Below are 102,507 nucleotides of genomic sequence, written 5' to 3'. Positions count from 1 at the left end.
TGGTTGTTGATATGATCCTTGCAATAGCAGTAGTAGCCATTGCATTTGGAGCAGTAGCGAAATTCCATGTCGGGAAAGTCGGTATCGGTCTTGCCGCATACGGCGCATTTGTGGATATAACCCTTTTGCTGCTGAGCCTGCCGGGTGGCTTGCTTGAAGTTCACCGTCTGCTGGGCGTGCTGGTGCTGATAGCGCCGCTTTTGCCGCCCCACGGCGTCCGTCAGGTCCGACCAGAAGAAGAGCAGGAAGTTGAGGACGGCCACCAACGGGAGGAAGGCGCTGACAAACTGCAGGCGGATCAGGCTGGTGATCATCTGGAGCCCAAAAATAACCACGTCGGCCCAGGCCAGCCACTTGATCTTGATGGGGATGATGAAGAACAGCAGGACCTGCATGTCAGGATAGAGAACAGCAAAGGCGAAGAACAGGGAAAGATTAAGAAAGTCGATGCTGGCGTAACCGGCGATGAGCCCGTAGAGGATGTTGAACCCGACGCCCAGCAGGTAAAAGAGGCTGAACCGGGCGGTCCCCCACTCCCGTTCCAGGGTGGAGCCGATCCACCAGTAAAAGTAGAGGGAGAGGGCCACGCTCAGCAGGCTGGAGCTCACAGGGACAAAAACAAAAGAGACCAGACGCCAGATCTGACCGCTGAAAACAGCGGGGCGGCTGAAATAGAGCAGGCTGGAGGCACCGCCATAGCTGAAGCGGTCCAGCAGGAAAACGATCACAGTACCGATGACCAGGTAGTTCATCAGATTGGGGATGCCGAACCGGGGGTGCTCCCGGCAAAATCGATCCAGACGCTGTTCAATGGCGCGCAAGGCGAAAACCTCCTCAAATGAGATGTAAAAAGCATTGTACCCGCTTTTCATGCAAAAGTAAAGGAAGAAAGTGTGAACTTTTGGCGAAAAGGACATAGATATCTCCTCTTGACAGGGAAAACCGACATATGTATAATAAAGACGAAAAGTAAATACCGCCTTATCAAGAGTGGTGGAGGGAACGGCCCGATGAAACCCGGCAACCTGCGGGAACGCAAGGTGCCAAATCCGGCGAAGCAATCGAAAGATGAGGATGGGGAACCTGTACCCTGTCGCTTTCGGCAGGGTATTTTTGTTGCCCGAACAGAAAGGATGAGAGCAATGGCAAATCGACTTTTTACTTCTGAATCCGTGACGGAGGGGCACCCCGACAAGGTGTGCGACCAGATCTCCGACGCCGTCCTGGACGACATTATTGCCGCCGATCCCACGGCCCATGTGGCCTGTGAGACCTTTACCACCACCGGCATGGTGGTGGTCATGGGCGAGATCACCACCGAGCATTACACCGATATCCCCGCCATCGTTCGCCGCACCGTGGAGCGCATCGGCTACACCGATCCCTCCTACGGCTTTGATTACCGCTCCTGCGCCGTGATGACCGCCATCGACGAGCAGTCTCCCGACATCGCCATGGGGGTCAACCAATCTTTTGAGGCGCAGAACGGCAATACCGACGCGGCAGACCTCATCGGCGCGGGGGATCAGGGCATGATGTTCGGCTATGCCTGTGACGAGACTCCCGAGCTGATGCCTGCCCCCATCGCCATGGCCCATCAGCTCGCCCGGAAGCTGGCCGATGCCCGCAGGAGCGGGGAACTGAGCTGGCTGCGGCCCGACGGCAAGAGCCAGGTCACCGTGGAATACGACGGGGAGGGGAATGTCCTGCGCTGTCCTGCCATCGTGGTCTCCACCCAGCATGATCCGGATATTGCCCTCAAGGATCTGCGGGAGGCGGTGGTGGAGACCATCATCAAGCCGGTCATCCCCGCCCGTTACCTGGATGCCGGCACCAAGTTCTACGTCAATCCCACCGGACGGTTCGTGGTGGGCGGCCCTGTTGGGGACACCGGCCTCACCGGACGGAAGATCATTGTGGACACCTACGGAGGCTCCGCCGCCCACGGCGGCGGCTGCTTCTCCGGCAAAGATCCCACCAAGGTGGACCGCTCTGCGGCCTACATGGCCCGGTACGTGGCCAAGAACATCGTGGCCGCCGGCCTGGCCCGGAAGTGCCAGATCGAGGTGGCATATGCCATCGGTGTGGCCCACCCCGTATCTGTTCTGGTGGATACCTACGGCACCGGCAAGGTCTCTGAGGAGAAGCTGGCCCAACTGGTGAACCGGTACTTCGACCTGCGCCCGGCCAAGATCATCGAAAAGCTGGATCTGCGCCGGCCGATCTATGAGCAGACCGCCGCCTACGGCCATTTCGGCCGCACCGACATCGACCTGCCCTGGGAGCGCACCGACCTGGCGGAGGCGCTGAAGGCCGCGCTGTAAAACTGAGAACAGAGACGCCGCCGCGCCGGGAGCGCGGCGGCGTCTTCCTGTTCCGCCCGGTCTTTGTAATTGGAACTGGACAAGTTTGCCGTGTTGGGGTAAACTAAAGAGAACGGCCCCGGGATCTGATGGCGGCCTGTGAAAATGCGTTTCTGAGGAGGAAGGGCATGAAAGTACTGTATCTGCTCAACTTTGCCGGAAAGGCGGGGACGGAGCGTTATGTGGAGACGCTGGTCAAATACCTCTCCGCCGACGGGCGGGTGGAGCCTTATTTTGCCTACAACGAGGGCGGACTGCTGGTGGAGCGGCTGGAGGCCATGGGCGTGCCCACCCGGCAGATCACCCTCTCCAGCCGGTTCGATTTCCGGGCGGCCAGGGAGCTGGCCGGGCTGTGCGGGGAGTGGGGGATCGAGCTCATCCACTGCCACTACCTGCGGGAGAACTACATTGCCATGCTGGCCAAGCGGTACAATCGGAAGATCCGTGTGGTGTATACCAACCACTTTGTCCTGGCCAACGACGCCGTCACCCGCCTGTCCAACCGGTGGCTGGACAAGCGGCAGGATCAGATGATCGCCGTCTGCAACAAGGGAAAAGAGCAGCTCATGGCCAACGGCTGGAGCGGCGGACACATCCAGGTGATCTTCAACGCCGTGGATCCGGACGCCTGGGCCGGAGACAGGTCGGAATCCACCCTGCGGGCGGAACTGGGTATTCCGGACGACCGCTTCGTGATGCTCTGTGCCTCCCGCTTTGCCGACGACAAAGGCCACGCCTATCTGATCCGCTCCCTGAAGCGGCTTGCCGAGCGGTCTGACCGGCCGTTCACCATGGTTTTGGCCGGGGACGGCCCTTTGCTGGAACCCACCAAAGCCCTGGCCCAGGAGCTGGGACTGACCGGGGATCAGGTCAAGTTCATCGGCTTTCGAAAGGACATCAAAAACCTATATAAAGCCTCTGACCTTTACATCAATTCCTCTCAGCACGAGGCATTGAGTTTTCTCATCGTGGAGGCCATGGCCGCGGGGCTCCCCGCCGTGATCACCGACATGGGGGGCAACAGCGACATCATCAAAACCCCTGCGGACGGGGGACTTCTGGTGACCTACGACGATCCGGACTCCATGGCGGAGGCCATGAAGCGCTTCCTGGAGGATCCGGCGTTCCGGGAGAACTGTAAGGTAAATGCACTTGCCAATATTGAGGCGCGGTTTGAGATCCACAAAATGGCTGCCGCGACCTTCCAAGTCTATGAAAAGGCCGTCAACGGCTGAGTTTGGAGCAGAAACTATGACCGTAGTAGAAAACAGTATTGTCTGCCGCTTTTTTCTGGCGCTCTGGTCGGCGTTGACCGGAGCCTGGGAGAACAGCGGCGTTGGAAACGCCCTGCGGCGCTTTTCCCGCGGGGTGGGAGAGAATATCCGGGGCAGCGTGGTCTGCCGCTTCCTCTGGCGGGAGGGGGCTGTGGCCCGGAGCTGGCCGGGGAGCATGACCTGCGGGGCGCTCACCGCCATCCTGAACATCCCGTGCGCCCTGTTCCGGTGGATCTACAAGGTGGGGAAAGGGATCTGGGACGGGAGTCTCTGTTTCCGTGCGGTGTCCGCCCTGGGCGGGGCCACCTTCTTTTTCACCGGCGCGTTCCTGGCTGTGATGCTTTTGGTGCCCCACGACAGCTGGAACAACATGTACGCCTTTGTGGGCGTGGTGGGGCTCTTCGTTCTTTTTGCTTTGGGCAGCGCCGCCCGGCCCAGCCACCGGCTGGAGATGGTGGAGCTGGGGCCTTATCTGACGCTGTTTATGGGCTTCGTGTGCTATGCGCTGCTCACTTCCATCTCCACCCGGCTCTCCCTGCGCTTTTTTATCTTCCACCTCACCGCCTTTCTCCTGGCTCTGCTGGTGGTGAGCTCGGTGAAGCGGTATGAACAGCTCCAGCTCATCGCCGTTCTGGCGGTGGCGGGGCTGACGGTGGCAGCCCTTTACGGCTGTTACCAGGGCGTGGTTGGCGTAGACGTGGTGGCCAACCAGCAGGACATGGCGGTGAACGCCGGAATGCCCGGGCGGGTCTACTCCTTCTTCGACAACCCCAACAACTTTGCCGAGCTGCTGGTCATGCTCACCCCCCTGACCTTTGCCCTGTTTCTCAACGCCAAGGGCTGGAGGGGGCGGGTGGCCGCTCTGTTTTCCTTCGCCGTGTGCGGCATCGCGCTGGCCTTTACCTACTCCCGCTCCGGCTGGCTGGGCTTTGCACTGGCCGGGGTGGTATTTCTGGCCTTCTGGAACTGGAAACTCATCCCGCTGCTGGTGGTTTTGGGCCTTTGCTGCATCCCGCTGCTGCCCGAGACCATCTATAACCGGATCCTCACCATCGGCAACATGAAGGACTCCTCCACCAGCTACCGCTTTGCCATCTATGATGCCAGCGCCACGCTGATGAAGGACTACTGGCTGCGGGGCGTGGGGCTGGGCAGCGATATCCTCAAACAGACTTTCAAAGGCTATCCGGCCATGTTTGACGGCAATTTCCCCATCCACACCCACAACAACTATCTCCAGGTCTGGGCCGAGACCGGCCTGTTTGGGGCGCTGGCCTTCCTGGGGACGCTGTTCTATCAGCTCAAGACCGGCGTGAAGAGCTATCTTGCCTGCACCGACCGGCGGGTGAAGAATCTGCTGGCCGCGGCCGTCGCGGGCTTCTGCGGCATCCTGCTGATCTCGGTGGCGGAGTACACCTGGTTCTATCCCCGGAATATGTTCTTCTACTGGTTCCTCTTCGGCGTGATCACCGCCTGCGTGAAGCTGGGCCGCCAGAGCGTAAAACAGGCGGTATGAGCGGATCCTCCCGGGCGTATGCTGTGCCGGGGGGATGCGTGTGAGACGAAACAGAGACGAGACCGCCGCCCGGCGCCGGGCGGCGGTCTTTTTGCTGGCAGTGGGGCTGTTGCTGTCCCAACTCTTGTATCAGCGGGCCGTCCGAGTGCCGTCGGAGGTGAAGCCGCTGCTGGGGGAGACGTTGGCCGGGGAACGGGACCCGGATCGCCGGGCGCTGGTCCGCACCGCCTGCGGCCTGGTGGGGCGGGTCGGTTACTTCTGGGGCGGAAAGTCCCGCTCTGACGGCTGGGATCGGGCCTGGGGCCGGTGGAGACGGGTGACGGCGGAGGGGAGCGATTCCACGGGGCGGCTTCGGCGCTATGGACTGGACTGCTCCGGGCTGGTCTCCTGGGCGTCGGCCGCGGCACTGGGCGACCCGGAGGCTTATGACGCCGTGGGGGAGGGGGTGCGGGCCCAGTATGCGGCTTGTCGGCCCGTGCCGCTGCCCCGGCCCGGTGATCTGGCCTTTTTTTCAGACCTGTCCCATGTGGGCATCGTCCTGGGCCGGGACGGGGAGGGGACGCTCTGGGTGGTTCACTGCTCTGCCTCCCTGGGGGGCGTGGTGGTGACGCCGGCCTCGGTGGGATTTACCCTGTTTGGAATCCCCGGGTGTTTTTTACAGGAGAAAACCGGGCGTTGACCTTCCGGCGCTTCTGTACTAAAATAAAAAGAACTGCGAAAAAAGAGAAATGGGAGAACGCTATGTTGGATGCAAAGGAACAGCTTCGATTCTGCAAGGCTCGTCGGGCGGCCATCGAGGGGGAATTTTCCCACCTGAATCCGGAGCAGCGCAAGGCGGTGCTGGCCACCGAGGGTCCTCTTCTGCTGCTGGCGGGGGCGGGGAGCGGCAAAACCACCGTGCTCATCAACCGGGTGGCCAACCTGATGAAATACGGCCGGGGCTCCGACTCCGGTGAGGTTCCCGCCGGGGTCACAGGGGAGGATCTGGCCTTCCTGGAAGAATACGCCGCCCATCCCTCCAACGCCGGACGGGATCGGGCCGAAGCGCTGTGCCGCCTGGACCCCGCGGCCCCCTGGTCCATTCTGGCCATCACCTTCACCAACAAGGCAGCCGGAGAGCTGAAGGACCGTCTGGGGCGGATGCTGGGTCCCTCGGCCAACGACGTGTGGGCCTCCACCTTCCACTCCGCCTGCGCCCGCATTCTCCGGCGGGACATCGACCGGCTGGGGTACGGCACCTCCTTTACCATCTACGACTCGGCCGATGCCGAACGGGTGGTGAAAGACATTTTGAGGGATAAGAACATCGATGAGAAGGCTTTTCCGCCCAAGTCCATCCTGGGTGCCATCTCCCGGGCCAAGGACGCCATGAAGCTGGCGAAGGACTACGCCGATGAATGTGCCAAGAGCGGTGATTATCGGCTTCAGCGGATCTCCCTGGTCTACACCGAGTATGAAAAGCGGCTCAAGGCGGCCAATGCCCTGGATTTTGACGACCTCATTCTCCGCACCGTTCTCCTGCTGCAAAGGAGCGAAGAGGTGCGTTCCTACTATCAGCAGAAATTTCGCTATGTTCTGGTGGACGAGTACCAGGACACCAACAACCTCCAGTATCAGCTGGCCTCCATTCTGGCGGGCGGACACGAGAACTTCTGCGTGGTGGGCGACGACGATCAGTCCATCTATCGCTTCCGGGGGGCCACCATCGAGAACATCCTCTCCTTTGAGCAGGAGTACAAGGGCTGCCGCACCATTCGGCTGGAGCAGAATTACCGCTCCACGGAAAACATTCTGGAGGCGGCCAATGCCGTCATCCGCAACAATCAGGGCCGCAAGGGCAAGGAGCTCTGGACCGAGCACGGCGCCGGGGATCGGGTCAAGCTCTACACCGCCATGAATCAGGATGACGAGGCGCAGTATGTGGCGGCCCAGATCCTCACCGGCTACTCCGCCGGGCGGAAGTGGAAGGACTTTGCCATCCTCTACCGGATGAACGCCCAGTCCCGGGAGCTGGAAATAGCCATGAAGCGCAACGGTGTGCCCTACCGCATCATCGGAGGCACCCGTTTCTTCGACCGGATGGAAGTCAAGGACATGCTGGCCTATCTCTGTGTGGTCAACAATCCCGGGGACGACCTGCGGCTTCAGCGGATCATCAACAACCCGCCCAGAGGCATTGGCTCCAAAACAGTAGAGACCGCCCAGGCCATCGCCGCGCGGAACGGCCGTTCCCTCTGGGAGGTGGTGAGCGACGCCCGCAGCTGGCCCGAGCTTCAAAAGGCGGCGGCCAAGCTCGACCTCTTCGCGGATCTCATCCGCGGCCTGCGAAAGCAGGCGGGCGAGATGCCGCTGACCCAGTTTTACGAGGTGCTCTGCGCCGACAGCGGCTACGCCGTGGCTCTGGAGGCCAGGGGAACAGTGGAGGACCGCACCCGGCTGGAAAACGTGCGGGAGCTGGGCTCCTCCATCCAGACCTATCTGGACAACAGCGAGGCGCCCACTCTGGCGGGCTTCCTGGACGAGATCGCACTCTATACCGACCTGGACAACCACGACCCCAGCGAGGACTCCGCCGTGATGATGACCATGCACTCAGCCAAGGGACTGGAGTTTCCCGTGGTCTTTGTGGTGGGACTGGAAGAGGGGATTTTTCCCGGGACGCGGGCCATTGGAGACATGGAGGAAATGGAGGAGGAGCGGCGGCTCTGCTATGTGGCCATGACCCGGGCCAGAGAGACCCTGCACATGACCTGCGCCGCCCAGCGGATGCTCTACGGCCGTACCTCCGCCAACCGGCCCTCCCGGTTCCTGGGGGAGATCCCCGAGGAGCGGGTGGAGCGAAGCGGCCGCTCGCCCTACCGGGGCGGGGAGCGAATGGCCGAAGGCGACTGGCGCCCGGAGCGGGAGTACCACGCCGCCTATTCCAGCGGTGGGAGCGGGTACAGCAGGCCCTGGGCCGACCGGGGCTATACCCCCCCAACCGTTTCCGGGGAAACAAAAACGGCGGCCGCGAGCAGCCCAAAGGCCGCCCGGACCGCCGCAGCGCCGCTGCCGGAGTTCCAAAAGGGAGAGATGGTGCGCCACAAGGCGTTCGGCAAGGGGATGATCCTGACCATCACCAAGATGGGCGGGGACGCACTGGTTGAGGTGGCCTTCGACAATGTGGGCACCAAGAAGCTGATGCTCAAATCCGCCGCTCAGTACATGGAGAAGCTGTGAGGGAAAAGGCTCCGCCGTTCAGATCGGGCAGAAGATCTTCCAAACTGCGTACCGTCCGGTGGCTGTGGGCCGCCACATCCGCCCACCGGGGGGAGTAAAAGTCGTCGTAGACCCCCACCACAGTGAATCCCGCCGCGCTGGCGGCGGCACAGTTGTCTGGGGCGTCTTCCAGCAGGATGCAGCGGTCCGGCGAGCAGCCGAAGCGCTCCGCCGCCAGAGGATAGACCGCCGGGTCCCGTTTTTCCAGCCCAGCCTCCTGGGCAAAGAAAAATCCCTGAAAGTATCGGTTCAGCCCGTGCCGGGCCAGAGAGGCCCGGCAGAGCTCCGGTAGGCTGGCGGTGAGAAGGGCCATAGGCTCGCCCCGGGCGGACAGGCCCTCCAGCAGCGCCCCGGCCCCGGGCTTGAGCGGAATGGTATGGGCGTAGGCGTTGTAAGCCATATCCCGCCACTGGGCCATGATGTCCTCGGGGGAGTCGCTCAGGCCGTAATAGTCCCGGGTGAACCGGGCGGCGGCCGGGAAGATGGAGTGGGCCACCATGTCGGTGTATTCGGTGGTGGGAGTCAGACCACGCCGGGACAAAAAGTCCAGATCGATCTGCACCCACACGCCGTTGGAGTCGATGAGGGTGCCGTCCAAGTCAAAAAAGATCACAGATAAAACCTCCATGGAAAGTCGACCGCCTCTTCGGCGTAGTCGATACCGATGCGTTTGCCGACATGGATGGGGCTCGGGGTTTCGCCGCTGTCCAGCAGGTAGAGGACATCCCCGGTGAGAGAAATTCCATTCTGAGCAGTGGTAAGCGATAAACCTTCACAGAGCTTTCCCGGCCCATTCAGAAAATTTTTCCTCTGATAGCTTGACATTTCGGAAGCTATACAGTGAAAACGCCTGTCAGATATGGCGTCCGCATCCGCCTGCGTTACCGGCTCGGCCGCCCGAATGAGAACGGCGGCAGGCTCGCCCTCGGCCTCAGTGACGCAGTTGAGACAGTGATACATGCCGTAGATCAGGTAGAGATAGGCGGTTCCCGGCGGGGCGAACAGGGTCTGCGTCCGTTGAGTCCGCCGGCCGCCGTAGGCGTGGCAGGCTTTGTCCATCCGACCGATGTAGGCCTCGGTCTCGGTGATCCGGACGGTGAGGGGGACCCCCTCCCAAACTCGCACCAAGTGTTTTCCCAGCAGGTCCCGGGCCACGGTCACCGTGTCCCGGGCGAAAAAGTCTGCCGTCAGTTTTTCCATGCGCTCACCTCATTTTGAACTATGATACCACGGTAAAGGAGCCGACACAACCGATGAACGAATCCGCTGTCCTGAAAAAACTTGCCAAGCCCCTGATCCTGCTGGCCACCTTGGTCTGGGGATCTTCTTTCTTTGTGATGAAGAATACTCTGGACCATGTGCCGGTCTTTTTCCTGCTGGCCATCCGGTTTACGATTGCCGCGCTGATCCTGTTCGTGATATTCTTCCGCAACTGGAAGAGCGTGGACCGGTGGTATGTGAGGAGCGGGGCCGTCATGGGCACCCTGCTGTTTCTGGCCTATACTGTGCAGACCTTCGGCTTGGAGCGGACCAGTTCTGGAAACAATGCCTTTCTCACCGCCGTCTACTGTGTTATCGTGCCCTTTCTTTACTGGGGGATTTCCCACCAGCGTCCCGACCGCTACAACCTGCTGGCAGCGGCGCTGTGCATCGCCGGAATCGGCCTGGTCTCGCTGAACGGCTCTCTGACCATGAATATAGGGGATGTGCTCACGCTGGGCAGCGGACTGGCTTATGCGCTCCATATCGTGGCGGTGGCTCGATTCTCCCAGGGCAAGGACGTTTTTCTCCTGACCACGCTCCAGTTCGCTTTTACCGCGCTCTGGGCTTGGATATTTGTCCTCCTGACCGGGGGCTTCCCCACGGCGGCCCTGCCGCTGGATGCGGTGTGGCGGCTGGGCTATCTGGCAGTGTTCGCCACGGCAGGGGCGCTGCTGTTCCAAAATATCGGCCAGAAGTACACCGCCCCCGCCACCGCCGCCGTGCTGTTGGCGCTGGAGGCACCCTTCGGTGTTCTCTTTGCCGTCCTTTTCGACGGGGAGCGCCCCACGGTGCAGATGCTGGTTGGCTTTGTGCTGATCTTTCTGTCGGTGCTCTGCTCGGAGACCAAGTTTGCCTTCTTGCAAAGAAAAAAAGTTGATACAGCGGCTGAAAATGAGTAATGTGGAAAACATAATCGAAGAAAGGAGGGCGCTTTATGGGTTGGCAGCATGCCAATATCTGTTCTTGTAGGGAAACATTTTGGCTTATCGGGAGATTGGTGCGCCCTTTTTTGAGCCGTCACGGCGGAAAGCCCCTGTTTGACTGATTTGGCCGCGGCCTTTTTTGCGCACGGATCCCTTCCATGCAGACAGGTTGGGCGGGAGCTGATTTTTCTTGACTTTCCGGGGAAAATTGCATATAATAACATAGCTAAATGCGGAGAAGGGGAGCAGTACGCCCCAGGGGAAGCCAAGAGAGGGATCGGCTGGTGTGAGGTCCCGTGACCCTGCTGCGGAAGTCGCCCCGGAGCTGCCGGCCCGAAGTGAAGTAAGGCCGGACGTATCCCACGTTACGGGATGAGCGCGGGCGTGTCACGCCCGAATTCAGGTGGTACCGCGGAGAAGATTCGCCCTGAGGCCGAAAGGCCTCAGGGCATTTTTTGCGGAGTCGGCGGCCGTCAGGGCCGGGCGGGCAAGAGGCAGGCATAAAGTCCGCCAAGTTTACTGAGGAGGGTTCAGATGGAATTCCTGGTGAAAACAGATCTGGGAAAGACGGAGATCATGGCCTACCAGAAGGTCAGCTGCAAGACGGTCCAGAAGCTCAAGATGACGGCCATCCACTGGGGGCTGATCGGTTTTGGCCTGATCGGGCTGACCGCCAGCGGCGCGGCGCTGGGGGTTTCCCGGGGCGGCGCGGGCGCATTTTTGGGCATCGCCCTGAGTACCCTGGCCTTTGTCTGGGGCATCAACTGGTATCGCTATCTGACCTTTAAGACCGCCCGGCGGCTGCCCGAGCGCTTTGAGCAGAAGTTTTACTTCGACGACGCCGGCATGGTGGCCCAGGGCGGGACGGAAAAGGTGGTCCACCAGTATGGTGAGTTTCGGGCGCTGGCGGAGACGGAGGACTATTTTGTACTCTTTTTGAACAAGTTCTCCGGGTACATCCTCTCCAAAGCGGGATTTCTCCAGGGCGACCCGGCCAAGTTCGGGGCCTTTTTGAAGGAAAAAACCGGAAAAGAGCTTCCCTTTGTGAAGATTTGAGACAGGAGTGAATCAAGATTATGGCGAAAGAACTGCCAAAGGCATATGAGCCCCAGGAAGTGGAGAGCCGCATCTATGAGATGTGGGAGAAGAACGGCTGCTTCGAGGGACATCGGGATCCGGAAAAGAAGCCCTTCACCATTGTCATGCCGCCCCCCAACGTCACCGGCCAGCTCCACATGGGCCACGCCATGGACTGCACTCTGCAGGACATTCTCACCCGCTTCAAGCGGATGGAGGGCTACGCGGCGCTGTGGGTCCCCGGCACCGATCACGCCGGCATCGCCACCCAGATCAAGGTGGAGGAGGCCCTCCGGGAGAAGGAGGGTCTGACCCGCTACGATCTGGGCCGGGAGAAGTTTTTGGAGCGGGTGTGGGACTGGAAAGAGAAGTATGGAGCCCGCATCGTGGAGCAGCAGAAAAAGCTGGGTGTCTCCTGCGACTGGTCCCGGGCCCGGTTCACCATGGACGAGGGCCTGTCCAGGGCCGTTCGCCATGTGTTTGTGAGCCTTTACAACAAGGGCTTCATCTATAAGGGGAGCCGCATCATCAACTGGTGCCCTCACTGTGTCACGGCTCTCTCCGACGCCGAGGTGGAGTATCAGGACAAGCCCGGCCATCTCTGGCACATCCGCTACCCCATCCAGGGCGAGGCCGACCGCTGGGTCATCGTGGCCACCACACGGCCCGAGACCATGCTGGGCGACACTGGTGTGGCTGTCAACCCCGCTGACGAGCGCTACACCGACCTGGTGGGCAAGACCTGTATTCTGCCCCTGGTGGGCCGGGAAATGCCCATTGTGGCCGACGAGTATGTGGACGTCCGGTTCGGCACCGGCTGTGTGAAGATGACCCCCGCCCACGACCCCAACGATTTTGAGGTGGGCCTGCGCCATCATTTGGAGACCATCCGGGTGCTGGACGACAACGGCAAAGTAGTGGAGGGGTACGGCAAGTACTCCGGCATGGACCGCTACGAGGCCCGCAAGGCCATCGTGGCCGATCTGGAGGAGCAGGGATATCTGGTGAAGGTGGAGCCGCACCAGCACAACGTGGGCACCTGCTACCGCTGCCACAACGATGTGGAGCCTCTCATCTCCGCCCAGTGGTTTGTGAAGATGGAGCCCCTGGCCAAGGAGGCCCTGCGGGTGGTCAACGAGGGGGAGACCGGGTTCGTTCCCGAGCGGTTCTCCAAGACCTATACCAACTGGATGGAGAACGTCCGGGACTGGTGTATTTCCCGCCAGCTCTGGTGGGGCCACCGCATTCCCGCCTGGACCTGCGAGGACTGCGGCGAGATCACCGTCTCCGAGACCGATCCCACCGAGTGCGCCCACTGCCACTCCAAGCACATCCGCCAGGAGGAGGACGTGCTGGACACCTGGTTCTCCTCCGCCCTCTGGCCCTTCTCCACACTGGGCTGGCCGGACGAGAACAGCGAGGATTTCAAATACTTCTATCCCACCGACGTTCTGGTCACCGGTTATGACATCATCTTCTTCTGGGTGGCCCGGATGATCTTCTCCGGCTGCGAGCACACCGGCAAGCCCCCCTTCCACACCGTGCTCATCCACGGCCTGGTGCGGGACGACAAGGGCCGGAAGATGTCCAAGTCTCTGGGCAACGGGATCGACCCGCTGGAGATCGCCGAGCAGTACGGCGCGGACGCCCTGCGCTTCAACCTGATCACCGGAAACTCCCCCGGAAACGACATGCGCTTCTACACCGAGCGGTGCGAGGCCATGCGCAACTTTGCCAACAAGATCTGGAACGCCAGCCGCTTCGTGCAGATGAACCTGACCATCGACCATGTGGAGCTGCCTGAGGAGCTGGAGAACGAGGACAAGTGGATCCTCTCCAAGCTCAACGCTCTCGTTCCCGACGTGACCGACAACATGGACCGCTACGAGCTGGGCGTGGCCGCCCAGAAGGTCTACGACTTCATCTGGGACGACTACTGCGACTGGTATATCGAGTTTACCAAGACCCGCCTCCAGGGGAGCGATCCCGCCGCCAAGGAGCAGGCCCAGCAGGTACTGTGCTACGTCCTCATCCAGACACTGAAGCTGCTCCATCCCTTCATGCCCTTCCTCACGGAGGAGATCTGGCAGGCTCTGCCCCGGGAGGCCGGCTCCGGCGAGGGGGAGTTCCTGATGCTCCAGAAGTGGCCTGAGCGTCGGGAGGAGCTGGACTTCCCCGCGGAGGAGAAGGCGGTGGATCTCATCATCGACGCCACCCGGGCCGTCCGCACCAAGCGGGCCGAACTCAACGTGCTGCCCTCCAAGAAAGCACACCTCACCATCTCCACCCTGGAGACCGGGGTGTTCACCCAGGGCATCCCCCTTCTGAAGCGTCTGGCCTACGCCAGCGGCGTGACGGTGGTGGGCGTTTCGGACGCCGGGAGCGACGCCGAGGAGAGCGCCAAGGGCCAGGTGTCGGTGGTGACCCATGTGGCCCGTGTCTTTATGCCGCTGGCCGAGCTGGTGGATCTGGAGCAGGAAAAGAAGCGCGTGGAGAAGGAGCTGGGCCAGCGGAGGAACGAGCTGGCGGGCCTGGAGGCCCGGCTGGGCAACCCCGCCTTCGTCAGCAAGGCCCCCGAGCAGGTGGTCCGGGGCCAGCGGGAGCGGGCCGAGACCCTGCGGGCTCTGATCGCAAAATTGGAGCAATCTGCCGCATCGCTGGGCTAAACCGGAAAAACGGCAGAATGATGCACAGTTTTGTCATCGGATTGCAGTTGTGATTTGCAAACCGGACGGATACAATAGCGTACAAGGCGCGGAATATCCGGCCGGAGGAGGGGCGTTGCCCAATGAAAAAGTATTTGATCCTGCTCGCCGCTGTTCTGGCGGCAGTGGGACTGGAGGGGTGCCGATCTCCGGAGACGGCGGTTTCCCCTGAAGTAGAGACGAATGTTCCCGCGACAGCGCGGCCCACGGCCTTCCACACGGTTTCCCCGGCACCCAGCCGGGTGCCCGAGAGCCCGGAGCCGGCGGAGACCGGGACGCCGCCTGCGGAAAGCGAAGCGATCCCGGAGAGCCCGGAACCCATCGAAGAATCAGAAGTTCCGCTTTCGGCCGCTCCCACAGCGGGCGGGCCGTCTGACGAGGAGGTCCTTCGGGTCTACCGGGAGGCCACCGAGGCGTACAGCTGGTTTGCGGGCTATGGCGACAGCGGGCTGGCACTGGATGCCGGGGATACGCAGATCCGGCCCGACCTGACCTACCACAGAGTCACTGCTTCCGGCCTGCGCAGTCTGGATGACCTGCGGGCCTATCTGAAGACCCTGTTTTCCGACGAAGTGGTGGACGGGCTTCTGCCGCCCGGCCAGGACCGGTTCCTGGACACCGGGGACGGGCTTTACGCCCTGCCGGCGGGTCGGGAGGCGGATATCACCAAGGGCGGAGCCACCACCGCTGTCCTCTGGCCGGCGGAGGAGGCTCCCAGAAGCTGCACCGTGCAGACCACCGTAGAAGTACTGGATCCGAACAACGGTTTTGCCGTTACCGGACAGCAGGTGTACAGTTTCCCTTACGCCCAGGTGGGCGACAAATGGGTGTTTACCCAATTTGAATCCATATTCTGACAAAAAATATCGGTCAAACGCGCTATAATCGCTGTATCCTCTCGGGGATACAGCGATTTTTTTGCGGGAACAGGAGGAAAAGGATATGTCGGTGACCTGCGCGGAAGAGGGAAGGGCGCTGTGCGCGCGAATCGAGGGGGAAGTAGACCACCATGCCGCCCGGACACTCATGGCAGAGCTGGCCAGGCAGGTGGATGCCGCACTGCCCAGAAAACTGGAGCTGGATCTGGGCGGGGTGACCTTTATGGACAGCTCGGGCATTGCCTTGGTGCTGCGGACCTGGCGCCGGATGAAGGAGCTGGGAGGCGGAATGACACTGACCAATGTCCCGGCTCAGGCGGCCAAGGTGCTGCGCGCGGCCGGAGTGGACAGGCTGATTCCCTTTGCGGAATAAAGAAGGAGGTAATACATATGAGACCGATCAACGAGGCGAAGATCACCTTTCTCAGCCGTTCGGCCAACGAGGGCTTTGCCAGGACGGCGGCGGCCTGCTTTGCCGCCCAGCTTGACCCTACGCTGGACGAGGTCAACGACATCAAAACCGCCGTCAGCGAGGCGGTGACCAACTGTATCGTCCACGCATATCCGGACACGCTGGGAACGGTGACCATGCGCCTGCGGCTTTTTGGAGACAACACGCTGGAGATTTTGGTGAAGGATTCCGGGGTGGGGATCGCGGACGTGGACCAGGCCCGGACCCCCCTCTATACCACAGGCGGGGGGGACCGCTCCGGGATGGGCTTCACCATCATGGAGAGCTTTATGGATACCCTGAAGGTCCGTTCCGTACCGGGAAAGGGAACGACCGTGGTCATGCGCCGCCGCATTGCCAGGCGGCTGGGTGCGTGAGCGCCGAGACCCTGTCGCTGCTGGAGACGGCCCGGGCGGGAGACAATGACGCCTGTGCCCGCCTGCTGACCGAGAACGCCGGGCTCATCTGGAGCGTGGCCCGACGCTACTACGGCAGGGGAGTGGATCCGGAGGACCTGTATCAGCTGGGCTGCCTGGGCTTTGTCAAGGCGGTGCGGGGATTTGACCCCGCCTTTGGGACCCAGTTCTCCACCTACGCCGTCCCCAAGATCGCCGGGGAGATCCGCCGCTTTCTCCGGGACGACGGCACGGTGAAGGTGAGCCGGGGGCTTCGGGAGCGGGGCGGCAGCGTACGGCAGGCCAGGGACAAGCTCCAGGCGGAGATGGGGCGGGAGCCCACCCTCTCCGAGCTGTCCGCGGAAACCGGGCTGGAGCCGGAGGAGATCGCCGCCGTGGAGACCGCCAATGCTCCGGTGGCCTCCCTTCAGATGGATCTGGGGGATGGGCTGACCCTGGAGCAGACAGTGGGCGACGAGGGAATGGAAGAGGAGCTTCTGGAAAAGCTGGCGCTCCGTGAGGCGGTGCGCACGCTGCCAGAGCGGGAACGCCAGGTGGTGGCGCTGCGCTATTTCCGGGGCCTGACGCAGGAGAAGTCCGCCCGGATCCTGGGCGTGAGCCAGGTCCAGGTCTCCCGCATCGAGCGAAAAGCCATGGCTCAGCTCCGGGAACTGCTGGGCTGAGGAGAAGGCGGCCGCCATTCCGCTTTTTTCCCGCGAAAAGGAACCTTCGGGTTCCTTTTTTCGTCTGACAGGCGTATAATAAGACTACCATACCAAAGAGGGAGTTGTACCCTGTGAAGGATATTTTATACATTGTGGTTCCCTGCTATAACGAGGAGGAAGTGCTGCCCGAGACCTCCCGTCGTCTGCGGGAGAAGCTGGAGGGGCTGATGGCGGCCGGGATGGTCTCTGAAAAGAGCCGTGTCCTCTTTGTCAACGACGGCTCCCGGGACAAGACCTGGTCCCTCATCGAGGCGCTGCATGAGGAAAATCATCTGTTCTCCGGGGTGAATCTCTCCCGGAACCGGGGGCACCAGAACGCTCTGCTGGCCGGGCTGATGACCGCCAGGGAGCGCTGCGATATGGCCATTTCCATGGACGCAGATCTCCAGGACGACGTGGATGCGGTGGACGGGATGCTGGAGCGTTACTATGCCGGCTGCGACATCGTCTACGGCGTCCGCTCCTCCCGAAAGAAGGACACGTTCTTCAAACGCTTTACCGCCGAGGGCTTCTACCGGGTGATGAACTTTCTGGGAGCGGAGACCGTTTTCAACCACGCCGACTACCGCCTGATGTCCCGCCGGGCCCTGGAGGGGCTGGCGGAGTTCCGGGAGGTCAACCTCTTCCTCCGGGGCATCGTGCCCATGATCGGCTACACCGCCGGGACTGTGGAGTACGAGCGGGGAGAGCGCTTTGCCGGGGAGAGCAAATACCCGCTGAAGAAGATGCTGGCCTTTGCCATGGAGGGGATCACCAGCCTGTCCACCAAGCCCATCCGGTATATCACCGGCCTGGGCTTTCTGATCTTCGCTGTGAGCATCCTTATGCTCATCTACTCCATCGTCCGCTGGGCCACCGGAGCCACGATCCTGGGCTGGGCCAGCGTCATCTGCTCGGTGTGGGCCATCGGAGGACTGATCCTCCTGTCGCTGGGGGTCATCGGGGAATATATCGGCAAGATCTATCTGGAGACCAAGGGCCGTCCCCGCTTTCTCATCCGGGAGGTGCTGGACGATGAGTAAGCTGCTGGACTCCTCCATCCCCAAGTTCCTTCTTGTGGGCGTGGGGAACACCCTTTTGTCCATGGCGCTCATGTTCGCCCTGGAGGGCCTGGGCTACTGGCCCAGTACGGCCATCGCCTATGTAGCCGGGGCGGTGATGAGCTTTTTCCTCAATCGGAAGTTCACCTTCCGCAGTGAGGAGACCTTCGGCCGGTCGGCGGTGAAATTCGCGGTCAATGTGGCCGTTTGCTATGTGCTGGCCTACGCCATTGCCCAGCCTCTGGCCGGGTGGGCTCTGGGCTTCACCCCGCTGTCCGGGGTGTGGGTGGAGCGGCTCACCAAGCTCTGCGGAATGGGACTCTACACGGTGCTCAACTATTTCGGCCAGCGTTTTTTTGCCTTTCAGAAGTAAAAAAGGGCGCTTCCGGCAGATGCAGGAAGCGTCCTTTTTGCACGGAGGATTACCAGCTGAACCAGCCGCTGCTGTCCCGGCTCTCCAGCACATCCAGAGTGCCGGAGAGGAGCACGGCGGCCTCGGCACGGGTGAGGGGAGACTCCAGAGAGGCAGTGGTGGGGACCACGCCGCAGCTGGCCAGGTTGGAGACCGACTGGCTGGCCCAGGCAGGGGCGGCGGCGGAGAAGGCGTCGGAGACGTCGGTGACGTTCAGCGCCCGATCCAGCACCACAGCCGCCTCGGCGGCAGTGATGGGGGCGTCGGCCTGGAACACAACCTGTCCGTTCTCATCCAGCGTGCCCTGGATCAGTCCGGCCTTCAGGGCGGTGGAGGCGCAGGTCTTGGCCCAGGTGGCCATGGCCTCGTCGTCGGCAAAACCTGTGAGGGTGACGCCTTCCAGTTGGGTCACGCCTGCGGCGGCCATGGCAAGTGAGGTGAACTGGGCACGGCTCATGGCCTCCTGGGGGTGGAAGAAATACTGATCGCCCATCTGCTCGCCGATGAGAAGTCCGGCCTCAGCCAAGCGTACGGCCTCCCGGTGGCCGGCCACGCCGTCCATGTCGGCGTAGGTGACTTTGGTCTTTTGCTTTTCAATGCGGATGGACACAGTGGCGGGGGCGGAGGTGTTGCCCACGGTGTCCACCGCCACATAGGTGAAGGCGTCCTTGCCGGTCTTGTCCTCATAGGGCGTGTAGACAAAGGCCGCGGAGCCATCCTCGCTCTGGGTCACCGCACCCCGGGCGGGCTTGCTCACCAGCTGGAAGGTGAGCAGGTCGCCCTCCGGGTCCACCCCGGAAAAGGTGCCGGTGATCTCCACGTTTTTATAGGTGGTGAGCTCCAGATTTTCCGCCACAGGCGCGGTGTTGGCACTGGCGAGCAGATAGAGTCCCACCGTCACGTCGTCACCTGTGGTTCCGTCGGAAAAGACAGGAGAGAAGGTGAAGCTGGTGGCGGAGAGCATGGGGGTGGCCAGCGGGGTGAACTGCATGCCGCTGACAGCGCTCATGGCCACCTCGCTGCCCAGGGGAAGGGACTGGTTGGCGATGGTGAGCATCCCGGCGCTGGGGTCGGGCAGGGAGGTCAGGACAATGGAGGAGAGATCGGCATTGCCGGAGACCTGAAAATCTGTGGGGGAGAAGGAGATGGCATCGGGGGCAAGGCCGTTTTTGGAGAAGGCGGCCACCGAGGGGAGCTCCTGGCTGCCGCCGAACAGGGCGGCGGAGACGGGGAGCGCAAGGGTAAAGGCACAGACGACGGCCAGAGCCGTCCAGCGGCGAGTGAGATGTTTCAAAGAAAAAACCTCCTTGTTTGGGTGAAGAAACCTTCGGGGTGAGGTTAGTGTTCACCGGGAACAGGGAGGTTATTCTTATTTTGGGAACCCCGATCAAAAAAGAAATGGACAGCCGGGGCCTGTCACAGCTTGCTGCGGTCGCTCAGCCAGCTGGGGAGGGAGCGGGTCTTGATGGAGGATACCGCTCCCATGGCGGCAAACATGGTGATGACCGAGGTGCCGCCATAGCTGAAAAAGGGGAGGGTGAGCCCCACGATGGGAAGGACATAGAGGCACATGCCGATATTGAGGGCGCTTTGGAACAGGAGCATCCCGGCGTAGCCGGTGGCGGCCAGAGCGGCCATGGGGCTGGATGCCCGACCGGCCACCCAGAGGCACCGGGCAATGATGGCGGCCAGAATGAGGATGACCAGAATACAGCCTACCAGTCCCAGTTCCTCTCCGCAGACGGCGAAGATGTTGTCGGTGCTCCGGGCGATGAGGGAGTTTTTGTAGGGACTCTGGGTCTGGATGCCTTGGAGATAACCCTGGCCGGTGAGCCCGCCGGAGCCGATGGCCAGGATGCTCCGGGTCTGCTGCCATCCCTTTCCCTGGGTCTGTTCGACAAGCGTGGCCGGATTGCCCGTTATGTGGTCGATGACCACCGTGATCCGCTTGGCGAAGTATTTATCGCTGATGCGGGGCCAGATCACCGCCACACCGCCGGCGCACACCGCCGCTCCCAGGACAAACCAGCGCAGCCGGACCCCGGAGGTCCAGGCCAGCATGACAAAGAGGAAAAGGTAGACCAGCGTCATGCCCATGTCTCCGGAGACCACGGCGATGAGCCCCCCCATCAGCCCGGTGTGGGCCACCAGCTGAAATACGGAGGAGGGCCTGCTGATCCCCTTTTTCTGGAGCCGGGCGCACTGCCAGGCCAGCAGGAGGATAAAGGTGAGCTTGGCCACCTCGGCGGGCTGAACATTCAGGGGAGTGCCGGGGATAGAGATCCAGTTTTTGTTGCCGGTGGCGGTGTCGCCCCAGCCGAAGGGGATGAGGGCAAGAATGAGGACGACATTAAAGGCCAGCAGCCACTTCCAGGATTTCTCCACAAAGAGCTCCAAGTCCACAGTGGACAGGGCGATATAGACCAGCACCCCCAGAAAAATACCCAGGGCCTGGACCACTACGCTGCGGTTGTCGTTGTTCCAGCGGGTGGCGGAGTAAATGAGCACGAGGCCGAAGCCGCTGGCCGCGAGGCACAGGGCAAGCAGCAGCTTGTCCCCGCGCTCCCAGAACTCCCGAAGCGAATCGGAAAGCCAAGACAGCGGAAACACCCCCTTCCTTCTGAAATCGATAAAAACAGTATACCATTTTTCCGGCGTTTATGCTATACTATACCAGCGCAATTTAGGAAAAGATCACAAATTGTGGGAGGGGAATCAATGGAGTACCGTACTGCGGGGGAAGGGGAGACCGAGGCCCTGGGCGAGCGCCTGGGCAAGACCCTGTCCCCCGGTGCCGTGGTGGCCTTTACCGGCGATCTGGGTGCGGGCAAGACAGCCTTTACCCGTGGCCTGGCCCGGGGGCTGGGTATTCCCGGACGGGTCACCAGCCCCACCTTCACCATTGTCAACGAGTACGAGGGGGGGCGGCTCCCCCTGTTCCACTTTGATATGTACCGCCTGGGCGGCTCCGACGAGCTCTTCGACATCGGCTGGGAGGACTACCTCCGCCGTGGCGGCGTGTGCGCCGTGGAGTGGAGCGAAACCGTCTCCGACGCGCTGGAGGGCTGCATCCGGGTGGACATCCGCCGGGGCGAGGGAGAGAATGACCGGATCATCACCATCTGCGAGGGGGACGGGACATGAAGATTTTGGCGCTGGAATCCTCCGCTGCGGCGGCCTCGGTCTGCCTGTGCGAGGATGAGTTCCTGGTGGCCCAGAGCTATGAGAACAGCGGCCTGACCCACTCCCGCACACTGCTTCCCATGGCGGAGGAGCTGCTGAAAAACTGCGGGGTGAAGCTGGCTGAGGTGGACGTCATCGCGGTGGCTGCCGGGCCCGGGTCCTTTACCGGCCTGCGCATCGGCGTGTCGGCGGCCAAGGGGCTGGCCTGGGCGCTGGGCAAGCCCTGCGCCAAGGTCTCCACCCTGGATGCCATGGCCTGGAACGTGTCCGCCCTGCCCGGATTCCTTTGCCCGGTGATGGACGCCCGGCGCAGCCAGGTCTACAACGCACTCTTCTTCTCCGATGGGGAGCGGGTGCGCCGCCTGACCCCAGACCGGGCCATCGGCCTGGACGAGCTGGCTGCGGAACTGAAAGCGGCGGAGCAGACGCAAATTTTAGTTGGAGACGGCGCGGGTCTGTGCTATAATGAATTGACAAAACGGGGACTTGCTCTGCGGCAGGTCCCGCCCAACCTCCGCTTTCAGAGCGCGTGGGGCGTTGCCCGGGCGGGGCTGGAGCTGGCCCGGGCAGGGACGCTGATCTCCGCGGCCGAACTGACGCCCAACTATCACCGCCTCTCTCAGGCCGAGCGGGAGCGGTTGGAACAGGAAAATAAAAAGGGGAATGACTGACATGGAACACATGGAAAAGGTACACATTCTGGATCATCCGCTGCTGCAGCACAAGCTGTGCATCCTTCGGGACGAGAACACCGGTGTCAAGGACTTCCGCGAGGTAGTCAGTGAGATCGCCACCCTGATGTGCTACGAGGCCACCCGGGATCTGCCTTTGGCCGACGTGGAGATCAAGACCCCTGTGGCCACTTCCACCTTCAAGCAGCTGGCCGGCAAGAAGCTGGCCATTGTCCCCGTCCTCCGTGCGGGTCTGGGCATGGTGGACGGCATCCTCACCCTTATTCCCTCCGCCAAGGTGGGACACATCGGCCTCTACCGTGATCCCGCCACACTGGAGCCGGTGGAGTATTACTGCAAGATGCCCGGCGATATTGCGGAGCGGGACGTCATCATCCTCGATCCCATGCTGGCCACCGGCGGCTCCGCCTCCGCCGCCATCCAGTTCATCAAGAACTATGATGTCAAGCACATCAAGCTCATGAACATCATCGCCGCGCCCCAGGGCATCGAGCGGGTCCACAAGGATCATCCCGACGTGGACATCTATGTGGCTGCCGTGGATGAAAAACTCAATGACCACGGCTATATCGTCCCCGGCCTGGGCGACGCCGGCGACCGCATCTTCGGCACCAAATAAGAAACGCCCCAAGGGCGGCCGGACGCGTTCCGACCGCCTTTGTTTCGTCCCTGCGGGAGAGATCTTTCCCCCTTTCACCGGAAAGGCCTTGCGCCCGGGACAGGATTTGGCGTATACTTTTAAAAGGTCTGGAAACAGGAGGGTGACTGAGATGAAAACCGACCTTCGTCATCTGCAAAACGGCAGCGATGTGCGTGGCGTGGCCCTGGCCGTCCCGGGCGGCGGAGCCGTAGACCTGACTGAGGAGGCCTGCGAGCGCATTGCGGGCGCCTTTGTCCGGTGGCTGGCCCGCCGGACCGGAAAAGCGCCGGAGGACCTCCGGGTGGGCGTGGGACATGACTCCCGTCTGACCGCAGAGCCGCTGAAGGCCGCGGCCATTCGGGGGATCTGCGACCAGGGCGCGGCGGCTCTGGACTGCGGCCTGGCCTCCACCCCGGCCATGTTTATGGGCACGGTCTTTGCCGACACCGCCTTTGACGGCTCGGTGATGCTCACCGCCAGCCACCTGCCCAAAGAGCGCAACGGCATGAAGTTCTTCACCCCCGACGGGGGGCTGGACAAGCCGGATATCACTGTTCTGCTGGAGCTGGCCGCCGATGTGGCGGCGAATCCCGGGACCGGCGCGTCGGCGGAACCATGCCCGCTGATGGCAGAGTACGCCGCCGTTCTCCGGGAGAAGATCACCCGGGGCGTCGGCGGGGGAGAACACCCACTGGCGGGACTTCACATCGTGGTGGACGCGGGCAACGGCGCCGGAGGCTTCTTTGTCCGGGACGTGCTGGAACCTCTGGGGGCGGATTGCTCCGGCAGCCAGTTTCTGGACCCGGACGGCAATTTTCCCAACCACATTCCCAACCCGGAGGACCGGCAGGCCATGGAGGCCATCCGGGGCGCGGTGCTGGCGCACAAGGCCCACCTGGGGTTCATTTTTGACACCGACGTGGACCGGATGTCCGCCGTCCTCCCGGACGGCACTGAGGTCAACCGGGACGCCATCATCGCCCTGGCCGCCGCGGTCCTGGCTCCCGACTGCCCCGGCGGCACCATCGTCACCGACTCGGTGACCTCCGACCGGCTCACCGCCTTTTTGGAGGGAGATCTGGGACTGAAGCACCGCCGGTTCAAGCGGGGCTATAAAAATGTGATCAACGAGGCCATCCGCCTCAACGCCGAGGGGGTCAACTGTCCCATGGCCATGGAGACCTCCGGTCACGGGGCGCTCCGGGAGAACTACTTTCTGGATGACGGGGCCTATCTGGCGGTGAAGCTGACCGTGGCCCTGGCCCGGCACGGGCACCTGGGGGACCTGATCGCGAAGCTGCCCCCCGCCGTGGAGGAAGCAGAAAAGCGCATCCCCCTCTCCGGTGAGGATTTTCAGGAGAAGGGGACCGCAGCGCTGGCGGCCTTCGCCCGCCGGGCGGAGGAGCGGGGGATCGCGCTGGCCCCCACCTGCGAGGGGGTGCGGCTTTCCCTGCCCGAGGGCTGGATGCTCCTGCGCCAGTCCCTCCATGATCCGCTCCTCCCGCTGAACGCGGAGGGAAACCGATCCGGAGACTGCAAAAAGCTGCTGACTCTGGCAAAAGAGCTGCTTACCGGACTGGACGGGCTGGACCTGTCCGTTCTGGAGTAATGAATTAAAAGAGAAAAGGTGATCAAATGGAAGCGAGGAAACTCCACACCCTGGAACTGGCAGCGGCCAAGATCCGCAGCCTGGCCATGGATCAGGTCTACACGGCGGCCTCCGGCCACATCGGCGGCTCTCTGTCTGTGGCGGATATCCTGACCGTCCTTTACTTTGACGTGATGAAGGTGGACCCGGAGAACCCCCAGGCGCCCGACCGGGACCGCCTGGTCCTCTCCAAGGGCCACACTACCCCCGCCCTTTATGCCGCACTGGCACTGAGGGGCTACTTCCCCAAGGAGGAGCTCAAGCTCTTCCGCTCCATCCGGGGGCACATGTCCGGCCACCCCGACATGGTGCATGTTCCCGGCGTTGACATGTCCACCGGCTCTCTGGGCCAGGGGATTTCCGCCGCCGTGGGCATGGCTCTGGCCGGGAAGATCGACCGGAAGGACTACCGGGTCTATGCCGTCCTGGGTGACGGCGAGATCGAAGAGGGTCAGGTGTGGGAGGCCGCCATGGCGGCGGCCAAGTACCGCCTGGACAACCTCACTGCCGTGGTGGATGTCAACGGCCTTCAGATCGACGGCTCCACCGCTGACGTGATGCCCTCCGAGCCGCTGGATAAAAAGTTTGAGGCGTTCAACTGGAACGTCATCCATGTGGACGGCCACGACCTGGCCGCTCTGGAGGATGCCTTCGCGCAGGCCGCCGCCTGCACCGGCAAGCCCACCGTCCTCCTGGCCGGGACCGTCAAGGGCAAGGGAGTCTCCTTTATGGAGAACGACGCCGGCTGGCACGGCAAGGCTCCCAACGAGGAGCAGTACGCGGTGGCCCGCGAGGAGCTGAGAAACCGGGTCCGCATCTGCACCGACGTGGCGGCGGTGGACTCCATGGACGACGCCGTGGAAGTGCTGGAGAAGCTGGGCCTGATGGACGAAGAGGGGGAGAACTGAGATGGGAGAGAAGATCGCAACGAGAGCCGCCTACGGCAAGGCCATTGTGGACCTGGCGGAGAAATATCCCGAGCTGGTGGTCCTGGACGCCGACCTGGCCAGCGCCACCAAGACCGACGGGTTTGCCAAAGCCTATCCCGACCGCTTCTTTGATATGGGGATCGCCGAGTGCGACATGGTGGGCGTGGCCGCCGGCCTGGCCACCTGCGGCAAAAAGCCCTTTGCCAACACCTTTGCCATGTTCGCCGCCGGCCGGGCCTTTGAGCAGGTGCGCAACTCCGTGGCCTATCCCCATCTGAACGTGAAGGTGGTGGGCTCCCACGGCGGACTGTCCGTAGGCGAGGACGGCGCGACCCACCAGTGCTGCGAGGATTTTGCCACCATGCGTTCCATCCCCGGCATGGTGGTCTGTTGCCCCTGCGACGGCAACGAGATGACGCAGGCCGTGCAGGCGCTCATCGACTATGACGGCCCCGCTTATCTGCGTCTGGGCCGCCTGGCGGTGGAGACCGTCACCGACGCTATCCCAGGCTACAAGTTCGAGCTGGGCAAGGGCGTCACCCTCCGCCCCGGCAAGGACGTGACCATCATCGCCGTGGGCCTCATGGTCCAGAAGGCCCTGGCCGCTGCCGAGTTGCTGGCCCAGGAGGGCGTGGATGCCCGGGTCATCGACATGCACACCATTAAGCCTCTGGACGAGAAGCTGGTGCTCCGGGCTGCCCGGGAGACCGGCTGCATCGTCACCACCGAAGAGCACAACATCATCGGCGGTCTGGGTGAGGCGGTCTGTGCCTGCGTCAGCGCCAAGTGCCCCGTGCCCGTGCTCCGCCACGGCGTGGAGGACGTGTTCGGCCGCTCCGGCAAGGCGGAGCAGGTGCTGGAGCACTACGGCCTCACCGCTGAGGGGATCGCCGACAAGGTGCGCCGGGCCATGGAACTGAAGTTTTGAGTTCTGAGATCCGGCTGATCGCCGTAGATATGGACGGCACGCTCCTGGACGCCGACCATGTGACGGTGCCGCCCCGGAACATTGCGGCCCTGCGGGCGGCCTCGGAGCGGGGTGCGGCGCTGGCTATTGCCAGCGGACGGACCTGGAGCCTCATTGCCGACGCAGTGGAGCAGCTGGGGCTGATGGATTACGCCATCGTGGGCAACGGCGCCGCCGTCCGGGATGTAAAGAATCACCGGGGCATCTATGAAAACAGTATCCCCTGGGGGCAGGCGGCAGAGATCATCCGCCTCCTCCACCGGGAACGCCTTCCTTTTGAGGTTTACTGTTCCGGGCAGAACTATGTGGAGCGGGGGGATCTGGAGCTGGTGCGGCCCCACTGCCTCTCTCCGGAATTTACCCGCCTGTTTGAGGAAAAGACGATTTTTCCGAACTCCCTGGAGGCGGAACTGACGGGCCGGGCGGTGGAGAAGTTCAACATTTTTCATGTTCCGGCCGACCGCCTCTCTCCGGTGCTGGAGGCGGCGTCCGCCACCGGGCCGGTAGCAGTGGCCAACTCCTTTGCACAGAATCTGGAAATCGCGGCCGGCGGGGCCAACAAGGGTACCGCCCTAAAGGCGCTGGCCGCCCATCTGGGGCTGGGGGCGGAGCAGGTGATGGCCTTTGGAGACGCGGGCAACGACCTGGAGATGCTCTCCTGGGCGGGCTGGTCTTTCGCCATGGCCAACGGTACCGGGGAGGCCAAATCCGCCGCCCGGTACGAGGCCCCCGCCAACACCGATGCAGGTGTGGGGCAGATGGTGGAGCGGTACGTGTTAGACTGCTGAATCAACCAAACAAGGGCCTCACCGTTTGTAAAACGGTGAGGCCCTTGTTTCTATCTTGGAAGAGAAACTGCCTGTATGAGCCTTCCTGGTCATTGAACCGAGATGCGGTATCCTTTCGGAAGGATGGGAGATACAAGCGCAGTCACGCTGTCTCTGGCCTTTTGGGCGGCTTCGGCGAGCAGTCCCTTGTTCAGGGCCTTCTCTTCCACCGTCCGTTTTTGATCGGCCTGAAAGGCGGAGAAGTCCTCCACGGTGAAGGGGTTGAAAATGCTGGTTTTCTCATCAAAGACCTCCACGCTGTCCTCATCGATCTCGTGAGAGAGAATGGCGGCCTCAGGTAGGCGGATGGTAACGGTCTCCCCGGACACCTCGACCTGAGCCAGACTCAGGTCGACTCCTGCCTTGATCTCTCCGTCATAGGTGAGGATGAAACGCTTGGTGGTGAAGGGGATCTTCACTCCGTAAAAGTCACTGCTGTTTTGAAACTGCGCCATGTTGGTGTATCGGTAGCTCACCGTGGCCAGCTCTCGGAGCTCGCTGAGCCGGGTCTCCAGCACAACGGCGTCCAATTTGGTGTTTTCCGCTTTTCCACCTGCGCTGGCGCGGCCGCCGAAGAAACACACCAATCCGACCACTGCGCACAGGAGAATGCCCAGCAGCAGATATTGGGCGGTTTTCAGGGGGCGTAGCCGGGGCTTGGTTTCCTGCATGGAAAAGACCTCCTCTCTTCGGGTGGATTCGACAAAGCGGTATCATGATACCCGCCCGAAGAAAAAAAGTCAAGAGGGAAGGCTGACCTCCCGGCCCTGGACAAACTTCCGCACCACGTCCCGGTCCTCCGAGAGATAGACGGCCCGTTCCAGGCGCTGGGCCACCGTGAGGGGGCGGGGAGCGGTCAGACGGCTGTCGTCCAGCACCACGGCGTCGAATTCATACCCCGGGCGGAACAGGCCCACCCGCCCGAAGAAGGAGCCGCCCCCGGCGGTGCCTATCCAGAAGGCCTCCGGTACGGTGAGGGGGCGCAGACTGTCATCTTGAAGCCGCCAGCGCAGCTTGGAGACCTGAACGGCATCTGCCATGGCCCGGAGGATGGAGAGGGAAGAGCCTCCGGCCACATCACTGCCCAGGCCCAGGTTCAGCCCTTCGTCCCAGTACCGGCGGACGGGGGCCACCCCGGAGGCCAGGTTGGTGTTGGACTGGGGGCAGTGCGCCACATACACCCCCCGTTCCCTGATCCGGGCGATCTCCTCGTCGGAGGAGAGGACGCAGTGTGCCATGATTGCTCTGCCATGACTGCCGAACAGGCCGTGGCGATCGTAGGCGTCCCCGTAAAAGGCTGTATCGGGGCGGAGCCGCCTCACGCACTCCACTTCGCCCCGGTTCTCCGACAGATGGGACTGTACGGAAAGTCCGGTCATGGCTGCCATTGCGCCCAGTTCGTCCAGAAGGGGATCGGTGCAGGATGGAATAAAACGGGGCGTGAGAATGGGCCTGACCCGCTTATACTTTCCCGCTGTCTCCTCCAGCCACCGGCGGGTTTCCGCCACGGAGCCGTCGGTGGTTTCCCGCAGGTCGTCAGGGCAGTCTCGATCCATGTTTACCTTGCCCACAAAAGCCACCAGACCGCTCTCCTCCAAAAGATCCATCAAAAGCTCCGTGGCAGGGCGGTGGACGGTGGCAAAGACGCAGGCCCGGGTGGTGGCGGAGCGGGTCAGGGCTTGGGTAAAGTCCCGGTAGGCCCGCCGGGCATAGGCGAGATCGGCGTAACGGGCCTCCTCGGGAAACACGTTGGCCGCCAGCCACTCCATCAGCTCCTGATCCATCCCAAGCCCCCGGAAGGCATACTGGGGGGCGTGGACATGGAGATCGGTGAGCCCCGGGAAAATGAGCTTCCCAGAGCAGTCGACCACGGGGAGTGCGCGATATTCCTCCGGCAGGACGGAAAAGGCCCCGGCACACAGACCGTCCAGGCACACCAGGTACCCGTCCGGAACGGTTCGCAGACGCTCCCGGTCCAGACTGTCGCAGAGGTCGCCCTTCAGAATAAAGGAAGCCGCATTCAAAGAGATCACCTTTCTCAAAAAAAGATTGCCGCAATACCGTCTATAAGATGCCCCTGTCGGCAGCTTATAGGCGGCTGTTTGCGGCAACCGGTAGATACGCCCAACCAAATTATGGGCCTATATAAGCGCTATTATGCTATCAAAAGTGCGGGGAAAAGTCAAGAGAGGAAAAAGGAAATCCCTTTTACCTTATTTGTGCATTTAGAGAACCTTTCGTCGAAATAACAGGGGGTAGCTTCAAAACCGAAGCTACCCCTACAAACGGATTTACTTATCTTTCGTGTTTCTAAAAGCAAAGAAAATTCCCACAATACCGATCAACACTCCCAACAGAGCAACTGGCTGATCAGCAATACTTCCAAATAGAGTGCTGTTCAATTCATCACTTGCACAACAGAGTAAAATACCAAAAAGCACAAGTACTATGCCTTTCATTTGTTCTTTCATAACAATCTCCTTTACAAAAAAGAATTTGTTGCTTTTGAATACCTGCATGTATTTTATCATGCAGGCAAACTATTTTCAATGTATGGTCAAAATACCAGAGATTTTAAGCGTGCACAAATAAGGTAAAGGGGAAAAAAGGATCTTTTATCCCGGACCCGGTCGACTTGTTATTTGCGTCCCTGGTTGAAAAAGTCACACCAGGGACGCAGAGTGCACACTTCGCACTTGGGCACCCGGGCCATGCAGACTGCCCGGCCGTGGAGCACCAGACGGTGACAGAAGTCGTTGGATTCCTCCGGCGGGAGGATCTTGCGAAGCTGCTCCTCAACCTTGCCCGGGTCCTTGGTGCCGTCGGTGAGACCCAGGCGGCCCGAGATGCGGATGCAGTGGGTGTCCGCAATGACCACGCCCGGGGTGTGGAACACATCGCCCAGCATCAGGTTGGCGGTTTTTCGGCCCACGCCGGGGAGCTTCAGAAGCTCCTCCATGGTGTGGGGGACCTCTCCGCCGAAGTCGGAGAGGAGCATCCGGGCCGAGGCCACGATGTCCTTTGCCTTGGCCCGGAAAAACCCGCAGGAGTGGATGAGCTCCTCCACCTCCCGGACATCTGCCTGAGCGAAGGCATCCAGAGTGGGGAAGCGGGCGAAGAGGGCGGGGGTGATCTGGTTGACGCGCTCGTCGGTGCATTGGGCGGAGAGCCGCACGGCGAAGAGCAGTTCATAGGGCTTGGGATACAGCAGAGAGCAGATGCCCTCCGGATAGACATTTTTTAACTCTGCCACAAGGAACGCGGCTTTTTCTTTCTTTTTCATGGTGGTTTCACCTCTTGACGGAATTCTTTTCTCCATATAATATCATAAGTAACGCCGGAGCGCGACAGAAAATTCAACAAAGGATTTTTAAAGGGGGAACGGGACATGCTGAAGCAGAACATGGACCTCATCGAGGCCCAGGACCCGGAGCTGGGGGCCGCCATTCGCGCCGAGTACGACCGTCAGCAGCGCAACATTGAACTCATCGCCTCGGAAAACTTCACCAGTGAAGCGGTGATGGCCGCCCAGGGAAGCGTGCTCACCAACAAATACGCAGAGGGTTACCCCGGGCACCGCTACTACGGCGGATGTCAGTGCGTGGATGTGGTGGAGGAGCTGGCCCGTACCCGCGCCTGTAAGCTGTTCGGCGCCGACCACGTCAATGTCCAGCCCCATTCCGGCGCACAGGCCAACTACGCCGTCTACGCTGCCCTTTGCACCCCCGGCGATACCGTGATGGGCATGGATCTCAGCAACGGCGGACACCTGACTCACGGTTCTCCTGTGAATTTTTCCGGTAAAAACTACAATATCATCTCCTATGGTGTGGGTGCGGACGGCCGCATCGACTACGACCAGGTCCGGGAGCTGGCAAGGAAAAACCACCCGAAAATGATTATTGCCGGTGCCTCTGCCTATCCCCGCATCATTGATTTCAAAACGTTTGGAGAGATCGCGCATGAGGTGGGGGCCTATCTTTTTGTGGATATGGCTCACATTGCGGGTCTTGTGGCGGCAGGGCTCCATCCGTCTCCCATCCCCTATGCCGACGTGGTCACCACCACCACCCACAAGACCCTGCGGGGCCCCCGGGGCGGCATGATTTTCTGTAAGGCGGAGTATGCCAAGAAGATCGACTCCGCCATCTTCCCGGGCAGTCAGGGCGGCCCGCTGGAGCACGTTATCGCAGCTAAGGCCGTGATGCTGGGAGAGGCCCTCAAGCCCGAGTTCAAGACCTATGAAGAGCAGATCGTGAAAAATGCCTCTGCACTGGCCAATGCCCTTCTGGCAGAGGGGTTCGATCTGGTCTCCGGCGGCACCGACAACCACATGATGCTGCTGGATCTGCGCTCCATGCACCTCACCGGCAAGGAGCTGGAGCACCGGTTGGACGAGGTGAACATCACCGCCAACAAAAACGCAGTGCCCAACGATCCCGAAAAGCCCACCGTCACAAGCGGCGTGCGGATCGGCACGCCTGCCGTTACTTCCCGGGGCTTCCGAGAGCCGGAAATGGCCCTCATCGCCAAATACATTGGTGCGGTGGCCCGGGATTTTGAGGGACAGGCGGAGTCGGTGCGTGCCCAGGTCACAGAGCTCACCGGCCGCTTCCCTCTGTACGAGGGCTGATTCAGGTCAAAAGAAAATGGACGAAACGGGATCCCGTTTCGTCCATTTTTGTTGCCAAGTGAGGCTTTACAAAGAAATAGAACATATGTTAGAATAAAAACAACAATCTTTCCCCCGGTACAGCCGTTTAGACCGGGAAGAGGACAGGAGGGGAGCCTATGACATATCGGCCCTTGGCGGATGAGATCCGCCCCGAGACGCTGGAGGAGGTGGTGGGGCAGAAGCACATCCTGGGAGAAGGTGGGCTTCTGCGCCGTATCATCGAGAGCGGCAGCATTCCCAACCTCATTTTCTACGGCCCCTCCGGGACGGGTAAGACCACGGTGGCCAACCTTATCGCCAAGCGGACCAACCGCACCCTTCGCCGTCTCAACGCCACCACAGCCTCTCTTTCCGATGTGAAGGACGTGATCGGAGAAGTAGGTACGCTTCTGGCCCCGGAAGGGGTTTTGCTTTACCTTGATGAGATCCAGTATTTCAATAAAAAGCAGCAGCAGTCTCTCCTGGAAGTCATAGAGCGGGGCGATGTGACTCTCATCGCCTCCACCACGGAGAACCCCTACTTCTACGTTTACAACGCTGTGCTTTCCCGCTCCAGTGTTTTTGAGTTTAAACCTTTGAGCGCCAATGAATTGATGCCTGCTGTGGAGCGCGGTTTCCGCCTCATGGGGGAGCGGTTGGGGGCCAAGGCCCGGTGCGAGGAGGGGGTTGTGGCGCATATCGCCGCCGCCTGCGGCGGGGACTGCCGAAAGGCCATGAACGCTGTGGAACTCCTGATGAATGCGGCAGAGCGGCAAGGGGAGAACCTTGTCATTACTTTGGAGGACGCCAAGACTGTGGCCCAACGTTCGGCCATGCGCTATGACCGGGAGGGGGACGATCACTACGACCTTCTCTCCGCGCTCCAGAAGTCCATTCGGGGTTCTGACCCGGATGCCGCCTGTCACTATCTGGCCCGGCTGCTGGAGGCGGGAGATTTGCTTTCCCCCTGCCGAAGGCTGATGGTCATCGCATGCGAAGATGTGGGGCTGGCCTACCCTCAGATCATTCCCATCGTGAAGGCATGCGTGGACGCGGCCACCATGCTGGGCCTGCCGGAGGCCCGCATCCCTCTGGGGGACGCCGCCGTGCTGATGGCAACTTCTCCCAAGTCCAACTCGGCCCATATGGCGCTGGATGCCGCCATGGCCGACGTGCGGGCGGGAAAGACGGGAGACTACCCCAGACATCTGCAGAACAAACACCTGGATTCCGCTGGACAGGAGCGGGAGCAGGGCTATCTCTATCCCCACGACTTCCCCCATCACTGGGTCAGGCAGCAGTATCTGCCCGACGCGCTGGCCGGGACCCATTATTATCGTTATGCGGAGAACAAGGCCGAGCAGGCGGCGCGGCAATATTGGGAAAAAATTCGGGGAGAACAGATGGGCGGGTAACAGATTTCCCCGGCCGTACCAGTCGGACAGGGAGAAGAAGAGGCGGGGCTGCCGACCGGCAGTTCCGCCTCACTTCTGTTTTAGGAATGAAAGATGGTCTCCCCTCCGGATTTCAGACAGCCCTCCGGCGCATAGCGCCAGCGTGCAAGATTGCCGTTTGTGATGAAATAAATGGGCGGCTCAGGGCCCTCCTCCGGAGGAAGCGCGTCAATGATGAGCAGCTTGAGCTTCATCCGATCGGGCAGAATGGACTTGATATACACCGATACCCGGTCGCCGTCCCGGACCCCCTCCCGGCACTCGGCAAGACCGGAGAGATTGGGGGTGAGCTCCACAAAAGTGCCGTAATCCTTGACGCCCCGGGCCCACCCGGGAACCGTCATCCCCGGGCGGAAGAGGGCGGCGTTTTCCAGCCAGGTGCCCAGCAGTTCACGATGAGTGAGGATGACCCGCCCGGCGGTCCGGTCGGTCTCCAGAACGGCGGCATAGATCTCCTGCCCCACCCGGAACCGGTCTCGCGGGTGAGAGATCCGGGAGACCGACAGACGCTCTACCCCAATCATGGAAGGGACTCCGCAGCCCACATCCACGAATGCCCCGAAGGGCTCCAGATGGGTGACGGTGGCGGGGATCACCTGGCCCGAGGGCCAGGAGAGAATGGATTTCAGCGCCTGTTCCTGCGCCCGGCGGCGGGAGAGCAGGGGAGTGATCCGGCCGCTGTGCCCCTCCAGCGCGGTGATGCAGAAGCACACCGGTTTTCCAACCCGGGAGAGAATGGCGATGTCCCGGGTGGAACCGTCGGAGATCCCCAGCGCAGTCTCCTCACGGGGAATGCGTCCGGTAAATGGGCCCACGCGCACCAGCAGATCGTGGTTCTCATCGCAGAGAAGGGCCATTCCCTCCACTACGGTCCCCTCAGACTGTGCGTGAGCAAGAGCGTCTGCCGTAGCGCAGGCGGCCTGATTCTCCAATGTGCGGAGCAGCCGACCTTCCGGGAGAAAACAACTCGTCAATTTCACCAAATCCTTTCCCGCAGATTCCGTTGTTTTTTTGGATAGGTCACTATATGCGTCGGGACAACTTGAATTGCCGGAGAAAACACATTATAATAAAGAAACATAAGCGGAAAAGTGGTCGGAAGGCGGGAGGCGCTGGCATGGATGTTCGGGTAGGGGACCTGCTGGAATTGAAAAAAGCCCACCCCTGCGGCAGCCGGCAGTGGCAGGTGCTTCGGGTCGGAATGGACTTTAAGCTGCGCTGTGCCGGCTGCGGTCATGAGCTCATGATCCCCAGGTCCAAGGCGGAAAAAAACATCAAAAAGATCATACGCACGGAGGAGACGGACGCATGAATGAATTGTGGAGCCGGCGCTGCCGGGATCTGATCCCCTATGTCCCCGGTGAACAGCCCAAGGGAAGGACCTTCATTAAGCTGAACACCAATGAAAATCCCTATCCTCCTTCGCCTATGGTCATCAAAGCCATCAAGGCAGCCATGGGGGAGAGCCTGCGGCTCTACCCAGATCCGGAGTGCACCGAGCTGCGGGAGGCCATCGCCCTGGCGCTGGACGCCAAGGCGGAGCAGATCTTCGTGGGTAACGGCTCCGACGAGGTGCTCTCGCTGGCCTTTCAGGCGTTCTTTGACCCGGATAAACCGATTCGGTTTGCCGATATTACTTATTCCTTCTACCCTGTTTTTGCGGATTTTTACGGTCTGACCTACCGGGAGATCCCGCTGGATGAGAATTTTGCCCTCCCGCTGGAGCCCTTCTTGGAGCCGGGCGGCGGTGTGGTGCTGGCAAATCCCAACGCCCCCACCGGACGGGAACTGGATTTCTGCGATCTGCGCTCCATTGTGGAGGCAAATCCGGACTCTGTGGTGGTGGTGGACGAGGCCTATGTGGACTTCGGGGCCCGTTCCGCCGTGGAGTTGGTGAGCCGGTATCCCAATCTGCTGGTGGTGCGCACCTTCTCCAAGGGGCGTTCTCTGGCCGGACTGCGGGTGGGCTACGCTGTGGGCAATCAGAACCTGATCGCCGCCCTCAACAGCGTGAAAAATTCCTTTAACTCCTATCCTGTGGACCGTTTGGCCCAGGCCGGAGCGCTGGGTGCGATCCGCGATATGGATTACTTCCGTGCGACCACCACCAAGATCATCAACACCCGGGCCTGCGCCACCTGCCGTCTGCGGAAGCTTGGCTTTACCGTCTGCGACTCCTCCGCCAACTTCCTCTTTGTCTGCCATCAGAATATTCCCGGGAAAACGCTGCTGGACGGGCTGCGCCAGCGTGGGATCCTGGTCCGGTGGTGGGACAAGCCCCGCATCAGCAACTACCTGCGGATCACAGTAGGGACGGACGAGGACATGAAGGCTCTCTGCGCCGCCCTGAAGGAGATCCTCGACGAGCAGATCTGAGCAGGCGGCCGCACATGTGGTACAGCATGGACTGCTCCTCCCCGCTGGGAGACCTCCTTGCAGTGAGCGACGGCACATTCCTTACCGGGCTTTGGTTCAAGGGGCAGAAAAAGAAGCTGCCGCCTCCCGGCGAAATCGTGTCCCGGGCCGGGCTGCCTGTCTTTCAGAAACTGGAGCGGTGGATGGAGGACTACTTCTGTGGGAAGGATCCCGGCCCCATTCCGCCCGCTGCTCCGTCCGGGAGTGCTTTTCAGGAGGCGGTGTGGGCCCTGCTGCAGGAGATCCCCTACGGGCATACCGTCACCTACGGTGCTCTGGCTGCCCGGTTCGACCGTCCCATGTCCGCCCAGGCCGTGGGGGGCGCGGTGGGACGCAACCCCATCTCTATCCTGATCCCCTGCCACCGGGTGGTGGGGGCGGACGGGGCTCTCACCGGTTACGCCGGCGGGCTCTGGCGCAAAGAGGCACTTTTGAAGCTGGAAGGCATTTTAGCCTGAAAAAGCTCCGCCGGAATTTTCCGGCGGAGCTTTTTTGACACTTCATGCAGGGGAAAGACGCTTGGATCAGCGCTCCTCGGCCTGGACCAGGTTGAGCAGCACTTCCACCATTTTCTCCAGAGATTCGGCGGGGATGTACTCCTGACGGCCGTGGAAATTGAGTCCGCCGGTGGAGAGATTGGGGCAGGGGAGCCCCTCATAAGAGAGGCGTGCGCCGTCCGTACCGCCGCGGATGGGGACTTCCCGGGGCTCTACTCCAGCCTTGCGGAAGGCGGCCTTGGCCCGATGGATGAGGTACATGTGGGGCTCGATCTGGGCCTTCATGTTGTAGTACTGATCCCGAAGCTCCAGCACCACCGTGTCCTCGCCGTACTTGGCGTTGAGATAGGCGGTGATCCGCTTCATCGTCTCCTTGCGGGCTTCAAATTTTGCTTTGTCATGGTCTCGAACGATGTAATCCAGCACGGTGGTGGTTTCGTCGCCTTCCATGTGCTGAAGATGGTAGAAGCCCTCGTAGCCGTCCGTGTGGGCGGGGGTCTCGGCCGCAGGAAGCATCCCGGCGAATTCCAGGCCCAGGAGCAGCGAATTCTTCATCCGGTTTTTGGCGGAGCCGGGATGAATGTTCAGGCCATGGATCGTGACAGTGGCCCCTGCGGCGTTGAAATTTTCATATTCCAGCTCGCCCAGCTCGCCGCCGTCCACGGTGTAGGCCACCGCGGCACCGAAGCCCGCCACATCGAAACGGTCGGCGCCCCGTCCCACCTCCTCATCGGGTGTGATGCCCACGGCGATGCGGCCGTGTTTGAGTTCGGGATGGGCGGCCAAGTGCTCCAGGGCGGTGAAGATCTCGGCCACGCCGGCCTTGTCGTCGGCACCCAGGAGGGTGGAGCCATCCGTGACGATGAGATGCTGTCCCACATAACGGGGCAGCGCCTCGTCCTCATCGGCGCGGATCCGGATATCCTTTTCTGCGTCCAGGATCACATCGCCTCCCCGGTACTCCACAAGCCTGGGCTTGACATTGACCCCGGGAAAGGCGGGCGCGGTGTCCATATGGGCGATGAGCCCCATGCAGGGAACCCCCTCGCAGCCGGGGGTCGCGGGGAGCCAGGCGTAGACATATCCGTCTGCGTCCATGTGGGCGTTCTGGAGGCCCATCTGAGAGAGCTCGGCAGCCAGTTCCGCACCCAGCAGCTTCTGCTTGGCAGTGGTGGGGCAGGTCTTGGAGTTTTCGTCTGATTGGGTATCAAAAGAGACATACTTAAAAAAACGTTCTATTACATTCAAGGTTCAGACTTCCCTTCCGCCGGTGGATCCGGCGCTGTTTTTCACTTGACGGCAGAGCAGTTTGCCGATAAACTGATAATATATCAGTATAGCATATTCGGGGTGAGATTTCCATGGGAAAACAACAGGATTTTACGTTTCCGTCCGCAGATGGGGTCCACACTGTCCATGCGGTCCTCTGGCCTGCCGACGGAGAGACCGGAGCGGTGGTGCAGATCGTTCACGGCATTTCAGAGTATGCAGAGCGCTACGCCTCCTTTGCCGCCTTCTTGAACGCCCGGGGCTACGCCGTGGTTGGACATGACCATCTGGGCCACGGCAGGACGGCGGGGGAGGGGGAGTACGGCTATTTTCCGGAGCGGGACGGCTGGCATACGGTGAACCGGGACGTACGGCGGATGCGGGAGCTGACCGGGGAGAGGTATCCCGGAATGCCTTATTTTTTGCTGGGGCACTCCATGGGGTCCTTCCAGGCCAGGACCTATCTCATTGATTACCCGGGCACAGTGGATGGCTGCATCCTCTCCGGAACGGGGCAGGAGCCGGCGGTACTGGTGGCCTTCGGGCGGCTCCTGTCCGGGGTGCTGTGCCGCATCCAGGGGCCGGGACACGTCAGCCGTCTCATCACCGCCCTCTCCCTGGGGGCCTATAACGGGAGATTCAAGCCCAACCGGACCTCGGCGGACTGGATCAGCCGGGACACCGAGGTGGTGGACGCCTATGTCGCCGACAAGCTGTGCCGCTTTGTGCCCACGGTGGGGATGTTCCACGCCATGATGGAGGGCATCGCCTACATTGGGGCCCCAAAAAACGCCGCCAAGATGGACCGGAGCACTCCGGTGGCTCTTTTTTCCGGGGACGCCGATCCGGTGGGGGGAGAGGGGAAGGGTGTGCAGAAGGTTTTCCAGCTCTTTCAGGCGGCGGGGTGTGAGGACGTGCGCTGCAAGCTCTACCCGGGAGCCAGACATGAGATCCTCAACGAGACCAATCGTCTGGAGGTCTGGCAGGACATGCTGGACTGGCTGGAAGAGCATCGGCACTGATGAAAAAAAGATCCCCCGGCGGCAGAAATACGGTCTGCCGCCGGGGATCTTTTTGGGGGGTTGAAAGCTATTTCTTTTCGTCCTGGGCGATGATGCGTTCCAGGCAGGACATCAGGTCGCCCATGGTCTCCAGCTTGACGTCCAGAGCCAAAACGGCCTGCTGGAGCTCCGGCGGCATGGAGTCGAATTTGGCGCGGATGGAAGGAGATACCGATGACATATTTACTTCACCTCTTCCTCCAGTATGCCGGAGGAGGAGGGAAAAGATACCTCTCCTAGAAAAAAATCCGGGAGAGTAGAAAGAGGATCAGCAGATGCAGAGGGTAAAACCAGTAGAAGAACCAGCGGTGACCTGCACCCCGGGCACCGCTGTACCGGGCCAGCAGCGGGAGGGACAGCCCGGCGGCCAGCGCGTATCCCAACTGAGGCAGAAGGTTCCGCAGAAGATAGCCCGTCACGAGTTCTCTGAACCGGGGCGTCCAAAGCCCGGCGGGGAGCCAGGCCAGAAGGCCGGCTGCCGGCTGCCAAAGCAGATAGAAGCCCCCACACCACAGTCCCAAAAAGAGAAGCTTTTTCTGCCGTTCTTCCCCCAGAAGATAGAGCCCGGCCACAAGCAGGACCCCCGGGAAGCCGTAGTCCGACCCCAGAAGCCCGGCCAGCACCAGGGCACCCAGCAGAGGGAGCAGGGCGGTGGGAAGCGGTAGGCTGGGACGCAGCCGCTCGAAGAGCAGCATGGCCCCCGCCGCCAGGAAAAAAGTCACCAGCACCGAAGCCCGTCCGCCTCCCGCATGGAAGACCAGCAGGTAGGGCCCCTCGCTGACCAGGGCGAACAGACCCAGACGGAGCAGGTAGTTCTTTCGGTTACCGCTTTTGCGGCAGCCCTCGGCCAGGAACCAGGCAAAGACCGGGAAGGCCAGCCGGCCGGCCAGACGCAGCGCCAGATAGAGGGCTGAGCCGCTGGGCAGAAAAACGGCCCCGATGTGGTCCAGCAGCATGGAGAGGGCGGCCAGATATTTCAGTTTGGTAGCGTCCATGGGTCACCTGCTTTCAAAAATGGCGCGCCCCCGGAGGAGCGCGCCATTCAAGGTGTCTGTTCTTACTCGGAGAGATACTGTTTGACCAGTTCCTGGAGCAGCTCGTCCCGATCCAGCTTGCGGATGAGGGCGCGGGCATTGTTATAGTTGGTGATATAAGTGGGATCCTCTGAGAGGATGTATCCCACGATCTGATTGATGGGGTCATATCCTTTTTGCTTGAGAGAGTCGTAGACAGAGGTCAAAATGGTCTTGATCTCCTGGTCTTTCTCATAGCGGATGTTAAACTTTCTGGTAAAATCAAGCTCGTCCATGTGGGCACACCTCCCGTCGGTCTCATGCTTGAATTGTACTCGAAAAAAGGCCATCTGTAAAGGGCTAACGGGAAAATTTATAAAACCTTCATCTTGACAGCATCCTGTGGGGACTCAGCGCAGGACGGCGTTTAGCTCCCGCTCCAGAGTCTGCAGAATGCTCTTGACGTCGGCGTCGGCCTCCTCGGCGGTGAGGCTGCGGTCGTCGGCGCGGAGGATCAGATTGAAGGCGACGCTCTTCTTTCCCTCGGCCACGCCCTTGCCCCGGTAGATGTCGAAAAGGGCGGCATCCTTGAGCAGGCCCTTGGCCCCCTTGCGGATGCAGGCTTCCAGGGCCCCAACGGTGACGGCTTCATCACAGACCACGGCAATGTCCCGGGTGACGGCGGGGAACTTGGGCAGAGGCTTGTACTCGGCGTCCGTGCCCCGGGCGGCGAAGAGAGCGTCAAAGCTCAGCTCGGCGCAGTAGAGAGGAGCGTCCACGCCGTAGTTTTGAGCCGCCAAAGGGTGGATCTGTCCGAGGACGCCCAAAACGGTCTCACCCGCCAGTACCTGGGCGCAGCGGCCGGGGTGATAGGAGGGATTGTCAATCACCGGGCGGAAGGAGACGTTCTGCACCCGGAACCGGCGCAGGATGGCCTGGATATCTCCCTTCAGAGTGAAGAAGTCCATCTCACTGCCGTAAGCGCCCAGGGAGAGGATCTTGGGCTCGTCGGCCATGCCGTCGGGCCGCGCCAGATAGATGCGGCCCAGCTCATAGAGGCGGGCGGACTTGTTGCGGAAGTTGTAGTTCCGGGTGAGAATTTCCAGCATGGAGGGGAGGACCGAGGTGCGCATGATGGAAGTGTCCTCGCCCAGAGGGTTGCAGATCTTCAGGGACTTGCGGCGGGGATCGTCGGAAGCCCAGCGGATCTTGTCGTAGTAGGTGGGGCTGATGAAGGAGTAGGTGATGATCTCGTCAAAGCCCAGGGCACGGCAGGTCTCGCCCAGCGCCCGCTCGGCCTGTTGGGCGGGGGAGTAGCCGCCCTGGGTGGTCTGTCCCTTCATGAGAGTGACGGGGATGTTGTTGTAGCCGTGGTACCGGGCTATTTCCTCGGCCAGGTCGGCCATGCGCTTGACATCGCTCCGGTAGGAGGGGACGGTGACGTCGTCGCCGTCGACCCGGAAGTCCAGCTTCTCCAGAATGGAGACCATCTCCGCCCGGGGGACGTCGGTGCCCAGCAGGGCGTTGATCTTCTCAGGCTCCAGCTTGAGAACGGTGGGATGGGGGACATGGTTGAGCAGGTCGATGGCGCCGTCCACCACCTCGCCGGCCCCCAGCAGCTCCACCAGCTCGCAGGCGCGGTTGACGGCGGGGAGGGTGTTCATGGGGTCGAGCCCCTTTTCAAACTTGGCGCTGGCCTCTGTGCGCATGCCAAGGGCCAGAGCGCCCTTGCGGATGCAGGTTCCGTCAAAGTTGGCGGATTCAAAGACCACGTCGGTGGTGTCGGCCGCGATCTCGCTGTTCTCGCCGCCCATGATGCCCGCCAGGCCCACGGCCCGGTGCTCGTCGGCGATGACCAGGTGATTGGCGTTCAGCTTCCGGACAGCGCCGTCCAGGGTGGTGAGCTCCTCTCCCTCCTTGGCCCGGCGGACGATGATCTTGCCGCCCTTGACATAGCGATAGTCGAAGGCGTGCATGGGCTGGCCGTACTCCAGCATGACATAGTTGGTGATGTCCACGATGTTGTTGATGGGGCGCACGCCCATGGAGCGCAGCCGCCGCCGCATCCAGAGAGGGGAGGGGGCGATCTTCACGTTGCGGACCATCCGGGCGGAATAGCGGGGGCACAGTTCGGGATCGGGGGTCTCCACGTCCAGCAACTCAGGGAGGCTGCCCGGGCCGCCGCCCTTGACCACTGGCTCGTGAAGGGTCAGCGTTCCGCCGAAGGTGGCTGCCGCCTCCCGGGCCAGACCGATGACGGACAGGCAGTCTGGGCGGTTGGGGGTGATCTCAAATTCGACGACATGGTCGTCCAGACCCAGCGGGGCGCGGATGTCGTCTCCGGGCTTCAGGCCCATGGCTTTCAGATCGGGGTCGGATTCCAGCAGGAAAATGCCGTCCACCACGCTGAAGGGCCAGTCGTGGTCGGTCATGCCCAGCTCCTTGTAGGAGCACATCATCCCCTTGGACTTCTCCCCCCGGAGATTGCCCCGGGTGATGTGAACGCCGCCGGGGAGCCAGGAGTTGTCCTTGGCCACGGGGACCAGGTCGCCCTCGTGGAGGTTCTGGGCGCCGGTGACGATCTGCACCGGCTCGGCATCCCCCACGTCGACCTGACAGATCCACATATGGTCGGAGTTGGGGTGGCGGACCAGAGAGAGCACACGGCCCACCACTACGTTTTTGATCTCCTCGCCGGGGACCTGGGTGACTTCCACCTTGGAGCCGGAGAGGGTCATGGCCTCGTCAAATTCCTTGTCGGAGGCATCCACTTTCACAAATTCATTGAGCCATTCACGGGAGAGATTCATATCGTGTGGCCTCCTTTCTCAAAACTGTTCCAGGAACCGGGTGTCGTTTTCAAAGATGAGCCGCAGGTCGGCGATCTTGAACCGGCGCATGGCCAGCCGCTCCAGCCCCATGCCGAAGGCCCAGCCGCTGTATACCTCGGGGTCGATGCCGGCCATCTCCAGCACGTGGGGATGGATCATGCCCGCGCCCAGTACCTCGATCCAGCCCTCGCCCTTGCAGGTGGGACAGCCCGCGCCGCCGCACTTGTGACACTGCACATCCATCTCGCAGGAGGGCTCGGTAAAGGGGAAGTGGTGGGGGCGGAAGCGGGTGACGGTGCCCTTGCCGAAAAGCTGCTCCATGACGGCGTTCAGGGTGCCCTTGAGGTCGGCCATGGTGATTCCCTTGTCGATGGCCATGCCCTCCACCTGGTGGAACATGGGGGAGTGGGTGGCGTCCACCTCGTCCTTGCGGTAGACCCGGCCGGGGGCCAGGATACGGATGGGCAGCTCCATGGTCTCCATGGCGTGGACCTGCATGGGAGAGGTCTGGCTGCGCAGCATCACCCGGCTGTCCGTGTCGAAGTAGAAGGTGTCGGACCAGTCCCGGGAAGGGTGGCCCTCCTCGGCGTTGAGCTTGTCGAAGTTGTACTCGGCCAGCTCCACCTCGGTGCCGTCCAGCACCGTGAAGCCCATGCCCACGAAGATGTCCTTGATCTCATCCAGGGCGATATACATAGGGTGCTTGTGGCCCAGGACGGGCTCCTCGCCGGGAATGGTCACATCCACGGCCTCCAGCCGGAGCTTGGCCTCCAGCGCGGCGGCTTCCAGCTTTCTGGCCCGGGATTCCAGGGCGGTCTCCACCGCGGCGCGCACCTCGTTGGCCAGCTGTCCCATGGCGGGGCGCTCCTCGGCGGAGAGACGGCCCATCTGCTTGAGGACGGCGGTGAGCTCGCCCTTCTTGCCCAGGTACTTGACCCGCAGGGCGTCCAGGTCCTGAGCGGCGCCGGTCTGCTCCAGGGCTTCCAGAGCCTCCCGGCGGATACGTTCCAGTGTTTCCTTCATTGTGATCGTTCTCCTTTGCGGCGTTTTTCGCAGAAAAAAGGCAATAAAAAAGCCTTCCCTCCCTGGATCGGGACGAAAGGCAAACCTTCCGCGGTACCACCCGCGTTTACACGAAACCGTGCACACTCATGCAGGAGCTAACGGCCTGCCGCCGTCCGTGTCTCCACGGCCGCTCCGGGGCGAACCAAGCGCTTGCGCCATAGGCCCCTCTCAGCCGATGGGCGGCCTTCTCTGACTGGCGGCGGGGCGCTATTTTCCCCTTCCTCGCGTTTATACAAAGCCTTTTATATCACATTGGAAGAAAAAAAGCAAGTCCTGTTTTCCCAAACCTGTGAAAACGACCTTTCCCGGCTTGCGGTTTGTTTCCGCAAGCGTTATAATATGGGTCACGACTTTTGTCGAAGGAAAGGAGATATCCGCCATGCGCATCGCTACCGCCGCGCGGATGAGGGATTTGGACCGGCAGGCCATCGAGACCGGGGGGATCTCCTCTCTGGAACTGATGGAGCACGCCGCTGAGGCTCTGGCCGAGAGGGCTATGGAGTATTTGGAGCGGCAGAGCGTCCCCAGAGCCGTTGTGTTCTGCGGTCCCGGAAACAATGGAGGAGACGGCGTTGCCGCTGCCAGGCTGCTCCGCCGGTCCGGCGTGGAAGTTCGGGCCGTTCTGGTGGGGGACCGGGACCGGATGACCCCGGACTGCCGGGCCATGGAGTCCCGTTTGGCGGAGGAGGGGCTTCGCCTGGAGCCCTTTTCCGATGCCGACCCCAGCTTCGCAGCCTGGGCTCTGGAGGCGGGGGTGTTACTGGACGCGCTGCTGGGGACCGGGCTGACCCGGCCTGTGACGGAGGACTTTGCCACCGCCATCCATATGATGAATTCCGCCGACATCCCGGTGCTCTCCGCCGACATTCCCAGCGGCGTGGAGGCTGACACCGGCCGCATCCTGGGAGTGGCCGTCCAGGCCGACGCCACCGTGACCTTTACCTGCCCCCAGGCAGGCCACTTTGTGGGCAAGGGGCAGATCTGCACCGGCTCTTTGACCGTGGCACAGATCGGCGTTCCCCAGTCCATGCTGGATGCGCTTGAGTGGGACACATGGTCCACCGTTCCGGAGGATATCCGGCTGCCTCACCGGGCGAGGGACGCCCACAAGGGCAGCTTCGGCCGGGTGTGTATCCTGGGCGGCAGCGTGGGCTATTCGGGGGCGCCCGTCCTGGCTGCGAAGGCTGCGGTGCGCACCGGAGCGGGTCTTGTGACGCTGGAGGTCCCGGCCCCCATCTGGCCTGTGGTGGCACAGAAGCTGGACGTGGCCATGCCTTACCCGCTGCCTGCCGGAAAAGACGGTGCGCTGGCGCTGGATTCCACAGAGCAGGCCCTCAGCCGGATCGCCGCCAGCGATGTGGCCCTGATCGGCCCCGGTCTCAGCCGAACCAACGGGGCGGGGGCAGTCGTCCGCTATATCCTGGCCCACACGGAGCGGCCGGTGGTACTGGACGCCGACGGCATAAATGCGCTGATGGGGCATATAGATGTGCTGGACGCCAGGCAGGGACTTGCCACGGTGCTCACCCCCCACGACGGGGAGTTTGTCCGGCTGGGCGGGGACCTGTCCGGCGGGGACCGGCTGGGCGCGGCCCGGTCGTTCGCTGCCGAGCACGGCTGCGTGCTGGTGCTCAAGGGCCACCGCACCATTACCGCCTTCCCCGACGGAAGGACCTACATCAACACCACCGGTAATCCGGGCATGGCCAAGGGCGGTTCAGGGGACATCCTGGCGGGGATGATCGTCTCCCTGATGGCCCAGGGGCTCACCATCCGTCAGGCAGTGCCCGCGGCGGTGTGTCTCCATGGTCAGGCGGGGGATCTGGCGGCGGAGGAGTTCGGAGAGTACGGTATGAGTCCATCCGACCTGATTCGGAAAATTCCATTGACCACCAAACGTTTTTAAGGAGGGTTCAACGTGCGCAGAGGTCTTTGCGCACTGATGATGACCCTCGTCCTTCCTTTGGCTGCCTGCGGCGGTGGGGGCGGGAACGAGGCGGAGGCCCTGGCTCTGGAGGTTCGGAGCCGCTATCTGGAGATGACCGCCTGCGCGGGACATCTGGAACTTACCGCTGACTACGGACAGCGGGTGTACGTTTACGGCGTGAATCTGACCTGGGAGAAGGAAGGGGAGACCTGCCTCACCCTCACCGCGCCGGAAAATGTGGCGGGCACGGTTGCCCGGATCGCCAACGGTGAGACTGTGCTGGAGTATGACGGGGTCATGGTGGAGACCGGGGAACTGGACGGGGCGGGGCTGACGCCGGTGGATGCCGTTCCTGCGCTGCTCACCTGTGCCCGGGAGGGATTTCTGGCCGAATGTGCGCTGGAGGACTGGGACGGAGCGCAGCGGCTCCACGTCACCAGCCGGGACCCGGAGGAGGAACCGGGAAGCGGGGTGGAGACACAGCTTTGGTTTCAGCCGGATACCGGGGCCCTCCTGCGGGGGGAGATCAGCAGCGATGGATTCACTGTGGTCACCTGCGAGGCGGTAAATTTCACCCTGACAGGGCCCGCTTGAGTGGGATACACCATTTTTTGAGACTGGAAGATCAAACAGAAAGCGTGATACGATGAACACGGAAGAACGCCGCACCTGGGCGGAGATCGATCTGAAAAATCTGGAGCACAATTACTGTACCCTGCGGGCCATGCTGCCCGCAGGGTGTCGGTATTTGGGCGTGGTGAAGGCAGACGCCTACGGACACGGGGCTGTGCCGGTGGCCCTTCGGCTGGAGAAGCTGGGGGCGGACTATCTGGCGGTGGCCTGCCTGGATGAGGCCATCGAGCTTCGCCACGCCGGGGTCCGCGCCCCCATCCTCATTCTGGGCCACACCGATCCGGCATGGACGGGGGAGCTCATGGGCTACCATCTCACGCAGACGGTCTTTGACCCGGAGACCGCTCAGGCCCTGTCCGGGGCGGCGGTGCGGCTGGGCAAGAGCCTCACCGTCCACATGAAGGCGGACACCGGAATGTCCCGGCTGGGCTTTCTATGCGATGAGAGCCATTTTGAGGACACCGTGGAGACCGTGGTCCGGCTCCACGCCCTGCCCGGACTGGACTGGGAGGGGATCTATACCCACTTTGCCGACGCCGACGGCAGCGAGGAGTATACTATGCTCCAGTTCAGCCGGTTTTTGGATCTGCTGGACCGGCTGAAGGCCCGGGGGGTGGAATTTCCAATTCGCCATTGCGCCGCCAGCGCCGCCGTGTTAAACTATCCTTGTACTTATCTGGATATGGTCCGGCCCGGCATCGCCCTCTACGGTCACTATCCCGACCCCTCCTGCGAGGGGCTGGACGGCCCGGGTCTGTTGCCGGTGCTCTCACTCAAGACTCGGGTGGTGTCGGTCAAGACGGTGCCGGCCGGGACGCCGGTGAGCTATGGGCGCACGCATATCCTGGACCGGGAGACCCGGCTGGCGGCTCTGTCCATCGGCTATGCCGACGGGCTGTCCCGGTGTTGTTCCGACGCGCTGGAGGTCTCCATCGGCGGGCAGCGGACCAGACTGGTGGGCCGCGTCTGCATGGACATGTGCATGGCCGACGTCACCGATCTGCCTCAGGTCCGGCCAGGGGATACGGCGGTGATTTACGGTCCGGACGTGCCCATTGAGGATGCTGCCCGTCTGGCTGGAACGATCCAATATGAGCTGTTGTGCCACATCAACCAGCGGGTGCCAAGAGTGTATCTCCACTGACACCTTTTCCGTTCTGTCCGCGTAAAATGGACCGGGGAGCATGGAGCCGGCCAGGCGGCGGGGGAAGCCACTTCTGTGAGAATCGTGGAAAGAAGGGTATAAATCCCGCCGCGCCGTGGGAAAATCATAGTGGCCGGTGAACAGAGGCCTTTGCCGCTGTTCCACCCGGTAACTTTGAACCGCGGAGAGTGAGCCTTTGTGGACAGCAGCGTCAGACGAGGAGATATTTTTTACGCCGACCTGAGCCCGGTGGTGGGCAGCGAACAGGGCGGTGTGCGGCCGGTCCTGATTATTCAGAACGATACCGGCAACCGGCACAGCCCCACCGTGATCGCCGCGGCCATCACCTCCCAGACCGGGAAAGCCCGTCTCCCGACCCACATCGAGCTTTCGGCCAACACTTACGGCCTGCCCAAGGACTCGGTGATTCTACTGGAGCAGATCCGAACTTTGGACAAAAAGAGGCTGAGAGAGTATATGGGCCGGTTGGATGAGGAACAGATGCAGAAGGTGGACGGGGCCATTGCCGTGAGCTTTGGCCTGCGGCCCAGGCAGTTGGTATGAGTGCGTGGCAGGGGAAAGGACGCGTGGACAGCGCGCCCGCCCCGCCACACCGCAATTTTTTGTACATAGGAGGAGCTCTATGAAGCCGAGCAAGTGGACAAGCCGTCTGGCCTGCACGATTTTGGTGGTGGGCACCATCGCAGGCGTAGCTTTGGCCGCCGGGACCCAGGGCAGCCAGTCGGATCCCCTGGTCACCCTCAGCTATCTCAACGAGGTGGCTCTCCCGGGCCTGCTCAAGCAGGTGGATCAGAAACTGGATGCCCGGGAGAGTGAACTGACCCAAAAGCTCCAGAGTGCGGCGGGGAACAGTCAGGCTTCCTTTGCTGCCGTGGAGTTGTCCGCCGGAAAGACTTTGACTCTCTCCGCCGGAGCGCAGCTTCTCTTCCGCAGCGGCGCGGCTGCCAGTACGGCCGCTTTGGCGGACACCACCGACGGGACCACTCTGAGCGGCGCCGGTGCTCTGACCGCCAATCATCTTTATCTGGCCACGGGGGACGGACAGTCGGTCACGGCCTCGGCGGCTTCCACCGTCCTGGTTCAGGGGAGTTATTCGCTGAAGTGATGTCCAGCCCCCATTATTGAAAAAGAGTTTATTTGAAAAATCGCCGTCCCATTGTGTGGGACGGCGATTTTTATTCGATCAAAGCGCTCATGCAAAGCAGAGTACCTGATACATAAGAAAGAAGTGGCAGACGCTCCCGCCCAGAATAAACATGTGGAAGATCTCATGGCAGCCGAACCGGGGGTTGTTTCGGCCGGGCCACTTCGCTGCGTAGAGGATCCCGCCCACGGAGTACACCACACCGCCCAGGATCAGCCAGAACATCCCGGCGGCAGGCATGGCCCGGGAGAGAGGATAGAGGGCAAAGACCGCCAGCCAGCCCATTACCAGATAGACACCCGAAGTGAGCCATCTGGGTGCATTGATCCAAAGCAGGGACAGGCAGCACGAGCCGATCGCCATGATCCAGATGGCCGCAAAAATTCCCCAGCCCCAGGCTCCCTGGGAGCGCAGGACAGTGAGGCAGATAGGGGTGTAGCTGCCCGCAATGAGCAGGCTGATGGAGCAGTGGTCGTATTTCCGGAGGGCAATACGCCCTGAAACGCCGGCGTTCACACAATGGTAAAGGGTGCTGGCGGTGTAAAGGCCGACCATGGAAAGACCGTAGATGGCAAAGGAGACCGTGTGCCAAGGGTCCAAATTCAGCAGAAAAGCCCGCAGCAGCAAAAGTATGGTGCCCCAGATAGCCAGCGCGGCACCCACCCCGTGGGTGATGGCCGACCAGGGCCGCAGCCCGTCATAGGGATTCCGCCCCTGCTCTCCACGGGAACGGAGAAAAGAAACACGGCTGGCGCTGCTGCCGGGCCGGTATGAGATCGCATTGGGATATTCCATATTGCTCACCTGATCCTTTCTTGATAGGGATATTATACCGCAACCGGAATAGATAATCAACATAATTTTATAATGTAGTTTTTAAAATTATATTAACATGGGACAACGGGGGATGGGCATAGGTTACGGCAGAGACGTGAAGCAAGGAGGGCGGAACATGGAAGAGATCCCCTGTGAGACACGATATACAGCTGAGGAAGCATATCCGGAGGTACGGGCGTCGGGCCGGGACCGGCGCTGCGCTTTGGCCATCCTCTCCAATGTGGGGGGCGGTGTTTCGGAAATGAGCGCTGTGGGGCTGTATCTTTACGGGCAGTTTACGGGCGGGGCCAGACCGGAGGTGGCGGAGTGTTTCCGCGGCATCGCCGAGGTGGAGATGCGCCACCTGACCATCTTTGCCCAGCTCGCCCGCCAGATGGGGGAGGACCCCAGGCTCTGGAGCCCCTTTCAGGGCAGGCGGCGGTATTGGTCTCCGGAATACCTCAACTATCCCAGGCGGCTGGATCAGACGCTCCGATACGCGGTGGAAGAAGAGCGTGGCTGTATTCGCAAGTACCAGCAGCAGCTGCGGTGGATCGGGGATGAGAACGTAGCGGCCAACCTGCGCCGGATCATTGCCGACGAGGAGGTCCACGTGCGGGTTCTCACCGGGCTCTATCAGAGCTATTGTCAGGATTTTGGCCTGGATTTAAAGACGAGCGCCACCAGGTAGCCGAAGAAGATGGCGGCTGTGATGCCGCCCGCCGCCGCCGTGATGCCGCCGGTGAGGGCGCCCAGCAGCCCGTGTTCCTCCACCGCTTTCTGTACCCCCTTGGCCAGGAGGTAGCCGAAGCCGGTCAGAGGGACGGTGGCTCCGGCGCCGCCGAATTCCACCACATACTTGTAGAGGCCCAGCCCGCCCAGGACCACGCCGGAGACCACATAGAGCACCAGAATGCGGGCGGGGGTGAGGGAGGTCTTGTCAATGAGGATCTGTCCGATGAGGCACAGCACGCCGCCGCACAAAAAGGCCCTGGCGTATTCCCAGAAAATATCCATCATGTTTCTTCCTTTCTATTTGCTGTTGGAGAGGGCCACGGCGTGGCAGATGGAGGGGATGGATTCCCCCTGCTGCGAGGAGGTGGGGGAGAGGAGCGCGCCGGTGGGGCAGAATAGAATGTGGTTCCAGCGCCCGGCGCGCATCCCGTTGAGCAGATACCCGGTGAGCACGGCCGCAGAGCAGCCGCAGCCGGAACCGCCGCAGTGAACGTCCTGTTTTTTCAAATCAAAGATCATGGTGCCGCAGTCGTCGTAGTTGGTAAGCTCCAGCCCGTCCCGGTGGAAGAAGTCCAGCACGATCTCCTTGCCCAGCTTCCCCAGATCGCCGGTGACGATGAGGTCATAGAAGGAGGGCTTTCGCCCGGTGTCCTGAAAGTGGGCGGAGAGGGTGGCATAGGCCGCAGGAGCCATGGCGGCCCCCATGTTGTTGGCGTCCTTGACCCCCTTGTCCACCACCTTCCCGGTCGTGATGTGGGTGACGTAGGGGCCGGGGCCCTCCTTGGCCAGAATCACCGCCCCGGAGGCGGTCACCGTCCACTGGGCGTTGGGGGTCCGCTGCCCGCCGTACTCCAGCGGGGTGCGGTACTGGCGTTCGGCGGTACAGAAATGGGACGAGGTCACCGCTCCGGCAAACTGGGCGAAGCCCCCGTCGATGACCATTGCCGCCAGAGACAGGCTCTCCCCCATGGTGGAGCAGGCACCGTACAGGCCGAAGAAGGGGATGTCCTGTCCCCGGGCGGCAAAGCCGGAGCCGATGCACTGGTTCAGAAGATCCCCGGCGAACAGATAGTCCAGATTGGAGGCCGCCTGTCCGGCCTTGTCCAGCGCTTTGGCCAAAGCCAGCTTCTGCATGGCGGTCTCAGCCTTCTCCCAGGACTTCTCTCCGAAGGTGTCGTCCTGCTCGATGTGATCAAAGCTGTCCGCCAGCGGGCCGTCCCCCTCTTTTTTTCCAACCACGTTGGCGTGGCCGATGATAGCGGGCGGCTCGGCCAGCGCCACCGTCTGGCTGCCCAGTTTTTTTGTCGGCATAGGATCAACCTCCCCATAGAAGTGGTGTTAGTTTGAGCGGAATGGGCGGAAAATAACCGGGAGAGCCTTTATTTTTCGTCGCCTGCGACGTTTACACTTCCGTCGTGGTGTGTTAAACTAAAATCATTGGGAAATAGAAACAAAAGAGGGGATCCATGTGATACGAAAGGCCCGTACAGGGGACCTGGACGCTTTGCTGGCGGTTTACGCCGCCGCCCGGCGGTATATGGCCCAAAGCGGCAACCCCAACCAGTGGGGAGACGGTTACCCGCGCCGGACGCTTTTGGAAGCCGATATTCAGGCTGGGCGGCTCTATGTTTTGGAAGAGGAGGGGAGCGTCCACGGGGCGTTTGCCTTTATCATCGGAGACGACCCCACCTACGCCGTCATCGAAAACGGACGCTGGCTCAATGGGGACGCCTACGGCACCATCCACCGCCTGGCGGGAGACGGCACGGCGCGGGGGTTGTTTTCCCGGTGCCTGACCTTTTGCCAAGGGATCATCCCCAATATCCGGGCGGATACCCACCACGACAACCACACCATGCAGCACTTGTTGGAAAAGCATGGATTCGTCCGCTGCGGCATTATCCATGTGGCCGACGGAAGCCCCCGGATCGCCTACCAGCTTCCGGCGCGGGAAGCCTGATCCGGGATACAAAAGGAGATGGAGAACGATACTATGGAAGAACCCAAACGCACGATCGCTTATCTCTGCCCCAAATGCAGGCAGAGCGTGGCGGTGGAACGCACTGTGTTCCAGCTGGCGGCGGCTCCCAGCAGACTCCCCTGTCCCTGCGGCGGTTCCGCGCTTTTGGTGGAGATGGAGGCCGACCATGCTGACCTGACGGTCCCCTGCCTCTACTGTGGAGAGGATCATCACATCCGCTGTTCCGCCCACGCCTTCCTCCACGAGAAGGCACTGGCCTTTTCCTGTAAGGCGAACGGGCTTGACTGCTGTTACGTGGGAGAGGAAGGACCGGTGTTTCGGGCGCTCAGGCGCTTGGAGGAGGCTGCGGCACAGTACGGGGAGAAGCCGGGGGAGGAAGGGGAGTCCGCTTTCCTCAATGAGGCGGTGATGACCGAGGTGATGGGAGAGCTGAAAGATATCGCCGCCCGGGGCGGGATCTCCTGTACCTGCGGTTCCAAGCGTTATCAAGTGAAGGTGCGTTACAGTGCGGTGGAACTGATCTGTGCCGAGTGCGGCGCGAAGCTCCGCATCCCCGCCGCCACGGACGATGATCTGGAGGAGCTCTGCTGCCGCTACACCCTCCGCATCGGCGGGAAGGAGGAGCACTGATGGATGTCTTTTACGAGGACGTCTATCGGATAGACTCCCGGGATCTGGATCTGTTCGGTCACTGCCGCCCGTCGGCCCTGCTGGGCCACCTGCAGGAGGCGGCCACCCAAGCGGCTGTGGCCATCGGGGTCTCCCGGGATGAAGTCGTGGCGCGTTACCACGCCTTCTGGATGCTGGCCCGGATCCGCTATGTGCTCAAGCGCCCTCTGGGCTGGGACGAGCCGCTGACGGTCAAGACCTGGCACCGGGGCGGCCGGGCCGCCATGATGTATCGGGAGTTTGACCTCTCAGTGGACGGGGAGCTGGTGGGACAGGCCCTGTCGGCCTGGGTGCTGGCCGATCTGGACACCCATAAGCTCTTCCGGCTGGCCGATGTGTCGGAGTTCGAGGGGACCACGGGCGGCTCTCTGTGCCGGAAGGATACCCTTCATAAGCTGCGGGTGCCGGAGGGGCTGACACTGGCGGAGAAGCGACGGATGCGCTATTCCGACACCGACATCAACGGCCATGTAAACAACGTAAGATACGCCGATTTTGCCTGCGACGCCCTGGAACTGGAGCGGCTGGGGGAGGGGAAGTTTGTCTCATCCCTTCAGGTCTGTTACCTGGCGGAATGCCTGGCGGGGGAGAACGTGGAGCTGCGGATCGGCCGGGACGGTCCCCTCTGGTATGCGGCCGGACGGGGAAAAGAGGGAAAAGAGCGGTTCGATGCCGCTTTAACTCTTGACAACTTGTGATAAGAAGATTAAAATAGATAAAATTTTCACAGAGAAAAGGAGATGCGATATGGTCAACACGGATGCCGCGCAGAAGTTTCTCAAGAAGGGGCTGACCTTTGACGACGTACTGCTCATCCCCGCTGAGAGCGATGTGCTTCCCGCGGATATCGATCTGCACACGCACCTGACAAAGAAGATCGTCCTCAACATTCCGCTGATGAGTTCGGCCATGGACACCGTGACCGAGTCCCGGATGGCCATTGCCATCGCCCGGGAGGGCGGCATCGGCATCATCCACAAAAATATGTCCATCGGCGCCCAGGCCGAACAGGTGGACATGGTCAAGCGCAGTGAGAACGGCGTGATCACCAATCCCTTCTGGCTGGCCCCCGGCCACACTCTGGCCGAGGCCGACGAGCTGATGGCCAAGTACCGCATCTCCGGCGTGCCCATCTGCGACAACGGCCGTCTCATCGGTATCATTACCAACCGGGACATGAAGTTTGAGGTGGATATGACCCAGCTCATCGACAACGTCATGACCAAGGAGCATCTGGTGACTGCCAAGGAAGGCATTACGCTGGAAGAGGCCAAGGAGATCCTCCGCAAGCACAAGATTGAGAAGCTGCCGCTGGTGGATGAGGAATTCCGGCTCAAGGGCCTCATCACCATCAAGGACATCGAGAAGGCTCAGGTCTATCCCAACTCCGCCCGGGACGAAAAGGGGCGGCTTCTGGTGGGTGCGGCCATCGGCGTGACCAGCGATGTGCTGGACCGGGTGGCGGCCCTCATGGACGCGGGAGCCGACGTGCTGGTGCTGGATTCCGCCCACGGCCACAGCCACAACATCATCGAGTGCGTCAAGCGTATCAAGGCGCTCTATCCCAACGCCCAGCTCATTGCGGGCAACGTTGCCACCGCCGCTGCCACCAGAGCCCTCATCGAGGCTGGTGCGGACTGTGTGAAGGTGGGCATCGGCCCCGGCTCCATCTGCACCACCCGCGTGGTGGCAGGCATCGGCGTGCCGCAGATCACCGCCGTCTATGATGCCGCCTGTGTAGCCCGGGAGTACGGTGTGCCCATCATTGCCGACGGCGGCGTGAAATACTCCGGCGACATCGCCAAGGCCATTGCCGCCGGCGGCGACGTGGTCATGCTGGGCTCCCTGCTGGCCGGCTGTGAGGAGTCCCCCGGAGACACCGAGGTCTATCAGGGCCGTCAGTTCAAGGTCTACCGCGGTATGGGCTCTCTGGGCGCGATGGCCAAGGGCTCCAAGGACCGTTACTTCCAGGAGAACAACAAGAAGCTGGTCCCGGAGGGCGTGGAGGGCCGCGTCCCCTACAAGGGCTCTGCCTCCGATACCATCTATCAGATGATGGGCGGCCTGCGGGCCGGTATGGGCTACTGCGGCTGCGCCACGATCCAGGAGCTCCAGGAGAAGGCACAGTTCATGCAGATCACCGCCGCCGGTCTCAAGGAGTCCCATCCCCACGATATTTATATCACCAAGGAAGCGCCCAACTACACGCTCAATCCCCAGTAAAAATAAAGCGGACCGCACCGGATCGGTGCGGTCCGCTTTTCTGCGGCTCAAGAACAAAAGAGGCTCGGACACAGAGGTGTCCGAGCCCTTTTTCGGCTTGATTACTGGTGATCTGCGCCGGTGAGGTAGTTATAGAACGCCTTGTTGACATACAGGTCGGTCAAATCCACGCTCAGGTTGGGGGCCTTCTCCTTGACCACCTTGGCAATGGCGGCAGTGCCGTCCACGGTGGAGAAGGGATGGATGGTGTAAGCGCCGTTGCGGACCACATTGTCCTTGATAAGGGTGAAGTTCTCGGTGTCCTTCATGGGGACAGTGGAGGTGTACAACGGCTGCCACCAAGCGCCAGCCAGCAGGGCCACGGTGGGGTTGCCGTCGCCGTCGGTGTTGGTGTCCCACTTCTTGGCGTACTGGGCAATGATGCCGTCAAAGGCTTCCTTGTCGGCCACGGTGTCGAATTCCAGCTTCATGTCGTACTCGGTGGCGTAGCAGAGATAACGGCCGCCCTCGATGGCCTTGACCTCATAGGTCGGGGTCATGGTCAGGTTGGCAGGATCGCCCCACTCCAGCATGTACTCGTAGATGGAGGTCTTGGGCTCCAGAGCCACCTTGGCGTCGATCCCCTCGCCGTTCAGGAGGCCGATGAGCTGCACAGCGTGAGTGATGTCGCTGTGACCGTACTGGAGGGTGTACTCGGGCAGGAAGTTGGCGTTGTAGCCGTCGTACTTCAGATTGTAGCCGGTGGAGGCTCCGGCGATGACCAGATCCGCGCCCAGCTGGGAGAGGGTAGCATCGTCAAAGTTGCCGAAGGTGGCCCAGGTGGACTGGAGCTTCTGATAGATGTCGGGGTCGCTGGCATTGCCCAGGTAGTTGCGGCCCTTTCCGGCAATGTTCACGGCGTTCATGAGGAGCTGGGTGGCGGTGTCGCCGTCCAGCTTGGCGTCGAACTTCCAGGTGCCGGAGGCCAGGGAGGTGTCCAGCGCGCAGGCAACATAGGGGAGATAGGCGTCCTGGATCTTGGAGCAGCCGGCGGTGGCGGCGGCGGACTTCTCGGCAGAGTAGACCAGCGCCAGCTCCTTGAGTCCGGCGGCCTCCACAGCGGCCTTGACGGCGGCACCCACGGTGAGGTTGGCGTCCTCCACCTTCACGCCTTCAGAGATCTTGGCCAGAGCGGCGTTGAAGGCGGCGGTGGTGACGGTGCCGGTCATGGGTGCAATGCCGAAGTAGGTCTTAAGGTAGTCGGCGGCCTTGTCGTCTGTTTTGGCGGTGTCCACATAGACCTTGTAGCCGTCGGCGTCATAGGAAATTTGTGCCCCCAGGGCGTTGGACATGGCGCGGACAGGGAGGTAGGTGGTGCCGTCTGCGGCAAAGACATCCACACCCTTGCCGTTGACGTCGGTGGGGGTGGTGAGCTTGCCGTCCACATAGACGGAGAGGCCGGCATCCACGGCCAGGTCCTTCTTGACCAGGTCGGCGGCGGCCGGGATCACCAGAGCGGCGGTCATGGCGGCGGCGAGAGAGGCGCTGAGAATACGGGAATTCTTCTTGTTCATGCGATTGACTCCTTTCCTTTTTCAGACAGATGTATCGCTATCACGCCTTCGTGAAGAACGAACAGGGGAGGGGAGAATGTTCCAAGCGCGCTGTTTTTATGAAAGCTCTCTCTGAAAGTCCTGTGCCCCTCAGAGAACGCGTTTAGGAAGCTCTCTTTGGAACTTACTCTCTCGAGAGAAAGTTACCGTTTGCCCTTGTCGTAGATCTCACCCAGGGCCCGGGGGGCGCGGTTGCTCTTGGAGAAGAAAATAAGCAGGAGCAGGGTGATGATGTAGGGCAGGGTCATAAAGAGGTCGGAGAAGGCGGCGGCCAGGCCCAGAGCCTGGGTGAGGGCGAAACCGGCGGAGCGGGCGAAGCCGAAGATGAGGCAGGCCCAGAGGGTGGGACCAATTTGCCAGTTGCCGAAGATGAGGGCGGCGATGGCCAGATAACCGTAGCCCATATAGATGGAGGGAGAGAACTGGGCGGAGATGGAGTAGGCGAAGCAGATGCCGCCCAGGCCGGAGAGGGCGCCGGAGACCATGACGGCGGCAAAGCGCACCCGGCCCACCTCAACGCCGGCGGCATCCACGGCGTGGGGGTTGTCTCCACAGGCCCGCAGATGCATTCCGAAGGGAGTTTTGTAGAGGAAGTACCAGGCGATCAGCGCCGCGGCAATGATGACCAGTTCAAAGGGGTAGATGTTGGAGAAGAAGGCTCCCACTACGGGAATGGAGGACAGGCCCGGGACGGAGAAGCGCACCGAGGTGCCCAGCACGAACTTGTTGGAGGGCGCGCCGAATACCGAGGCGTTGAGCTGGCTGGTGAGGAAGGTGGTCAGGGCCATGGCCAGAATGTTGATGACCACGCCGGAGATCACCTGGTCGGCCTTGAACTTCACGCAGAGCACGGCGTGAAGCATGGAGTAGACCATGCCGCCCAGCATCGCAAAGAGCATGGCCAGGAACATGGGAACCTGGCTGCTGGCGGCGAAGAAGCCGGAGAGCAGAGTGGCGGCAAGGGCACCCACAAAGGCCCCGAAGCCCTGAAGGCCCTCGATGGCCAGGTTGGTGACGCCGCTGCGCTCGGAATAGATGCCCCCAATGGCCATAATGAAGAGGGGCAGAGCAAAAGAGAGCCCGTCGATGATGAGTGTGTTGATGGTGTTCATACACGCTCCTCCTTTCCCGCCGTTTTAGCTTCCGCGTCGGCGGCCTTCTGACGGCTGCGGGCGATGAGGTAGCTGAAGAAGGCGCCGCAGGCGGCAAAGAGCAGGATGAGGCCGGTGATGAGGGAGCCGATCTCCTGCCGGACACCTACGGTGGAGCTCATGTAGGTGCTCCCCTTGTCGATGACGGTGATGAGGAAGGAGGACAGCAGGATCCCGATGGGGCTGGAGTTGCCCAGAATGGAGACGGCAATGGCGTCAAAGCCCGTGGCGATGAGAGTGTCGGGCTGGATGGAGCCGTAGTAGCCCAGGAAATAGGTGGCCCCCGCCAGACCGGCCAGCACCCCGGAGAGCGCCATGGTGACAATGAGGTTCCGGCCCACGTTGATGCCCGCGTACCGGGCGGCCAGTGGGTTGGCCCCGATGGTGCGGAACTCGAAGCCCAGCTCCATCCTGTCAAAGAGGAAGCGCACCAAAAACACGGCAATGACGGCCAGAATGATGCCCAGAGGAATGTCCATCTTCAACCCGCCGATCTCGGTGTCCATGAGGGAGAGCCGGGCGGCGGAGCTGATGGCCCTGGACTGCCGGGATACGGGGTCTGCCATGTACCGCTTGATGCAGAAGCTCACGAAGTAACGGACCATGTAGTTGATCATGATGGCGGAGACCACTTCATTGATGTTCCACTTATATTTCAGGAATCCGATCAGGGCGGCCACCGCCGCGCCCACCAGAGCGCTGATCAGCACCACCAGCGGCTTGGCAACAGGGGCGGGGAGGGAGGAGTAACCTACCGTGGCGGTGGCAATCAGTCCGGCGATCATCATCTGTCCGGACACGCCGATGTTGAAGAGGCCGGAGCGCATGGCCACCGCCACCGACAGGGAGGCGAAAAGCATGGGAGTCCAGGCGTTCAGCAGGCTCATCAGGTCGGTGAGCATACTCTTTTTGGCGGCGTAGTTGCCCTTGGGGACCAGTCCGGAGCCCTGGAGATAGCTGAGATAGGCGGTGATGGGGTTTTTGCCCAGAATCAGGTAAACCACCGCGCCTGCCAGAAGGCTGAGAAGAATGGCCAGAATGGGAATGGTGAATTTCTGGCGTTTGCTGTCGCCCATGAGGGTCAGGAACCAATTCTGCCGTTTCATGCCTGCTTCACCCCCATCATATACTGACCCACTTCGTTGGTGGTCATGGTGTCGGCGGGCGCGATCTTCAGTATCTCGCCGGAGAAGATGACGCCGATGGTGTCGGCCAGACCCATGATCTCGTCCAGCTCCAGGGAGATGAGCAGAACGGCCCGGCCCTTGTCCCGCTCGGCCAGGATCTGGCGGTGGATGTTCTCAATGGCGCCGATGTCCAGGCCTCGGGTGGGTTGGACGAAGATCATCAGCTTGGAGTCCCGTTCGATCTCCCGGGCGATGATAGCCTTCTGCTGGTTGCCGCCGGACATGGAGCGGGTGACGGTGTGGATGCCCTGTCCGCTGCGAACGTCGTATTCCTGAATGAGCTTTTCCCCGTAAGAGTCGAAGGCGGCGTGATTCAGAATGCCCTTTTCCGAGAACGGGGGCTTGTAATAAGTTTTAAGCGCCAGATTGTCCGCCAGGGAGAAATCCAGCACCAGGCCCACCGACTGGCGGTCCTCCGGGATGTAGGAGAGGCCCAGGTCGGTCCGGGCCCGGACGGAGGAACGGGTGATATCAGTCCCATCCAGTGTGATGCTCCCCTCGGCGGCCGGGATCATGCCCGCCACCGCGTCGGCGATCTCCGTCTGGCCGTTGCCGGAGACACCGGCGATGGCAAAGATCTCACCGGCGTGGATGGTAAAGGATACATCCTTGACCACCGGAAAGCCGTCGGCGTTTTTGACGGTGAGGTGTTCCACCTTCAAAATTTCCCCGCCGGGCCGGGCGGGAGACTTGTCTACGGTGAAATCCACCTCCCGGCCAACCATCAGGTTGGCCATGGTCTGAGTGGAGGTAGCGGCCACGTCCAGCACGTCGATGAGTTTGCCTCGGTTCAGAATGGCGCACCGGTCGGCCACCTGCTTGATCTCTTCGAGCTTGTGGGTGATGAGGATGATGGTCTTGCCCTGGTCCCGCAGGCCCCGGATGATTTGGAGCAGGAAGTCGATCTCCTGGGGGGTGAGGACGGCGGTGGGTTCGTCGAAGATGAGGATCTCGGCCTCCCGGTAGAGCATCTTCAAAATCTCCACCCGCTGCTGGGTGGAGACGTTCACATCCTCGATCTTGGCGGCGGGGTTCACCTCCAGGCCGTATTGCCTGGACAGGGCGGCCACCTTTTCGTTGGTGCCCTTGATGTCCACCACGGGGAAGATGCCGGCCAGACGCCTGGGCTCAATGCCCAGGATGATGTTTTCAGCGATGGTGTAGTTGCTCACCAGCTTGAAGTGCTGGTGGACCATGCCGATGTTAAGCCGGGTGGCATGGTTGGGGGAGGAGATATGTTCCCGCTTGCCCCGGATGTAGATCTCACCCTCGTCCGGTTCATACATGCCGAAGAGCATACTCATAAGCGTAGATTTTCCGGCGCCGTTCTCGCCCAGCAGAGCGAAGATCTCCCCCTTTTTGATCCCCAGGGAGATGTCGTTGTTGGCGACAATGCCGGGAAAGCGCTTGGTGATGTGGCGCATTTCCACGATGTATTCATCATTTGCCATCTTACAGCCTCCTTTTCTCGGTCCTTTGAGAAATGTACCGGGGATCGATGCATTTCTCAAGGGCCCGAGGACCCTTTTCCCCGCTTCATGGGAAAGAAGCGGGGCGCTCCGAGGGTATGGTTAAATACGAACGGAGCGTCCCGCCATCCTTGACCGGGAAGCGCTGGTGAAACCGGCTTACAGGCCGGGGAAGTTGTCGGGGGTGTTGCCGTTGAAGTTGGAGGCGGGCACGATGGTGCCGTCCTTCACCAGGGGATACACGTCGGCCAGAGTCTTCAGCGTGGCCTCAGAGAGCTGCTGACGGCCGTCGGCAGAGACGTAGCCGGTGGAGTCGGTATCGGCCTGCAGGGTGTAGTTGCCGCCCTTGAAGGTGCCGTCCACGATGGCGTTGAGCTGACGCTCCACGTTGATGGCCATGTTCTTGAGGGCGGAGGTGAGGATGATGTTGCTGTCGCCGTTGGCGCCGTCGTCGTACTGGTCCACGTCGCAGCCGATGACCTTCACGTTGCCGGCTTCCTTGGCGGCGGTGAACACACCGTTGCCGGAAGCGCCGGCGGCCACGAAGATGATGTCGCAGCCCTGCTGGATCAGAGCCTGACCGACCACTTTGCCCATGGCCTCGTCGCCGAAGTTGCCGGTGTAGTTGCCTCCCACGTTGGCTCCGGTGACGTCGGTGCCGGCGTAGGAGGGGATCTCCACGACTTCAGCCTTGGCGCCCAGGTTCTTGTTGGCGTAGGCCACGCCGGACTCAAAGCCGAACTGATAGTTGACGTTGGAGGGGTAGGCCACACCATTGACCACGGCGACCTTGCCGGTCTGGGTCTCCAGAGCGGCGGCGATGCCGGCGAAGAAGCCGCCTTCGTTTTCGGCGAACTGCATGGCGTAGACGTTCTCGACCTCGGCGTCCTTGCCGTCGACGGAGGGGAAGGAGTCCACCAGGATGAAGTACTTGTCGGGGTTGTCCTGGGCGATGGTGGCGATGCCGGCGAACTGGAAGCCGGTACACACCAGCACGTCGTAGTCAGCCACGACGTCGCTGACGGTCTGGGCGGCAGCGGCGGGGTCGCCGGTGGGCTCCTGGACGGGAGTCACGGTGTCGATGTCGCCGCGGCTGGCAATGAAGGAGAGCACACCGTCGTAGTTGTCCTCGTTGAAGGATCCGTCGTCCACGGTGTTGGGGCTGGTACAGATGGCGATCTTCAGGCCCTTGGCCTCGGGAGCGGCGCTTTCAGCAGCAGCGCTCTCGGCGGGAGCTGCGGACTCCTTGGCGGTCCCGCCGCCGCAGGCGGCCAGAGAGAACGCCATGGCAAGGGACAGGGCCATCGCAGGGATCTTCTTGCTCAGTTTCATTCTAATTCCTCCTTATGTTTTCAGGGCAAAAATACAAAACCGCATATGCAGCTTTATATACTAACTATCATACTAATTTTTCGGCTGTTTTTCAAGACGGTATTTGACAAAATTGTGACCGCAGGTCCGATCCCGTTCACTGTTGTTCCGGGAAAAGAGCGGCCAGGCTCTCGGTAAAGGGGGCGCGGCAGATGCCTTTTTCCGTGACGATGGCGGTGATGAGGCTGTGGTCGGTGACGTCGAAGGCGGGATTGTAGCACTTGACCTCGGCCAGGGCCTGGGGTTCGGCGTAGAACTTGTTCTTGATCTCCTCCGGGTCCCGGAGCTCGATCTCAATGTCGTCGCCGGTTTTGCAGTTCATGTCGATGGTGGAGGTGGGGCCCAGCACATAGAAGGGGATGCCGTAGTGCTTAGCCAGGATGGCCACCCCGGAGGTGCCGATCTTGTTGGCCGCGTCGCCGTTGGCGGCAATGCGGTCGCAGCCCACCAGGCAGGCGTTGATCCAGCCGTTCTTCATGACGATGGAGGCCATGTTGTCGCAGATGAGGGTCACGTCGATGCCCGCCTTCTGAAGCTCGTAGGAGGTGAGACGGGCGCCCTGGAGAAGGGGACGGGTCTCATCGGAAAAGACATGGAATTCCTTGCCCTGTTCCTTGCCCAGGAAGAGGGGGCCCAGGGCGGTGCCGTACCGGGAGGTGGCCAGAGGGCCGGCATTGCAGTGGGTGAGGATACCGTCTCCGTCCTGAAGGAGGGACAGGCCGTATTCCGAGATGGCCCGGCACATGGCGATGTCCTCCTGATGGATGGCCCGGCATTCCTTGCCCAGAAGCTCCAGCACATCTCCCAGATCCTCGTCGTTCTCCCCCTGCTCCAGGACCTTCTCCATCCGGTTCAGGGCCCAGCTGAGGTTGACGGCGGTGGGGCGGGAGGAGTTGAGGTATTCCTTGATGGAGTGGAAGGCAGAGACAAAGTAGGTGTAGTCATCGGTGTCGATCTGCCGGGCCAGCGCATACATGCAGTAGGCGGCGCAGATGCCGATGGCGGGGGCGCCCCGGACCCGCAGCAGCTTGATGGCGTCAAACATCTCCTCTTTTGTGCGCAGGGTGAGATATACCGTGCGGTTGGGCAGCTGGGTCTGGTCGATGATGACCACGCTTCTTTCGTCGTCCCCCAGGCGGACGTTGTCCACATGGGTCACTTTGGTCAGTTCCTCGGACATGGGTGACACTCCTTTGTTTTTCTGGTTTAGATTGGGAAGGAAGCCCGAACGGGCGTCAGCAGTTCAAATAGCCGCCGTCCACCGCCAGCAGATGGCCGTTGACGTAGTCGGAGGCGGAGGAGGCCAGGAACACCACCGGGCCCATCAGGTCCTCGGGCTGTCCCCAGCGGCCCATGGGGATCTGGGCGTTGATCTGGGCCACGGCGTCGGCGTGGGTGCGGAGGTTGGCGGTGTTGTCGGTGACCATGTAGCCTGGGGCAATGGCGTTGACGTTGATGTGGTATTTGCCCCACTCGTTGGCCCAGGCCCGGGTCAGGCCGTAGACGGCGTGCTTGCTGGCCACATAGGCCGCGTCCCCGGAGCCGCCCCGGCAGGACTGCACCGAGCAGGTGTTGATGATCTTGCCGCCCCCCAAAGCGATCATCTGCCGGGCGATGTCCCGGGTGAGGAGAAAGAGGGAGCGGAGGTTGACTTCCATCACCGCGTCAAAATCCTCGGCGGTGTGGTTCTCGGCGGGGGAGAGGCGGATGATCCCGGCATTATTGACCAGAATGTCCACCCGCCCGAAGGCGTCGACGCATTTTTTCGCCAGCGCAGGGGCGAGTTCGCTGTTTCCCAGGTCGTGGGTGATGGGAAAGGCTCTGCGGCCCAGCGCCTCGATCTCGGCCTGGGTGGAGCCCATGCCGTGATAGCCTACGCCCACGATGTCGGCTCCCGCCTGAGCCAGGGCGATGGCCATGGCACGCCCCAGACCCCGGCTGACGCCGGTGACCACGGCAACTTTTCCGTTCAGTGAAAAATCCATCACAGCTCCTCCTCAACGGGCGGGTGGGGGAGGTAGCAGTCCTCATCCCGGAAGGCGGGGGAGACCACGCAGGAGACCAGGGCAAAGTCGCCGTCGACCACCCGGGTGGTCTGCCACGCGCCGGCAGGCACCACCGAGACATAGCCCGAGTCCACCCCAAGCCGGGGGCCAAAGACCTGCTTCGCCCCGGGGACGGGCCGCTCGCCCGCGCCTCCCAGCGTGGTCTCCAGACTGCCACCGGCGTGCCAGGTCCAGACCTCGTTGGACTTGAGCTGGTGCCAGCGGGAGCGCTCTCCCTTTTTTAAAAGGTAGTAGATGCAGCTGACCGTGGTGTCGTCCGCCGAGCGCCACATGCACCGGTGCCAGCCGCCCTCGTCCTCCAGGGGCACCAGCTCCAGGGCGGCGATCAGTTCTTCCGCCGTATGTTCCATCACACACCCTCCCGTTTCCGGGCCAGCTGCTGATAAAAGCCGGTCATGGACTTGAGGGTGGCGGCCTGAGCCTCGGTCATCTCCACGCCGCCCCCCATTTGGTTGACATAATAATAGACCTTGGCAGTCTGCTCCACCGTCTCCATGCGGTCGAAGGCGGAGAGGAGGGAGGGGCCCCAGGTCAGGGCACCGTGGTTGGCCAGCAGGACGGCGGAGTGATCCCGGACGAAGGGACGGACGGAGGCGGGCACCTCGTCGGTGGACAGCATGGCAAACTCGGTCACCGGCACCTCTCCCAGGCCTACCACCATCTCGGCCAGGTAGCGCTGGGTGAGGGGCTTGCGGCAGATGGCGAAGGCGGTGGATATGGGGGGATGGGCGTGGACCACGGCGTTCACGTCGCTCCGCTCCCGGTAGAGCATCCAGTGCATTTTGCTCTCCGAGGAGGGGTTCCGGTCTCCGGAGAGAATGTTGCCCTCCAGATCGGTCTCCACCAGCATGTCCGGGGTCATCCGGCCCTTCCCCACCCCGGAAGGAGTGATGAGGACGGTTCCCCAGGGGGTGCGGGCGGAGACATTTCCGTCGTTGCTGACCACATAGCCCCGCTCATACAGCAGGTGGCAGATCTCGCAGAGCTCTTCTCGCAGTTGCTGATCCATACGATGTCCTCCGTATTGTAAAATGGTATTTGAAGTGTAGCATGAAGGCGGGGGAAAAGCAAGGCGCTTCCGCCGGAGCGTTCAGGGCCCGGAGAGGGAAAAATCCTCCAGCGCGGTGCGGTCGAGAAGGCGCAGGGAGCGGTAGCCCGTCTCGATCCAGCCCAGGCCCGTGAAGCGGGAGAGCGTCCGGCTCACGGTGACCCGGCTGGCTCCCACGGCGGAGCCCAGCTCCTCATGGGTGGCCCGGACAAGCCCGTGGCCGTCGGCCCGGCTGAGCAGCAGTCCCGCCAGGCGGCGGTCGGCGGGGTGAAAGGAGATATCGTCCACATGACCCGAGAGCATCCGCACGGTCCGGGCCAGGTAGCGGAGCATGGGGAAGGCCAGTTCGGGGTGGGCCTGAAACACCCGGTCCAGCTGGGACCGGTCGATGCGCACCGCCCTGCACGGAGTCACCGCCACGGCGGAGGAGACCCGTGGACACTGGTCGAAAAAGGAGGCCTCCCCCATGAGATCCCCCGGGGCGTGGAGGGCGAGCAGCCGCTCGGAACCCTCCGGAGAGCTGATGTAGCTTTTGGCGGTGCCCTCCAGCAAATAGAAGAACCCGTCGGCCTCCGTCCCCTGGAGATAGATCATCTGCCCCGGGGCAAAGGCCCTCGGCTGGCGGCCCTCGGCCAAGGGGGCCCAGTCTTGCTTCATATGCCTCACCTCGGCAAAATTGTATCACGTGCTACATTCTTATGCAAGAAAAAATGCCATACTGGAGCCAACAGAAAGGGAGGGACCGAATATGGGAATGACCATGACCCAGAAGATCCTGGCAAAACACGCGGGCGTGGAGGCGGTGCGGGCGGGACAGCTGATCGAGGCGAAGCTGGACCTTGTGCTGGGCAACGACATCACCACCCCTGTGGCGATCACGGAATTTGAGAAGGCGGGGCTGACCCAGGTCTTTGACCGGGACCGGATCGCCATCGTCCTGGACCACTCCACCCCCTGCAAGGACATCAAGTCCGCCCAGCTCTGCGCCCAGGCGCGGAGCTTTGCCCGGCGGTTCGACATCACCCATTTCTACGACGTGGGACAGGTGGGCATCGAGCACGCTCTGTTGCCCGAAAAGGGCCTCACCGCCCCCGGCGAGGTCATCATCGGGGCTGACTCCCACACCTGCACCTACGGCGCGCTGGGCGCGTTCTCCACCGGCGTGGGCTCCACCGACATGGCTGCCGGCATGGCCACGGGGCTTGCCTGGTTCAAGGTGCCCGCCGCCATTCGGGTGGTGCTGACCGGAAAGCTGCCCCCCTATGTGGGCGGCAAGGACGTGGTTCTCCATCTCATCGGCCTCATCGGGGTGGACGGGGCCCTCTACCAGTCCCTGGAGTTTGCCGGGGAAGGGGTGGCCGAACTGACCATGGACGACCGCTTTACCATCTCAAACATGGCCATCGAAGCGGGGGCCAAGAACGGCATCTTTCCCGTGGACGAGCAGACCCGGGCCTACCTGAAGGACAGGGTGGACCGCCCTTGGGAGGCCTTTGAGGCCGATCCCGATGCCGTCTATGACCGGGAGGTGGTCATCGACCTGTCCGCCCTCCGGCCCACCGTGGCCCTGCCCCACCTGCCTTCCAACACCAGGACGGTGGATGAAGCGGCGGGCATGGGGGTGCAGCAGGTAGTCATCGGCTCCTGCACCAACGGACGCCTGAAAGATCTGGCGGAGGCCGCCGCCATCCTGGCTGGACGGAAGGTCCGGGACGGGGTGCGGTGCATCGTCATTCCCGCCACCCAGCAGATCTACATGGACGCCATGAAGGCGGGTTACATCGAGACCTTTATCACCTCCGGCTGCGCCGTCTCCACCCCCACCTGCGGGCCCTGCCTGGGCGGACACATGGGCGTGCTGGCGGACGGGGAGCGGTGTGTGTCCACCACCAACCGGAATTTTGTGGGCCGCATGGGCCCCGTGAGCTCGGAAATCATTCTGGCCAGCCCCGCCGTGGCTGCCGCCTCCGCGGTGGCCGGCGCCATCATCGACCCGGCCGCCCTCTCCTGAGCAGGGGAGCCGAAACTTCTATCAAGAGCAGCGAAAGGACGGAGCAGTCATGAAACTATATCAGTACGGCGACAACGTGGACACCGACGTCATCATTCCCGCCCGGCACCTGAACGACCCGGATCCCAAGGCGCTGGCCTCCCACTGCATGGAGGACATAGACCCCGCTTTTGCCTCCACCGTGGAGGCCGGAGACATCATTGTGGGTGGCGCCAACTTCGGCTGCGGTTCCTCCCGGGAGCACGCCCCCCTGGCCATCCAGTCCTGCGGGGTGAAGTGCGTCATTGCCAGGAGCTTTGCCCGCATCTTCTACCGCAACGCCATCAACATCGGCTTTCCCATTCTGGAGTGTCCAGAGGCGGTGGACGGCATCTCGGCGGGGGACACCGTGGATGTGGACTTCGCCACCGGGATCATCACGGACGAGACTGCGGGCAAGTCTTGGCAGGCGGCCCCTTTCCCGGCCTTCATCGACGGCATCATCCGGAGCGGGGGACTGCTCAATTCCCTGAAGGCGAGAGGTGTGGCGAAATGAATTATAAAATTGCGCTCATCCGGGGCGACGGCATCGGCCCCGAGGTGGTGAACGAGGCCGTGGGCGTGCTGGACGCGGCGGCGGCCAAGTTCGGCCATCATGTGGAGTATGTGGACGTGCTGCTGGGCGGCTGTGCCACCGACGCGGTGGGGAAGAGCTATCCCGACGGCACGGCGGAGCGGTGCCGTGCCTGCGACGCCGTCCTGCTGGGGGCGGTGGGCGGCCCCAGGTGGGGGGCCGACAAGCCCGCCGAGCAGCGCCCGGAGACCGCCCTTCTGGCGATCCGCAAGGACCTGGGGCTGTATGCCAACCTCCGCCCGGCCACCCTGCGTCCCGCCATGGCGGAGGCCAGTCCGCTGAAAAAGGAGACGGCGGAAAAGGGCATCGACCTCATGATGGTCCGGGAGCTCACCGGCGGGATCTACTTCGGCCAGCGGGGCCGGTATGAGACTGAGGATCGGGGCACCGAATGCACCGATCTGATGGCCTACTCGGAAAAGGAGATCGAGCGGATCGGCCGTCGGGCCTTTGAGCTGGCCCGTCTCCGCCGGCACAAGGTGTCCAGTGTGGACAAGGCCAATGTGCTGGAGACCTCCCGGCTGTGGCGGAGCGTCATGCACCGCCTGGCGGCGGAATATCCCGACGTGGCCTACGAGGACGTGCTGGTGGACAACTGTGCCATGCAGCTGGTGCGGGATCCGGGCCAGTTCGACGTGGTGGTGACCGAAAACATGTTTGGCGACATCCTCTCCGACGAGGCCAGCATGGTCACCGGCTCCATCGGCCTGCTGCCCTCCGCCTCCATCGGCGACGGCGCTCCCGGGCTTTATGAGCCCATCCACGGCTCTGCCCCCGACATCGCCGGACAGGACAAGGCAAACCCCATCGCCACCATTCTGTCGGTGGCCATGATGCTCCGTTACTCCTTCCAGCGGGCCGAGGAGGCACAGGCCATCGAGCAGGCTGTGGACGCGGTCCTGGCCGAGGGCTGGCGGACCCCCGACATCGCCAGGCAGGGGGAGAGCAGCATCGGAACCCGGGAGATGGGCCGCCGCATCCGGGAGAAGCTGTCGGAGCTGTAAGAGACTCATACAAGAAAGGAAAAAGCGGGCGATCTCAGACCGCCCCTGCGAGAGACACGGTATTCCCGCAGGGGCGGACCGGAGTTGTCCGCCACATTTATAGTTTTTTCCAAGAATGTTATACTGGCTCAAAAGGATCTGCGGGGGTGCAGATCCTGCGCTGAGCGCGGCTGTTTGGAAGGAGACTGCAGGTAAACCACCCGGCGACGCAGCGAAACTGATGGTCGGTTGAGTTATGACAAGCGGGCGGCTATCATGAAATCATCAAGGCGAGAGGAGAAAATGACAGTATGAAGAATGGTACGCTTGGAATGATGATTTCATCCTTGAGAAAAAGTCAGGAAATGACCCAGCTCGAATTGGCGGAACAGATGGGGGTCACGGACAAAGCCGTATCAAAATGGGAGAGGGACATATCCTGCCCTGATGTCAACTCTCTTCCAAAATTGGCGGAGATCCTGGGTGTATCGGTGGATGAGCTGATGCAGAGTAAAACAAAGGGAAAAGTGCAGGAGCAGAGTTCCGTTGCAGAGACGATCCAGGTAATCCTGAAAGCAATACCCGTGGCCATGGGCGTTGCAGTTACGGTCCTTTCCGCGCTTGACAAGATCACTTCACCGTCTGCCTTTTCCCTGCTTGGTATTGGCCTTGCCTGTGCGGGCGTTTCCCTGCTGAACGGCAAGCATTGACCGGGGCCGGGGAAAACGGCAGATCGTTTTCCTGCCTGCGGCTCTTTTCGGCGGAACAAAACACGGCCCTGCTGAGGTTCACTCAGCAGGACCGTGTTTCATTTGCGTTTATGTCCGCCAAAAGGCCATCCAGCGCTCCGCCAGGGAGACGGGATATCCCTTCATCCTGCGGAACCGGAGCTCGGCCAGACGCTCCGCCCGGCGGGCCCGCCGCTCTTCCGCAGTGGGAAAACCGCTGTCCGAGCCGGCCATCTGCAAGACCTCACTCTGCGTGGAAGCGGGGAGTTCGATCCCTCCAAAACGAATTGCATACATCAGGAAACGCTCCTTTCCCCAAGGGCCGTTTCAAGGCCCCTATCCTTATCCATAGTATATGCCCGGGAAAAGGAAAATGCAAGATATATTGCAAAAATGAAGGAAAACTTTTTCGTCTTGCAGGCGTGCTGTCAAATCAGCCCCGGTGGCGGGTCTGCCAGGCCCGGTTGATGGCGGAGAGGATGCCGCGCAGGGGGGCCAAATTGATGTTGTGATCCATGCCGACGCCAAAAATGTCCCGCCCGGTCTCGTCCCGGAGCTGGATGTAGGCCACAGCCATGGAGTCGGAGCCGCTCTGCACGGCGTGCTCCTTGTAGTCCACAAAGGTGAAGCGGTCCATCTTCTGGCCGTGGATGGCGTTGAAGAAGGCGTCGATGGGGCCGTTGCCCTCGCCGGTGACATCAAAGACAGTGTCGGTGTGGCGAAGGGTGCCGGTGAACCGGACGTGGGAGGCGCCATTTTCCTCCACTGTCTCCGCAAAGGAGTGACGGAGGAGCTGATAGGGGGCGGTGGCGGCGATGTAGTTTTCCCGGAAGAGCTCGAAAATGCGCTGGGGGGGGAGCTCGGTGCCCGCCCGTTCGGTCTCGGCCTGGACGATGCGGCCGAATTCCGGCTGCATGGACTTGGGCAGGTCGTAGCCGAAGTTCTGCTGCATGACGAAGGCGGCACCGCCCTTGCCCGACTGGCTGTTGATGCGGACGATGGGCTCATATTCCCGTCCCACGTCGGCGGGGTCGATGGGGAGGTAGGGGATCTCCCAGAATGGGCTGCCGCTCTGGCGCATGTACTGGGTGCCCTTGTTGATGGCGTCCTGATGGGAGCCGGAGAAGGCGGTGAACACCAGCTCGCCCACATAGGGCTGGCGGGGGCCGATCTTCATCTTGGTGCAGCGCTCGTACACGTCCCGGATGCGGTTGATCTGGGAGAAGTCCAGCCGGGGGTCCACGCCCTGGGTGTAGAGGTTGAGGGCCAGGGTCACCATGTCCACGTTGCCGGTGCGCTCGCCGTTTCCAAAGAGGGTGGCCTCCACCCGGTCGGCTCCGGCCAGCAGGCCCATCTCGGCGGTGGCCACGCCCTCGCCCCGGTCGTTGTGGGGGTGGAGAGAGAGGATGGCCCGCTCCCGGCCGGGGAGCTTCTCAATGAAGTACTCGATCTCGTCGGCAAAGTAGTTGGGCATGCAGTTCTCCACGGTGGTGGGCAGGTTGAGGATGACGGGCTTGGCGGCGTCGGCGTGGAGAGCGTCCAGCACGGCGGCGCAGATCTCGGCGGCGGCGTCCATCTCGGTGCCCATGAAGGACTCGGGGGAGTACTCGTACCGGAGGTCCATGCCCGAGGCGATCACCGGCTGGGCCATGTCGTAAATCAGCTCGGCGGCGTCCACGGCGATCTGCTTTACGCCCTGGACGTCGGTGTGAAAGACCACTTTCCGCTGGAGGGTGGAGGTGGAGTTGTAGAAGTGGAAAATGACGTGTTTGGCCCCCTCAATGGCCTCAAAGGTCCTGGTGATGAGGTGGGGCCGGGCCTGGACCAGGACCTGAATGGTCACGTCGTCCGGAATGTGGCCGCCCTCAATGAGGGTGCGGCAGAAGTCGTACTCCACCTCGGAGGCGGAGGGGAAGCCCACCTCGATCTCCTTGACGCCGATGTCCACCAGCGTATGAAAGAACTCCAGCTTTTCCTCCACGTTCATGGGGTCCACCAGTGCCTGGTTGCCGTCCCGCAGATCCACCGAGCACCAGACGGGGGCCTGCTTGAGCTCCTTGTCGGGCCAGGAGCGGCGGGGGCGCTTGAGGGGGACGAAGGGGATGTACTTCTCAAAACCTTGCTTCATGATCGATTTCCTCCTTGCGTGTCAGGGGACAAAAAAACGCCCCTGACCAAATCTGGTCAGGGGCGTGTAAGACGCGGTACCACCCTGCTTCAGCCGCCGGTTGCCCAGTCGGCCCTTGTGGCCTCCAACAAGGCCATGACCGGTAACGGGGTCAGACGATCCGGCCTACTTCCCAGCGGGTTCAGCCGAACAGCTCAGGGACCAGTATTCGCATTTCTGCTCACCCGTTGGCTCGCACCGACCGCCAATTCTCTGAGGACGCTGGAAATGCCTTCTTCCCTTCATCACATTAAAGTCATTTTAAAACCTTTTCCGTTATTTGTCAAGCCCGCATTTTGCCTCGTCCAGTTTCTTTCGCACCGCCTCGTTGACCGCCTTGGGGTCGGCCCTGCCCTTGAGCTGGCGCATGACCTGGCCCACCAGGAAGCCGAAGGCTTTCTCCTTGCCGGAGTGAAAGTCTGCCACCGACTGGGGGTTGGCCGCGAAGGCGGCCTCCACCGCGCCGGCCACCGCACCGGGGTCACTGATCTGCTCCAGGCCGTGTGCCTTGACGTAGCCGTCCACATCGCCGTCGTCGGCGAAGACGGCCTCAAAGACTTTGACGGCGGTGTTGCGGTTGAGCTTGCCCGTCCGCACCAGCTCGATGAGGTGAACCAGGGTCCTGGGGGAGAGCTTCATGTCCTTTGCCTCCAGGCCCCGGGCGGAAAGCTGTCCCAGCACCTGCCCCATGATCCAGTTGGCGGCCTGCTTGGGGTCGGCACCCAGAGCCACCGTGGATTCGAAGAAGTCGGCCAGGGCCTTTTGGCCGGTGAGCATCTGGGCGTCGTACTCCGGCAGGCCGTAGTCCGCCTGGTAGCGGGTCATTTTCTCCTCCGCCATCTCGGGCAGCCCGGCCCGGAGGTGGTCCAGATATTCCTCGGACAGCTCCAGAGGCGGGATGTCCGGCTCGGGGAAGTAGCGGTAGTCCTGGGCGTTCTCCTTGGAGCGCATGGCGAAAGTGGCGTCCTTGTTGTCGTCCCAGCGCCGGGTCTCCTGGATGACCCGTTTGCCCTCCTCGATGAGCTCGATCTGCCGACGGGTCTCATAGGCGATGGAGCGGGAAATGGCTTTAAAGGAGTTGAGGTTCTTCATCTCTGTGCGGGTGCCCAGTTCCTCCGAGCCGGCGGGGCGTACCGACAGGTTCACGTCGCACCGCAGGGAGCCCTCCTGCATCTTGCAGTCGGAGACGCCCAGGTACTGCAGCGTGGAGCGCAGCTTCTCCAGATAGGCCACCACCTCCTCGGCGGAGCGGAAGTCGGGCTCGGTGACGATCTCGATGAGGGGGACGCCGCAGCGGTTGTAGTCGCATTTGGTCTGGTCCAGCCAGGGGTCGTGGACCAGCTTGCCCGCGTCCTCCTCCATGTGAAGCTCGTGGATGCGGATGACCTTCTCCAGCCCGGAGGGGGTGCGGATGGGCACCCTGCCGTCCCGGACAATGGGGAGGTAGAGCTGACTGATCTGATAGGCCTTGGGCAGGTCTGGGTAGAAGTAGTTCTTCCGGTCGAACCGGCAGAAGCGGGTGATGTCGCCGTTGAGGGCCAGCCCGGCCTTGACCGCAAACTCCAGCACGGATTCGTTGAGGACGGGGAGGGTGCCGGGCATTCCGGTGCACACCGGGCAGCAGTGGGTGTTGGCCTCGCCGCCGAAGGCAGTGGTGCAGGAGCAGAAGATCTTGGTTTTGGTGGCCAGCTCCACGTGGGTCTCCAGGCCGATGACAGTTTCCCAGGTCATACCGCGGCGCCTCCTTTCCGGGCAGGGGTTTGTCTGTGGAAGTCGGTCTCCAGCTGGAAGGCGTGGGCGGCATTCAGAATGACGCCGTCGCCGAGGGCGGGGCCGATGAGCTGGGCACCGATGGGCAGGCCCTGACTGTCAAATCCGCAGGGGACTGAGATCCCGGGCAGCCCCGCCAGGTTGAGGGGGACCGTGTAGATGTCGGAGAGGTACATCTTCAGCGGGTCGGACAGGCTCTCCCCCAGCTTGGGCGCGGTGGAGGGGGCCACGGGAGTGAGCAAAACGTCATACTTTTGAAACGCCTCGTCGTAGGCTTTCCGGATGACGGCCTTGGCCTGGAGCGCCTTTTTGTAGTAGGCGTCGTAGTAGCCGGTGGAGAGGACGAAGGTGCCCAGCAGGATGCGCCGCTTGACCTCCTCGCCGAAGCCCTCGGTCCGGGTCCTGCGGTAGAGGTCGGTGAGATCCTCATATCCCTCGGCTCTCCAGCCGTACTTCACGCCGTCAAACCGGGAGAGGTTGCTGCTGGCCTCGGCGCAGGCGATGATATAGTAGGTGGGCACCACATAGTCCATGACGGGGAGGGAGAACTCCTCCACCACGGCCCCCCGGCTGCGGAGCGCATCCGCCGCGGCCAGTACGGCTCTGCGCACCTCCGGGTCCAGCCCGTCCCCGAAGCACTGGGCGGGGAGGCCGATCTTCAGTCCCCCTACCTCTCCGGTGAGGGAGCGCAGCAGCGTTCCGTAGCTGCCCTCCAGACTGGTGCCGTCCCTGGGGTCCTTGCCTTGAATGAGGTCCAGCACCGCGGCGCAGTCGGCGGCGGAGCGGGCGATGGGGCCCATCTGATCCAGGGAAGAGGCGTAGGCGATGAGGCCGTAGCGGCTGACAGTGCCGTAGGTGGGCTTCATGCCGGTGACGCCGCAGTAGGACGCGGGCTGGCGGATGGAGCCGCCGGTGTCCGAGCCGATGGCGTACCAGATCTCTCCGGCGGCTACGGCGGCCGCCGCGCCGCCCGAAGAGCCGCCGGGGGCCCGGGTCAGATCCCAGGGGTTTTTGACGGCCCCGTAAAAGGAGGTCTCCGAGGTGGAGCCCATGGCGAATTCATCCATGTTGAGCTTGCCCAGGCACACGGCCCCCGCCCGGGTCAGCTTTTCCGCCACAGTGGCGTCGTAGGGGGGCTGGAAGCCGCCCAGCATTTTGCTGGCGCAGGAGGTCATCACTCCCCGGGTGCAGATGTTGTCCTTCAGTGCCATGGGAACCCCGGCCAGCGGGCCGTCCGCCGGTTCTCCCGCCGGAACGGAGTTGGCAGTGACGGTGATAAAGGCGTTGTTCTCGGGCTGGCAGGCGCGGATGCGCTCCCGGGCCGCCTCCAGGACGTCGGCGGGGGAGACCTCGCCCCCATGCAGGGCCGCGCCCAGCTCCAGCGCGGTCAGCGCGCACAGCGGTGTGTTTTTCATCTCACTCCACCGCCTTCGGGACCAGGAACGCCTCATCGTCGTGCCCGGGGGCGTTCCAGAGCAGGTCGGCCCGGGGCCAGGAGGGGACCACCCGGTCGGGCCGCATGACGTTTTTCACCGGAAATACATGGCTCAGCGGCTCCACGCCTGTGGTGTCCAAGGACTCCAGCACATCCATATAGGAGACGATCCGCTCCAGCTCTGCGGTCATTGCGCCCCGCTCCTCCTCCGGCAGTCTCAGCCGGGAGAGGACGGAGATGTAGTCCACCATTTCTTCTGTGATCTTCATTCAAATACCTCCTTGTTTGCTCACGGCTCCAGCCGGCTGAGATCCCGGGGAAAGAGGCAGGCGCGGCGGACGTTGTCCAGCCCGCACAGGCGGGCGGTGAGCCGTTCCAGCCCGATGCCCAGCCCGCCGTGGGGGGGCATGCCCGCCCGGTGGATCATGAGGTAGCTCTCAAACTCCTCCGGGTGCATCCCCCGGGCGAGCATCTTGTCCACCTGCTCCTGATAGTCGTGGATGCGCTGGCCGCCGGTGGTGACCTCCACGCCCCGGAACAGCAGGTCAAAGGAGAGCGTGTATTTGGGGTTTTCCGGGTCGTCCATGGCGTAAAAGGGGCGCTTTTTGCTCGGGTAGTGGGTGACAAATACAAAGTCGGAGCCCAATTTCTCTTTGGCATAGCGGCCGATGTTGTGCTCCTCCTCCGGCTCCAGGTCGTAGGGGTCCCGGATGGGGCGGTGGTATTCCTCCGCCGCCAGCTGTTTGGCCTCGTCGAAGCGGAGCACGGGGATGGCCGACACGCCGGGCAGCTCGACCCCGAGGCGGGCGAGATCGGCGGCGTACTCCGCCGAGAGCAGTTTCACGGCGTTTTGAAGGAACCGGGTCTCCACCTCCATGATGTCGTAAAAGGAGTCGAGAAAGCCCATCTCAAAGTCCATGGAGGTGTATTCGTTCAGGTGGCGGGGGGTGGAGTGCTTCTCCGCCCGAAAGACGGGGGCCACCTCAAAGACCTTTTCATAGACTCCTATCATCATCTGCTTGTAAAACTGGGGGGACTGGGCCAGAAACGCCTTGCGGCCGAAATAGTCCAGCCGAAAGATGTTGGAGCCGCCCTCCGCCCCGGCGTGGACGATCTTGGGTGTGCGGATCTCGGTGAAGCCGTCTGCGTGGAGGGTGTCCCGGAAGGCCCTGGCCAGGGCCTCCTGCACCCGGAACACAGAGCGCTGCCGCAGGTTGCGGAGCACCACCGGCCGCAGGGCCAGCTCGGTGTCCAGGTTCAGATCCAGCTTCCATTTGGACACGGGGACGGGGAGAGGGGCGGCAGGCCGGGAGAGAACGGTCAGCGTCTCCGCTGCCAGTTCCATGCCGCCGGGGGCGCGCTCCTCGGCCCGGAGAACGCCGGTCACCGCCACGGCGCACTCCTCGGTGACGTCCCGGAGCGCGGCGTCCTGGGCAAAGACGCACTGGAGCACCCGCTCGGGGCCCCGGAGGGTGAGGAAGGTGATGCCGCCCAGCTTTCTGAGGGCGTGGACCATGCCCCGCACGGTGACGGGGCGGTCCGGCAGGGCCGCAGGGCAAAGGGTTTTCAGGGGGGTGAAGGTCTCGGTCGGGATTCCGCTCATTTTTTTCATGGGGATCACACCTTATGACTCGGCCCGGCCCCTTCGCCGGGAACCGAAAAGAATGGAGCCTGAGACGAAAAAAGTCCCGAAGCTGTTGCTACACAGCTTCGGGACGGAAATATTCCGCGGTACCACCCAGGCTTGCCGCCTCACCATTGAAGCGGCCACTCTTTTCCCGTAACGTGGGAGGACGCACGGCCCTGACGCCTCTCGGCCTCGAACCGCGGGCTCCGGAGTGTTGCGCTGCCTCTCTTTGCCGGAACGGGCTCTCAGTCGGTGACCCGTATTTCCTGTCGGCACGCCCGAGGAACGGTCTCCTTCATCGCTTTTATTTGGTGTTATTATACGCAGAACTTTATCAAATTACAATGGTGAATTTACACAGAATCCCAACTTTCCAACGGCCTTTGTGTGTGGTACAATGTTCATAAACACAAAGGGGGAGAGGATATGAACGAGTGGGAGTCTCTGCGCGGCGAGTGCCTGAACTGCCGCCGCTGCGCTCTGGCGGAAACCCGCACCAACGTGGTCTTTGGGGAGGGAAATCCCCAGGCGGAGGTCCTGTGTATCGGAGAGGGCCCCGGCGAGCAGGAGGATCTGACCGGCCGTCCCTTCGTGGGCCGGGGGGGCAAGCTGCTGGACGACATGCTGGAGATCATCGATCTGAGCCGGGAGAAAAACATTTATATCGCCAACATGGTCAAGTGCCGCCCGCCCCAGAACCGGGACCCGCTGAACATTGAGCAGGAGGCGTGTTCTCAGTGGCTGGAGACGCAGATCAGATTGATCCAGCCCAAGATCATCATCTGCCTGGGCCGGATTGCGGCGATGAAATACATTCGGGACGACTTCAAGATCACCCGGGAGCACGGCCAGTGGTTTGAGAGGGACGGCATTTTGCGCACGGCCCTCTATCATCCGGCGGCCATTCTGCGGGACCCCCGCCGCCGCCCCGAGACCTTTGAGGATCTCAAAGCCATCCAGGCCAAGATTCGGGAGATCTGTGACCACACCTACTGAGGCGTGTCACAGGTCCTGGATATTCATCTTGTCCAGGTCCTTTTTTTCAATAAACCGTTTCCGGGTGGTGCGGTAGATCAGCAGAAAGACCAGGGTTGGGATGTTCAAAATGAGGAGACTCCCGGCCAGGCTCAGGAAGGCGGCCGGCAGATTTTGGGAGGCAAGATTGAACAGCAGAAGGAGATCGCCGCCCACGGAGCACAGAGCGGACAAGATCGGAAGCACCCGCCCTGGCCAGGGGCTTTCGGTCCTGGACAGGAAGTATTCCAGGATGCCAAACAGGGCGGTGGGAATCCCCAGGTAAATCAAAAGCGCGGGGATCAGAAGAGCGGCTGTGATCTGCATGTTACAGGTCCTCCTTTTGTTTTCGATATTCCTGAATGAGGAGCTTGGCGGTGTCGAAGTCCAGCTTGTCGTTGACGGCCAGCCGCTTCACCAGCGCCACATAGGGGTCCTGAGCCCGGTCCTCGCCCAGTTTGATTTTCTGGATGAGCCGGTCCAGCCGCAGGCGCACGGTGGGGTAGGTCACGCCATACAGGGCGGCCGCCTCCTTCAGGGAGCCGGAGCAGAGGACAAAGCTGCGGATAAAGGCCAGGTCCTCCTCCTCCAGCGCGGCCATCCAGTCCGGGAGTATTTCCATGGGAACACGCACCTCCGTTTCCTAAGTGCTTTTATAATATAAAAGATAACATTTAATTTTATGAAAGTCAATATTTTGTTTTTCTTTATGAAAGTTGAAGATGCAAAAATTTGACTGTAAGGTTGCTTTTCCCCGGAAGCGGGGACTATAATAAACCCAAATCGTCTCAAGGATGGGAGGAAATCAGTATGGCAAAATTGCTTCAGCTTTTGGAGAGCGACTGCACCCTGACCCGCGATCAGCTGGCATCCATGACCGGCATGACGGTGGAGGAGGTCGAGGCCGCCATCAAGCGATATGAGGATGAAAAGATCATTCTGGGCTATCAGGCGGTGGTGGACTGGGACCGCACCCATCGGGAGGCTGTCACGGCCCTCATTGAGGTCAAGGTGACCCCTCAGCGCGGAGAGGGCTTTGACCGGGTGGCCGAGCGCATCTACCAGTATGACGAGGTGGAGAGCGTGTACCTCATGTCGGGCGCGTTTGATCTGACCGTCATCATCTCGGGCCGCACCCTCAAGGAAGTGGCCCATTTTGTGGGGGAGAAGCTGGCCACCCTGGAAGATGTCACCGGTACTGCCACCCACTTCATTCTGCGCAAGTATAAAGAGAACCACCTGATCTTTGAAAAGAGGGAAGAGCAGGAGAAGGAGTGGATTTTCGTATGAATTACGATTCGATCCTCTCGGAGCGGGTCAAGGAGCTCCGGCCTTCCGGTATCCGGCGCTTCTTCGACATCCTGGAGGAGATGAAGGACGCCATCTCCCTTGGCGTGGGCGAGCCCGACTTCGTTACCCCCTGGCACATCCGGGACGCGGGCATCTACTCGTTGGAGAAGGGATTCACCAAGTACACCTCCAACGCCGGCATGGCCGGTCTGCGGCGGGACATTGCCTCCTATCTGGAGCGCCGTTTTGACCTGAAATACGACTTCGCCACCCAGATGATCGTCACCGTGGGCGGCAGCGAGGCCATCGACATGACCATGCGGGCCCTTCTGAACCCGGGGGACGAGGTCATCATCCCTGTGCCCTCCTTCGTTTGCTATGCCCCGCTGGCGCAGATGACTGGCGCCAAGGCCGTGCTGGCCGAGACGCGGGTGGAGGATGAGTTCAAGCTCACCCCCGAGCTGCTGAAATCCTGCCTCACCCCCAAAACCAAGCTGGTGGTGGTGCCTTTCCCCAACAACCCCACCGGCGGCATCATGGAAAAGGCGGACTACGAGGCCCTGGCCGAGGTGCTCCGGGGCACCGGCGTGATGCTCCTCTCCGACGAGATCTACGCCGAGCTGACCTATGGCCAGCACCACTTTTCTCCGGCCAACCTGCCCGAGCTCTATGACCGGACGGTGGTGGTCAACGGCTTCTCCAAGAGCCACGCCATGACCGGGTGGCGCATGGGCTATGTCTGCGGACCGGCCCCCATCATCAAGCAGATGCTCAAGCTCCACCAGTTCGGCATCATGTCAGCACCCACCACCAGCCAGTACGCCGCCATCGAGGCCATGCAGAACGGCGACCGGGACATCGAGAAGATGCGGGACGAGTACGACGGCCGCCGCCGCTACCTGGTGGAGGGCCTGCGCCGGATCGGCCTGCCCTGCCACGAGCCCAGGGGCGCTTTTTACGTATTCCCCGACATCCGAGGGACAGGCCTCAGCTCAGACGAGTTCTGCGAGCGGTTTCTCATGGAGGAGAAGGTGGCCGTCATCTCCGGCGCGGCCTTCGGTCCCGGCGGCGAGGGCTTTGTCCGCTGCTGCTATGCCACCTCCATGAAAGACATCGCCGAGGCGCTGACCCGGCTGGATAACTTCCTCACCAATCTGAAAAAGAAGCAGGGGCGGGGCGAGGCCTGACGCCTCCTGAAAAGGAGCTGACTGTATATGTCCGAACTGTTTGAAGGGCTGGCCTTCTCCCCCGCAGACATCCTGCTGCCGGTGGAATGCGAATACACCAAGTGGTCCGTGGTGGCCTGCGACCAGTACACCTCACAGCCGGAATACTGGCAGCGGGTGGAGGAGTTCGTGGGCTCCGCCCCCTCGGCTCTGCGCCTCATCCTGCCCGAGAGCTGCCTGGACGGCCCCAACGTGGAGACCGACATCATGGAGATCAACAACACCATGACCCGCTATCTCCGGGAGGGCCGCTTCCGCACGCTGCCCGGGGCTCTTATCTACGTGGAGCGCACCCTGAAAAACGGGAAGGTGCGCCGGGGCCTGGTGGGCAAGGTGGATCTGGAGCAGTACGACTACGAGCCCGGCGCTCCCTCGGCTGTCCGGGCCACCGAGGGGACCGTCATGAGCCGCATCCCGCCCCGGGTGGCGGTGCGGAAGAACGCCCCCATCGAGCTGCCCCACATCATGCTCCTGTGCGACGACCCGGAACAGACGGTGATCGAGCCCCTGGGCGAACGGAAGGGCAGCATGGAGCTGCTCTACGATTTCGACCTCATGGAGGAAGGCGGCCATCTGACCGGCTGGCTGCTGGATGAGGCGAGCGCCGCCCGGACGGCGGCGGCGCTGCGGGCCCTGTTTGACCCGGCGGCGTTCCAGGCCCGGTACGGCCTGGAGCCGGGGATCCCGGTCCTCCAGTTCGCCGTGGGAGACGGCAACCATTCCCTGGCCACCGCCCGGGAGTGCTATGAGCGCCAGAAGCGGCTCACGGACCCCGCCCACTGGGCCGAACTGCCCTCTCGTTACGCACTGTGTGAAGTAGTTGACCTTCACGATGATTCTCTGGAATTTGAGCCGATCCACCGTGTGGTGTTTGATGTCAATGGAAAAGACTTGCTGGCTTCTCTACGGCAGTCTTTTCCCAGTTCTCATAACGGGGAAGGGGCGGGCCACGTTCTCCGCTATGTCTGGGCTGGGGGAGAGGGCGCGGTGACGGTGCCCAGCCCGGAGCAGCAGCTCCCGGCGGCCACGCTCCAGACCTTTCTGGACGGCTATGTCAAAGAGCACGGCGGCAGCATCGACTACATCCACGGCGCCGATGTGGCTCAGGACCTGGGCCGCCGCAGCGGCAATATGGCATTCCTGCTGCCTCCCATGGGCAAGGACGAGCTGTTCCCCACCGTGATTCACGACGGCGTACTGCCGCGCAAGACCTTTTCCATGGGCCAGGCCAACGACAAGCGCTTTTATTTAGAAGCCCGGAGGATCCGCTAAAGGAGAAGAGCATGCCTTCCATGACTGTACAGGCCCCCGCGAAACTGAATCTGACTCTGGATGTGCTGGGCAGGCGTCCCGACGGATACCATGAGATGAAGATGGTGATGCAGTCGGTCTCCCTGACGGATACACTTATTCTGGAGACCGTGCCGGGAGAGGGGATCTCCCTGTCCACCAATTTGGGCTTTCTGCCGGCGGATGACCGGAACCTGGCCGCCATCGCGGCGAAAAAGCTGGCGGAGGCCACCGGAGCGGACTTCGGACATCTGAACATCACCCTGAAAAAGCGGGTGCCGGTGTGTGCTGGGATGGCGGGAGGCAGCTCGGATGCCGCCGCCGTTCTCCGGGGCCTCAATGAGCTGCTGGGACTGGAACTGACGCCAGAGGCGCTGGCCCGGATCGGCGAGGGGGTCGGCTCCGATGTGCCCTACTGTGTTCTGGGCGGAACCGCCCTGGCCGAGGGCCGGGGGGAGGCGGTCACGCCACTCCCGTCTCTGCCCAACTGCTGGACGGTGCTGGCCAAGCCAGGTTTCTCCGTCTCCACACCGGAGCTCTTCCGCCGTCTGGACAGCCAGCGGCTGCGCTGCCACCCGGACACTGCGGGGATGCTCTCCGCCCTGGAGGCGGGGGACCTGACCGGTGTGGCCCGGAGGCTTTTCAACGTCTTTGAAGAGGTGCTGCCTGTCCGGCGGCGGGAGCGGGTGGAGGAGCTGAAGCAGGCCATGCTCCACGGGGGCGCGCTGGGGGCCAGTATGAGCGGCACCGGCCCCACCGTGTTCGGCCTCTTTGACACCCGGGAGGCCGCCCGGCGGGGCTATGAGCTGGTCAAGCCCCTCTGCCGGGACACTTTTTTGGCTCAAACGCTCTAAAACGGAATAATTCTCCTCAAAAAGGGAAGAATGGACACACCTCACATAGAAAGGTGTGTCCATTTTGGTACATGAGAAGAAAAATCGGTTTTATCGCTGGGAGCTGGCCCTGCTGCTGGGTGTGGCTCTGGCGGCGCTGATCGGCACCTGGCTTTCCGGACAGCAGTCCGCTCTGGCGGGGCGGGTGGTGCGGCTCCATGTGATCGGGGCATCAGACTCGGTGGAGGATCAGGCCGCCAAGCTGCGGGTGCGGGATGCGGTGCTGGAGAAGGCCGGGCCTTGGCTGGAGGGGATCTCCGACCAGGAGGAGGCCGGACGGGTGCTGGCGACCCATCTGGAGGAGCTGGCCCGGGCGGGGGCGCAGGCATCGGACGGCGCGGCTGTCACGGCCGAGCTGGAGGACGACGCCTGGTTCCCTACCAAGCGCTACCCGGACTTCGCCCTGCCCGCCGGACGCTATACCGCGCTGAAGATCACCCTGGGGGAGGGGGAGGGCCGCAACTGGTGGTGCGTGGTCTTTCCGCCCCTGTGCCTGGGTTCGGTCACCGAGACGGTGTCGGAGCGGGCGGAGGGCTTCAGTGAGGATCAGGTGTGCCTGGTGACCGGGGAGGACGAGGGCTATGTGGTCCGCTTCAAGGCGGTGGAGCTCTGGAACGAGCTCACAGACCGCTTTCAGTGACCCGGTGCGAGATCAGACAGCAGTGGGCCGTTTCTGTGTGCCGCAGCTTTTCCCGGCGGCTCCGAAACAGGGGGACGGAGCCTGTCAAAGTTTTCTCTCGTTCTTTTCTTGTTCGAAAGAAAGGAACGAGTAGACGGGTTTCCCGTCCCAGCCGGTAACGGTATGGGCGGTGTAGAGGCAGTTGAGGACAGCCTCCTCCGTACACTCGGCGGCGGCCCGGAAGGGCAGATCCATTTTGTTTTCGTGAAAGGCGGTCACCGTGCGGGTGGCCGCTTTTTCTCTGGGATCGAAGGCGTTGGCGGTGGAGAAGGCCAGAAAGACCTCGCCGCTGCCGTGGCCGATGAAGGAGCCCAGCCTGGCCAGGCCCACCGATGCCCGGCGGGCCACCCGGCCCAGCTGGCGGCTGTCCAGAGGCAGATCGGTAGCCAGGATCACGATGCAGGAGCCCACATCGGATTCCCGGGCGGCCTTCTCCGGGGTGATCTCCAGCCCCACCCGCCGTCCGTCGATGGTGAGGTCGGCCAGACGGCCGTGGTTGGCCAGCACCAGCGCGCCCAGCGTGTAGTCCCGCCCGTTCAGCGTCAGACGACGGGAGGCGGAGCCGATGCCCCCCTTGAGCCCGTGGCACACCATGCCCTTGCCCGCGCCCACATCCCCCTCGTCAAAGTCGGGGGAAGCGGCGGCCAGGGCGGCAAAGACCTGCTCCCGTCCCACCGCTCTCACCTGGATGCGGTTGAGCCCGCCGTCGTTGCACTCGCAGACCACCGGATTGACCGACGTCAGGTCGATACCCTCGGCCTCACAGCGGCCGATCAGATACTCCACCAGGGCATCGTGGACCAGGCCAACGTTCAGCGTGTTGGTGAGGGCGATGGGGGTCTCCAGGGTTCCAAGTTCCTCCACCTGTACCAGACCCGCTGTCTTGCCGAAGCCGTTCAGGACGAAGGCGGCGGCAGGGAGCTTATGGACAAAGGGATTTTCCGGACCGGGGAGCACTACCGTGACCCCGGTCTTGTGCTCTTCAGTGTCTACGGTGCAGTGTCCCACGGTGATGCCGGGCACGTCGGTGATCTTGTTTCGGGGCCCGATGGGGAGCTCTCCCACTGTGACGCCGTGATCTCTGGCGCGGAGCTGAACCATGATCCATTCCTCCCAATGTGTGTTTTCTCCATTTTACCCGGAAGGGGTAAGGACGTCAACGAAAACGGGAGACTTTCACAGAAGAAGAGGTAGGACCGCTTTCGAAATCTGGCGGGAACGTCACTTGCGTTTTTCTGTGGGTTTCCTATAATGGCTCTATGTGCAGAATGACCCCGGAAGGACCGGACAAGGAGAGCCTATGAAAAAAAATACAAGCCATATTCTGGGCCTGAGCTGGCCTATTTTTGTCGAGCTTCTGCTCCAGATGCTGGTGGGCAACGCCGATCAGATCATGGTGGGCTGGCGTGACCCCGCCGGAGTGGGCGCCATCGGAAACGCCAATCAGGTCACCAATCTGGTGCTGCTGGTCTTTTCCGTGGTGTGCACCGCCTCCATGATCCTCATTTCCCAGTACATCGGGGCCCGGGATACCGAAAAGGTCAATCAGACCTACGCCGTGGCGCTGACGGCCAATCTTGTGTTTGGTCTGGCGGTCAGCCTGATCCTGTTTTTCGGCTGTGGTCAGATCTTCCGGTGGATGGGAGTCCATGCCGACATTTTCGGCCGGGCCTGCGGCTATCTGCGCATCATTGGCGTAGGGATGGTCTTCCAGGCGGTCTATCTCACCTTCACCGCCTTTTTCCGAAGCAGTCAAATGATGGAGGAGACCATGATCGTCTCCGTGCTGATGAACTGCATGAACATTGTCGGTAACGTCCTGCTCATCAACGGCTTTGGCCCTGTGCCTGCCCTGGGTGTTCTGGGGGCGGCCCTTTCCAGCGATCTCTCCCGGGCGGCCGGGGTGTTGATCATCGCGGTGCTCTTCCGCCGGCGGTTTGGACCGGTGCTCCGGCTGAGCAGCCTGTGGCCTTTCCCTGCCGAGCAGTTCCGGCGGCTGCTGGCCATCGGCTTGCCCACGGGGGGAGAGTCCCTGTCCTATCATTTCTCCCAAATCTGTATTCAGACCATCTGCAACCGTTTTGCGCAGTTTGTGGTAAACACCCGGGTATACGCAAACCTCTTCGCCAACATAACCTATTTGTTCGGCTCTGCCCTTTCTCAGGCCGGACAGGTGGTGGTGGCCCGGCTGATGGGCGGAGGCAACATCCAGGCCACCCGGAGCAGCGTGAAAAAGGCCCTTCTGGGGTCGGTGGGAGTCTCGCTGACCGTGTCGGTGGTTTTGTTCATTTTTGCAAGGCCGGCCTATTCCCTCTTCACAAAAGATCCGGCCGTCCTGGCCCTGGCACAGACCGTTATGCTTCTGGAGATCCCCCTGGAAGCGGGGCGGGCGGTGAACATGGTGCTGTGCCGTGCGCTTCAGGCCTGCGGCGACATCCGTTACCCCATTGTCCTGTGTGTCATTTTGCCTGGGTAATTGGGGTAGGGGGGAGTTGGCTCTTCGGGGTCACGCTTGGCATGGGGCTGGCGGGACTTTGGCTGGCCATGGCGCTGGACGAGTGTATCCGGGCGGTGCTTTTTTTGTGCCGGTGGCACTCTGGGGCCTGGCAGGGAAAAGCAATTTTATGAAAGATTCATCCTATCTCCTTGCAAGGAAAGAGGGAGTGTGCTATACTCACATCACTGCACCAGAGAAGGAGGTACGGCATGGCGGTACGGAAGAAAACGGATGATTCGGCCTATCGGGAACTGAAGCGGGAGATCGCTGAGGGGAACATCGGCAACCTCTATCTCTTTCATGGGGAAGAGGTCTATCTTCGGGACTATTACCTGGGAAAAATGAAGGAGAAGCTGCTTACCGGCGGACTGGACGATTTCAATTTTCACACTCTGGCGGCCAAGGATTTCTCCATCCACCGCCTTCAGGAGCTGGTGGACGCCATGCCCATGATGAGCGAGCGCACCCTGGTGGTGGTCTCCGACTACGATATCTATAAGGGAGATAAGGAGGCCATGGGGGACCTCCTGTCCGATCTGCCAGACTATGTGTGTCTGGTCTTTGTCTACGACCTCATCGAATACAAGGCGGACAACCGGGCCAAGCTGGCCCGCACCGTGAAGGAACTGGGGAAGATAGTGGACTTCGCCCGGCAGGACCAGGGGGATCTCACCGACTGGATCGCCCGCCGGTTCCGGGCCCTGGGCCACGACATCAGCACTGACGACGCCCGCTACCTCATCTTCCTCTGCGGAGATCTGATGACGGGGCTCATTTCCGAAATCGGCAAGATCGGCTCCTATGCCCGGGAAAAGCGTGTGACCCGGCGGGACATCGACGCGGTGGCCACTCCGCTGCTGGACGCGGTGGTCTTTCAGCTGACCGACGCCATCGCCGCGGGCGATTTCGACAAGGCCTTCTCCGTGCTGGGGGACCTGCTGCATATGCAGGAGCCGCCCATCAAGCTGCTGGCGGTACTGGGACGGCAGCTCCGGCAGCTCTACACCGCCCGTCTGGCCATCGAAAATGGGAAGGGGAGCCGCTGGCTCATGGAGCTGTGGGGGCTGCGCTCCTCCTATCCGGCGGAGAAGCTGATCCAGTCGGCCCGAAGGTTCTCCCTGCCCTGGTGCCGGAGGGCGGTGCTCCGGTGTGAGGAGACCGACCTGGCCATGAAGTCCACCGGGGCCGACGCCCAGGAGCTGCTCACCGGCTTCCTGCTGGAACTGGCGGCCAAGCGGGCGTCCTGACTGCGATTCGCGCGCGAACAGAAAGCGAGGTTCCTGGAGATGAATATTTTAATGGATCGTTTCGACCTTCCCGAAGAACTGGCTCAGGTGGTGGAGCACAGTCCAAGCGTCATCGTGCCGGAGAGCAAAGAAGTGCTCTTTGAGCTCATCTTCGGCAACAGCCGCACCGACAAGATCGATGTGAGCTATGAGGTGGACGGGGAACTGGTGCGGGAGGCCGGCGTGGTCCGCTGCCGGAACGGGGCGGTGGTGAATTTCGCGGAGGATTACATGCGCCGCCGGGACCCGGACAGTATGCGCCTGGCCGACTGCCTGCCAACCGACAAGCCCCGGTTTGAAGCGGTGTACGGCCGCCCCTTTGCCGAAGTCCGGAAGGAGACCATGCGGTGGCTCTCCACCCAGGAGCTGGTGCTGGTCCCCTTCAAGGCCGGAGGCTATGACTACGGCTACGAGGCGGCGCTGGTCTGTCCAAGGAACGCGGCCTTCTTTGCCTTTGCCCTCTCCCAGCTTCAGGCATTTGTGAATATCCGGGAGGTGAAGGCCTTTACCCCCCGGGCCATTATCTATGTGGCGCCCCCCTTCCGGCACACCTGCTTTGACGGCAGGCAGGTGGTGGTCCACAGCAGGGGAGAGGATCTTCACGAGATCTTTTCCTACAACCTTTATCCTGGTCCCTCTGCCAAAAAGGGCGTATACAGCGTGCTGCTGGACATCGGGGAGCGGGAGGGGTGGGTCACCGCCCACGCCTCCGCTGCCCGGATCATCACTCCCTATGAAAACGAGATGGTGATGATGCACGAGGGGGCCTCCGGCGGCGGCAAGAGCGAACTCTTGCAGGACGTCCGACGGGAGGAGGACGGCCGGGTGCTGGTGGGGCTGAACACCGTTACCGGCACCAGACACTACATCAGTATGAGCGACACCTGCACCATCGAGCCGGTCACCGACGACATGGCCCTCTGCCACCCCGGTTTTCAGCCCGCCAACGGAAAGCTGGCCCTGGCCGACGGAGAGGACGGGTGGTTTGTCCGGGTGGACGGCATCACCGAATACGGCTGCGACCCCACCTATGAGCGGATCTCCATCCACACCAGGGAGCCGCTGATCTTCTTCAACCTCCAGGGGGTGCCCAGGGCCACATGCCTTCTGTGGGAACACGCCCTGGACTCCGACGGGACCCCCTGCCCCAATCCTCGGGTCATCATCCCCCGCAGGATGATCGACCGGGTGGTGTCCGGCCCGGTCGAGGTGGACGTGCGCAGCTTCGGCGTGCGGATGCCCCCCGCCACGGCGGAGCATCCCAGCTACGGCATCGTAGGCCTGATGCACATCCTGCCCCCGGCCCTGGCCTGGCTGTGGCGGCTGGTGGCCCCCCGGGGCTACAACAACCCCAGCGTCAGCGGGGACGCCTCCCTGGCCAGCGAGGGAGTGGGTTCCTACTGGCCCTTTGCCACCGGGGAGCGGGTGAAGCAGGCCAACCTTCTGCTGGAGCAGATCCTGAACTGCCCCGCCACCCGCTACGTGCTCATTCCCAACCAGCATATCGGCATCTACCGGGTGGGCTTCTCCGCCGAGTGGATCGCCCGGGAGTATCTCGCCCGCCGGGGCGGGGTGAATATGCGTCTGGATCGATTGGTGCCCGCCCGCTGCCCCATTCTGGGCTACTCCCTCCGGGAGATGAAAGTGGACGGCCAGTATCTCTCCCCCAAATTTCTGCGGCCCGAGCTCCAGGAGCGGCTGGGGTTGGAGGGCTACGACACCGGCGCCCGCATCCTCACCGACTTTTTCACCCGGGAGCTGGCGGAGTATGATGTGCCGGAGCTCCATCCGGTGGGCCGTCAGATCCTGGACTGCTTCCGCCGGGGAGGCACGCTGGAGGACTACTGTGCCATTCTGCCCCTGGGACTGGAGTGAACCATGCTGCACATCAAAGAGGCCATCGTGGTGGAAGGCCGCTACGATAAAAATACGCTCTCCCAGCTGGTGGATGGGATCATTTTAGAGACCTCCGGCTTCGGGATCTTCAAAGACGAGCAGCAGCTCAGGCTGCTGCGCCGCATCGCCCGGGAGCGGGGGCTCATTGTCCTCACCGACTCCGACGGGGCGGGGTTTGTCATCCGAAATTTTCTCAAGGGGGCCATTGACCCGGCGCTGATCAAGCATGCCTACGTCCCAGACCGCTACGGCAAGGAGCGCCGGAAGCGGCAGCCGGGGAAGGAGGGCAAGCTGGGGGTGGAGGGGATGCCGCCCCAGGTACTGGAGCAGGCCCTCCGTCAGGCGGGGGCCACCTTCCTGGACGACCCGGGGGAGGGAGAACACCCCAGGCGGCAGATCACCAAGGGCGACCTGTTTGCCGCCGGACTCTCGGGCACTCCGGATTCCGCCGCCCGGCGAAAGGAACTGCTGGAGAGGCTTGATCTGCCGGAACATCTCACCGCCAACGCCCTGCTGGAGGCCCTCAATGTGTTTTACGGCTACGACGCTTTGGCGGAATTGGGCGTACTGTCCAAATAACGGGCGGGAAGGGGGGAGAACTTCTCCGCGCTTTTTTGCTGGATTTTCTTGCCTTTTCGGGCCGGGCGCGGTATGATGAGACCACAAAGGCAGAGTAGGGACCAGCGTGTCAAGCCCGGAAGGGCCAGTGCCGGCGGGACGGGGAGTTGTCCGCTGGACGAAAGGCGCGCGCCGCAGTGCTGGTCCCGCATCCCGCTGCCGCATACGAGGCGGCTAACGTTGAAATTCCTCCTCTGTGCGGTATCCCTTTAGGGGCTGCCGATGCACAGAAGGAGGAATTTTTATGCCAAAAACCGAAAACACCCGCAATCTCAGCCCTTTTTCCGCCGTCTATTGGCGCACCGCCGCAGCCGACTTCCGCAAACCACGCATGCTGGCGTTCGCGGCCCTGATGATCGCCGTCTGTGTGGCTCTGTCCTATGTGCCCTCCATCCACTTGGGGGACGGGGGTGTTCGGGTGACCTGGGGTTTCCTGGGCCGGAGCGTCTGCGGTATGGTGGGCGGGCCGGTGACCGCTCTGGTCTTCGGCTTTGCCGAGGACACAGTGTCTTTTTTGATTCATCCCACGGGCGCTTATTTTCCTGGCTATGCCCTCACCACCATGCTGGGGACCATGATCTATGCCCTGTTTCTTTACCGGGCCCGGCCTACGGTGGTACGGATCTTTCTGGCCAAGCTGGCTACCAACGCCCTCAACGTCGTCCTGGGCTCCGTGTGGAGCGCGGTGCTGTACAGCAAGGGGTATCTCTACTATATGACCGCCAGTCTTGTGAAGAACGTGGTGATGCTGCCGGTGCAGACTGCCATGCTTTGCTTCCTGCTGGCGGCCCTGCTGCCTCCCCTGAGCCGGACGGGGCTGATCCCCGGAGACATGGGGAATCGGCTGAGTCTGTACTGAGCGGAAGAGCTCCCGGGCGAAAACCCAGGGATCTTAGTGTCCTTTTGATAAGGATGTTTTTAGGGCATCACCGTTGAAAAGCGGTGATGCCCTAATTTGGCCTTATGCTCATAATCTCAAGTGCTTACGTGCATTATAATTAAATAATCATTTGGTTTCGTTTGTTATACAGCGTTCTATATCCAAAAAACAGGGAGCAGAACACAGAAACGCAAGTGACAGCCGTAATCGCAATGATGATAGCAATCTGATACAAAATTGCTGTTGTGGGGAGTGTGCCGGATAAAATTTGTCCTGTCATCATTCCCGGAAGCAAGATTACCCCCATGCCGAGCATGGAGTTGAGCGTGGGTAAAAGTGCCGTTTCCAGTGATGTATTAACAAACGGTGTCAGAATTTTTTGAGGCGTTACACCCAGATTTATAAGTGTATCAATTTTTCCCCGTTCTGTCTTAATGTTCTGGGTAAAGGTTTTAAGCCCAAGACTTACTCCTGTCATTGCGTTTCCCATTATCATACCGCTGATGGGAATGGTATATTGCGGATTGAAAAAGTTGACCTTCACAACCGCTGTGATGAAAAAGACTACGATTGCGAGTCCGGTTGTTACCAGCGACAAGGCGACAACACCCTTAAATCGTCTGTTAAGGTCCTTATTTCGTGACAATACCGTATAAACAGAGAATCCGCTCATCAAAACAAGATATCCAACTGTAAAAGGAGGGTGAGGATTCTTGAATATATAGGTCAGTACAAATCCGGCGAGCACAAGCTGCGCCGTCATTCTCATACTCGCAACAACGAGAAGCTTTGTCTGGTTGATTTTGCATTTTTTCATGATGGCAAGAACAACAAGGAGTAAAAGATAAATAAGTAAAAACTGCAATAGATTTAATTTTACGATTCCATTCATTTATCAGTCCTCCAAATTGATGATTGCATCAGCAAATTGCCGAACAAGCGAAGTGTTGTGTGAAATCGCAATAACGGTGATATCCCTTTTTGAGCAATATCTCAGAATATTTTCGAAAAGCTCAGTTGAGGTATTCTCATCCAGGGCACTTGTGGGTTCATCAAGTAAAAGCACCTTTGGCGCGAAGGAAAGACAGATAGAAATAAAGACGCGCTGCCGTTCTCCTCCCGACATGGTGGCGCAGTTTGTGCTGAGCTTAAAGTTTGCCGAACAAACAGCCAGGTAATCCTTTATAACATTGTCATCAGGAGAGGGAAGATCTCGATATGCGTAAAATTGTTTAAAGTTTTCTCTGATATCGCCATCAAACAGATAAACAGATTGACCGCAAAGCAAAACCTCCCGTCTAAGCTCTATCGAATCATATTCGGTAATTTCTTTTCCGCAGTATTGCAGGCTTCCGCTGTCAAAGGCTTCCACACCGTTCAGCAGCTTTAGCATTGTGCTTTTGCCGCAGCCGCTTTTTCCACATATAAAAGTTGTTTTTCCCTGCTCAATTTCTATATTGGGATAGGAAATAATGTCTTTGAATTTAACACCTTTAAGTGAAAATAAGGTCATGTTCTACACCTTGCTTGTTTTGTTATTTTATGATAAACTATGATAGCGAAAATCAATATCGAAATCCAATATTGAAAGTTTACCATAGGAGGGATAAAAATGCAAGAGTCGGTTCTAAGAAAATTATTTTTGGGTTTTATTCAGATACATATTTTGCACCATGCAAAAAATGAGCCGTTTTTTGGATCCTGGATGATTGAGGAGTTAAAAAAACACGGATATGAAATAAGTTCCGGAACAATTTATCCTATCTTGCACAATATGGAAAAATTAGGACTGCTTTATGTGGAGAATAAAACTTCGGGGGGAAAAGTACGAAAATATTATTCCATCACAAATGATGGTATTGAAGTGCTTGATAAAGCCAAAGAAAAGATAAGAGAACTTACCGATGAGATCATATAAATATCCTGCACCAGCTTTATTATAAGATGAGCAAATTATTGTTACAACCACAGCATGGCTGCGGCGAGATGCGCCATTGTGTGACGATCTTGTCGTGAGGTGTTCCAAACCCTCAAAGAGCAAAACGCGGCAGCTATGATGATTGTCATAGCTGCCGCGTTTGGAAACATCCTTGCTGGACTGTGGCATTGTCTGCCTCATTGATTTACTGTGGAAGGTGGGGCATACTTTCGGGATTGCTTGAAGCAATACATCTGCTGGTCAGCGTTGAAGATCGCCTCGCCAATGGTACCCGATTTTTTGTTGTAGGAGGCATATCCGATGGAAACCATGGGCAGGGACGGGTTTTCTTTGCGCATGAGGTTGATCTCACTGAGAAATTTTTGGTAGAGGGATTGGACGGTGTCCGTATCCACACAGTCGCTGATGACGCAGAACTCGTCGCCGCCGGTACGGAAACACAGGCCGTTTTTGGAGAATACATCTTTGATGCAGTTGGCGGTGGACTTGATGCAGAAATCTCCGAAGGGGTGGCCGTACCGGTCGTTGATGCATTTAAAGTTGTCGATGTCAAAAATGAAGAAGGTGACGTTTTTTCTGCCGCGGATTTTATTCAGGGATTCCTCATATGTGCGCCGGGTGAGAAGCCAGGTCAGGCCGTCGATCTGGTGGCGCAGCTCGCTGTAATAGACATAATAGAGGCATATGGACATGGAGATGCACAGCCAGGATACATGCAGGGAAGGCCGCAGCACCTGCACGGAAGTGCCGAGCAGCATGAACAGCAACAGGGCAAACAGGACAAAACGGTTGCTGTTTTGATACCGTTTGGAGGCATTGAGCGTTTGAAAGAACAGGTAGAGCGTACTCAGAGCATATGCGGCAGTGAACACCCAGAAGGATTCTCCGCGCTGATACACATTGTCCGCGCTCACCGTAAAAATAAAGGGAAATACGGTGGAGAGGAGGGATAAGATGAGGTTGATCAGGGCCGGCACACCAAACAACCAGTCCAACTTTTGAAATCGGTCGCTGATCATGCACCCAAGCAGGAGGGGGATGACTGGGGACATGGAAAATCCCGCCATATTTCCTATGACGCAGAGAAGCCGGTGGGTAGGGTGGGCACCGTCAAAATAAACGGTCAAAATCTCGGCGGCAATCACAAAGATAGTCACAAAAATAGAGAGCTGGAAAAAAAGCCGCTCTCTTTGATCGATTACATTACTTTTATGGATGATGTAGACCATAATCAACAGTGCAAGGATGTTGATCGTGGAGATAACTATGTAGAATTCCCTCATGATACGCTCCGCATTAAGATTCCCAATATTTCAACTGTTATTGATTTTATTTTACCAAACAACGGGTATTTTGTCATCTGTTTTTCCTACAAACCAAAAATATTTGCAGCGTGGGGGCAGCCGGACAGGCTGGATCCCCCAAAACCTTTCTATAAATGGATCTGTTGGAGCGAAGCTGAAAAGAAAACAGCCCCAGTTCAGGGGCGGAGTGTTAAAACATTGATTTCCAATATCCCATGCACAGGGAAACCGCTGCAATAACGTACAGGACAGCGACATGATAGTCGCGATTCCTGATGGAAACTGCCACATTTATAGCGCCGACGATCAGCGCAAGCATCATCATCAGGGGACCCGTAAACATACCGCACACAAACAGGTATTCGAGTATGGTGGCAACGGATACCGCAATAAACGCAATATTGGATGCTTTTTTCATGAGTTTACCCCCCTTCTTTGAAAGTATATCAGCAAGAGCCGGGAAAAGCAATGCCTTGCCCGCAATCCGGGCGGGCGGCGCAGAGGGGAGCGATCGCGACAAAGAAAAACCGCCCCTGGCCGGGGCGGTTTCACGGGTCAAGAGTGAGGGCTCTCAACGGAACTGTCTCCATTTAGGTCATGATAAACCTTCAGATCCGGTCCGCTGGTGCCGGCGATGATCGGTTTCGCGTGTGCTTTTCCGTGTTTTGCCTTGCCCTGGATCTCCGGCACGGGAGGAAGATCATTTCTGGGATGTGTGTGTGTCCAGTCCGGGCGGGCCATTCCTTTTTTAGCCATCAAATGTCCTCCAAATCAGCAGCCGGAATATCGTTTTCAAGATTGTCACGGGCAAGATCATTGTCAATTTCCGGGTAACTGTTAGAAATGGGTTTCTCTTTTTCCGTGCGGGGTTTCTTGGGCGGGGCTGCTTTTTTGATGCGGTCGCTCATACTGCGAATCACCTCGGTGGTAGATTTCCCGCAGCCATAATAAATTATGTGGTTCGAATCAACATTGATAAAAACAAAAACCTCTCCCCGCCGGTGAGGGTGGGGAGAGAATGTCAATCCAAAACGCAGATACAGTGGGAGGAAACACCCGATCTTACCGGGCACCTGTCTACCGGCAGGGGCAGTGTTTTTCAATGCGGGACGCGCTGATCTGCGGGGGCATGCTCAGGGTTGTGCGGGGGTTTTCCATATCGATTGCCTCCAAACAAAAAGAGCTCGCCATATCTTATTTTGAAAATGGAAACATATGAGGTTCGGAAAGCGTACGCGCCGCTTTCCGTGGAAGGCCGTTTCACAATAAAAATAGTGCGCCCCAAAAGGGGCGCACCGGAGCGGCTGATTTATCGACGGAAACAATCGCTGCAGTAGATGGGACGGTTGCCGCTGGGCTGGAAGGGAACTTTGCAGGGCTTGCCGCACTCGGAACACACGGCGTCGAACATCTCGCGTCTGCCGCTGTTTTCCCGGGAGCCGCCCTTCTTGGCATCGCGGCAGGGCTTGCACCGCTGAGGCTCGTTATTGAAGCCCTTCTCCGCAAAAAACTCCTGCTCACGGGCAGTAAAGGTGAATTCGTGGCCGCAGTCCTTGCAGACGATCGTCTTGTCTTGAAACATGTAATACCTCTTTTAAATTAGTTCGCCAAATGAGGCGATGGCTAAGTATATCCCTCCGGGTGGTATAAAGTCAAGGGAAAGTTTGTAAAAGAAACGAATTCAAATAAAGAAAGCCGATTGCGGCATAACAGGTATCGCTCCGGCGTCAAGGACAAACTGCAGGCCGCTGGGGGCACGGCGGAGGGAGAAGTGCGGATCAGTCAGGCCCGGCCCTCCTGAAGATCGGGTTTTCGCGTGCAGTTTTTGTGCGCGCTATTGCTTCTCTGTGTTTGCATAAGCAACACTGCAAACGACTGTGAGCGTAAAAAATCCCCGGAACCTTACGGCTCCGGGGATTCTTTTTTTGTCGGGTGTTGACAGAAAAGATGCAGGCGCAAATTTCTGTGTTTTAGAAGGCTTTATAGACTTCGATTCTAAAACTATCGTCTCGTAGTTCCCCCTGCATTCTTCACTGGTTATTAATAAATATCAATATATGTAGCATACGGAGATTCAAGCCACTTTTGAATTGCATTAAAAATCCTGTTAATAAATTCGGTATCTGCGGCGGCCTGTGACCCAACATAACCATTACCTGCATCATAAGTTTCAAATCGGCATGCAATTTCATCAAGACAATCCGCACCTACAACGCTGGATAGAAAAATTTCACGATTTTTAGTAATACGGATCTGATTACTGTGTGAGTCATCTCCAGAGGCAATCAAATCACGCAATTGCTCAATTGTCAACGTATCCACATTGTACCGCATAATGTAACCTCCCTTTTAACATTCTTGTATTATAACAGGGTAATTATATGCCCAAATTAAGTATATGTTCGATTACAAGAAATGTCAATTTTAATTATTCCATTAAATAAAAATAGAGACGTATCGACTATCGGTACGCCTCTATTTTTTATTTCAAGCAGATGATTTGCTCATATATCATCACAAATTTCTTTTCCGCCACCACGTTTTCATGGTAGTGTCCGAAGAACCAGTATTTAAACTGGCAGCGTTCCCGGACTTCATCGAAAAAGTCCGTCAGGGCATCCTGCTGGTACAGTCCGCCGCTGAATGCATTCTGGATGCTGCTGGGGCAGCAATGGGTAATGATGTAATCTACATCCCACCTTGCCTGATTCAGCGTTTTCCTTGCAGTTTCGTATTCATCCACGCTGGGCAGTTCCTCTTTCCACCATGACCTGTGGTTGACGCGGAACAGCGCGCCTGCGGCGTTGAGCTGCCGCAGCTTTCGCTCATAGTCCGGATTATCCGGTTCCAGAATGCCGTCCCGGATATCGTGGCTGCTGGCGCCGCCCATGGTGAAGATGCGCTTTCCGCAGATCTCATAGATCTGCCCCCGCATCAGATGCAGGACACCGGGACGGATCGTCTGCACCTGTCCGCCGTGCCATTCGCACATCGGGTAGTTCCGCAGGAGGTCATAGTTTTCGTGATTACCGTCCACAAACAGGGTGGTAAAGGGCCTGTCCGCCAGCCAGTCCAGCCATTGTTGTTCAGTGTCGCTGCCATCCCAGATACCGCCAAAGTCCCCGCAGATGATCACATAATCCTCTTTGGTCAAGCGTTCCTGTTCCCGGAAGACCTCCGGGCGGAGGCGGCTGAAGTCGCCGTGCGTATCGCCTGTGAGAAAAATTGCCATTGGTTTCATCCCCATTTCTTTTTATAATTCCTGTTCCAGCACTTCGTCTGAGTCTCTGAAGTGGATGCGGATGGTTTCCGCGTCCTCCACCGTGATCTTTTGGATGACCTGCCGGACGAGCTCATTGTCAAATTCCGTGTAGCCCGCGGCGCATTCCATGATACTGTCCCACATCTGCCGGCGTCTGGCAGCCTGCTCTTCCAGATCAGCCTCTGCCTGCTGCGCGTCCGCGATCTGCGCCTTAAGGGCTTCCTTCTCATCCGTCAGAGCTTTCATCCTGGCGTTCAATTCCGCATCGGCCATGTTTGCCAGCAATCGATCCAACACATCAGACTGTTCCTGGCTGACCTCATCCATGCGCTTTTTCAGTTCCAGCAGCATTGCTCCAGCCTGCGACATGGCCCTTTTGGCTTCCTCTACCATGGCCAGTACATCCGGGCAAACCTCCTGTCGGATAGCCGCATACTCGTTCATGGCGGCGAGGATGGCGTTGTGGAGTCTGCTCTCATCCAGCGTCGGGGAGTTATGACAGTATTTGGTACCAAATTCCAGCCGGGAGACACATCTCCACACGATGCGCTTCTTGCCATTTCTGGCCCAAGTCACCCGCTTGTAGGGGGAGCCACACTCGCCGCACATCAACAATTCTGTCAGAGCGTATTTGCCGGAGTATTTCCCAAGTTCCGTTTTTCCGCTCTTTTGCAGCACCTTCCGTTTGCTGGACCGGCGCGTCATCTCCTGCTGCACCTGATTGAACAGGTCCCTTGCGACAATGGCCGGGTGGCTGTTCTCCACATAGTACATCGTGCGTTCACCACGGTTCTTTTTGACCTTTTTGGTGATGCAGTCCGTCACATAGGTTTTCTGCAGCAGGGCGTCTCCAATGTACTTTTCATTGGTCAGGATATTGTGGATGATGGAGGGAGACCAGCGCTCTACACCCTGTGCGGTGGGAACACCGTCCTCCTCCAGCTCACGCTTGATCTTTCCCAGGGTGCAGCCGTCCAGATACCTGTGGTAAATGCGGCGGATGATCTCCGCTTCCTCCGGTACGATCTCCGGCTGTCCGTCCGCCCCCTTCCGGTATCCCAGCATCTTCTTGTACTGGAAGGTGACCTTTCCCGCCTCCGCGCTCTTCTGCTTTCCCCACGCGACATTCTTGCTGAGAGACTCGGATTCCGCCTGGGCGAAGCCGCTGAACAGGGTGATGAGAAATTCGCTGGATTCCGTGAGGGTGTTGATGTTTTCCTTCTCGAAGTACACTCCAATGCCGTTTGCTTTCAGGAGCCGCACCGTATCCAGGCAATCCACCGTGTTTCTGGCAAAGCGGGAGAGGGACTTGGTGATGATGAGGTCGATGTGTCCCCGCTTGCAGGCGGTGATCATCTTGTTGAACTGCGTCCGTTTTTTCAGGCTGGTGCCGGAGATGCCCTCATCGGCATAGATCCCTGCCATCTCCCAATCCGGGCTGTCCTGGATTTTCTGGGTGTAGTAGGTCTTTTGCGCCTCATAGCTGTTGAGCTGCTCTTCACTGTCCGTCGAGACGCGACAGTAGGCCGCTACGCGCATTTTCCCGTCATGGTCTCTATGCAGTTCTTCTGGTTTTCTGGTTGCAGGGATCACCCGTACCCGCCGCTCTAAGGTGGCTGCTGTCGCTTCCATGGATCATTCGTCCTTTCCTGTCGCTTTTTTATCCGTAAATATAAGAGTTACTTCGGCATCCTGTGAGATGGTGATATGGGAGACTGTCTGGCGGAAGCGTTTCCAGTCCGTATCTGTCAGCCGCTCCGCCCCCTCAGATTCGGCGGCCAGCTCCGGACAGCAGGCATACCGTGCTGCCGCACCCTGCAGGATCAGCGCCATCACCGCTTCCGGCGAGTCTGGCTGCTCCAGCCCCCGGTTGATGGCATTGTCCAGCCGCATGACCTCCGCAGAGGGCGTGTAGGCGGTGCAGCTGGGCTGTTCATGGTCCCGGAACTGACGGACGGTCCCGTTTACCGTCGCATCCATGTCCATGACCGCGGTATTCCCGCAGCCTTCGCATCTCAGATACAGCTTGCCGCTGTTCTGCCAGCCGCCGCCCAGCCGGGTCATCTTCCCGCCGCAGGTGCAGCGGAAGTATGGAGTCAACCGCGCAATGGCAGGCTTCTCTCCGTGGGACTGCTTCCTGGCATTCTTTTCCGCCGTCTTTTCCTGCGCCGCTTGGAAAATATCCGCTTCCACCAGTATGGGGTATCCCTCCTTACCGGTGTAACGGGGATTTTCCAAAAGGCGCTTTACCTTATGCTTGTTCCAGAGCGGCACTTCCCGGCAATACGGAATACCCTGCCGGTTCAAGGCGTCCGAGATGGCCTGATAGGAAGCCCCGGCGTTATAGAGCGTAAAGACCATACTGACGGCCCGCTGCTCCTCCGGCACGATTTCCAACGTGCCGTTTTGGATCTGATACCCGTATAACACCTTGCGGTTGATCATCTTGCCGCCACCTCCCATTGTTCTGTCAGCTCCAAGCCTCCGTAAAGCCGGAAGCGGATACGGTTTTGAGACTCTGCAATGATCTTCTCCACCAGACGTTCGAACAGCTCTTCATCGAAGCCGTCCAGCCGTTCCGGTCCGTTGAGAAGCGTCTGCTCCACCTTGCGGAGCGCATCCATCGTTTCGTCTATCGCTTTGTTCTCTGTCAGCCTGCGCCGTTCTCCGCGAAGCTGCGCCAGTCTGGCGCTGATGGCATTCATGCGGGCGGCGCAGATATCCGCGTCCAGCAGGCCACTGGCCCGCAGGGTGCTGATCTTGTGGCTTTCTTCTGTTGCTTCCGCGATGGCCCGGTTGATGGTCAGCAACTGCGGATGATTCTGCCGCAGGATCGTGTCCAGCGTGTTCAGCTGCCGGAGGGCCGGGGCCAGAATGATGTCCGCGTTGCTTTTGAGCCTGTGGTACATCCGCAGGAAGGCGGCATGGATCTCCGCTTCCGGGATGCGTCCTACAGGGCAGTCCGCGGCGTGGCGGTCGTGGGTTCGGCAGACCCATGTCACATATCCGCTCTGGCTGCTTCGGCGCTGAAACACCGTCCCGCAGTTCCCGCAAACGATTTTTAAGGCAAGAGGGCTTTTTTCTCTGCGCTTTTTCTCTTTCTGCGCTTTCTTTTGCAGCAGTGCCTGCACCCGCTCAAAGGTGTCCCGGTCGATGATAGCTGGATGGGAGTTCTCCGTGTAGTATTGCAGGCGTTCCCCGTGATTTCGTTTCTGCACGAAGGGAAAGCCGCAGCTGTAGGATTTCTGGCTCAGAGCGTCTCCAATGTACTTTTCATTGGTCAACAGGTATCGAACCCCCGTTTCTCTCCAGCATTCCGCGCCGGACTGGGAGGGGATGCCTTTCGCCGTCAGCTGCTCCGCGATCCATCCGGAGCTGCGCCCCTTGAGGTATGCGTCGAAGATCCAGCGCACCGTGGCGGCTTCCTCCGGGACGATCTCAAGGTCTTTCTTATTTACGATTCGGTATCCGTAAGGGGCGGTGCAGGTGATAAATTCCCCACGCTCCATCCGCCGCTGATAGCTCATCTTCTGATTGGCGGAGATGGAGATGGATTCTTGCTGGGCAAGAGAACCGGAAACGCTCACCATCAGTTCGGTGGTGAGCGTTTTCGTGTCGATATTTTCTTTTTCAAACCGGACGCTGACGCCCATGGCGGATAACTCCCGCAGGGCGGACAGGCAGTCTCTGGTATTCCGGGCGAAGCGGGATACGGACTTCACCAGAATGCGATCGATCTTGCCCTTCCGGCAGTCCCGCATCATGCAGTTGAAGTCATCCCGCTGGTCCATCCGGGTGCCGGTCAGCCCTTCGTCGGCATACACATCCACCAGCTCCCAGCCGTCATGCCGGGCAATCTCTTCCGTATAACTGCGGATCTGGGCGGCGTAGGAATGAAGCTGATCTCTGGAGTCCGAGCTGACCCTGCAGTAGGCCGCCACCCGCAGATGTTCCGCTTCCCGCGTCTGCGGCGCGATGATTTTTACCTGTGCCATGGTTTTCACTTCCCTGTATCTTTTTTGTCAACACACAAGCTACCACACGATCCGCAGAATATCCAGAACTATTCCCAAACAGTCTGCGGGGTGTATTTTTCTCCGGCCAGCCTTTTGGCATAGACCAGCTCTTCCGCGCTCAGCAGGCCGATTTCCGCCAGATGCTCCAGCATCCTGACTGCCAGCCGATACTGCAATTCTTTCTTTGCGTCGATCATCTTTCTACCTCAAAATAGCTCTCCGGCTTTTTCTCCCGCAGAAACCTTGTCACTTCCCGCAGGCTGCCGGTCCTCCGCATTTCCGGCAATGCCTCACTCACAGCCTGGGCGTATCTGCGCCCACGGCAGGCCCGTTCATCCAGAATGGCGATGACGCAGGTATCGCTCTCCGTGCGGATGGCCCGTCCAAAGCCCTGACGCAGCTTGATCTGCATCTCCGGTACAGCTACCTCACGGATGAATGCGCGAAGGGAAGAATACTTCTCCAATTCCCGCTCCTTCCGTGCGTCCGGATAGGCGAAGGGCAGGCGGGGGATCACCAGCAGGGATACGCAGTCGCCGGGGAAATCGAAGCCCTCCCATGCCGCGCCGGTGGCCAGCAGCACCGCTCCCGGCGTGTGCCGGAATTGTTCAATGATGTGGGGCGCGTTGCGGCCCAGCGTCAGCAGTGGGAATGGAAGGGATGCCTCCCGCAGCCGCTCCTTCACAGCCGACATGGCTGCATAGGAGGTAAAGAGCACCAGCGCATGACCGGAAGCTGCGTTAATGAGTCCGACGAGTTCGGCAGTCAGCTCATCAAAGTACACATCCGTATTCTCCGCTCTCTGGCGGGGCGGGATTTGCGGAAGGTAGAGCAGGCAGTTGTTCCGGTAGTCAAAGGGGGATGGAGAAACGGATTCCATAACGCGGTGCTCTTTCTCCAATCCTGCCTGTGTTTTGAAACGGCGGAAATCACTGCCCACCGCCATGGTGCCGGAGGTCAGGACAAACGCCTGATCCGGCTGCCACAGGATTTTTTTCATCCGCTGCGTGATATCGCCGGCTGTGGCGCACAGCATGGCGCCGCCTGTGCTGACATCTTCGGCAGTGTAAAAAATCATATCTGTCTGGGTACTGGTGAATAGCCTGACCGCGTCCAGCACCGTATTCAGCTGGCGGCTTCCCAGCGGGGAGAGCAGGCTGCCGATCTGCCGCTGGATGATGGGCAGCGTGCAGGATGGCGCGGTCAGCAAGCACAAATAGGCTTCCACCGGCTCCGCTTCCTCTCTGGGCTGCGCCAGCTTGCGCAGCAAAGGGCCGGTGCTGTCCTCCAGCATTTCTGCCGCCAGTAAGTACCGTTCCTCTTTTAGCTGAAGGATAAGGTTTCGTATCTCTTCTACGGTCAGCGTCACACCCAGCATCTGCTGTGCGGTTTCCGGGAGCTTATGGGCTTCATCCACGATGATGATACTGTGCTCCGGGAAGATGGGGCGTTTTCCCTCGCTACGGTGGATGGCGTCTGCCACCAGCAGATTATGATTGCAGATTTGAAACAGGAATTGACCTTTGTCGCAGGTCTTGAGAAACCGCTGATAGCGGCAGTCCCTCTTCTTGCAGTTGCAGACCTGCGGTACGCAGACACGCTCCCGGTCATAGCCGCTGAGATGAGAAACTCTGTCCATGTCCAGCGTTTCCTTAAGAGTTCGGAGCGCTGCCAACGCTTCCGGATTTTTCTTTGCAGGATATACCTGACGCAGCCGCCTGTCCAGCCGCTCGTCGCAGACATAATGGCTTTTGCCTTTGCGGATGACCGCTTTCAGTGGCTTGGTAAGAATCTCGTCCGCCATTAGGACGCAGGACAGCAGCGGCAGATACTCCGTCAGCACCGCGTTTTGCAGCGCGATACTGGAAGTGGAAATGATGATGGGGCGGGCGATCTGCCCTGTCGGGAAAGCAGACGCTGCCGTGGCAGCCGCCAGATAAGCGTAGGTCTTGCCGATGCCCGTCCCGGCATCGCACAGGGCGATCCTCCCGTCCTGCATGGCGTCCAGCATCCGATGGCTCAATTGGATCTGCTCCGGGCGCTGTGCCATACCGTGGGAGGGAAGAAGGTCCTGAAAAATATGGTCGATCAGTTTATGGGCTTTCAGCCTGTTATCGTTGGTATTCATCCGATAATTTCCTCTTTTCTGTCATGCTTTGTTTTCGTTTCCACCGTATTTGCAGCGCGCGCCCCGGTGGGAAAAGGGAACAATACGGACAAGGTCCGGCAAGACCTTCACGGGCGTATTTCCGGGATCTCTACTGCTTTCAATCCCGGAGCAGCCCAGCCTCTTCATGCTGGCCAGTGCATTGTGTCTCATTATCTGCCCGAACAGCGTCTCTGCGGGCGGCGCTGCCAACGCCGCCCCTGCGCAGGTAAAATCGCTCGCCGCGGGAAGCTGCAAGGCTTCCCGCGGGTCGTGGCGCACACTGCGCGGATCGCTCTTCTGTCCGGGTGGTTATCCGTATTGCTGGTATGCAA

Annotated in this window: 107 protein-coding genes, 3 riboswitches and 2 other annotated features; of the genes, 55 read left to right on the top strand and 52 right to left on the bottom strand. The window is 60.8% G+C overall.

Annotated features, from left to right (window positions below):
• Nucleotides 1-821, bottom strand: an 821-nt coding sequence (locus tag ACQRD3_RS03265) for a rhomboid family intramembrane serine protease (protein WP_427779819.1), incomplete at its 3' end; no start/stop codon positions are given.
• Between the two features lie 157 nt (nt 822-978).
• Nucleotides 979-1,075: riboswitch (SAM riboswitch) on the top strand.
• A 67-nt stretch (nt 1,076-1,142) separates the two neighbouring features.
• Between ACQRD3_RS03265 and metK the strand changes: the two genes are divergently transcribed.
• The 5 genes from metK (at nt 1,143) to ACQRD3_RS03240 (ending at nt 8,372) form a co-directional block, all read left to right on the top strand.
• Nucleotides 1,143-2,324, top strand: coding sequence for a methionine adenosyltransferase (gene metK, locus ACQRD3_RS03260; protein ID WP_080908553.1), 1,182 nt, complete (start codon nt 1,143-1,145; stop codon nt 2,322-2,324).
• Nucleotides 2,325-2,491: 167 nt separating this feature from the next.
• Nucleotides 2,492-3,598 (top strand): glycosyltransferase family 4 protein, encoded by a 1,107-nt coding sequence (locus tag ACQRD3_RS03255; RefSeq protein WP_427779816.1) that lies wholly within the window; start codon nt 2,492-2,494, stop codon nt 3,596-3,598.
• 16 nt (nt 3,599-3,614) lie between these two features.
• The gene (locus tag ACQRD3_RS03250) at nt 3,615-5,153 is read left to right on the top strand and encodes an O-antigen ligase family protein (protein ID WP_427779814.1); all 1,539 of its coding nucleotides are present in this window, start codon (nt 3,615-3,617) and stop codon (nt 5,151-5,153) included.
• A gap of 40 nt (nt 5,154-5,193) precedes the next feature.
• Nucleotides 5,194-5,832: a C40 family peptidase gene (locus tag ACQRD3_RS03245; RefSeq protein ID WP_427779812.1), complete on the top strand. Its 639-nt coding sequence runs from the start codon at nt 5,194-5,196 to the stop codon at nt 5,830-5,832.
• A gap of 62 nt (nt 5,833-5,894) precedes the next feature.
• Nucleotides 5,895-8,372 carry an ATP-dependent helicase gene (locus tag ACQRD3_RS03240; RefSeq protein ID WP_427779810.1) on the top strand — a complete coding sequence of 826 codons (2,478 nt, stop codon included), beginning with the start codon at nt 5,895-5,897 and terminating at the stop codon, nt 8,370-8,372.
• Here the strand turns inward: ACQRD3_RS03240 and ACQRD3_RS03235 are convergent.
• Both ACQRD3_RS03235 and ACQRD3_RS03230 read right to left on the bottom strand, forming a co-directional pair.
• Nucleotides 8,338-9,024: an HAD family hydrolase gene (locus ACQRD3_RS03235; protein WP_427779808.1), complete on the bottom strand. Its 687-nt coding sequence runs from the start codon at nt 9,022-9,024 to the stop codon at nt 8,338-8,340. The genes ACQRD3_RS03240 and ACQRD3_RS03235 overlap by 35 nt on opposite strands.
• On the bottom strand, nt 9,021-9,611 hold the full coding sequence (locus ACQRD3_RS03230; protein WP_427779806.1) for a DNA-3-methyladenine glycosylase: 591 nt from the start codon (nt 9,609-9,611) through the stop codon (nt 9,021-9,023). The genes ACQRD3_RS03235 and ACQRD3_RS03230 overlap by 4 nt, the downstream gene beginning before the upstream one ends.
• Nucleotides 9,612-9,664: 53 nt before the next feature.
• On the opposite strand from ACQRD3_RS03230, the gene ACQRD3_RS03225 reads away from it, so the two are divergent.
• The 9 genes from ACQRD3_RS03225 to ACQRD3_RS03185 all read left to right on the top strand — a co-directional run bounded on the left by ACQRD3_RS03225 (nt 9,665) and on the right by ACQRD3_RS03185 (nt 18,241).
• Nucleotides 9,665-10,573 carry a DMT family transporter gene (locus ACQRD3_RS03225; RefSeq protein WP_427779804.1) on the top strand — a complete coding sequence of 303 codons (909 nt, stop codon included), beginning with the start codon at nt 9,665-9,667 and terminating at the stop codon, nt 10,571-10,573.
• 250 nt (nt 10,574-10,823) lie between these two features.
• Nucleotides 10,824-11,030, top strand: a binding site (T-box leader).
• Between the two features lie 101 nt (nt 11,031-11,131).
• Nucleotides 11,132-11,653 carry a YcxB family protein gene (locus tag ACQRD3_RS03220; RefSeq protein ID WP_080908545.1) on the top strand — a complete coding sequence of 174 codons (522 nt, stop codon included), beginning with the start codon at nt 11,132-11,134 and terminating at the stop codon, nt 11,651-11,653.
• A 20-nt stretch (nt 11,654-11,673) separates the two neighbouring features.
• Entirely contained in the window at nt 11,674-14,340 is a 2,667-nt protein-coding gene (locus ACQRD3_RS03215; RefSeq protein ID WP_427779802.1) for a valine--tRNA ligase, read from the top strand.
• Nucleotides 14,341-14,462: 122 nt separating this feature from the next.
• Complete coding sequence (locus tag ACQRD3_RS03210) at nt 14,463-15,236, top strand: hypothetical protein (protein WP_080908543.1); 774 nt, start codon at nt 14,463-14,465, stop codon at nt 15,234-15,236.
• An 85-nt stretch (nt 15,237-15,321) separates the two neighbouring features.
• Nucleotides 15,322-15,630 carry an STAS domain-containing protein gene (locus ACQRD3_RS03205; protein WP_080908542.1) on the top strand — a complete coding sequence of 103 codons (309 nt, stop codon included), beginning with the start codon at nt 15,322-15,324 and terminating at the stop codon, nt 15,628-15,630.
• A gap of 17 nt (nt 15,631-15,647) precedes the next feature.
• The gene (gene spoIIAB, locus ACQRD3_RS03200) at nt 15,648-16,085 is read left to right on the top strand and encodes an anti-sigma F factor (protein ID WP_080908541.1); all 438 of its coding nucleotides are present in this window, start codon (nt 15,648-15,650) and stop codon (nt 16,083-16,085) included.
• The gene (locus tag ACQRD3_RS03195) at nt 16,082-16,786 is read left to right on the top strand and encodes a sigma-70 family RNA polymerase sigma factor (RefSeq protein ID WP_080908540.1); all 705 of its coding nucleotides are present in this window, start codon (nt 16,082-16,084) and stop codon (nt 16,784-16,786) included. The genes spoIIAB and ACQRD3_RS03195 overlap by 4 nt, the downstream gene beginning before the upstream one ends.
• A 113-nt stretch (nt 16,787-16,899) precedes the next feature.
• Nucleotides 16,900-17,850 carry a glycosyltransferase family 2 protein gene (locus tag ACQRD3_RS03190; RefSeq protein WP_427779799.1) on the top strand — a complete coding sequence of 317 codons (951 nt, stop codon included), beginning with the start codon at nt 16,900-16,902 and terminating at the stop codon, nt 17,848-17,850.
• A complete protein-coding gene (locus tag ACQRD3_RS03185) occupies nt 17,843-18,241 on the top strand; it encodes a GtrA family protein (protein ID WP_080908538.1) in 399 nt (132 codons plus the stop codon). The genes ACQRD3_RS03190 and ACQRD3_RS03185 overlap by 8 nt, the downstream gene beginning before the upstream one ends.
• Nucleotides 18,242-18,290: 49 nt before the next feature.
• Here the strand turns inward: ACQRD3_RS03185 and ACQRD3_RS03180 are convergent, their stop codons facing one another.
• Nucleotides 18,291-19,574 carry an Ig-like domain-containing protein gene (locus ACQRD3_RS03180; protein ID WP_080908537.1) on the bottom strand — a complete coding sequence of 428 codons (1,284 nt, stop codon included), beginning with the start codon at nt 19,572-19,574 and terminating at the stop codon, nt 18,291-18,293.
• Between the two features lie 122 nt (nt 19,575-19,696).
• Entirely contained in the window at nt 19,697-20,890 is a 1,194-nt protein-coding gene (locus ACQRD3_RS03175; protein ID WP_427779796.1) for an FtsW/RodA/SpoVE family cell cycle protein, read from the bottom strand.
• A gap of 108 nt (nt 20,891-20,998) precedes the next feature.
• Between ACQRD3_RS03175 and tsaE the strand changes: the two genes are divergently transcribed.
• From tsaE to ACQRD3_RS03140, 7 genes are all read left to right on the top strand, one after another.
• Nucleotides 20,999-21,424, top strand: coding sequence for a tRNA (adenosine(37)-N6)-threonylcarbamoyltransferase complex ATPase subunit type 1 TsaE (gene tsaE / locus ACQRD3_RS03170; RefSeq protein WP_080908536.1), 426 nt, complete (start codon nt 20,999-21,001; stop codon nt 21,422-21,424).
• Complete coding sequence (tsaB, locus tag ACQRD3_RS03165; RefSeq protein ID WP_427779793.1) at nt 21,421-22,134, top strand: tRNA (adenosine(37)-N6)-threonylcarbamoyltransferase complex dimerization subunit type 1 TsaB; 714 nt, start codon at nt 21,421-21,423, stop codon at nt 22,132-22,134. The genes tsaE and tsaB overlap by 4 nt, the downstream gene beginning before the upstream one ends.
• Nucleotides 22,135-22,144: 10 nt before the next feature.
• Entirely contained in the window at nt 22,145-22,774 is a 630-nt protein-coding gene (upp, locus tag ACQRD3_RS03160) for a uracil phosphoribosyltransferase (RefSeq protein ID WP_427779821.1), read from the top strand.
• Between the two features lie 151 nt (nt 22,775-22,925).
• On the top strand, nt 22,926-24,404 hold the full coding sequence (locus ACQRD3_RS03155; RefSeq protein WP_427779791.1) for a phosphomannomutase/phosphoglucomutase: 1,479 nt from the start codon (nt 22,926-22,928) through the stop codon (nt 24,402-24,404).
• A gap of 26 nt (nt 24,405-24,430) precedes the next feature.
• Nucleotides 24,431-25,351: a transketolase gene (locus ACQRD3_RS03150; RefSeq protein ID WP_427779789.1), complete on the top strand. Its 921-nt coding sequence runs from the start codon at nt 24,431-24,433 to the stop codon at nt 25,349-25,351.
• A 1-nt stretch (nt 25,352) separates the two neighbouring features.
• On the top strand, nt 25,353-26,300 hold the full coding sequence (locus tag ACQRD3_RS03145; RefSeq protein ID WP_080908533.1) for a transketolase family protein: 948 nt from the start codon (nt 25,353-25,355) through the stop codon (nt 26,298-26,300).
• Entirely contained in the window at nt 26,297-27,127 is an 831-nt protein-coding gene (locus ACQRD3_RS03140; protein ID WP_427779787.1) for an HAD family hydrolase, read from the top strand. The genes ACQRD3_RS03145 and ACQRD3_RS03140 overlap by 4 nt, the downstream gene beginning before the upstream one ends.
• 89 nt (nt 27,128-27,216) lie before the next feature.
• Here the strand turns inward: ACQRD3_RS03140 and ACQRD3_RS03135 are convergent, their stop codons facing one another.
• From ACQRD3_RS03135 to nth, 4 genes are all read right to left on the bottom strand, one after another.
• A complete protein-coding gene (locus tag ACQRD3_RS03135) occupies nt 27,217-27,837 on the bottom strand; it encodes a DUF4230 domain-containing protein (RefSeq protein ID WP_427779785.1) in 621 nt (206 codons plus the stop codon).
• 69 nt (nt 27,838-27,906) lie between these two features.
• On the bottom strand, nt 27,907-29,208 hold the full coding sequence (locus ACQRD3_RS03130) for an amidohydrolase family protein (RefSeq protein ID WP_427779784.1): 1,302 nt from the start codon (nt 29,206-29,208) through the stop codon (nt 27,907-27,909).
• Nucleotides 29,209-29,237: 29 nt separating this feature from the next.
• Nucleotides 29,238-29,335: riboswitch (purine riboswitch) on the bottom strand.
• 122 nt (nt 29,336-29,457) lie between these two features.
• Entirely contained in the window at nt 29,458-29,637 is a 180-nt protein-coding gene (locus ACQRD3_RS03125) for a hypothetical protein (protein WP_080908530.1), read from the bottom strand.
• Between the two features lie 167 nt (nt 29,638-29,804).
• Nucleotides 29,805-30,449, bottom strand: a complete 645-nt coding sequence (gene nth / locus ACQRD3_RS03120; RefSeq protein WP_427779780.1) for an endonuclease III — start codon at nt 30,447-30,449, stop codon at nt 29,805-29,807.
• Between the two features lie 105 nt (nt 30,450-30,554).
• On the opposite strand from nth, the gene glyA reads away from it, so the two are divergent.
• Nucleotides 30,555-31,799: a serine hydroxymethyltransferase gene (gene glyA, locus ACQRD3_RS03115; protein WP_080908528.1), complete on the top strand. Its 1,245-nt coding sequence runs from the start codon at nt 30,555-30,557 to the stop codon at nt 31,797-31,799.
• 158 nt (nt 31,800-31,957) lie between these two features.
• Complete coding sequence (locus ACQRD3_RS03110; protein ID WP_427779778.1) at nt 31,958-33,235, top strand: replication-associated recombination protein A; 1,278 nt, start codon at nt 31,958-31,960, stop codon at nt 33,233-33,235.
• A gap of 80 nt (nt 33,236-33,315) precedes the next feature.
• On the opposite strand, the gene ACQRD3_RS03105 is transcribed toward ACQRD3_RS03110, so the two are convergent.
• On the bottom strand, nt 33,316-34,254 hold the full coding sequence (locus ACQRD3_RS03105) for a S1 RNA-binding domain-containing protein (RefSeq protein WP_427779776.1): 939 nt from the start codon (nt 34,252-34,254) through the stop codon (nt 33,316-33,318).
• Between the two features lie 137 nt (nt 34,255-34,391).
• Between ACQRD3_RS03105 and ACQRD3_RS03100 the strand changes: the two genes are divergently transcribed.
• From ACQRD3_RS03100 to ACQRD3_RS03090, 3 genes are read left to right on the top strand one after another with little or no spacing between them, the layout of a single operon-like run.
• Nucleotides 34,392-34,586 (top strand): DUF951 domain-containing protein, encoded by a 195-nt coding sequence (locus ACQRD3_RS03100; protein WP_080908526.1) that lies wholly within the window; start codon nt 34,392-34,394, stop codon nt 34,584-34,586.
• Nucleotides 34,583-35,650, top strand: a complete 1,068-nt coding sequence (gene hisC / locus ACQRD3_RS03095) for a histidinol-phosphate transaminase (protein WP_427779773.1) — start codon at nt 34,583-34,585, stop codon at nt 35,648-35,650. The genes ACQRD3_RS03100 and hisC overlap by 4 nt, the downstream gene beginning before the upstream one ends.
• Nucleotides 35,651-35,664: 14 nt before the next feature.
• A complete protein-coding gene (locus ACQRD3_RS03090; RefSeq protein WP_427779771.1) occupies nt 35,665-36,147 on the top strand; it encodes a methylated-DNA--[protein]-cysteine S-methyltransferase in 483 nt (160 codons plus the stop codon).
• Nucleotides 36,148-36,213: 66 nt separating this feature from the next.
• Here the strand turns inward: ACQRD3_RS03090 and pepT are convergent, their stop codons facing one another.
• Entirely contained in the window at nt 36,214-37,434 is a 1,221-nt protein-coding gene (gene pepT, locus ACQRD3_RS03085; RefSeq protein WP_427779769.1) for a peptidase T, read from the bottom strand.
• A 113-nt stretch (nt 37,435-37,547) separates the two neighbouring features.
• Here pepT and ACQRD3_RS03080 point away from each other — a divergent pair, with 113 nt between their 5' ends.
• Complete coding sequence (locus ACQRD3_RS03080; RefSeq protein WP_427779767.1) at nt 37,548-38,477, top strand: lysophospholipase; 930 nt, start codon at nt 37,548-37,550, stop codon at nt 38,475-38,477.
• Between the two features lie 67 nt (nt 38,478-38,544).
• Here ACQRD3_RS03080 and ACQRD3_RS03075 read toward each other — a convergent pair whose 3' ends face one another.
• The 5 genes from ACQRD3_RS03075 to ACQRD3_RS03055 all read right to left on the bottom strand — a co-directional run bounded on the left by ACQRD3_RS03075 (nt 38,545) and on the right by ACQRD3_RS03055 (nt 43,383).
• Complete coding sequence (locus ACQRD3_RS03075) at nt 38,545-38,697, bottom strand: hypothetical protein (protein WP_158083008.1); 153 nt, start codon at nt 38,695-38,697, stop codon at nt 38,545-38,547.
• 55 nt (nt 38,698-38,752) lie between these two features.
• The gene (locus ACQRD3_RS03070) at nt 38,753-39,511 is read right to left on the bottom strand and encodes a TraX family protein (protein WP_080908521.1); all 759 of its coding nucleotides are present in this window, start codon (nt 39,509-39,511) and stop codon (nt 38,753-38,755) included.
• Between the two features lie 62 nt (nt 39,512-39,573).
• Complete coding sequence (locus tag ACQRD3_RS03065) at nt 39,574-39,825, bottom strand: IreB family regulatory phosphoprotein (protein WP_080908520.1); 252 nt, start codon at nt 39,823-39,825, stop codon at nt 39,574-39,576.
• Nucleotides 39,826-39,939: 114 nt separating this feature from the next.
• Nucleotides 39,940-42,339: a phenylalanine--tRNA ligase subunit beta gene (gene pheT, locus ACQRD3_RS03060; RefSeq protein WP_427779764.1), complete on the bottom strand. Its 2,400-nt coding sequence runs from the start codon at nt 42,337-42,339 to the stop codon at nt 39,940-39,942.
• Between the two features lie 18 nt (nt 42,340-42,357).
• Entirely contained in the window at nt 42,358-43,383 is a 1,026-nt protein-coding gene (locus tag ACQRD3_RS03055) for a phenylalanine--tRNA ligase subunit alpha (protein WP_080908518.1), read from the bottom strand.
• Between the two features lie 421 nt (nt 43,384-43,804).
• On the opposite strand from ACQRD3_RS03055, the gene ACQRD3_RS03050 reads away from it, so the two are divergent.
• The 5 genes from ACQRD3_RS03050 (at nt 43,805) to ACQRD3_RS03030 (ending at nt 48,255) form a co-directional block, all read left to right on the top strand.
• Nucleotides 43,805-45,331 carry an NAD(P)H-hydrate dehydratase gene (locus tag ACQRD3_RS03050; RefSeq protein WP_427779762.1) on the top strand — a complete coding sequence of 509 codons (1,527 nt, stop codon included), beginning with the start codon at nt 43,805-43,807 and terminating at the stop codon, nt 45,329-45,331.
• Between the two features lie 12 nt (nt 45,332-45,343).
• Nucleotides 45,344-45,946 (top strand): hypothetical protein, encoded by a 603-nt coding sequence (locus ACQRD3_RS03045; RefSeq protein ID WP_427779760.1) that lies wholly within the window; start codon nt 45,344-45,346, stop codon nt 45,944-45,946.
• A gap of 52 nt (nt 45,947-45,998) precedes the next feature.
• Entirely contained in the window at nt 45,999-47,129 is a 1,131-nt protein-coding gene (gene alr / locus ACQRD3_RS03040) for an alanine racemase (protein WP_080908515.1), read from the top strand.
• A 198-nt stretch (nt 47,130-47,327) separates the two neighbouring features.
• Nucleotides 47,328-47,693: a type II toxin-antitoxin system PemK/MazF family toxin gene (locus ACQRD3_RS03035; RefSeq protein ID WP_080908514.1), complete on the top strand. Its 366-nt coding sequence runs from the start codon at nt 47,328-47,330 to the stop codon at nt 47,691-47,693.
• Nucleotides 47,694-47,772: 79 nt separating this feature from the next.
• Nucleotides 47,773-48,255 (top strand): hypothetical protein, encoded by a 483-nt coding sequence (locus ACQRD3_RS03030; protein WP_427779757.1) that lies wholly within the window; start codon nt 47,773-47,775, stop codon nt 48,253-48,255.
• Between the two features lie 87 nt (nt 48,256-48,342).
• Here ACQRD3_RS03030 and trhA read toward each other — a convergent pair whose 3' ends face one another.
• On the bottom strand, nt 48,343-49,089 hold the full coding sequence (trhA, locus tag ACQRD3_RS03025; RefSeq protein ID WP_427779755.1) for a PAQR family membrane homeostasis protein TrhA: 747 nt from the start codon (nt 49,087-49,089) through the stop codon (nt 48,343-48,345).
• A 157-nt stretch (nt 49,090-49,246) separates the two neighbouring features.
• On the opposite strand from trhA, the gene ACQRD3_RS03020 reads away from it, so the two are divergent.
• Entirely contained in the window at nt 49,247-49,801 is a 555-nt protein-coding gene (locus ACQRD3_RS03020) for a ferritin-like domain-containing protein (RefSeq protein ID WP_158083007.1), read from the top strand.
• Here the strand turns inward: ACQRD3_RS03020 and spoVAE are convergent.
• A complete protein-coding gene (gene spoVAE / locus ACQRD3_RS03015; protein ID WP_080908511.1) occupies nt 49,759-50,127 on the bottom strand; it encodes a stage V sporulation protein AE in 369 nt (122 codons plus the stop codon). The two genes, ACQRD3_RS03020 and spoVAE, sit on opposite strands and share 43 nt — an antisense overlap.
• Nucleotides 50,128-50,142: 15 nt before the next feature.
• On the bottom strand, nt 50,143-51,156 hold the full coding sequence (gene spoVAD, locus ACQRD3_RS03010) for a stage V sporulation protein AD (protein ID WP_080908510.1): 1,014 nt from the start codon (nt 51,154-51,156) through the stop codon (nt 50,143-50,145).
• Nucleotides 51,157-51,313: 157 nt separating this feature from the next.
• On the opposite strand from spoVAD, the gene ACQRD3_RS03005 reads away from it, so the two are divergent.
• The 4 genes from ACQRD3_RS03005 to guaB are packed head-to-tail and all read left to right on the top strand — an operon-like array spanning nt 51,314 to nt 54,718.
• On the top strand, nt 51,314-51,805 hold the full coding sequence (locus tag ACQRD3_RS03005; protein WP_080908509.1) for an N-acetyltransferase: 492 nt from the start codon (nt 51,314-51,316) through the stop codon (nt 51,803-51,805).
• Nucleotides 51,806-51,838: 33 nt separating this feature from the next.
• Nucleotides 51,839-52,456, top strand: a complete 618-nt coding sequence (locus ACQRD3_RS03000) for a hypothetical protein (protein ID WP_427779751.1) — start codon at nt 51,839-51,841, stop codon at nt 52,454-52,456.
• Nucleotides 52,456-53,193: an acyl-ACP thioesterase domain-containing protein gene (locus ACQRD3_RS02995; RefSeq protein ID WP_080908508.1), complete on the top strand. Its 738-nt coding sequence runs from the start codon at nt 52,456-52,458 to the stop codon at nt 53,191-53,193. Before ACQRD3_RS03000 ends, ACQRD3_RS02995 begins: the two co-directional genes overlap by 1 nt.
• Nucleotides 53,194-53,242: 49 nt before the next feature.
• Nucleotides 53,243-54,718 carry an IMP dehydrogenase gene (gene guaB / locus ACQRD3_RS02990; protein WP_080908507.1) on the top strand — a complete coding sequence of 492 codons (1,476 nt, stop codon included), beginning with the start codon at nt 53,243-53,245 and terminating at the stop codon, nt 54,716-54,718.
• 101 nt (nt 54,719-54,819) lie between these two features.
• Here guaB and ACQRD3_RS02985 read toward each other — a convergent pair whose 3' ends face one another.
• The 10 genes from ACQRD3_RS02985 to ACQRD3_RS02940 all read right to left on the bottom strand — a co-directional run bounded on the left by ACQRD3_RS02985 (nt 54,820) and on the right by ACQRD3_RS02940 (nt 65,259).
• The gene (locus ACQRD3_RS02985) at nt 54,820-56,271 is read right to left on the bottom strand and encodes a stalk domain-containing protein (protein ID WP_080908506.1); all 1,452 of its coding nucleotides are present in this window, start codon (nt 56,269-56,271) and stop codon (nt 54,820-54,822) included.
• A 182-nt stretch (nt 56,272-56,453) separates the two neighbouring features.
• On the bottom strand, nt 56,454-57,413 hold the full coding sequence (locus ACQRD3_RS02980) for an ABC transporter permease (protein WP_143476746.1): 960 nt from the start codon (nt 57,411-57,413) through the stop codon (nt 56,454-56,456).
• Nucleotides 57,414-57,418: 5 nt separating this feature from the next.
• Nucleotides 57,419-58,567, bottom strand: coding sequence for an ABC transporter permease (locus tag ACQRD3_RS02975; protein WP_080908504.1), 1,149 nt, complete (start codon nt 58,565-58,567; stop codon nt 57,419-57,421).
• The gene (locus ACQRD3_RS02970) at nt 58,564-60,099 is read right to left on the bottom strand and encodes an ABC transporter ATP-binding protein (protein ID WP_080908503.1); all 1,536 of its coding nucleotides are present in this window, start codon (nt 60,097-60,099) and stop codon (nt 58,564-58,566) included. The genes ACQRD3_RS02975 and ACQRD3_RS02970 overlap by 4 nt, the downstream gene beginning before the upstream one ends.
• A 177-nt stretch (nt 60,100-60,276) precedes the next feature.
• Nucleotides 60,277-61,449 (bottom strand): BMP family ABC transporter substrate-binding protein, encoded by a 1,173-nt coding sequence (locus tag ACQRD3_RS02965; protein WP_198933321.1) that lies wholly within the window; start codon nt 61,447-61,449, stop codon nt 60,277-60,279.
• Between the two features lie 136 nt (nt 61,450-61,585).
• Complete coding sequence (gene mtnA / locus ACQRD3_RS02960; protein ID WP_080908502.1) at nt 61,586-62,668, bottom strand: S-methyl-5-thioribose-1-phosphate isomerase; 1,083 nt, start codon at nt 62,666-62,668, stop codon at nt 61,586-61,588.
• A 55-nt stretch (nt 62,669-62,723) separates the two neighbouring features.
• Entirely contained in the window at nt 62,724-63,473 is a 750-nt protein-coding gene (locus ACQRD3_RS02955; protein WP_427779746.1) for an SDR family oxidoreductase, read from the bottom strand.
• Entirely contained in the window at nt 63,473-63,904 is a 432-nt protein-coding gene (locus ACQRD3_RS02950; RefSeq protein WP_080908500.1) for a cupin domain-containing protein, read from the bottom strand. Before ACQRD3_RS02950 ends, ACQRD3_RS02955 begins: the two co-directional genes overlap by 1 nt.
• Nucleotides 63,904-64,563: a class II aldolase/adducin family protein gene (locus ACQRD3_RS02945; RefSeq protein ID WP_080908499.1), complete on the bottom strand. Its 660-nt coding sequence runs from the start codon at nt 64,561-64,563 to the stop codon at nt 63,904-63,906. Before ACQRD3_RS02945 ends, ACQRD3_RS02950 begins: the two co-directional genes overlap by 1 nt.
• Nucleotides 64,564-64,644: 81 nt before the next feature.
• Entirely contained in the window at nt 64,645-65,259 is a 615-nt protein-coding gene (locus ACQRD3_RS02940) for a Crp/Fnr family transcriptional regulator (RefSeq protein ID WP_080908498.1), read from the bottom strand.
• Nucleotides 65,260-65,350: 91 nt separating this feature from the next.
• Between ACQRD3_RS02940 and leuC the strand changes: the two genes are divergently transcribed.
• From leuC to ACQRD3_RS02920, 4 genes are all read left to right on the top strand, one after another.
• Nucleotides 65,351-66,613: a 3-isopropylmalate dehydratase large subunit gene (leuC, locus tag ACQRD3_RS02935; protein ID WP_427779743.1), complete on the top strand. Its 1,263-nt coding sequence runs from the start codon at nt 65,351-65,353 to the stop codon at nt 66,611-66,613.
• A 49-nt stretch (nt 66,614-66,662) separates the two neighbouring features.
• Nucleotides 66,663-67,148 (top strand): 3-isopropylmalate dehydratase small subunit, encoded by a 486-nt coding sequence (locus tag ACQRD3_RS02930; protein ID WP_427779741.1) that lies wholly within the window; start codon nt 66,663-66,665, stop codon nt 67,146-67,148.
• Nucleotides 67,145-68,230, top strand: a complete 1,086-nt coding sequence (gene leuB / locus ACQRD3_RS02925) for a 3-isopropylmalate dehydrogenase (protein ID WP_427779739.1) — start codon at nt 67,145-67,147, stop codon at nt 68,228-68,230. The genes ACQRD3_RS02930 and leuB overlap by 4 nt, the downstream gene beginning before the upstream one ends.
• Nucleotides 68,231-68,520: 290 nt before the next feature.
• Nucleotides 68,521-68,919: a helix-turn-helix domain-containing protein gene (locus ACQRD3_RS02920; RefSeq protein WP_427779737.1), complete on the top strand. Its 399-nt coding sequence runs from the start codon at nt 68,521-68,523 to the stop codon at nt 68,917-68,919.
• Between the two features lie 108 nt (nt 68,920-69,027).
• Here ACQRD3_RS02920 and ACQRD3_RS02915 read toward each other — a convergent pair whose 3' ends face one another.
• The 6 genes from ACQRD3_RS02915 to aspS all read right to left on the bottom strand — a co-directional run bounded on the left by ACQRD3_RS02915 (nt 69,028) and on the right by aspS (nt 75,921).
• Nucleotides 69,028-69,234, bottom strand: a complete 207-nt coding sequence (locus ACQRD3_RS02915; protein WP_080908494.1) for a hypothetical protein — start codon at nt 69,232-69,234, stop codon at nt 69,028-69,030.
• 136 nt (nt 69,235-69,370) lie between these two features.
• Nucleotides 69,371-71,065: a 2-isopropylmalate synthase gene (gene leuA / locus ACQRD3_RS02910; RefSeq protein WP_080908493.1), complete on the bottom strand. Its 1,695-nt coding sequence runs from the start codon at nt 71,063-71,065 to the stop codon at nt 69,371-69,373.
• A 55-nt stretch (nt 71,066-71,120) separates the two neighbouring features.
• Nucleotides 71,121-71,359, bottom strand: a binding site (T-box leader).
• A gap of 21 nt (nt 71,360-71,380) precedes the next feature.
• Complete coding sequence (gene gatB, locus ACQRD3_RS02905; RefSeq protein ID WP_427779735.1) at nt 71,381-72,835, bottom strand: Asp-tRNA(Asn)/Glu-tRNA(Gln) amidotransferase subunit GatB; 1,455 nt, start codon at nt 72,833-72,835, stop codon at nt 71,381-71,383.
• Nucleotides 72,832-74,289, bottom strand: a complete 1,458-nt coding sequence (gene gatA / locus ACQRD3_RS02900) for an Asp-tRNA(Asn)/Glu-tRNA(Gln) amidotransferase subunit GatA (protein ID WP_427779733.1) — start codon at nt 74,287-74,289, stop codon at nt 72,832-72,834. The genes gatB and gatA overlap by 4 nt, the downstream gene beginning before the upstream one ends.
• A gap of 1 nt (nt 74,290) precedes the next feature.
• On the bottom strand, nt 74,291-74,578 hold the full coding sequence (gene gatC / locus ACQRD3_RS02895; protein WP_427779731.1) for an Asp-tRNA(Asn)/Glu-tRNA(Gln) amidotransferase subunit GatC: 288 nt from the start codon (nt 74,576-74,578) through the stop codon (nt 74,291-74,293).
• Nucleotides 74,579-74,598: 20 nt separating this feature from the next.
• Nucleotides 74,599-75,921 (bottom strand): aspartate--tRNA(Asn) ligase, encoded by a 1,323-nt coding sequence (aspS, locus tag ACQRD3_RS02890; protein WP_427779729.1) that lies wholly within the window; start codon nt 75,919-75,921, stop codon nt 74,599-74,601.
• Nucleotides 75,922-76,362: 441 nt separating this feature from the next.
• Here aspS and ACQRD3_RS02885 point away from each other — a divergent pair, with 441 nt between their 5' ends.
• Nucleotides 76,363-76,932, top strand: a complete 570-nt coding sequence (locus ACQRD3_RS02885; protein ID WP_080908488.1) for a uracil-DNA glycosylase — start codon at nt 76,363-76,365, stop codon at nt 76,930-76,932.
• Between the two features lie 6 nt (nt 76,933-76,938).
• Here the strand turns inward: ACQRD3_RS02885 and ACQRD3_RS02880 are convergent, their stop codons facing one another.
• Complete coding sequence (locus ACQRD3_RS02880; protein ID WP_427779726.1) at nt 76,939-77,277, bottom strand: hypothetical protein; 339 nt, start codon at nt 77,275-77,277, stop codon at nt 76,939-76,941.
• Nucleotide 77,278: 1 nt separating this feature from the next.
• Complete coding sequence (locus ACQRD3_RS02875) at nt 77,279-77,572, bottom strand: DUF2089 family protein (protein ID WP_427779724.1); 294 nt, start codon at nt 77,570-77,572, stop codon at nt 77,279-77,281.
• Nucleotides 77,573-77,760: 188 nt separating this feature from the next.
• On the opposite strand from ACQRD3_RS02875, the gene ACQRD3_RS02870 reads away from it, so the two are divergent.
• The 5 genes from ACQRD3_RS02870 to ACQRD3_RS02850 are packed head-to-tail and all read left to right on the top strand — an operon-like array spanning nt 77,761 to nt 82,289.
• Nucleotides 77,761-78,240, top strand: coding sequence for an Lrp/AsnC family transcriptional regulator (locus ACQRD3_RS02870; protein ID WP_427779722.1), 480 nt, complete (start codon nt 77,761-77,763; stop codon nt 78,238-78,240).
• Nucleotides 78,237-79,427, top strand: a complete 1,191-nt coding sequence (locus ACQRD3_RS02865) for an aminotransferase class I/II-fold pyridoxal phosphate-dependent enzyme (RefSeq protein WP_080908484.1) — start codon at nt 78,237-78,239, stop codon at nt 79,425-79,427. Before ACQRD3_RS02870 ends, ACQRD3_RS02865 begins: the two co-directional genes overlap by 4 nt.
• A gap of 27 nt (nt 79,428-79,454) precedes the next feature.
• Complete coding sequence (locus tag ACQRD3_RS02860) at nt 79,455-80,738, top strand: DUF1015 domain-containing protein (RefSeq protein WP_427779720.1); 1,284 nt, start codon at nt 79,455-79,457, stop codon at nt 80,736-80,738.
• An 11-nt stretch (nt 80,739-80,749) separates the two neighbouring features.
• Nucleotides 80,750-81,610, top strand: coding sequence for a 4-(cytidine 5'-diphospho)-2-C-methyl-D-erythritol kinase (gene ispE, locus ACQRD3_RS02855; protein WP_427779718.1), 861 nt, complete (start codon nt 80,750-80,752; stop codon nt 81,608-81,610).
• 55 nt (nt 81,611-81,665) lie between these two features.
• Nucleotides 81,666-82,289, top strand: a complete 624-nt coding sequence (locus ACQRD3_RS02850) for a stage II sporulation protein R (protein ID WP_427779716.1) — start codon at nt 81,666-81,668, stop codon at nt 82,287-82,289.
• Between the two features lie 84 nt (nt 82,290-82,373).
• On the opposite strand, the gene ACQRD3_RS02845 is transcribed toward ACQRD3_RS02850, so the two are convergent.
• Complete coding sequence (locus ACQRD3_RS02845) at nt 82,374-83,429, bottom strand: P1 family peptidase (protein ID WP_080908481.1); 1,056 nt, start codon at nt 83,427-83,429, stop codon at nt 82,374-82,376.
• Nucleotides 83,430-83,628: 199 nt separating this feature from the next.
• On the opposite strand from ACQRD3_RS02845, the gene ACQRD3_RS02840 reads away from it, so the two are divergent.
• The 5 genes from ACQRD3_RS02840 to ACQRD3_RS02820 all read left to right on the top strand — a co-directional run bounded on the left by ACQRD3_RS02840 (nt 83,629) and on the right by ACQRD3_RS02820 (nt 89,484).
• Nucleotides 83,629-84,804, top strand: coding sequence for an MATE family efflux transporter (locus ACQRD3_RS02840; RefSeq protein ID WP_427779714.1), 1,176 nt, complete (start codon nt 83,629-83,631; stop codon nt 84,802-84,804).
• A 230-nt stretch (nt 84,805-85,034) separates the two neighbouring features.
• The gene (gene holA, locus ACQRD3_RS02835) at nt 85,035-86,072 is read left to right on the top strand and encodes a DNA polymerase III subunit delta (RefSeq protein WP_080908479.1); all 1,038 of its coding nucleotides are present in this window, start codon (nt 85,035-85,037) and stop codon (nt 86,070-86,072) included.
• A gap of 51 nt (nt 86,073-86,123) precedes the next feature.
• Nucleotides 86,124-87,986, top strand: a complete 1,863-nt coding sequence (locus ACQRD3_RS02830) for a DUF4914 family protein (RefSeq protein ID WP_427779711.1) — start codon at nt 86,124-86,126, stop codon at nt 87,984-87,986.
• A 3-nt stretch (nt 87,987-87,989) separates the two neighbouring features.
• Nucleotides 87,990-88,586 carry a DUF4093 domain-containing protein gene (locus tag ACQRD3_RS02825; protein WP_080908477.1) on the top strand — a complete coding sequence of 199 codons (597 nt, stop codon included), beginning with the start codon at nt 87,990-87,992 and terminating at the stop codon, nt 88,584-88,586.
• 88 nt (nt 88,587-88,674) lie between these two features.
• Nucleotides 88,675-88,786, top strand: a riboswitch (THF riboswitch).
• 83 nt (nt 88,787-88,869) lie between these two features.
• Nucleotides 88,870-89,484, top strand: a complete 615-nt coding sequence (locus tag ACQRD3_RS02820) for a folate family ECF transporter S component (protein ID WP_427779709.1) — start codon at nt 88,870-88,872, stop codon at nt 89,482-89,484.
• A gap of 139 nt (nt 89,485-89,623) precedes the next feature.
• Here the strand turns inward: ACQRD3_RS02820 and ACQRD3_RS02815 are convergent, their stop codons facing one another.
• Nucleotides 89,624-90,397, bottom strand: a complete 774-nt coding sequence (locus ACQRD3_RS02815) for an ABC transporter permease (protein ID WP_427779707.1) — start codon at nt 90,395-90,397, stop codon at nt 89,624-89,626.
• Nucleotides 90,398-90,400: 3 nt separating this feature from the next.
• A complete protein-coding gene (locus ACQRD3_RS02810) occupies nt 90,401-91,018 on the bottom strand; it encodes an ABC transporter ATP-binding protein (protein WP_427779705.1) in 618 nt (205 codons plus the stop codon).
• 99 nt (nt 91,019-91,117) lie between these two features.
• Here ACQRD3_RS02810 and ACQRD3_RS02805 point away from each other — a divergent pair, with 99 nt between their 5' ends.
• Complete coding sequence (locus ACQRD3_RS02805; protein ID WP_080908473.1) at nt 91,118-91,423, top strand: PadR family transcriptional regulator; 306 nt, start codon at nt 91,118-91,120, stop codon at nt 91,421-91,423.
• 197 nt (nt 91,424-91,620) lie between these two features.
• Here ACQRD3_RS02805 and ACQRD3_RS02800 read toward each other — a convergent pair whose 3' ends face one another.
• Entirely contained in the window at nt 91,621-92,601 is a 981-nt protein-coding gene (locus ACQRD3_RS02800) for a GGDEF domain-containing protein (RefSeq protein ID WP_427779702.1), read from the bottom strand.
• A gap of 33 nt (nt 92,602-92,634) precedes the next feature.
• On the opposite strand from ACQRD3_RS02800, the gene ACQRD3_RS02795 reads away from it, so the two are divergent.
• Nucleotides 92,635-92,988, top strand: a complete 354-nt coding sequence (locus ACQRD3_RS02795; RefSeq protein WP_427779700.1) for a hypothetical protein — start codon at nt 92,635-92,637, stop codon at nt 92,986-92,988.
• On the opposite strand, the gene ACQRD3_RS02790 is transcribed toward ACQRD3_RS02795, so the two are convergent.
• The 11 genes from ACQRD3_RS02790 to ACQRD3_RS02740 all read right to left on the bottom strand — a co-directional run bounded on the left by ACQRD3_RS02790 (nt 92,939) and on the right by ACQRD3_RS02740 (nt 102,154).
• Nucleotides 92,939-93,307, bottom strand: a complete 369-nt coding sequence (locus tag ACQRD3_RS02790) for a hypothetical protein (RefSeq protein WP_080908471.1) — start codon at nt 93,305-93,307, stop codon at nt 92,939-92,941. The two genes, ACQRD3_RS02795 and ACQRD3_RS02790, sit on opposite strands and share 50 nt — an antisense overlap.
• Nucleotides 93,304-93,504: a hypothetical protein gene (locus ACQRD3_RS02785; protein ID WP_427779698.1), complete on the bottom strand. Its 201-nt coding sequence runs from the start codon at nt 93,502-93,504 to the stop codon at nt 93,304-93,306. Before ACQRD3_RS02785 ends, ACQRD3_RS02790 begins: the two co-directional genes overlap by 4 nt.
• Nucleotides 93,504-93,656 carry a hypothetical protein gene (locus ACQRD3_RS02780; RefSeq protein WP_198933319.1) on the bottom strand — a complete coding sequence of 51 codons (153 nt, stop codon included), beginning with the start codon at nt 93,654-93,656 and terminating at the stop codon, nt 93,504-93,506. The genes ACQRD3_RS02785 and ACQRD3_RS02780 overlap by 1 nt, the downstream gene beginning before the upstream one ends.
• Nucleotides 93,657-94,057: 401 nt before the next feature.
• The gene (locus ACQRD3_RS02775) at nt 94,058-94,330 is read right to left on the bottom strand and encodes a zinc-ribbon domain containing protein (RefSeq protein ID WP_080908469.1); all 273 of its coding nucleotides are present in this window, start codon (nt 94,328-94,330) and stop codon (nt 94,058-94,060) included.
• A gap of 458 nt (nt 94,331-94,788) precedes the next feature.
• Nucleotides 94,789-95,082, bottom strand: coding sequence for a hypothetical protein (locus ACQRD3_RS02770; RefSeq protein ID WP_427779695.1), 294 nt, complete (start codon nt 95,080-95,082; stop codon nt 94,789-94,791).
• A 148-nt stretch (nt 95,083-95,230) separates the two neighbouring features.
• Entirely contained in the window at nt 95,231-95,980 is a 750-nt protein-coding gene (locus tag ACQRD3_RS02765) for a metallophosphoesterase family protein (protein WP_427779693.1), read from the bottom strand.
• Between the two features lie 21 nt (nt 95,981-96,001).
• Nucleotides 96,002-97,642: a recombinase family protein gene (locus tag ACQRD3_RS02760; protein ID WP_427779691.1), complete on the bottom strand. Its 1,641-nt coding sequence runs from the start codon at nt 97,640-97,642 to the stop codon at nt 96,002-96,004.
• Between the two features lie 3 nt (nt 97,643-97,645).
• Entirely contained in the window at nt 97,646-98,455 is an 810-nt protein-coding gene (locus ACQRD3_RS02755; protein WP_427779689.1) for a recombinase family protein, read from the bottom strand.
• Nucleotides 98,452-100,005, bottom strand: coding sequence for a recombinase family protein (locus ACQRD3_RS02750; RefSeq protein ID WP_427779687.1), 1,554 nt, complete (start codon nt 100,003-100,005; stop codon nt 98,452-98,454). The genes ACQRD3_RS02755 and ACQRD3_RS02750 overlap by 4 nt, the downstream gene beginning before the upstream one ends.
• Nucleotides 100,006-100,073: 68 nt before the next feature.
• Complete coding sequence (locus tag ACQRD3_RS02745; RefSeq protein WP_165366594.1) at nt 100,074-100,223, bottom strand: hypothetical protein; 150 nt, start codon at nt 100,221-100,223, stop codon at nt 100,074-100,076.
• Nucleotides 100,220-102,154 (bottom strand): ATP-dependent DNA helicase, encoded by a 1,935-nt coding sequence (locus ACQRD3_RS02740; RefSeq protein ID WP_427779684.1) that lies wholly within the window; start codon nt 102,152-102,154, stop codon nt 100,220-100,222. The genes ACQRD3_RS02745 and ACQRD3_RS02740 overlap by 4 nt, the downstream gene beginning before the upstream one ends.
• Here ACQRD3_RS02740 and ACQRD3_RS02735 point away from each other — a divergent pair.
• Nucleotides 102,107-102,507 (top strand): hypothetical protein (locus tag ACQRD3_RS02735; RefSeq protein WP_427779682.1); only part of this gene is annotated, 401 nt, incomplete at its 3' end. The two genes, ACQRD3_RS02740 and ACQRD3_RS02735, sit on opposite strands and share 48 nt — an antisense overlap.

This window comes from Candidatus Pseudoscillospira sp. SGI.172, assembly GCF_050313575.1.
Taxonomy (GTDB): Bacteria; Bacillota; Clostridia; order Oscillospirales; family Oscillospiraceae; genus Vermiculatibacterium.
This window is presented reverse-complemented; position numbering and strand designations above follow the sequence as displayed.

Coding starts and splice junctions, on each gene's coding strand:
- metK (WP_080908553.1), top strand. CDS start 1,143: ATGGCAAATCGACTTTTTACTTCTGAATCCGTGACGGAGGGGCACCCC.
- ACQRD3_RS03255 (WP_427779816.1), top strand. CDS start 2,492: ATGAAAGTACTGTATCTGCTCAACTTTGCCGGAAAGGCGGGGACGGAG.
- ACQRD3_RS03250 (WP_427779814.1), top strand. CDS start 3,615: ATGACCGTAGTAGAAAACAGTATTGTCTGCCGCTTTTTTCTGGCGCTC.
- ACQRD3_RS03240 (WP_427779810.1), top strand. CDS start 5,895: ATGTTGGATGCAAAGGAACAGCTTCGATTCTGCAAGGCTCGTCGGGCG.
- ACQRD3_RS03230 (WP_427779806.1), bottom strand. CDS start 9,611: ATGGAAAAACTGACGGCAGACTTTTTCGCCCGGGACACGGTGACCGTG.
- ACQRD3_RS03225 (WP_427779804.1), top strand. CDS start 9,665: ATGAACGAATCCGCTGTCCTGAAAAAACTTGCCAAGCCCCTGATCCTG.
- ACQRD3_RS03220 (WP_080908545.1), top strand. CDS start 11,132: ATGGAATTCCTGGTGAAAACAGATCTGGGAAAGACGGAGATCATGGCC.
- ACQRD3_RS03215 (WP_427779802.1), top strand. CDS start 11,674: ATGGCGAAAGAACTGCCAAAGGCATATGAGCCCCAGGAAGTGGAGAGC.
- ACQRD3_RS03210 (WP_080908543.1), top strand. CDS start 14,463: ATGAAAAAGTATTTGATCCTGCTCGCCGCTGTTCTGGCGGCAGTGGGA.
- ACQRD3_RS03205 (WP_080908542.1), top strand. CDS start 15,322: ATGTCGGTGACCTGCGCGGAAGAGGGAAGGGCGCTGTGCGCGCGAATC.
- spoIIAB (WP_080908541.1), top strand. CDS start 15,648: ATGAGACCGATCAACGAGGCGAAGATCACCTTTCTCAGCCGTTCGGCC.
- ACQRD3_RS03185 (WP_080908538.1), top strand. CDS start 17,843: ATGAGTAAGCTGCTGGACTCCTCCATCCCCAAGTTCCTTCTTGTGGGC.
- tsaE (WP_080908536.1), top strand. CDS start 20,999: ATGGAGTACCGTACTGCGGGGGAAGGGGAGACCGAGGCCCTGGGCGAG.
- tsaB (WP_427779793.1), top strand. CDS start 21,421: ATGAAGATTTTGGCGCTGGAATCCTCCGCTGCGGCGGCCTCGGTCTGC.
- upp (WP_427779821.1), top strand. CDS start 22,145: ATGGAAAAGGTACACATTCTGGATCATCCGCTGCTGCAGCACAAGCTG.
- ACQRD3_RS03155 (WP_427779791.1), top strand. CDS start 22,926: ATGAAAACCGACCTTCGTCATCTGCAAAACGGCAGCGATGTGCGTGGC.
- ACQRD3_RS03150 (WP_427779789.1), top strand. CDS start 24,431: ATGGAAGCGAGGAAACTCCACACCCTGGAACTGGCAGCGGCCAAGATC.
- ACQRD3_RS03145 (WP_080908533.1), top strand. CDS start 25,353: ATGGGAGAGAAGATCGCAACGAGAGCCGCCTACGGCAAGGCCATTGTG.
- ACQRD3_RS03135 (WP_427779785.1), bottom strand. CDS start 27,837: ATGCAGGAAACCAAGCCCCGGCTACGCCCCCTGAAAACCGCCCAATAT.
- ACQRD3_RS03125 (WP_080908530.1), bottom strand. CDS start 29,637: ATGAAAGAACAAATGAAAGGCATAGTACTTGTGCTTTTTGGTATTTTA.
- nth (WP_427779780.1), bottom strand. CDS start 30,449: ATGAAAAAGAAAGAAAAAGCCGCGTTCCTTGTGGCAGAGTTAAAAAAT.
- glyA (WP_080908528.1), top strand. CDS start 30,555: ATGCTGAAGCAGAACATGGACCTCATCGAGGCCCAGGACCCGGAGCTG.
- ACQRD3_RS03110 (WP_427779778.1), top strand. CDS start 31,958: ATGACATATCGGCCCTTGGCGGATGAGATCCGCCCCGAGACGCTGGAG.
- ACQRD3_RS03100 (WP_080908526.1), top strand. CDS start 34,392: ATGGATGTTCGGGTAGGGGACCTGCTGGAATTGAAAAAAGCCCACCCC.
- hisC (WP_427779773.1), top strand. CDS start 34,583: ATGAATGAATTGTGGAGCCGGCGCTGCCGGGATCTGATCCCCTATGTC.
- ACQRD3_RS03090 (WP_427779771.1), top strand. CDS start 35,665: ATGTGGTACAGCATGGACTGCTCCTCCCCGCTGGGAGACCTCCTTGCA.
- ACQRD3_RS03080 (WP_427779767.1), top strand. CDS start 37,548: ATGGGAAAACAACAGGATTTTACGTTTCCGTCCGCAGATGGGGTCCAC.
- ACQRD3_RS03075 (WP_158083008.1), bottom strand. CDS start 38,697: ATGTCATCGGTATCTCCTTCCATCCGCGCCAAATTCGACTCCATGCCG.
- ACQRD3_RS03070 (WP_080908521.1), bottom strand. CDS start 39,511: ATGGACGCTACCAAACTGAAATATCTGGCCGCCCTCTCCATGCTGCTG.
- ACQRD3_RS03065 (WP_080908520.1), bottom strand. CDS start 39,825: ATGGACGAGCTTGATTTTACCAGAAAGTTTAACATCCGCTATGAGAAA.
- pheT (WP_427779764.1), bottom strand. CDS start 42,339: ATGAATCTCTCCCGTGAATGGCTCAATGAATTTGTGAAAGTGGATGCC.
- ACQRD3_RS03055 (WP_080908518.1), bottom strand. CDS start 43,383: ATGAAGGAAACACTGGAACGTATCCGCCGGGAGGCTCTGGAAGCCCTG.
- ACQRD3_RS03050 (WP_427779762.1), top strand. CDS start 43,805: ATGCGCATCGCTACCGCCGCGCGGATGAGGGATTTGGACCGGCAGGCC.
- alr (WP_080908515.1), top strand. CDS start 45,999: ATGAACACGGAAGAACGCCGCACCTGGGCGGAGATCGATCTGAAAAAT.
- ACQRD3_RS03030 (WP_427779757.1), top strand. CDS start 47,773: ATGAAGCCGAGCAAGTGGACAAGCCGTCTGGCCTGCACGATTTTGGTG.
- trhA (WP_427779755.1), bottom strand. CDS start 49,089: ATGGAATATCCCAATGCGATCTCATACCGGCCCGGCAGCAGCGCCAGC.
- ACQRD3_RS03020 (WP_158083007.1), top strand. CDS start 49,247: ATGGAAGAGATCCCCTGTGAGACACGATATACAGCTGAGGAAGCATAT.
- spoVAE (WP_080908511.1), bottom strand. CDS start 50,127: ATGGATATTTTCTGGGAATACGCCAGGGCCTTTTTGTGCGGCGGCGTG.
- spoVAD (WP_080908510.1), bottom strand. CDS start 51,156: ATGCCGACAAAAAAACTGGGCAGCCAGACGGTGGCGCTGGCCGAGCCG.
- ACQRD3_RS03000 (WP_427779751.1), top strand. CDS start 51,839: ATGGAAGAACCCAAACGCACGATCGCTTATCTCTGCCCCAAATGCAGG.
- ACQRD3_RS02995 (WP_080908508.1), top strand. CDS start 52,456: ATGGATGTCTTTTACGAGGACGTCTATCGGATAGACTCCCGGGATCTG.
- guaB (WP_080908507.1), top strand. CDS start 53,243: ATGGTCAACACGGATGCCGCGCAGAAGTTTCTCAAGAAGGGGCTGACC.
- ACQRD3_RS02985 (WP_080908506.1), bottom strand. CDS start 56,271: ATGAACAAGAAGAATTCCCGTATTCTCAGCGCCTCTCTCGCCGCCGCC.
- ACQRD3_RS02975 (WP_080908504.1), bottom strand. CDS start 58,567: ATGAAACGGCAGAATTGGTTCCTGACCCTCATGGGCGACAGCAAACGC.
- ACQRD3_RS02970 (WP_080908503.1), bottom strand. CDS start 60,099: ATGGCAAATGATGAATACATCGTGGAAATGCGCCACATCACCAAGCGC.
- ACQRD3_RS02965 (WP_198933321.1), bottom strand. CDS start 61,449: ATGAAACTGAGCAAGAAGATCCCTGCGATGGCCCTGTCCCTTGCCATG.
- mtnA (WP_080908502.1), bottom strand. CDS start 62,668: ATGTCCGAGGAACTGACCAAAGTGACCCATGTGGACAACGTCCGCCTG.
- ACQRD3_RS02955 (WP_427779746.1), bottom strand. CDS start 63,473: ATGGATTTTTCACTGAACGGAAAAGTTGCCGTGGTCACCGGCGTCAGC.
- ACQRD3_RS02950 (WP_080908500.1), bottom strand. CDS start 63,904: ATGGAACATACGGCGGAAGAACTGATCGCCGCCCTGGAGCTGGTGCCC.
- ACQRD3_RS02945 (WP_080908499.1), bottom strand. CDS start 64,563: ATGGATCAGCAACTGCGAGAAGAGCTCTGCGAGATCTGCCACCTGCTG.
- ACQRD3_RS02940 (WP_080908498.1), bottom strand. CDS start 65,259: ATGAAGCAAGACTGGGCCCCCTTGGCCGAGGGCCGCCAGCCGAGGGCC.
- leuC (WP_427779743.1), top strand. CDS start 65,351: ATGGGAATGACCATGACCCAGAAGATCCTGGCAAAACACGCGGGCGTG.
- ACQRD3_RS02930 (WP_427779741.1), top strand. CDS start 66,663: ATGAAACTATATCAGTACGGCGACAACGTGGACACCGACGTCATCATT.
- leuB (WP_427779739.1), top strand. CDS start 67,145: ATGAATTATAAAATTGCGCTCATCCGGGGCGACGGCATCGGCCCCGAG.
- ACQRD3_RS02920 (WP_427779737.1), top strand. CDS start 68,521: ATGAAGAATGGTACGCTTGGAATGATGATTTCATCCTTGAGAAAAAGT.
- ACQRD3_RS02915 (WP_080908494.1), bottom strand. CDS start 69,234: ATGTATGCAATTCGTTTTGGAGGGATCGAACTCCCCGCTTCCACGCAG.
- leuA (WP_080908493.1), bottom strand. CDS start 71,065: ATGAAGCAAGGTTTTGAGAAGTACATCCCCTTCGTCCCCCTCAAGCGC.
- gatB (WP_427779735.1), bottom strand. CDS start 72,835: ATGACCTGGGAAACTGTCATCGGCCTGGAGACCCACGTGGAGCTGGCC.
- gatA (WP_427779733.1), bottom strand. CDS start 74,289: ATGAAAAACACACCGCTGTGCGCGCTGACCGCGCTGGAGCTGGGCGCG.
- gatC (WP_427779731.1), bottom strand. CDS start 74,578: ATGAAGATCACAGAAGAAATGGTGGACTACATCTCCGTCCTCTCCCGG.
- aspS (WP_427779729.1), bottom strand. CDS start 75,921: ATGAAAAAAATGAGCGGAATCCCGACCGAGACCTTCACCCCCCTGAAA.
- ACQRD3_RS02885 (WP_080908488.1), top strand. CDS start 76,363: ATGAACGAGTGGGAGTCTCTGCGCGGCGAGTGCCTGAACTGCCGCCGC.
- ACQRD3_RS02880 (WP_427779726.1), bottom strand. CDS start 77,277: ATGCAGATCACAGCCGCTCTTCTGATCCCCGCGCTTTTGATTTACCTG.
- ACQRD3_RS02875 (WP_427779724.1), bottom strand. CDS start 77,572: ATGGAAATACTCCCGGACTGGATGGCCGCGCTGGAGGAGGAGGACCTG.
- ACQRD3_RS02870 (WP_427779722.1), top strand. CDS start 77,761: ATGGCAAAATTGCTTCAGCTTTTGGAGAGCGACTGCACCCTGACCCGC.
- ACQRD3_RS02865 (WP_080908484.1), top strand. CDS start 78,237: ATGAATTACGATTCGATCCTCTCGGAGCGGGTCAAGGAGCTCCGGCCT.
- ACQRD3_RS02860 (WP_427779720.1), top strand. CDS start 79,455: ATGTCCGAACTGTTTGAAGGGCTGGCCTTCTCCCCCGCAGACATCCTG.
- ispE (WP_427779718.1), top strand. CDS start 80,750: ATGCCTTCCATGACTGTACAGGCCCCCGCGAAACTGAATCTGACTCTG.
- ACQRD3_RS02845 (WP_080908481.1), bottom strand. CDS start 83,429: ATGGTTCAGCTCCGCGCCAGAGATCACGGCGTCACAGTGGGAGAGCTC.
- ACQRD3_RS02840 (WP_427779714.1), top strand. CDS start 83,629: ATGAAAAAAAATACAAGCCATATTCTGGGCCTGAGCTGGCCTATTTTT.
- holA (WP_080908479.1), top strand. CDS start 85,035: ATGGCGGTACGGAAGAAAACGGATGATTCGGCCTATCGGGAACTGAAG.
- ACQRD3_RS02830 (WP_427779711.1), top strand. CDS start 86,124: ATGGATCGTTTCGACCTTCCCGAAGAACTGGCTCAGGTGGTGGAGCAC.
- ACQRD3_RS02825 (WP_080908477.1), top strand. CDS start 87,990: ATGCTGCACATCAAAGAGGCCATCGTGGTGGAAGGCCGCTACGATAAA.
- ACQRD3_RS02820 (WP_427779709.1), top strand. CDS start 88,870: ATGCCAAAAACCGAAAACACCCGCAATCTCAGCCCTTTTTCCGCCGTC.
- ACQRD3_RS02815 (WP_427779707.1), bottom strand. CDS start 90,397: ATGAATGGAATCGTAAAATTAAATCTATTGCAGTTTTTACTTATTTAT.
- ACQRD3_RS02810 (WP_427779705.1), bottom strand. CDS start 91,018: ATGACCTTATTTTCACTTAAAGGTGTTAAATTCAAAGACATTATTTCC.
- ACQRD3_RS02805 (WP_080908473.1), top strand. CDS start 91,118: ATGCAAGAGTCGGTTCTAAGAAAATTATTTTTGGGTTTTATTCAGATA.
- ACQRD3_RS02785 (WP_427779698.1), bottom strand. CDS start 93,504: ATGGCTAAAAAAGGAATGGCCCGCCCGGACTGGACACACACACATCCC.
- ACQRD3_RS02780 (WP_198933319.1), bottom strand. CDS start 93,656: ATGAGCGACCGCATCAAAAAAGCAGCCCCGCCCAAGAAACCCCGCACG.
- ACQRD3_RS02775 (WP_080908469.1), bottom strand. CDS start 94,330: ATGTTTCAAGACAAGACGATCGTCTGCAAGGACTGCGGCCACGAATTC.
- ACQRD3_RS02770 (WP_427779695.1), bottom strand. CDS start 95,082: ATGCGGTACAATGTGGATACGTTGACAATTGAGCAATTGCGTGATTTG.
- ACQRD3_RS02765 (WP_427779693.1), bottom strand. CDS start 95,980: ATGGCAATTTTTCTCACAGGCGATACGCACGGCGACTTCAGCCGCCTC.
- ACQRD3_RS02760 (WP_427779691.1), bottom strand. CDS start 97,642: ATGGAAGCGACAGCAGCCACCTTAGAGCGGCGGGTACGGGTGATCCCT.
- ACQRD3_RS02755 (WP_427779689.1), bottom strand. CDS start 98,455: ATGATCAACCGCAAGGTGTTATACGGGTATCAGATCCAAAACGGCACG.
- ACQRD3_RS02750 (WP_427779687.1), bottom strand. CDS start 100,005: ATGGCACAGGTAAAAATCATCGCGCCGCAGACGCGGGAAGCGGAACAT.
- ACQRD3_RS02745 (WP_165366594.1), bottom strand. CDS start 100,223: ATGATCGACGCAAAGAAAGAATTGCAGTATCGGCTGGCAGTCAGGATG.
- ACQRD3_RS02740 (WP_427779684.1), bottom strand. CDS start 102,154: ATGAATACCAACGATAACAGGCTGAAAGCCCATAAACTGATCGACCAT.